The following is a 112,443-nucleotide window of genomic DNA, read 5'->3' as shown; positions in this document are numbered from 1 at the left end:
ACCGCAGCCGCGCCTGGTTCGGCGCGACGGTGACCATCGCCGACGAAGACGACAACCAGCGCACCCTGACCCTGGTCGGCGATGACGAACAGGATGCCGGCAAGGGCCTGATCGGCTGGTCCGCACCGTTGGCCCGCGCCCTGCGCGGCGCGGCGGTGGGCGATCTGCGCCGGGTCCATCTGCCCGGCGGCGAAAAGGAATGGGAAGTGCTGGCCATTTCCTATCCGGACGGCGCCAGCGGTTGAAAATGGCGGGGTTCATCCCCATATGCCGTCTATCGCGAAGTGACGCCCCCGTAAGCCTTCGCGGCTGAGAGACCTTGCGCTCCCGCTTACCAGTAGGAGCCCGACATGGATCTCAACTTCCAATATGCCCGCCACCAGCGCAGCCTGATGCTGGCGCAGTCCAGCACCTGTGGTGACGAACGGCGCCGGATGCTCGATCGGGCGGCACTGATCGCCGGCTCGATTGCGACCCACCAGACGGGCCTTGGCGCAACGGCCGCAACCGGCTGGAGCCTTGCCGCATGAGCCGGGCCATGAACCTCTCGCTCAGCGAGGCCGAAGTGCAGGCTGCCTGCCTCAAGGCCGATATCGTCATCAGCGCGATCGAACCCCTGCCCGGCACCGGCACGCACGTGGTCTGCCGGACATCGGAAGGCGCCGATGCCCTGCGCGATGCGCTGGGCCAGCACCTGATCGCCGGCAAGGTCAAGCGTTACGCCTTTTACCGGATCCCCAGTTCCTGGTGACGTAACAGGCTTTTCCGCGCGCCCGCTTTCTGCAAGGCTGCGGACCATGGCCGAGATCATCAACCTGCGCCTTGCCCGCAAGGCCCACAACCGCAGCAAGGCGGCGCAGCAGGCGACCGAGAACCGCGCGCTGCATGGCCGCTCGGGCGCGGAACGCCAGCGCCAGCAGGCCGAGGCCGAGCGCGCCGCGCGCCAGCTCGATGCGCACCACCGGGACAAGCCCTGATGCGCACCACTTATGACAGCGCGACAGTGCGGCTCTATCACCTCGACGGCGCCAGCGAAGGCGGCGCGGCGACGACCCTGGTCTATGGCCCGCTGGCCGAGGCCTTGCGGATCGCGGCCGAGCAACCCGCAGAAGTGCAGGATGGCCTGTTCATCGCGACCGACAACGATGTGGTCGCCTATCTCGACCTGATCGGGGAAGATTGAGTGCGGCCCGGCATCCTTCTGCTTTCCGCCCTGCTGTCGCTGGGCTTGGTGGCCAGCCCCGCCCAGGCGCGGGATTCGCTGGGCATGTTCGGCGAATGGGGCGCGTTCCGCGATCCCGCCGCGCCGCGCTGCTATGCCATTGCCATGGCCGCGCCATCCACCCTGCGGCGCGATTTCCAGCCCTTTGCCAGCGTCGGCACCTGGCCCCGCCAGAATGTGCGCGGGCAGGTGCATTTCCGCCTGTCGCGCAAGCTGCAGGCGGGCGCGCCGATTACCCTCACCCTAGGCGGCAACCGCTTCACCCTGGTTGGCGGCGGGGCCGATGCCTGGGCCGTGAACGCGCAGATGGACGCCGCGATCGTCGCCGCCATGCGCTCGGCCAAAGAAATGACCGTCAGTGCACGCGGTGCTGACGGGCGCGGATTTTCCAACACCTGGTCGCTTGATGGCGCAGCCACCGCGCTCGATGCGGCGGCTGTGGGTTGCGCCCGGATCCGCTGATGCGGCTGCGCTAGCCAAACTGGCGCCGCGCCCCTATATGCGCGGCCCATGGCCGATACTGCTCTTATGCCGATCCCGGGTCTTGTCGATCCGGTCCCCACGCCGCGCGACGTGACCCCGCGCGAGGATGGCCGTGTCGACCTGATCGGCTTGCCGCGCCCGCGGATCGCCGAACTGTTCGAAGCGGCAGGCCTTGATGCCAAGGCGGCCAAGCTGCGCGCCAAGCAGGTGTTCCATTGGCTTTACCATCGCGGCGTCACCGATTTCGACGCGATGACCGATATCGCCAAGACCATGCGGCCCTGGCTGGCCGAACGCTTCGTGATCGGCCGTCCGGACATCGTGCTGAGCCAGCATTCGGAAGACGGCACCCGCAAGTGGCTGCTCAAGACCGCCGATGGCCACGAATTCGAGATGGTTTTCATCCCCGACGCGGATCGCGGCACCCTGTGCGTATCCAGCCAGGTCGGCTGCACGCTCAATTGCCGGTTCTGCCACACCGGCACGATGCGGCTGGTCCGCAACCTGACCGTGGGCGAAATCGTCGGCCAGGTGATGTTGGCCCGCGATGCGCTGGGCGAATGGCCCAAGGCCGGTCAGGCCGACCTTTCCGCGCTGGGTGACGATCTGGTCGATGACGATGGCGGCTATTCCGCCGACGGCCGCTTGCTGACCAACATCGTGATGATGGGCATGGGGGAGCCGCTCTACAACTTCGACAACGTGCGCGATGCGCTGAAGCTGGTGATGGATGGCGATGGCCTCGCCCTGTCGAAGCGCCGGATCACGCTTTCGACCAGCGGCGTGGTGCCGATGATGGCGAAGTGCGGCGAGGAAATCGGCGTGAACCTGGCGGTCTCGCTCCATGCCGTGACCAAGGACATCCGCGACGAGATCGTGCCAATCAACCGCAAGTATGGCCTCGAGGAACTGCTCCAGGCCTGCGCCGATTACCCCGGCGCCAGCAATGCCCGGCGCATCACCTTCGAATACGTGATGCTGAAGGACAAGAACGACAGCGACGAGCACGCGCGCGAGCTGGTTCGCCTGATCAAGCAGTACAAGCTGCCGGCCAAGGTCAACCTGATCCCGTTCAACCCCTGGCCCGGCGCGATCTATGAATGCTCCACGCCCGAGCGGATCCGGCGTTTCTCCGAAATCGTCTTTGAAGCCGGGATCAGCGCGCCAGTGCGCACCCCGCGCGGGCGCGACATCGATGCCGCCTGCGGTCAGCTCAAGACCACCGCGCAGAAGCTGAGCCGCGCCGAACTGGACCGGCTGGCCGAGGAAAAGCAGGCCGCGCTGGGCTGATTGCGCTGGCGATCCGGCGGCTCATCGCGGGAATGCCACGGTTCGCCACCCCATGAAATCTGCCGTTCAGCTTGGCGGGTGGATGCTGGCCCCCGAGTTTTTCGAAGGGGAGAACCAAGCATGTTTCGCAAGACCCTGATCGCCGCCACCCTGGCCACCGCCGCGCTGCCCACCGCCGCCGCCATGGCCGATCCGCCACGCTGGGCCCCGGCCCGCGGCTGGCGCGCCAAGAACGGCGATATCGCCTATCGCCGTACCGACAACGGCATCCGCTACTGGCAGGGCGATGACGGCCGCTATTACTGCCGCCGCGGCGATGGCACGGTCGGCCTGCTGGTCGGTGCCGCGGTCGGCGCGCTGGTCGGCCGCGCGATCGACACCCGCGGCGAACGCACCACCGGCACCGTGCTGGGCGCGGCCGCCGGGGCGCTGATTGGCAACGAGCTGGCCAAGGGCCCGACCCGCTGCCGCTGATCGGCCACCTCTCGGCCTAAAGTCCTCTTTCCCGAACCGGCCGGGCGTGTATGGGGAAACCCATGCTCCCGGCCGTTCTCATTACCGGCGCTGGCAAGCGCATTGGTGCCGTCCTCGCCCGCGCCTTTGGCCGGGCCGGCTGGCACGTGGTGCTGCACGTCCACCATTCGCCCGATGCCGCGCGCGAACTGGCCGCCACGCTCCCTTCGGCCGAGGTGGTGCAGTGCGACCTGCTGGATGGGCAGGCCGCGCTGGAGATGATCGCCGCTGTCGCTGCCCGGCTGGATGACTGGCGCATGCTGATCAACTGCGCCGCCGTGTTCCGCTATGACGATGGCGCCGCGATCGATCCCGGCGTCTTTGCCGAGGCGATCACCGTCAATGCCGAAACCCCCACCCGCATGGCTCAGGCCTTTTTGGCCAGTGCGCGCAGCCGGGGCGGCAAGCGGGTGATCCAGTTCCTTGACCAGAAGCTGCTCAACCCCAATCCCGATTTCTTCAGCTATACCATGGCCAAGCAGGCTTTTGCTTCGGGCGTGACCATGCTTGCCATGGCGCAGCACGATCCCGCCACGCGCGTCTATGGCCTGGCCCCCGGCGCGATGATGCCCAGCTTCGATCAGCGCGAGGAAGAGCATGAGGCCAGCGGGCGGATGAACCTGCTGCAGCGGCTGACCGAGCCGCAGGAACTGGCCGATGCCGCGCTGTTCCTGGCCGAAGGCTGGGCGGCCAGCGGCCAGACGCTCTACATCGATTCCGGCCAGCACCTGCTGGCCCAGTCGCGCGACGTGCTGTTCCTCGCCCGGGAAGCCTGATGCTCGAAGCCTTTTTCGCCTCCACCGCCGTCGTCGCCCTGGCCGAAATCGGCGACAAGACCATGCTGCTGGCGATCGTGCTGGCCGCCCGGCTGCGCGCGCCGGTGGCCATCCTGCTGGGGATCCTGGTGGCGACGCTCGCCAACCACGCGCTTGCCGCGCTGGTCGGCAGCCAGGTCGCCGGGCTGATCGACGCGCCGTGGTTCCGCATTGCCGTGGCGCTGGGCTTCATCGCCATGGCGGCCTGGACCCTAGTACCCGACAAGCTGGACGATGACGATGACAGCGCGGCCCACCGGGGCAGCGCCTTCCTGACCACGCTGGTCGCCTTCTTTCTGGTCGAGATGGGCGACAAGACCCAGGTCGCCACCATTGCGCTCGGCGCACAGTATCACAGCGTGATCATTGTTGCGGCAGGCACCACGCTGGGCATGATGCTGGCCAATACGCCAGCGGTGTTCCTGGGCGAAAAGCTGGTCGAGAAGGTCTCGCTCAAGCTCACCCGCACCCTTGCCGCGCTACTGTTCCTGGTCCTGGGCCTGTGGCAGCTGGCCGAAACGCTGGGCTGGCTCGGGTAAATACGTGGTTGCGCTGATGGGCAGGTGCGATAGGTTCCTGCCCCATGTGGCTGCTCGGCAAAATGCTCGGCAGGCTGATCCGCAGGGGTCAGCTGATCGTCACCGACCATGATGGCCGGGAGTACCGCTTTGGCGATCCGGCCAGCAGTCCCCTGCGCATCCGCCTGACCGACAGCAAGGCCGCCTGGCACATCGCCCGCGATCCCCGGATCGGCACGGGTGAGGCCTATATGGACGGGCGGCTGGTGATCGAACCACCGCACGACGTGCGCGATTTCATCCTGTTCGTGATGAGCCAGGGCGATGGCGGCGCGGTGCGTGCCGCGAGCCCGCTGCGCCGCCTGGCTGACCGGATCGGTTCGGTCCTTGACCAGAACAATTACCGCGCCCGCGCCCGCCAGAACGTCGAGCACCACTATGACCTGAACCGCCGGTTCTATGAGCTGTTCCTCGATGCCGACCGGCAATATACCATGGCCCTGTGGCGTGACCCGAATGGGACGCTGGAACAGGCCCAGATCGAGAAGAAGGCGCTGATCGCGGCCAAGCTCAGGATCGGACCCGGCCAGCGGGTCCTGGACATCGGTTCCGGCTGGGGCGGCTTCGCGCTGTTCCTGAACCGGCACTATGGCTGCGAGGTGCTGGGCGTCAGCCTTGCGCCGGACCAGGTTCAGTTTGCCCAGGAACGCGCCGCTGCGGCCGGGGTGGCGGACAAGGTCAAGTTCCAGCTGATCGACTATCGCGACGTGACCGACACCTTCGACCGGGTCGCCAGCGTCGGCATGTTCGAACATGTCGGCCTGCGCAATTACGACGAATACTTCGCCAAGTGCTTCGACCTGCTCAAGCCCGACGGGGTGATGCTGACCCACACGATCGGGCGGCTGAAAGGCAACGGCGGGACCGACAAGTGGAACCGCAAATACATCTTCCCCGGCCACTACCTGCCCAAGATCAGCCAGATGGCCGCATCGCTTGAGAACACCGGCTGGGAAATCGCCGACCTTGAAGTGATGCGCTATCACTATGCCCACACCCTGGCCGAATGGTACCGCCGCACCACGGCGAACCGCGAGGAGATCGTCGAGCTTTTTGACGCCCGCTTCTTCCGGATGTGGCAGTTCTACCTCGCCGGGGCCGAACAGGGCTTCCGCCACGGCCAGCTGGTCAACTTCCAGTTCCTGAGCACCCGGCGGCGCGATGCCCTGCCGATGACCCGCGACTGGATCGAGCGCGAGGCCGCCCGGCTGGTCGCGGCCGAGGCGAAGTTATCCGCCTGACGCCTGGTCGGGCCAGGCCTCGTTCATGGCCTGCCAGCTCAAGGCCACCAGCGCCTCCAGCACGGCCAGGTCCACGTCGGCCAGCTTGGTGATGTAGAGGCAACTCTTGCCGGTCTTGTGCTTGCCAAGGCGCGCGAACAGGGCGTCGGCCTCGGCCTGGTGATTGCAGTAATTGCCCATCAGGTAGACCGTCATCGCCGCCTTGCGGGGTGAGAACCCGGCGCGGCACATGGTCCCCTCCCGGCCGCTGTCATAGCGATAGCTGTAGCTGCCATAGCCGATGATCGAAGGACCCCACAGCTGCGGCTCATGCCCGGTGACCCGGCGATGCAGCGCATCGATAACCGCCGCCGCCTCGCGCCGCCGGGCATCCGGCACGGCGGCGATGAAGTCAGCCACGCTGGCCGTAGTCGGCTTGGTCTTGAGTTCTGCCTTGGCCATCGGCTTGCCCTCCCGCCCCCCTTGGCTTAGGGGCCGGGGCGAATCCTATCAGCAGACCAGCGGAATTCCAGCCATGAGCGACATCAAGCGTGTAGTCCTCGCCTATTCGGGCGGCCTCGATACCTCGGTGATCCTGAAGTGGCTGCAGGTGACCTATGGCTGCGAAGTGGTGACTTTCACCGCCGACCTGGGCCAGGGCGAGGAGCTGGAACCGGCCCGTGCCAAGGCCAAGCTGATGGGCGTGCCCGATCACCACATCTACATCGATGACCTGCGCGAGGAATTCGTGCGCGATTTCGTCTTCCCGATGATGCGCGCCAATGCCCGCTACGAAGGCGATTACCTGCTGGGCACCTCGATCGCTCGCCCGCTCATTTCCAAGCGCCTGATCGAGATCGCGCGCGAAACCGGTGCCGATGCCGTGGCCCACGGCGCGACCGGCAAGGGCAATGACCAGGTCCGGTTCGAACTGTCGGCCTATGCGCTGGAACCCTCGATCAAGGTGATCGCCCCCTGGCGCGAATGGGACCTGACCAGCCGCACCGCGCTGATCGCCTGGGCCGAAGCGCACCAGATCCCGGTGCCCAAGGACAAGCGCGGCGAAAGCCCGTTCTCGACCGACGCCAACCTCCTCCACACCTCGTCCGAGGGCAAGGTGCTGGAAGATCCGTGGGAAGAAATCCCGGACTATGTCTATTCGCGCACGGTCAACCCGGAGGACGCGCCCGACGCGCCCGAATACATCACCATCGATTTCGAACGCGGCGATGGCGTGGCGCTGAATGGGCAGGCGATGTCGCCCGCCACGCTGCTGGCCGCGCTCAACGATCTTGGCCGCAAGCACGGCATCGGCCGGCTCGACCTGGTCGAGAACCGCTTCGTCGGCATGAAGAGCCGCGGCATGTACGAGACCCCGGGCGGCGAGATCTATGCCCGCGCCCACCGCGGGATCGAATCGATCACGCTCGATCGGGGTGCCGCGCACCTCAAGGACGAGCTGATGCCGAAGTATGCCGAGCTGATCTACAATGGCTTCTGGTTCGCGCCTGAGCGCGAGATGCTGCAGGCGGCGATCGACCACAGCCAGGCCAAGGTTTCGGGCACGGTGCGGCTGAAGCTCTACAAGGGCAATGCCAGCGTGGTGGGCCGCAAGAGCTCCAACTCGCTTTACAGCGAACGCCACGTCACCTTCGAGGATGATGCCGGCGCCTATGACCAGAAGGACGCGGCGGGCTTCATCAAGCTCAACGCGCTCCGGTTGCGCCTCTTGGCCCAGCGGGATCGGTAAAAAACCGCGCCAAATGACGGTGCGAATTGATTCTGTCCACAGCACCAGACCACTTATCCACGGCCAAAGCGGGCATCTGTGGATAAGTGAGTCATTTTCTGCTTGCGCGACTCGGTATTGAGGCGCAGCTTTCAGGTGTCGGAAGGCTAGACCGAACCGGAACTTCCAGCGGGAAACCGCTGAAAGGAAAGGGGAAAACGCAACCTTCAGATGCTGGCAGCGATGCCCGCAGCAGTGTCGGAAAACACGCGGGAAAAGCTCTTCGGAGCGGCTCACGCGAACCGCAGATGCAGCGAGCGGCGCGCGGTCGGGAAGACTGCTCCAGGCAGTCGGGACGGCAGACAGAAAGCCGGGCTTCGGCCAGGCAGAAGGAAAGCCGGAAACGACAGGTCGGGCAGCGGTCACGGAACCGCCAGGCGGCACGGGGAAGGCACGATCGGCTTGCCGAGAAACGCCAGAACCGCCGCCTGACGGAACCGGACGCCGGAAGCGAACCGGACAAGGAACGCCGGCTCTCACGAGCCACCGGAATGTGCGAGACAGTGGGGAATGCAGGGTTTCGGCCCAGCGGACCCAGGCCCGATGCGACGAGCATCACGATGCAAGAGCACTCACGGTGCGATGGCACGCGAGGTGGTCGATAACGCATCACCGCGGCTCAGCTGTCCAGGACGACCCCGGGAAAGGCGATCGCCCAAACTGGTCCGGAAAGTAGAACGGCGTAGCGTGGGGCTGGTGGCAACACCGGCCCCATTTGCTTTTGGCCCGCCTTGCTTGGTTTTGCGCGGTGCCGTCCTCAATCCGCGAGGAAGCGGTTCTTCAGGTCCAGCATCATCATCAGCGTCGAAATGGCAAAGCTGGCGAAGAGCGGCAGGCTCTTCGCTTCGTCGAAGAACAGCGTCAGCACCACCAGCCCGGCCATGGCCGCGCGATTGACCAGCAGCAGGCGCGGCTCGGCCAGGTCGCCGGACAGGAACTGTTGCCCGAAACTCCATTCCTTGCGCTTGCGGGCGAGGCGCGCTTCGTAATCGGGCACCCGTCGCACCAGCGCCAGTTCCACCACGGTCACCAGTGCCAGCAGCGCCGCAAACCCGCCGACCAGCCAGTCGGTGGTCCGGAGATAAGGCGCGGTGGCAGCGGGCCAGATCAGGGCGAGCACGGGAAACAGCACGCCCCACCAGGCGAGCACCAGCGCGGGCAGCATCAGCCGGTCGCTCCAGTGGTCTTCGCTCATCGCCTGCTCCCCGCCTCCCCCGCGCCGCTAGCGCAGAAACAGACTGGCGAGTTCGACATGCGTTGACCAGCGGAATTGTCCGACCGGGCGCAGTTCCTTTAGCACGAATCCCGCGTCGACCAGCATGGCCGCGTCCTTGGCCCAGCTGGCCGGGTTGCAGCTGATATAGACCACACGGTCCACGGTGCTGTCGGCGATCCGCTCGACCTGTTCCCGCGCCCCGGCGCGCGGGGGATCGAGCAGGACGGCGGCAAAGCGGTTCAGCTCGTCGGGCAACAGCGGGTTGCGGAACAGGTCGCGGTGCAGCGCGTGGACCGGCAGGCCGCTGCGGCCCGCCGCGGCCTTGCAGGCGTGGTGCGCGGCGCGTTCGGCCTCGGCCGCCAGGACCTTGGTTTCCGGCCCGGCCAGCGCGAAGGCGAAAGTGCCAAGGCCGGAAAACAGGTCGAGCACGGTGGCGCTGCCCGCCAGCCACTCGCGCGCCGCCGCCACCAGCGCCGCTTCGCCGTCCACCGTCGCCTGCAGGAAGGCGCCGGGCGGGAACGGCACGGCGACGCCCGACAGGGTGACGGTAACCGGCTCCGGCTCCCACACCGTATCGGGGCCATAGCCCGCATCCAGCGTCAACCGCGCCAGGGCATGATCGCGGGCGAAATCGAGCAGCAGCTCGGTCAGCGCCAGCCCCTCGGCGGCAAGGCCCTTGATGCCGAGGTCCAGCCCCTGGTCGGTGACGGTCAGCTCGAGATCGGCGGCGAGTTTCGCATGGGCATGCTTGCCCGGCTTGCCCTTGGCCTTGGGGGCAACCTGCCCCTGCCCGAGCTTGATCAGCAGCTTGCGCAAGGCGGGCAGGATCTCGACGATTTCGGGTCGCAGCACCGGGCATTCGCTGAGTTCGACCAGCCGGTGCGACCTCGCCTCGCGATAGCCGATCACCACCCGCCCCTGGCTGCTTTCGGCGCGCAAGGACGCGCGGCGGCGGCTGGCGAGCGGGGAAAGGTGCGGCGGGGTAATATGCTCGGCGCCCAGTTCCTGCGCTGAGGAAGCATTGCTGACCCGCGCCTCGACAAAATCGGCCAGGCTCGCCTCATCGAGCTGTTGCAGCTGGCATCCGCCGCAGCGGCCGAAGTGGCGGCAGGGCGGATCGACATGGTGCGGCCCGCGCTCCACGCTGCCATCGGCATGGAGCAGGTCGCCCGGCGCCGTGCCCCAGGCAAAGCGGCCCGAGGCGGTAACACCATCGCCCTTGGCGGCGATGCGGATGATTTCTTCGGCGGGTTCGGTCACAGGCAGGCGGCGTAGGCGCTTGCCACGTGCTCCGCAAGCTGCCCGGCGGCAAAGGGCGCCTGGGTGCGCCGCGCCGCCTCGCCGTGGAGCCAGACGCCTTCGCAAGCGGCGGTGAAGGCCTCCACCCCGCAAGCGAGGCGGCTGGCGATGGCCCCGGCCAGCACATCGCCCGTCCCGGCGATCGACAGCCAACTCGATGCGCGCGGGGCAAAGGCCAGCGCGCCATCGGGCCCGGCAACCAGCGTATCGGCCCCCTTGGCCACGATCACCATGCCGCTGGCCCGCGCCAGCGCCTCGGCCCGCTGGACCTTGCTGCCTGCCCCATCAAGGCCAAAGGCGCGTTCCAGCGCGAACAGTTCGCCATCGTGCGGCGTGGCGATCAACGGCGCGCTGCGCTCGGCCAGTTGCCGCGCCCCCAGCAGGACCAGCGCATCGGCATCGAGCACGGCCGGGATCGGTTCGGACAGGGCAATCGCCAGCCGCTCGCGCGCCGTGGCATCGCGGCCCAGCCCCGGCCCGACCAGCAGCGCGGCATAGCGGCTGTCGGTCAACACATTGGCCAAGGGCGCGCGATCGACGACCAGGTCGGGCGGCGCGGCCGCCGCCTCGCCCAGCAGCTTGACGTAACCGGCCCCCGCCCCCTGCGCCGCGCGCGCCGCCAGCAGCGCCGCGCCCGGCATGGCCCCGGTCACCACGCCCAGCAGGCCGCGGGTGTATTTGTGGGCGCTGGGCGCAGGCGCGGCGAGGACCGGGCGGGCAATCACGCTGGCGGCCGCCTCCGCGCGCGCCACCCCGATCCCGACCAGCCGCAGTTCGCCCATCATGGCCGCTGCAGGTAGCAGGAAGTGCGCGGGCTTCCACGCCCCCAGCGCCAGGGTCAGGTGCCAGTCGGGCAGGCCGGTGCTGAGCAGCATGCCATTGTCGGCATCGACACCGCTCGGCAGGTCGACCGCCACTCGGCGCGGGTGGCTGGCGGCAAGACGGCACAGCAGCGCCAGGTCATCGGCTTCGAGCGGGCGGGCGAGGCCGGTGCCGAACAGGCAATCGACCAGCACTTCGCCAATGGGCTCGGCATCCCGGCCCAGCACCGCGCCCTGGTAAAGCTGGCGGGCGACTTGCGCGGCGGCGGTCTTCGGCTTGTTCGCGGCGATCACGCTCACCGCCCCGCCCCGCTCGCGGATCGCCTCGGCAATCACATAGCCGTCGCCGCCATTGTTGCCGGGGCCGCACAGCACGGTGACGGGTCTGCCGCCCGAAATGCGCCAGACCCATTCGGCCGCGCCGCGCCCGGCCCGCTGCATCAGTTCATCAACCGAAGTGCCCGCGGCGACCAGTGCGCCTTCAGCATAGCGCATCTGCGCGGCGGTGAGCACCTGGTTACTGTTGTGGTACATCGGTGTGCCCGTTTGGTGCCTGTACAGGGACCACGTAACGATCATCGCCCAGGATCACTTCCCAGCGCTCACCCTCCGGCCCGGACTTGCGCGCCGACTGGCTCTGGTCTGCCCCGTCGGCGGCCAGTAGCTGCTGCCCATCGGCACTCGCGACCAGCCGCCGGAACTTGCCATCGGGGTGGCGCAGGACAAAGGCCGCACGGCCCTCCTCACTCACCCGCTCAAGCCCGCATTCCTGCGCGAAATGCGCCGATCCGCCGAGCGAACACCAGACCTGCTCCGCCACTTCCGGCGGCTTGGCTACGCCCCCGCCGCAAGCGGCGAGCAGCGGCAGCAGGATCAGGCTAGATGTCCGCGTAGACATGGGTCTCGGCCTTGGCCCCCGGGTGCGTTACCGCCCCCTTATAGGCCGGGCCGACGATCTGTGCATAGCGCCACAGCGCCCCGGCGTTGTAATCGTGCCCGCGCGGCTGCCAGCCCTTGCGGCGCTCGGCCAGTTCCGCCTCGTCCACTTCCAACTCGATAGTCCCGGCTTCGGCGTCGATGGCGATCATGTCGCCATCGCGAACCAGCGCGATCGGTCCGCAATCGGCGGCTTCCGGGCCGACATGGCCGATGCAGAAGCCGCGCGTCGCACCCGAAAAGCGCCCGTCGGTGATCAGCGCCACCTTCTCGCCCATGCCCTGGCCATAAAGCGCGGCGGTGGTCGCCAGCATCTCGCGCATGCCGGGGCCGCCCTTGGGCCCTTCGTTGCGGATCACGATCACGCTGCCTTCGCGGATCGCCTTGGCTTCGACCGCGGCAAAGGCGTCCTCCTCGCATTCGAAGACCTGGGCCGGGCCGCGGAACTGCAGCCGCGCCATGCCGGCCACCTTCACGATCGCCCCGTCGGGCGCCAGCGAGCCGCGCAGGCCAACCACGCCGCCAGTCGGCATCAGCGGGCTCTTCACGTCGTAGATCACCTTCTGGTCCGGGTTCCAGGTGATCTCCTCGATGTTCTCGCCCAGGGTCTTGCCGGTCACCGTGATTGGCTCGGGATCGAGGAAGCCGCCGTCAAGCAGCGTCTTCATCACCATGTAGACCCCGCCGGCCTCGTACATGTCCTTGGCGACATACTGCCCGCCGGGCTTGAGATCGGCGATGTAAGGCGTCGACTTGAAGATCTCGGCCACGTCGAACAGGTCGAAATCGATCCCGCATTCGCTGGCCATGGCCGGCAGGTGCAGCGCGGCATTGGTTGACCCGCCCGTGGCCGCGACAACCCGCGCGGCATTTTCGAAAGCGGCGCGGGTGCAGATGGTGCGCGGGCGCAGATTGCGCTCCAGCAGGTTCATCACCTGCTTGCCAGCGGCAATCGCCACCTCCTCACGCGATTTGTAAGGAGCAGGCGCCATGTTGCTGTTTGGCAGGGACAAACCGATGGCCTCACCAACGCAGGCCATGGTGTTGGCGGTGTACTGCCCGCCACAAGCCCCGTGACCCGGACAGGCCGCTTTTTCGATCGCGGTCAGTTCCGACAGCGGGCAGGCCCCGGCCGAATAGCGGCCCACCACCTCGAACACATCCTGCACGGTCAGGTCGCGTTCCTGGTAGCGGCCGGGCAGGATCGACCCGCCATAGACGAAGATCGACGGCACGTTCAGCCGCAGCATGGCCATCATCATCCCGGGCAGGCTCTTGTCGCAACCGGCGAAGCCGACGATCGCGTCGTAGCAGTGCCCGCGCACCGACAGCTCGACCGAATCCGCGATCACCTCACGGCTGACCAGCGAGGAGCGCATGCCCTGGTGGCCCATGGCGATCCCGTCGGTCACGGTAATCGTGTTGAACCGGCGCGGGGTGCCGCCCGCTGCGATCACCCCATCGCGGCAGATGTTCGCCTGGAAATCGAGCGCGGTGTTGCAAGGCGCGGAATCGTTACCGGCCGAGACCACGGCCACGAAGGGCTGGGCGATCTCTTCCTCGGTCATGCCCATCGCGTAATAATAGGAACGCTGGGGCGCACGCTCGGGCCCGACCGAAACATAACGGCTGGGCAGACGGCTCTTGTCGAAGCGGGTGGTCATTTTCGGTCCTTGCGAATGGCACTTTGCGCAATTCGCCCTGCCTTCAGGACAGCGAAAGCGCAACCCTGTTACACAACCGCGCGAGCAGTTCGGCCCATTTTGCCTGCTGCTGCGGGCTGGCCACTTCATCCTGGCGCAGTTCGATGCCGAGGTAGGGGCGACCCTCCGCCTCGCAGTGGCGGTTCATCGTGTAGTTCAGAAGCTTGCCCGAATAGGGCAGCTGATCGCCCACGATCAGCCCCTCAGCCTCCAGCAGCGGGATCGCCAGCCGGGCGGCGCGATCATCCTCGTTGTAAAGGACGCCGACCTGCCAGGGGCGCGGCTCGTCGCTGGTCGCCAGTTGCGGCGTGAAGCTGTGGAGCGAGAGGACCAGTGCCGGAGGCACATCGTCCAGCAAGGTCGCCAGCGCGGTGTGATAGGGCTCGTGGAAGCGGGCAATCCGGGCGAGATGCCCGGCATGATCCAGCGCATTGCCGGGGATGGCATGGCCATCGCTGGCAATTGGGATCACTGCGGGAGCATGCGGCTCGCGGTTCAGGTCGCAGACCAGGCGGCTGATATTGCCCTGGAACGCGGCGGTGCCGGGCTGGCGAGCCATTTCGGCGCCAACTTCGGCCACGCCCAGATCGACCGCGACGTGCTGGCCCAGCAGCGCCGGATCGATGCCCAGGTCGATATCGTCCGGCACACGGTTGCTGGCATGGTCCGACACGACCAGGATCCCGCCAAAGCGCGGCGTGCCGAGCAGGCGAAAGGCCTCGTGCTCCTTCACCGCAGCGCCCCGGCCAGGGTCCACCAGCCCGCGGGCATGGCCGCTTGCGCGGCATCGCGCTGGGCCGCGCTGTCATAAAGCGCGAAACAGGTCGCACCCGAACCGGACATGCGTGCCAGCCACGGCCCGGTCTGGCGCAGCGCGGCCAGCACATCGCCAATCGCCGGGCACAGCGCCAGCGCGGGGGCTTCCAGATCGTTGCGCCCGGCCAGCGCGATCTCGCGCACCGATCCGGCGGGCAAAGGACCGTGATCGATCCCGTCCCAGCCCTTGAACACCGGCCCGGTGCTGAGCGGCAGGCGGGGATTGACCAGCAGGACCGGCGTTCCGGCGAGATCGCTTGCGACAGGCTCCAGCTCCTCCCCCACCCCGCGCCCGACGCAGGTTTCGGAACGGACGCAGGCAGGCACATCGGCCCCCAGCTTCAGCGCGCGGGCGGGCCAGTCAGCGGGCAGGCCATATTCACGCTCGACCAGCCGAAACAGCGCCCCAGCATCGGCCGAGCCGCCGCCAAGGCCAGCGGCGACCGGCAGGTTCTTTTCCAGCGTCACCGCCCAGCCTTGCTGGCGTGGCAGCGCGGCAAGCGCCTCCATCACGATATTGTCGAACGGATCGTCCAGCGTCCCCGCGAACTCGCCCAGCACGTGCAGGCTGTCCCGCTCGGCCGGAGCAACGCTCAGCCGATCGCCCGCATCGACGAAGGCGAACAGCGTTTCCAGCTCGTGATAGCCATCCTCGCGCCGCCGCCGAACGTGCAGCGCGAGGTTGATCTTGGCAAAGGCGGTTTCGATCATGCTTCCTCCCCGGCACGGGGAGGGGGACCATCCGCAGGATGGTGGAGGGGCACAGGCGTGTTCTCCCTCCCTCGCTTTGCCCGATCGACGCAGATCTCGACAATTCTCGTAACCACAGCCGACAAATCATCCAGTATCAACTTGGCAGGAATGCGTGTCGTCGCGACCTGCTGCGATCGCAGCCATGCGCTACGCCTTGCGTCGCTGCTTGCCACACCGCCCGTCGCATGAGCAAAGCCATCGACTTCAATCGCGAGCCGGACAGCAGCACAATAGAAGTCCAGGACATATACTCCGGCTGGATGCTGTCGCCGGAACTTGAAGCCACCAGGCCGCTTGCGCAGTTCGCGCCATAGCAAGCCTTCGGGCAGGCTCATTTCGCTGCGCAGCTTGCGGGCCCGTTTGACTGTGTCCGTGGGTCCAGTGATCACTGGCCTGTGCCCCTCCACCATCCCGGAACTAGTCCGGGATGGTCCCCCTCCCCGTTCCGGGGAGGAATGCTCACATATTCGGATAGTTCGGCCCGCCGCCGCCTTCCGGCGTGACCCAGTTGATGTTCTGGGTCCTGTCCTTGATGTCGCAGGTCTTGCAGTGGACGCAGTTCTGGGCGTTGATCTGGAGGCGCGGATTGCCTTCCTCGACGCCAAGGAACTCGTACACGCCCGCCGGGCAGTACCGCGCCTCAGGCCCAGCATAGAGCTTGAGGTTGATTTCCACCGGCACCGCCGGGTCCTTCAGCTGCAGGTGGCAGGGCTGGTCTTCCTCGTGGTTGGTGAAGGACAGCGCCACGCTGGACAGGCGATCGAAGCTGATCACGCCGTCGGGCTTGGGATAGTTGATCGGCTTGTAAAGATCAGCCCGCCCGGTCGATTCGCAATCGCGGTGGTGGCCCATCACCGGCAGGATCGGCAGCTTGAGATAGCGCAGCCACATGTCGAGCCCGGCGAAGACCGTGCCGATATCGCCGCCGAACTTGGCGACCATCGGTTCGGCGTTCTGGACCAGCTTCAGCTCCTTGGCGATCCAGCTGTCCCGCACGGCGGCGTCATATTCGGCCATCGAGTCGTGTTCGCGGCCAGCGGCAATCGCGGCCGCCGCGGCTTCGGCGGCCAACATCCCGCTCTTCATCGCGGTGTGGCTGCCCTTGATGCGCGGCACGTTGACGAAGCCGGCCGAGCACCCGATCAGCGCGCCGCCCGGGAAATCGAGCTTGGGCACCGATTGCCAGCCGCCCTCGTTGATCGCGCGCGCACCATAGGACACGCGGCGCCCGCCTTCCAGGATCGCGCGGATTTCCGGGTGCTGCTTCCAGCGCTGGAATTCCTCGAACGGATAGACGTAAGGGTTCTTGTAATCGAGCGCAGTCACGAAGCCGAGCGCGACCTGGTTGTTCGCCTGGTGGTAAAGGAACCCGCCGCCCCAGCTGTCGCTTTCAGTGAGCGGCCAGCCCTGGGTGTGGAGCACCCGGCCCGGCACATGCTTGGCCGGATCGATGTCCCACAGTTCCTTTATGCCGATGCCATAGACCTGCGGTTCGCAGTTTGCCTCAAGGTCAAACTTCGCCTTCAGCGTCTTGGTCAGGTGGCCGCGCGCGCCTTCGGCAAAGAAGGTGTACTTGGCGTGCAGTTCCATGCCGGGCTGGTATTCGCCCTTGTGGCTGCCATCCTTGGCCACGCCCATGTCCTGGGTAGCGACGCCCTTGACCGAGCCATCCTCGTTATAAAGCACTTCCGAAGCGGGGAAGCCGGGGAAGATTTCGACGCCCAGTTCTTCGGCCTTGCCCGCCAGCCAGCGGCAAAGGTTGCCAAGCGACCCGGTGTAATTGCCGTTGTTCGACATGAACGGCGGCATCGGCCAGTGCGGCACTTCGAACTTGCCGGTCGCGGACAGAACCCAGTGCCAGTTGTCGGTCACCGGGGTTTCGGCCATGGGGCAGCCATCGTCGCGCCAGTTGGGCAGCAGCTCGTCCAGCGCCTTGGGATCGACCACCGCGCCCGACAGGATGTGGGCGCCCACTTCCGAACCCTTTTCCAGGATGCAGACCGAAAGATCGGCGTTCACCTGTTTCAGCCGGATCGCCGCGGCAAGGCCGGCCGGGCCGCCACCGACGATGACGACGTCATAGGGCATGGATTCGCGTTCGCTCATGGGTCCCACCTGTTAGGGGTTAAACGTGCGGTTGAGCCTTGAAAGCTGGCTTGCGGCAGGTCAAGACCGCAAATGTGAACAATCCCGCCCAAACCGACCCGGCCAGCGATCCCCGCATGGCCCTTGCCGCCGTGCTCGACTGGTGGCGCGAGGCCGGGGTGGACCATGCCTTTGGCGATGAACCGCGCGCCTGGCTGGCCGAAGAGCAGGCACCGGAAACGGAAACGCCGCGCGCCGTCACTGCGCAACCGGCCTTTGCGCCACCGCCGCCACCGCCCGCCGAGCGCATCGCCGGAGTGGATGCCCTGCCCGCCACGCTGGCCGAATTCCGCGCCTGGTGGCTGACCGAACCCTCGCTCGACAGTGGCCAGGTGGCGAACCGGGTGCCGCCGCGCGGGGCGGAAGGCGCGGCGCTGATGGTGCTGGTCGATCACCCCGAGGCCGAGGATGGCGAACAACTGCTGTCCGGGCCGCAGGGACGACTGCTGAACGCGATGCTGGCGGCGATGGGGCTTGGCCCGGATGCTGCCTATGTCGCCTCCTGCCTGCCGCGCCACATGCCACTGCCGGACTGGGCGGCGCTTGATGCCGCCGGGCTGGGCCAGGCGGTGCGCCATCACGTCGCGCTTGCCCGGCCAGAGCGGCTGCTGGTGTTCGGGCGGCACATCCTGCCGCTCTTGGGCCACGATCCAACGAAAACCGCTGAACCTTTACGCCGTTTTAACCATGAGGGCCGGACTATTCCGCTACTAAGCGTGGCGGGGCTGGCGGTGCTTGCCACGAAACCGCGTGGCAAGGCCGCCCTGTGGCAGGCCTGGCTGGACTGGACGGAACAGGGATCGGTGTGACCATACGGCTTCGCAGGATCATTCTGGCAATCGGACTGGTGGGCTCGACCCTCGCCGCCACTGCGCCGGCCATGGCGAACAGCGCCGCGGTCGACTATTTCCGCAACCGCGCCGATCGCAGCGCCGTGCCCAGCCTGCTCAGCCAGGACGAGCGCAGCTATTACCGCGACCTCTTCGCCGCGATCGACAAGGGCGACTGGGCGCGGGTCCAGGCCATGTTCGCCGAAAAGGCCGATGGCCCGCTGCACCATGTGGCGCGGGCGGAGTATTTCCTGGCCCCCGGATCGCCCCGGATCGAGCTGCCGCAACTGAACGAATGGCTGGCCCGCGATGCCAGCCTGCCGCAAGCCGAACAGATCGCCACCCTGGCGCAGAAGCGCGGGGCGACCGAGCTGCCGCCGCTCCCCCAGACGGGGCGGATGATCACCCAGCCCAGCTTTGCCAAGCGGATCCGTCCGCGCGAGGTCAACGACGGCACCATGCCCGCCGCCGTCGCCGCCGCAATCAACGGCCGGGTCAAGGAAGACGATCCGGCCGGGGCCAAGGCCCTGCTCGATGGGATCGACACCCAGCTTTCCCCCGCCACCCGCGCCGAATGGCGCGCCAAGGTGGCTTGGTCCTACTACATCGAGAACGACGATGCCGCCGCCTATGCCCTAGCGCAGACCGTGCAGGAGGGCGAAGGCCCGTGGGTGGCCGAAGGGATGTGGACCGCGGGCCTCGCCGCCTGGCGGCTGGGCGATTGCCAGGGCGCGGGCGATGCCTTTGCCCGCACGGCCCGCCAATCGCAGAACAGCGAGCTGACCGCCGCTGCGCTCTATTGGCAGAGCCGCGCGGCCGTGCGCTGCCGCCAGCCGGAAAAGGCCGCCGCCCCACTGCGGGCCGCCGCGCGGATGGACGAGACGCTTTATGGCATGCTGGCGGCGGAACAGCTGGGCCTGGGCCTGCCGCAGACCCACACCGCGCCCGATTTCACCCTGGCCGATTGGCAGAAGCTGCGCGACGAGCCCAATATCCGCGCCGCCGTGGGCCTGGCCGAGATTGGCCGCGATGGCCTGGCCGACGAAGTGCTGCGGCATCAGGCGCGGATTGGCCCGGCCAGCGAATACCAGCCGCTGACCCGGCTGGCGCGCGACCTGGGCCTGCCCTCCACCCAGCTGTGGATGGCCTATAACAGTCCGGCGGGCGGGCGCCCGGAACCGGCGGCGCGTTTCCCCACGCCCAAGTGGACCCCGGCCAATGGCTGGCAGGTCGATCCGGCGCTGGTCTATGCCCATACGTTGCAGGAATCGGTGTTCCGCACCAAGGCGGTCAGCCCGGCCGGGGCGCGCGGGCTGATGCAGATCATGCCGGTCGCCGCGCGCGACCATGCGGCAAGGCTCGGCGTGGCTGGCACGTCCAGCGACCTGCACCGCCCCGAAGTGAACCTCGCCTTTGGCCAGCGCCACCTCGAAATGCTGCGCGATGCGCCCGGCACGCAGGGCCTGCTGCCCAAGGTTATGGCCGCCTATAACGCCGGGCTGACCCCGATCGCCCGCTGGCAGGCCGAAATCCGTGACCAGGGCGATCCGCTGCTGTGGATGGAAAGCGTGCCCTATTGGGAAACGCGGGGCTATGTGAACATCGTCATGCGCAATTACTGGATGTACGAACGGCAGGCCGGTGGCCCGTCGGAAAGCCGGATCGCGCTGGTCCAGGGCCTGTGGCCGACCTTCCCCGGCATCTCCGGCGCGGGCGCGGTGCGGATGGCTGCCAACGGAACGATCGTCCGTGGCCGTTGATCCATCATGCCCGTTCAAGCCAATCAACATTGCCGTTTTGACTGTGTCGGACACGCGCACGGCGGCCGACGATACCTCGGGCGATATCCTGGCGGCGCGGGTTACCGGTGCGGGCCATAGCCTGGCCGCGCGGGCCATCGTGCGCGACGATCCCGACCTGATCGTCGCCCAACTCGAACAATGGATCGAGGATCCCGCAATTGACGCGGTGGTTTCCACCGGCGGCACGGGCCTGACCGGGCGCGACGTGACCCCCGAGGCGCTGGACCGGATCAAGACCCGCGACATCCCCGGCTTTGGCGAACTGTTCCGCTGGATCAGCTTCCAGACCATCGGCACCAGCACGATCCAGAGCCGCGCCTGCGCTGTGGTCGCGCGCGGGACCTATATCTTCGCCCTGCCCGGCTCCAACGGCGCTGTGAAGGACGGCTGGGACGGAATCCTTGCCGAACAGCTCGACAGCCGCAACCGGCCCTGCAACTTCGTGGAACTGATGCCAAGGCTCAGGGAAGTCTAAGCCACTTGCCGATTTGTTCCGCATATGTTCTGATGTGTGGATGCCGATTCCCCCTCCCATCCATGGCCGCGGCGCGCAGTCGGCCAAGGTGCCGCAGCGCTTCGGTCTCGCCGTGCGCGAGGTGGATGGGGACTGGCTGGATGCGCGCGAAGCGATCGACGGCTCCGCGCCGAAACTGCGGACCACGGTAACCGAGGAACGCCCCCGCACGATCATCAGCCGCAACCGCTCGCCCGATATCCCGTTCGATCGTTCGATCAACGCCTATCGCGGATGCGAGCATGGCTGCGTCTATTGCTATGCCCGGCCCACCCACGCCTTTCACGACCTGTCGCCGGGGCTGGATTTCGAAACAAAGCTGTTTGCCAAGCCCGATGCCGCAAACCTGCTGCGCACCGAGCTGGGCAAACGCGGCTACACCCCCGCACCAATCGCGATGGGGACCAGCACCGATCCCTATCAGCCGATCGAAGCCCGCTATCGCCTGACCCGCCAGGTGCTCGAAGTGTGTCTCGAAACCCGCCACCCGGTGACGATCACTACCAAGAGCGCGCGGGTGGTTCGCGATCTGGACCTGCTGGCCGAACTGGCCCGGCTGAACCTGACGGCGGTCTCGATCTCGGTGACCAGCCTCGATCCCCGGCTCTCCGGCCTGCTGGAACCGCGCGCTTCCTCCCCCGCCAAGCGGCTCGATGCGTTGGAGCAGTTGGCCGCCGCGGGGGTCCCCGCGCACGTTTCGGTGGCACCGGTGATCCCGTCGATCACCGATGAATTCATCGAGCGCATCCTCGAGGAGGCGGCAGCCCGCGGCGTCAAGACGGCCAGCTGGATCATGCTGCGTCTGCCACACGAAGTGGCCCCGCTGATGCGCGAATGGCTCGAGGTCCACTACCCCGATCGCGCTGCCAAGGTCATGGCCATTGTCCAGGCCATGCGCGGCGGCCAGGATTACGACAGTCGCTTTTTCGAACGGATGAAACCCAAGGGCGTCTGGGCCGACGTGTTCCGCACCCGCTTCCGCATCGCCTGCCAGAAGCTGGGGCTGAACCGCGAGCCGCCGAGGCTGGATTGCGGACAGTTCGTGGCACCGCGCAGCAATGGGCAGTTGCGGTTGCTGTGATTGGGGCGTGCCAATGATCCACAGGCCGACGGAAACGCAGCGCCTTGCGAACAGGCTGCGCAGGTCGATGACGCTACCCGAAGTGCTTCTGTGGCGAGAGCTGCGCAAGCGGCCGGGCGGATTGAAATTCCGTCGCGAGCACCCGGCGGGAAGCTACGTCCTCGATTTTTTCTGTGCCGAACTGGCTTTGGCAATCGAGATCGACGGGACGGTACACGACTGCGGTAGTGTTGCGGATAAGGATGAGCGGCGCGATGCCTCGTTGCTGTGCCAAGGCGTTACAGTGGTCCGGTTTCCGGCCAGCGACGTGCTGAAAGAAGTCACGTCGGTCGTTGAAGCGATCCTCGCCATGACGGTCAGCCTGCTCGCAACGAAATCCTCGCCTTGAGGCGAGGGGGACCGCTCGCAGAGCGGTGGAGTGGTGGCGGATAGGCGCGCCGCAGTGTGCTGGCTGCTGCTGCAGCCAATAACTCACCACTCCGTCAGCCCTATGGGCTGCCACCTCGCCTCAAGGCGAGGATCAGGCGCCGTTGAACCGGATCAGTCGGCTGTCCGCCAGGGCCGCCGTGCGGTGCGGCAGGGCATCGCGGACATATTCCTCGTTCTTGACCATGGCCATGAACACGCCGGAATGGGGATAGCCCATGACAAAGGCCGCGTCCCATTCATCGGCCGGGCCAGTCACCATGCATTCGAGCGGGGCCTGCCAGACCATCGCCGCGCCATCGTCCGCCACCAGTTCCTGGAAGCGCTGCTCGTAGATCTCATAGGCTTCGCGCCCGGCCAGGCCCTTGCCGTGGTTGGGGTGGCCTTCGGGATATTCCGCCAGGTCGCGGAACTTGAGCAGGTTGAGCATGTGGATCGGCCGGTCGCGGGGCAGGTCCTTGAACACCAGCCAGTTCTCGCGCGATGGATCGATGTAGCTGGTCATGGCAAAGTCCCTCCGCCTTCTGCCGTCGCTTTCCTACACACCGCCAGCCGTGTCATGCCGGACCGATGCCGCTGCCCCTGCCCTCCCGGTCCCCGCCGCAATGGACGGGGCCGAAAGGGCCGGTTTTTCTTGCTCAGGACTGTGGTCAATGTGGTCCACGCGCTCCTGTTCGGTCAGGCTCAGGCGTCCGCCAGCTTGTATTCGCGGAACTGGTCGCGCAGGTCCTTCTTGCTGATCTTGCCGGTCGCCCCGTGCGGGATCGCATCGACGAATTCGATCGCATCGGGCAGCCACCACTTGGCGACCTTTTCAGCGAGGTGCGCCATGATCTGCTCGGCAGTCACGTCCATTCCGGCCTTCTTGACGACGACCAAGATCGGCCGCTCGTCCCACTTGGGGTGATAGATGCCGATCGCCGCGGCCTCGGCCACGCCGGGCACACCCACGGCGGCGTTTTCCAGCTCGACCGAGCTGATCCATTCGCCGCCGGACTTGATCACGTCCTTCGTCCGGTCGGTCAGCTGCAGCGTGCCATCGGGGTGCAGGATGGCCACGTCGCCGGTATCGAACCACTGTTCGTCATCGGCTGCATCGGCTTCGGCCTTGAAGTAGCGCTTGATGATCCACGGCCCGCGCACCTGCAGCGCGCCGCTCGTCTGGCCATCGCGCGGCAGGACCTTGGTCGGATCGCCCAGGTCGACCGTGCGCAGCTCGACGCCAAAGGGCACGCGGCCCTGCATCTGCTTGATCGAGACCTGTTCGTCGAACGAGAGATCGTCCCAGTCCCAGGTCTTGGCCCCGGTCGTGCCGATCGGGCTGGTCTCGGTCATGCCCCAGGCGTGGGCGACATTGACCCCGACCTTCATCAACCGCTCGATCATGAAGCGCGGCGCGGCCGAACCGCCGATGATCGCGTGACGCAGGGTGGGAATGGTCGCCCCGGTAGCGTCCATGTGCTGGAAGGTCGCGAGCCAGACAGTCGGCACCCCGGCCGAATGGGTCACCTTCTCGCGGTTCATCAGTTCGGTCAGCACGGCAGCGTCGTTGACGGCCGAGAAGACGAACTTGATGCCCGCAGCGGCCCCCGCCCAGGGCAGGCCCCAGCTGGCGGCGTGGAACATCGGTACCACCGGCAGCATGACCGAACGGGTATCGAAATCGAAGATCGCCGGCTGCAGCCCGGTCATCGCATGGAGCATGGTCGAACGGTGCTCATAGAGCACGCCCTTGGGGTTCCCGGTGGTGCCGCTGGTATAGCAGAGCATGCAAGGGTCGCGCTCGTCGCCGGTAGCCCAGGTGGTGTGGCCGTCTTCCTGGCCGATCCAGTCCTCGAACTCGCCATTGTCATAGCAGATGAAGTGCTTGATCGTAGTCCACTTGGGCTTCATCCGCTCGATGATCGGGGTGAAGGCCTTGTCGTAGAGCAGGACCAGGTCTTCGGCGTGGTTGGCGATGTATTCCAGCTGGTCGTCGAACAGGCGCGGGTTGATCGTGTGGAGGATCCCGCCGACGCCGACCGCGCCATACCAGGAAACCAGGTGGCGGCTGTGGTTCATCGCCAGGGTGGCGATCCGGTCACCCTTTTGCACGCCCAGCTTGCGCAGGGCCTGGGTCATCCGCAGCGCATCGTGGCGGATACCGGCCCAGTTGGTGCGCGTTTCGCTGCCATCGGCCCAGCGGGTCACGATCTCGCGGCTGCCATGCTCGCGCGCGGCATGGTCAATCAGGTGCGTGACCCGCAGGTCAAAATCTTGCATTGCTCCCAGCATCAGGCTCTCCAAATCCCCCCACCCGCTTTTGATCTAAGCGACGAGCCGAAGATGTCCCGAATTTCGCCGCGCGGTCAGCGACACATTGGCAAGTCCTTCGACACTTGCCAAGCGTTCCGCGACATCGCTGTCGAGATGGAATTGCTTGCCCAGCCGCAGCAGTGGCTCCTGCCCGGTGCCGGTGCGCAGCCGCACGACCACCTCGCCCTGCCCGCTGCCGTCCTGACCCAGCAGGGCGGCGAGGTCATGCAGGGCTTCGGGGGCCAGCACGTCCAGCCGCAACTGCATCTGCGCGCTGCCCTTGACCTCTTCGAGCGGCCGCGCGCCGCGCACCGTCACGCGCGGCGGCTCTTCCGGACTGGGCGCATCCAGTTCCACCGTCAGCAGCAGGCAGGTGCCATCCTTGGCCCACTGCTGCATCGGCGCGACCAGCGATTCCTCGAAACAGGCGGCGCTGAACTGGCCCGAGCTGTCGGAGAAGTCTGCCCGCACGAATTCCCCGCCCTTGCGCGTGCGCCCCTTGCTGACGCTTTCGACCATCGCGGTCATCACCGCCTGCATCCGACCGCCGCCGGGCACGCCCGCCTCCATCAGCCGGGCGTAGGTCCGCGCGCCGTTGGCATTGGCAATCGCGCGCCATTGCTCAACCGGATGGGCTGCGAAATAGAAGCCGAAGTTCTCGCGCTCCCTGGCCATCTGCTCGGCCCGGCTCCAGGCCGGGGTATCGGCGAGGCGCAGCGCCGGGGCGGCATGATCGTCGCCACCGAACAGGCCAGCCTGGCCGCTCGAACGGCTGCGTTCGGCCTCGTCGGCCACGGCCAGCAGCATGTCGGCATTGGCCAGCACCTTGGCGCGGTTGGGCTCCAGGCTGTCGAAGGCGCAGGCAGCGGCCAGCCCTTCCAGCTGGCGGCGGTTCATGCTGCCCGGCGGCACGCGGCGGAACAGGTCTTCCAGGCTGGCAAAGCGGCCATTGGCCTCACGCTCGGCGACGATCGCGTCCATCGCCTTCTCGCCGACATTGCGGATTCCGGCCAGGGCATAGCGCACCGCGTGCCCCTCCTCGGTCTGCTCGACCGTGAATTCCGCCTCGGACCGGTTGATGTCCGGCCCCTCCAGCGCCAGCCCGGCGCGGCGCATGTCATCGACGAAGACCGCCAGCTTCTCCGACTGGTGCATGTCGAAGCACATCGAGGCGGCATAGAATTCGTGCGGGTAATGGGTCTTCAGCCAGGCGGTCTGATAGGCCAGCAAGGCATAAGCCGCCGCGTGGCTCTTGTTGAAGCCATAGCCCGCGAACTTGTCGATCAAGTCGAACAGCTCGTTGGCCTTGGCTGGCTCGATATCCGAATGCTCCTTGCACCCGGAGACGAAGCGCGAGCGCTGGGCGTCCATTTCGGCCTGGACCTTCTTGCCCATCGCGCGGCGCAGCAGGTCGGCATCGCCGAGCGAATAGCCGGCCAGGATCTGCGCCGCCTGCATCACCTGTTCCTGGTAGACGAAGATCCCATAGGTCTCGCTCAGGATGCTTTCCAGCTTGGGGTGCGGATATTCGATGCTCTCGCTGCCATTCTTGCGGCGGCCGAACAGCGGGATATTGTCCATCGGACCGGGGCGATAGAGCGAGACGAGCGCGATGATGTCGCCGAAATTGGTCGGCTTCACCGCCGCCAGGGTGCGGCGCATCCCCTCGGATTCCAGCTGGAACACCCCCACCGTGTCACCGCGCTGGAGCAGCTCGTATACCTCGGCGTCGTCCCACGGCAAGGCGTCGAGATCGATGGTGATCGCGCGCCGCTTGAGCAGTTCGACCGCCTTCTTCAGCACCGACAGGGTCTTGAGGCCGAGGAAGTCGAACTTGATGAGGCCGGTATCCTCGACATATTTCATGTCGAACTGGGTGACCGGCATGTCCGAGCGCGGATCGCGATAGAGCGGCACCAGCTGATCGAGCGGACGATCGCCGATCACCACCCCGGCCGCGTGGGTCGAGCTGTTGCGGTTGAGCCCTTCGAGCTGGACGGCCAGATCGACCAGCCGCTTCACTTCGGGATCGTTGTCGTACTCGCGCTTCAGCTCGGCCACGCCGTTGAGCGCGCGCGGCAGGGTCCAGGGATCGGTCGGATGGTTGGGCACCATCTTGCACAGCCGGTCGACCTGGCCATAGCTCATCTGCAGGATGCGGCCGCAATCGCGCAGCACGGCGCGGGCCTTCAGCTTACCGAAGGTGATGATCTGGGCAACGTGATCGGCGCCATACTTCTGCTGGACATAGCGGATCACCTCGCCGCGGCGGGTTTCGCAGAAGTCGATATCGAAGTCCGGCATCGAGACGCGTTCCGGATTGAGGAAGCGTTCGAACAGCAGGCCCAGTTTCAGCGGATCGAGATCGGTGATGGTCAGCGCCCAGGCCACCACCGAGCCCGCCCCCGAACCGCGCCCCGGCCCCACCGGAATGTCATTGGCCTTGGCCCACTGGATAAAGTCGGCCACGATCAGGAAGTAGCCGGCAAAGCCCATCCGGTTGATCACGTCGGTCTCGAAGGCGAGCCGGTCGAAATAGGCCTGCCGTTCCTCGGGGCTCAGTTCGCCATAGGGGGCGAGCCGCTTTTCAAGGCCGGCGCGGGCATGCTCGACCAGCATGGCCGCCTCGCCTTCCTTGTCGCCGGCAAGGCTTGGCAGCAGCGGCTTGCGCTTGGGCGGCATGAAGGCGCAGCGCTGGGCGATCACCACGGTATTGGCCAGCGCCTCGGGCAGATCGGCAAACAGTTCGGCCATCATCGGCCGCGACTTCACCCAGGCATCGCGGGCCGAGCGCGGGCGCTCAGCTGCGTCGATATGGGTCGAATTGGCGATGCACAGCATGGCATCGTGGGCCGCATGGAAACCCGGATCACCGAACTGGGCCGGATTGGTGGCGACCAGCGGCAGGTTCCGCGCATAGGCGAGGTCGATCAGCGCATCTTCCGCCGCTTCCTCGACCGGGTCATTGCGCCGCGCGATTTCGATATAGAGCCGGTCCGGGAACAGGGCTTCCAGCCGCGCGCACAGCTCCACCGCCGCCTCGCCCTTGCCGGCGGCGAGCAACCGCACGAGCGCCCCGTCGCCCGCGCCAGTCAGCGCGATCAGGCCGTCAGCATGGCCGACGAGATCGGCCATGGTAACATGCGGTTCCAGCTCGATCGGGCGGCCGAGATGGGCGTGGCTGACCAGGCGGCACAGGTTGTTCCAGCCGGTCTCGTTCTGGGCGATCAGCCCCAGCCAGTCGATCGTCTCGCCCTCATCCCGCCGCACCGCCAGGAAGGTGCCGACCAGCGGCTGGATGCCCGCGTCCTTGCAGGCTCCGGCAAACGACATTGCGGCGTAAAGCCCGTTGCGATCGGTCAGCGCGATCGCCGGGAAAGCGCGATCCTTGGCCAGTTTCGCCGCCGCCTTGGGATCGATCGCCCCTTCGAGCATGGTGTAGCTCGAAAAGACGCGCAGCGGGACGAAAGGTTCATAGGCCATGGCAGCTAGATGCGGCCTGGCGGCGCGATTCGGAAGGGGGCGCGGCGGGCTTTACCCACAGCGCCGAACGACGCGGCCAGGCCCCTGTTCGGAGCCCCGATCAGAGCAGGGCCTTGATGTCCTTTTCCAGTGCCTCGGGCTTGTCGGTCGGGGCATAGCGGCGCACCACCTTGCCATCGCGGTCGATCAGGAACTTGGTGAAGTTCCACTTGATCGACTTCGAGCCCATCAGCCCCGGCGCCTCGCTCTTCAGCCAGTCATAAAGCGGCGGCGCGCCATCGCCGTTGACGTCGACCTTGGCCATCAGCGGAAAGGTCACATCGTACTTCAGGCTGCAGAAGTTGGCGATCTCCTCGGCATTGCCGGGTTCCTGCGCACCGAACTGGTTGCAGGGGAAGGCGATCACTTCAAAGCCCTGATCGGCGTACTTCTTGTAGAGCGCTTCCAGCCCGGTGTACTGCGGGGTGAAACCGCACTTGCTGGCGGTGTTGACGATCAGCAGCACCTTGCCGGCCTTGTCCGCCAGGCTGATTTCCTCGCCACCGGGCAGCTTGGCCGTGAAATCGGCGATGGTCTTCATGATGAACTCTCCAAAGATTTGCCCGGCAGGCTATGCCGGGCGGACGACTTAGTCCACCCGCCCGTCGTGCAGGCGCAGCACCCGGTCCATGCTGGCAGCCAGCCGCTCGTTATGCGTGGCAACCAGCGCCGCGCTGTTCTGGCGGCGGACGAGATCAAGGAACTCGGCGAAGACCCGGTCGGCGGTGGCTTCGTCGAGATTGCCGGTCGGCTCGTCAGCCAGGACCAGCGCCGGGCGATTGGCCAGGGCGCGGGCCACGGCCACGCGCTGCTGCTCGCCGCCCGAAAGCTGGTTGGGCCGATGGCCCAGCCGTTCGCCCAAACCGAGCGCAGTCAGCAACTGGGTGGCCCGGGCGGCGGCTTCAGCCTCGGCCGTTCCAGCGACCAGTTGCGGCAGCACGACATTTTCCAAGGCGTTGAAATCGGGGAGCAGATGATGGAACTGGTAGACGAAGCCGATCTTGTCGCGCCGCAGGTTGGTGCGATCGTCCGATGACAGCGTGCCCGCTTCAACCCCGGCGATCCGCAAGGTGCCACCAAAGCCGCCTTCCAGTAGGCCGACCGCCTGGAGCAGGGTCGACTTGCCCGAACCCGATGGCCCCAGCAGCGCAACGATCTCGCCCGGCTGGATCGCGAGGTCCACGCCGCGCAGCACGTCGATCCGCACCCCGCCCTGTTCAAAGCTGCGGGTCAGGCCGCGCGTGAAAACGACAGGCTCACTCATAGCGCAGCACCTGCACCGGATCGGTGCTCGCCGCCTTGAACGCCGGGTAGAGCGTCGCAAGGAAGCTGAACACCAGCGCCATGATCACGATCAGCGCGATCTCCACCGGATCGCTGCGCGCAGGCAGCTCGGTCAGGAAGCGGATGCTCGGATCCCAGAGGTTCTGCCCGGTGATCACTTCGATCCCGCGCACGACCGACTGGCGGAAGAACAGGAACACCGCGCCCAGGATCAGACCGGCAACCGTGCCCAGCGCGCCAACCACGAAGCCGACCGTCACGAAGACCTTGAGCAGGCTCTGTCGGCTGGCGCCCATGGTGCGCAGGATTGCGATGTCGCGGGTCTTGGCGCGCACCAGCATGATCAGCGAGGACAGGATGTTGAAAACCGCCACCAGGACGATGATCGACAGGACGACGAACATCGCCACGCGCTCTACTGCCAGCGCCTCGAACAGGCTGGCGTTCATCGTGCGCCAGTCGGTCACCACGGCTTGCCCCGCCAGCTGCTGCGCCACGGGTTGCAGAATCTCGGTCACCTTGTCGGGATCGGTGACCTGCACCTCGATCATGCCGATGGCATCGCCGGCCAGCAGCAGGGTCTGGGCATCCTCGATCGGCATGACGACGAAGCGCTCGTCGAAATCGAACACCCCGATCTCGAAGATCGCGGCAACGCGATAGGCAATCTCGCGCGGGACCGTGCCAAACGGGGTGGAACGGCCCTTGGGATTGATGATCGTCAGCGTATCGCCCACCCGGATCCCCAGGTTGGAGGCGAGCTGCGCCCCGATCGCCACTTCGCTGGCACCGGGCTTCAGCGGATCGAGGGACCCTGCCACCAGCTTGGGCTTCAGCCGCTGGATATCCTCGGCGGTGTTGCCGCGCGCGAAGATCAGGTCGACCCGCCCGTTGAAGCTGCCCATCTGCGGCTGCTCGATCAACGGCGAGGCGCGGGTCACGCCGGGCGTGGACTGGATCAGCTTCAGCGTGCCCTGCCAGTTATCCAGCCGCCCGCCATAGGCCTGGACCACGGCGTGACCGTTAAGCCCCGAAATCTTGTCGAACAGCTCGGCCCGGAACCCGTTCATCACGCTCATCACGATGACCAGCGCCGCGACGCCCAGCGCCACGGCGACCAGGCTGATCCCCGCGACCAGCGCGATAAACGCCTCGCTCCGCCCCGGCAGGAGATAGCGTTTGACCAGCGTTTTTTCGAAGGGCGTGAGGAGCAAGCGGGGCCTCTGGCAACTGATGCGATTGCCGCGGACTTAGGGGGCGCGGGCCTTCAGGGCAAGCGGTCAGAACGGGATTGCCTGGCCATCCCAGGCAAAGGCCTGGCCGCTCTCGGCTGGGGTCAACCGGTCGATCACCGCCAGCAGGTGTGCGGCGGCTTCAGCCGGCACAAAAACTGTCCGCCCCTCGCCCGTGCCGGTAAACGGGGCCGACAGCGGCGTTGCCACTGTCCCCGGATGGAGCGCCGCGACCACGGCCTGGGGGTGGCTCCGTCCCAATTCGATCGCGAAATTCCGCAGGATCATGTTGAGCGCCGCCTTGCTGGCGCGATAGGCATGCCAGCCGCCCAGCCGGTTGTCCCCGATCGAACCGACCCGCGCCGAAAGCGCCGCGAAGACTGCCCGTTCGCGGCGCGGCAGCAGCGGCAGAAAATGCTTGCCGATCAGCGCCGGACCGGTCGCGTTGATCGCGAAGGCGCGGGTATAGGCCGCCGGGTCCTGGGCCTTGTAGGTCTTTTCCGGCTGCAGCCCTGCCCCATCGGACAGAATGCCGGTGGCAACGATCGCCAGTGTCACCGGACCAGCCGCCCCGATCCGGGCCGCCGCCGCCGCGATGCTGGCCTCATCCATCAGGTCAAAGGCGAATGACTCGGTCCCATCCGGCGCAGCGCGGCTACCGCGCGATCCGGCCCAGACGCGCTGGTATTGCCCGCCGACAGTCAGCGCAGCAGCCAGTGCTGCGCCAATACCGCCGGATGCGCCGAAGATGACTGCCTGGCTCAGATACGGAGCCGGCTCAATAGCCCATCAGGCTGAGCACTTCCTTGCGACTGCGATGGTCATCGAGGAAGCAGCCCAGCATCCGACTGGTGACCATGCCGACCCCAGGCGTGCGCACGCCGCGCCCGGTCATGCAGCCGTGCTGGGCCTCGATCACCACGGCCACGCCATGCGGCTGCAGGTTGGTCCAGATGCATTCGGCGACCTCGGCCGTCAGCCGCTCCTGGATCTGCAGACGGCGGGCATAGCCATGGAGCACGCGCGCCAGCTTGGAAATGCCGACCACGCGATCCTTCGGCAGATAGGCGATCGAGGCCTTGCCGGTGATCGGGGCCATGTGGTGTTCGCAGTGCGACTGGAACGGGATGTCCTTCAACAGGACCACTTCGTCATAACCGCCCACTTCGGCAAAAGTGCGCGACAGGTGCAACGAAGGGTCTTCCTCGTTACCCTGGCAATACTCCCGCCAGGCGCGGGCAACGCGCGCGGGGGTATCGATCAAACCTTCGCGATCCGGGTCTTCACCAGCCCAGCGCAGCAGGGTGCGCAGCGCATCCTGCACTTCGTCCGGCACGAACAGCTTGGTTTCGCATTCGTCATGTTCGAGGTGGGTGGTTACATAGTTCATTGCAACAGTCCTTCCCGGCATTTGCCCCGCCGAAGTGGGCCCGGCGAGGCCATGCAGCAACCCGGCCTTTGGACTGTTGTGGGTGGCGCGGCCTGCACCCTTGCTTTCGCGCGCATTGGGGGCCAAAGGCAGCCGCGAAGCGCGAGCGCAGCAGGCAGGCGATTCCACATGAACATCACGAACCCGTTCCTTGACCGCGACGGCGACAAGCTGCGCGAGGAATGCGGCATCTTCGGCGTGATCGGCAGCCCGGAAGCGGCTCCGATCACTGCGCTGGGACTGCACGCATTGCAGCATCGCGGGCAGGAAGCCTGCGGCATCGTCAGCTGGGACGGGCACGAATTCTTCGCCCGCCGTGGCCTCGGCCATGTTGCCCAGGTCTTTGCCGACCAGACCATCCTGAGCGAATTGCCCGGCCACATGGCATCGGGCCACGTGCGCTATTCCACCACCGGTGGCCAGGGGCTGCGCAACGTCCAGCCGCTCCACGCGGACCTGGCCCGCGGTGGCTTCTCGATCGCGCACAACGGCAACATTTCCAATGCCATGCGGCTGCGGCAGGAACTGGTCGACAAGGGCGCGATCTTCCAGTCGACCTCGGACACCGAGGTGATCATCCACCTGATCGCGACCAGCCGCTACCCCACCCTGCTCGACCGGTTTGTCGATGCGCTGCGGATGGTCGAGGGCGCCTATTCGCTGATCTGCATGACGCCCAAACGCATGATCGCCTGCCGCGATCCGCTCGGCATCCGTCCGCTGGTGATGGGCAAGATCGGCGATGCCACCGTCTTCGCCAGTGAAACGGTCGCGCTCGACGTGGTCGGCGCGGAATTCGTGCGCGAGATCGAACCGGGTGAGATCGTCGAGGTGCGCCAGGACGGCCGCATCACCAGCCATCGCCCGTTCGGCGAACATCCGCCGCGCCCCTGCATCTTTGAACACGTCTATTTCAGCCGGCCGGATTCGGTATCGAGCGGTCAGTCGGTCTACGAAGTGCGCCGCCAGATCGGGGTTGAACTGGCGCGCGAAGCACCGGTCGAGGCTGACCTGGTAGTACCGGTGCCCGACAGCGGCGTGCCGGCGGCAATCGGCTATGCCCAGGAAAGCGGCATTCCCTTTGGCCTGGGCATCATTCGCTCGCACTATGTCGGGCGCACCTTCATCCAGCCGAGCGATGGCGAGCGTCATGCCGATGTGAAGCGCAAGCACAATGCCAACCGCGCGCTGGTCGAAGGCAAGCGGATCGTGCTGATCGACGATTCGATCGTGCGCGGCACTACCAGCATGAAGATCGTCCAGATGATGCGCGATGCCGGGGCCAAGGAAGTGCACTTCCGCGTCGCCAGCCCGCCTACGGGTCATTCGTGCTTCTATGGCGTAGATACGCCCGAGCGGCACAAGCTGCTCGCCGCGCGGATGGACCTCAATGAAATGACGAAGTTCATCGTAGCGGACAGCCTGGCTTTCGTCTCGATCGACGGGCTTTACCGGGCAGTTGGCGAGAAGTCCCGCAACGCGGCCTGCCCGCAGCATTGCGATGCCTGCTTCACCGGCGACTATCCGACCCGGCTGACCGACCTGGCGGACAAGACCGCCGCCACCGACCAGTTGAGCCTGCCGGTAGGTAAAGTCGCATGACCGACCTCACCGGACAGATCGCGCTCGTTACGGGCGCGAGCCGCGGCATTGGCGCGGCAACGGCCCAGGCCCTCGCCGCGGCAGGCGCGCACGTGGTGCTGACCGGGCGCGACACCAAGGCGCTCGAAGCGGTGGAACAGGCGATCTTCGATGCGGGCGGCGCGGCGACCATTGCCCCGGTCGACCTTTCCGAGGGCGACGGGATCGCCCGACTGGCCCAGGCCATTGCCGGGCGCTGGCCCGCGCTGGATATCCTGGTCCATGCCGCCGCCGTGCTGCCTCAGCTGACCGGGGTAACCGATATCGACCAGAACGGCTTTTCGAAGGCGCTGACGACCAATGCGCTGGCGACCCAGGCGCTGATCGCTCGGTTCGATCCGCTGCTCCGCAAAAGCGCCAACGGGCGGTTCATCTACCTGACCACTTCGGTCGCCACTGCGCCGCGCGCCTGGTGGGGGGCCTATGCCGCCAGCAAGGCCGCCGCCGAAGTGCTGGTCGATTGCTATGCGCAGGAAGTGCGCAATGTCAGCAAGGTTCGCGTCGCGATCGTCGATCCGGGAGCCACGCGCACGGCCATGCGGGCCAAGGCCTACCCGGGCGAGGATCCGCTGCGGAACAAGGAGCCTGCCGTGGTTGCGGACCGCGTGGTTACCCTGCTTGGTGAACAATTCGCCACCCCGCACCGCGAGCGTGTTAACCAGTCCCAATAAGGTCGGAGCAAGGCTGAAGGTCCATTTTTTGCCAAGCCTGTCCGGAAAGATTCGGACAGGCACATACCGCAGGCAAGAATTGAGGACCCGGCCATGAGCGATCACCTGCTGCACACCCGCGACCCCTATTTCGCCGCCGCGCAGGAAGATCGCAGCGCGCCGCGGACCCGCATCTCGATCCCCGCCACGCTGCGGGTGTCCGGTGGCCGCGGTTTCCAGACCGTGGTCCACGACCTGTCGCTGAGCGGGTTCTGCGCCGCCGCCATCAACCGCCTGCATCCCGGTACGATCTGCTGGCTGACCCTGCCCGGGCTTGAAGCCCTGCAGGCCGAAGTGATCTGGTGGGACAACAGCCTGACCGGCTGCGCCTTCGAACAGCTGCTGAGCCCGATCGTGCATGACAATATCCTGGTCCGCTGGCGTGGTGACACCTGCTACCGGACCTGCTGAGCCCCCCAGAGCCCCCGCCCCGGTGCAGCCAGACTGCCCTTCCAACCAGCCGGTCGGCGGGGGCTCACCCCAGAGATGATTGACATGGAAACCGCGATCCGCTGACCGCGCGAGCCGCGCCTATTGGCGAGCGACGATGCTATCGAGCACGAATTCGCTGAGCGGCTGGATGAATTCGCAGCCAAATTCGAAAGCGGTGACCCAAGCGACGCGGGATTCGATCGGGGCAATCCCCGGCAGGGTCAAGAACAGCCGGTCGCCTTCATGGACCAGGTAAACCCCGGCAACGCGCGCACCGAACCGCGAAATGTCCTGGACCTTCACCGTCGCCCGCTTCGCGCCCTTGCGAAACTGGACCTGCGCCTCATAGCGACGCCGATCGGCCCGGCGTCCGCCGGTTGCCTGGAACTTGGGTTGACCAGCGGGACTGTAATCCATCGCGGCGGCTCACTTGGTTTCGTACCGCGCCAGTGTCCCGAATCTGGGTAAAATTCAGGTTAACAATAAATAAACCCCGAATTCAGGAACTTGGCCAAACCAAAGGAAAGGGCGCGACCCGCAGGCCGCGCCCCTCTCCTTGCCGGAATGAACCGGTCTGTGATCAGAACTTGGTTTCGATCGACAGCGTGTAGGCCCGTCCGCGTGGGTCGGCCACGCGCGGTTCCCACGAGCTGCCGGCCCCGGTGTTGCCATCATAGCTGATCGCGAACGGCGGATCGGTATCGAAGATGTTCTTCACCCCGGCGGTGACAGTCAGATTCGGGGCAAGCCCCCTGTAGGTCACGGCCAGGTTGTAGGTGACATAGTTCGAAACCCGCTCGTTGAAATCGGGCCGCACTACCGTGCCAGCCGCAATCCCGGGCAGCTTCTGGTTGGTATAGCCGTTGCGGAACATCTGGGTCAGCGTGGCCGAGAAGTCCTCGGTCGAGAAGGTCACCCAGGCGTTGTGCTTCCACTTCAGGCCGAGATCGCCCGCGAAGGTGAACACGCCGATCTGGCTGGGGCCATAAGCGGCGGTCGGGGTCAGCTTTTCCTTCTTCTTGAGCAGCATGGAGCCATCCATGCCGATATCGAGCTTGCTGCCCGAAGAAACATCGATCGCCCCGCGCAGGCTGAACTCAAGCCCCTGGGTGCGCCGCGCCCCGGCGTTGACCCAGCGCTGGTCGATCGTGGTGATGTTGCCACCGGCATCGCGGATGAAGCGATCCGGGAACAGCGCGGCATTGTCGATCAGCTGGCGCAGGGTCAGGATCTGGAGCGTATCCTCGACATTGATCATCCACCAGTCGACCGAGGCCGACCAGCCCGGTGCCGGACGCACGACCACGCCAAGGCTGGCCTGCTTGGCGGTTTCGGGCTTCAGGTCGAGCGTACCGCCGGTCCAGATGTTCGGACGGATCTGCGCGCAGGGTTGGCCCGAACCAAAGGCGCTGGTCGGCACGCCGCCGGGGCAGCGCACCGGATCGGCCAGATCGCTGCCCGAATAGGGGCTTTCGGTGATCCCGTTGAACACCTGGTTGAAGGCCGGCACGCGGAAGCTGGTGTTGTAGCTGCCGCGGAACATCAGCCAGTCAAGCGGCTGGAACTTCGCCGAAATCTTCGGATTCGTGGTGGTGCCAAAGCCGGTGTAATCGTCGATGCGGAAAGCGCCGGTCACTTCGAAGCTTTCGAACAGCGGCACGTTCACTTCGGCATAGGCCGCCTTGACGTCGCGGTTCTTGGGGGTCAGCGCATTGACGTTGTCGAAGGCCGCCAGGAAGATCACCGGCTGGCCGGCCACTGCGGCGGGCGAACCGTTGAACGAATAGGTTTCGCGGCGGTAATCGATCCCGGCGGCAATCTGCACGTCACCGGCCGGCATCGAGAACAGCGGCCCCGAAACCGAGGCATCGACCTGCTTCACTTCGTACTTGCCGCCGAACAGCGTGGTCCCTTCGGCTGAAACGGCCCGCAGGGCGGCCAGCCCGGCATCGGTCTGGCTCAGGCTGAAGGGGTTGATCAGGCCGGCGTTGATGACGCCGACGATCCCCGCCGTGGTCGCCCCCGGCGCGATCGGCGCCAGCGGATCGGTCGCGCCGTTGTTCAGCGTGCCGCGATAGTAGAACCCGGTGCCGAGCACCGACGAGCTTTCGCTGCGCGCAATCGAGCCACCGACGCGATAGTCCCACCCTTCCATCGGCAGCGGGCCATCGATGCCCAGCGCGATGCGGAAGGTCTCCGTATCGGTCTCATACTCGCGCGGCCCGCAGGCCACGCAGCGCCACCGACCCGAGATCGGCCGGCCATAACGGGCATCGAGCGCCGCCGCATTGGCCGGGAAGGCCCCGCGGATCGCGTTGAAGATCTGGTTGTAGGTCGCCTGGGTAAGGCTGTTGAGCGGATAGGCCCAGGGCAGGTTGGTGGTGTTGGCCGAAAGCTGCGCGTTCGAGAAGCTCTTGGCCGACTTCGCATCCGAACCGGTCACTTCGGCATAGATCTCGCTCGCCCCGACCTTCACCGTCGCGCGGCCATAATAGGTCAGCGTATCGATCGGCTGCTGGATCACCGCCGCGCGGCCGGTATCCCAGGCGCAGGCAAAGACCGCGCTGGGGTTGTTCCACAGCACTTCGTCATAGGCCATGCCGCCATCGAACGAGCCGCACCCGGCGCCACCCGGCAGGTCGAGGACATTGATCCCGCCGGACGCGGCATTGGCCCCGTTGGGCGCAGTCAGCGTCAGGCCGGTCAGCAGGGTGCCGAGCGGGGTCTGGAAGCTGTTGGCACCGATGTTGAACACGCTGGCAATCGGGGTGCCGCGCGTGTCGATCGACAGGCCGCGGTTGGGCTGGTTGCCGTTGACGAAATCGCGCTGTTCGCCGCGCAGCATCTTGGCCCAGCGGTACGAGACCGCGCCCATGATGTTGAAGCCCTGATCGTCAAGATCGCCATAGCCGACAATGCCCGACAGGCGGTAGATGTTGCCGCCGCCCGCTTCGGTCGCATCGACGAAGCCCTGCGCCCCGATCCCGGTATAGTTCTTCTTGGTGATGTAGTTGATCACCCCGCCCACGGCATCGGTGCCATAGATCGCCGAAGCCCCGTCCTTGAGGATTTCGACCCGCTCGATCGCGGCGAAGGGGATCTGGTTCACGTCGACCGCCGAACCCGACAGGCCGTGTGCGGCCACGCGGCGGCCGTTCAAGAGCACCAGGGTAGAGGCGCTGCCCTGCCCGCGCAGGTTGGCCGCCGAAAGCCCGTTGGTGCCGCGCTGCGCGCCGGTCGTCACGTCGGCGTTGGAGGCAAGGTTATCCGCCCCCGAACCGTTCGAGGTAAGGAACATGGTCAGCTGTTCTGGGCTGGAAAGGCCGTTCCGCTCGATATCGGCGCTGGTGATGATTTCCAGCGGCAGCGCGCTCTTGGCCGGATCCTGCTTGATCCGCGAACCGGTGACGATGATCGCCTTGTCAGCTTCCGAAGCGCTGTTGGGGCTGGTGATGTCAGGCGTCTGCTGGGCCAGGGCCGGCGCGGCCAAGGCTACCATGGCGACCGAACTGGACAGGACAAGACGGGAAACGGAACGAGCAATCATCGGAAGAACCCCCTGAAAGCCACAACAATCGTGCGGATAGCTCCAGACTAACGGAATCATCGCATTGCGAAAGGTGCTGAATCGATACTGGTGCCACAGGCTTCCAAGATTTGCCGGAACAGCCGGTTCTTGTTGCAACGATGCAACAATCTGGAGCAGCAATGGCTCAATTCGCGGCAGCGATCGCCTGCAAGGCCGCGTCCACCACCGGCACCACCCGCGTCCCGTCCGGCACATCGTTGGCGATGATCGAGAAGATCAACTCGCGCCCGCTGGCGGTCTTCAGCCAGCCGGACAGGGCATGGGTCGCATTGAGTGTGCCGGTCTTGGCCCAGATCCGTCCCGCCAGCGGGGTTCCGGCAAAGCGGCGACGCAGGGTGCCATCGACACCACCGACCGGCATTGAGGCGCGGTACTCCTGGCCCCACGGCTGGCTGGCAGACCAGCGCAGCAGCGCGACCGCCGCGCGCGGGGAAATCCGGTTGTAAGTCGACATGCCCGAGCCATCGGAGAAATCCCAACCGGTGCGCGGCAGCCCGGCGGCGGTGAAAACCTGCTCCATCGCCGCCACCCCATCGGCCAGCGACCCGGTGCCGGAAATCCGCCCGATCCGGCGCAGCAGCAGGTCGGCATAGAGGTTCTGGCTGACCTTGTTGACGATCCGCACCGTCTCGGCCAGCGGCGGCGCGGTATGCCCGCCCATGAAGGCGCCGCGCGGCATGGGCAGCCGCAGGTCACGCCCTTCGCGCTGCTTCGGATCGTCGATCAGGGCGACCGGACGGTAAGTCGAACGCACCGTGCCCTGCACGGCAACCCCGCGCCCCACCAGCTGGCGACGCAGCGCCCAGGCCGCATAATGCGCCGGATCGTCGACCCCCAGCCGGTCGGTGAAGGGTGCGGCATCGGCCGCGATCTCGCCATAAAGGCGCAGTTCCATGCTGCCGGGCGCCCGTTCGAACGCCAGGCTGGTCTTGCCCCCGGCGGCGATGGTCACCGCCTCGTTGCGCAGGGTGAAATAGTCGTTGCTGGTGACCAGCGGCGGCTGTCCGGCGGCCGCCGGGCGCACCTCGACCCGCACCTCGTTATCATCGATACTCAGCGCGGCAATGGCCGTGCCGCTGTCGGTGCCGATGTTGTTCCAGCTCATCCCCGGGCTCCACCGCTGGTCGGGAAACCAGCTGGCATCGCCCACGACATCGGCAACGACCTTCGCCTTCTTCGCCACCATTCCCGCCAGTTCGCTGAGGCAGTCGATCTTGCAGTCTGGCGCGGAAGACAGGTGCGCATCGCCCCGTCCGTAAAGGATCACGTGGGGTGGGCCGCCGTCCTGCTCAGCGAGGCCGATAAAGGCACCGGGGGCATAGCGGCCGAATTCCTCGGTCCCCAGCCTGGCCCGCGCCATCTTGTCACCCAGCAGGGCATAGGCGGCGGCTGTGGTGAACAGCTTGGTATTGCTGGCCGGGATAAAACGGTCATCCGGCCGGATCGCGATCACCTCGCGCCCCTGTTCATCCACTACCAACAGACCGATGCGGGTGCCCGCCGGAGCCGTCGCGAGGATCGCTTCGACGCTGGGCGGCGCGGCGGGCGGAACCGGTTCGGTCTGGGCGATGGCCGGCGCACAAAGCGTCAGCGCGGCGGCAAGGATCAACGAACGCATTGTCGCAAGGTGCCGCCCGGACCGGCTCAGCGCAAGTCTACCAGTTCGACCGGGGGGAGCGGCGCGCTGCCGCCCGGCTGCTCGGCCCAGTGCCGGGCGTTCAGCACACCGCCATCGGCGCGGAGATCCGCCACTCGGGCGAGGTCCACTTCGGCGAAGAGCCATTGCGCCGCGTCGAGTTGACCGATCGCCACCACGCCATCGGCCGGAAAGCCCCGGTCGGGCGGGCCATAGATGGCAGCGGCACCGCGATTGCTGTCGACCGCCGGAGACCATTCGGCCATGCCCACAGTAGGGCTATGAATGGCACACAACTGTCCCTCAAGCGCCCGGGCAGAGGCACCAAGGCGTACCCGCCAGTACCCGTGAAGTGCCTCGGTACAGCTGGGCACCAGCAGCAGCTCCATCCCGGCTTCGACCTGGGCGCGGGCCAGCAGGGGAAACTCACTGTCATAGCAGATGTTGATCCCGATCCGCCCGAGCGCGGTGTCGAACAGCCGCAGCGGACCACCACCGCTCACACCCCACTCCTCGCGCTCGAACCGGGTCATGATCAGCTTGTCCTGCACCCCCACCTTGCCATTGGGCGCGAACAGCCGGGCGCGGTTGACATAGCGCCCGTCCGGCAGGGCGCAGGGTGCGCTCGCTGCCAGGATGTGCAGGCCAAGCCGCGCAGCAAGGTCAGCGTGCAGCGCATCGACCCGCGGCAAGAGTGCGCTGACCGAGGCCAGCGAACCGGCGAGGTCGCCCATTGTGGCCGGATCCAGACTAGCGAGCTCCATCGCGCCATATTCGGGAAACACCGCCAGCGCTGCCCCGCCCTCGGCCGCCTGCTCCACCCAGCGGGTCAGCTTGGCCTGATAGACCGCCCAGTCAGCCAGGGCCTCGATCGGGTACTGCGCGGCGGCGACGATGAAGCGGGTCATAGCTGGCGCATCCAGTATTGCATCGGCTTTAGGTTCTCTTCCTGCTCGCCATGATCGGCCCAGGCAAAGCTGCCGACCAGCCCCGATACCGGAGCATAGCCGCGCTTGCCCCAGAAGGCGTCGAGCGGGACGTAGTCCGCCGGGCGTGCGGGATGATCGGTAGGGCGCACCACGGCGCAGAAGCTGGCCTGACGCGCCCCCCAGGCCCGCGCCGCCGCCTCGCGGTGATCGAAGAAGGCATGGCCGATCCCCTGCCCGCGATATTCAGGCAGCAGCACGCTCTCGCCAAAGTAGAACACCCCCGCCGGGTCAATCCCCGCCGTCACGAAGGGCGCGCGGATGTAGTCCTCCTGCGCGATCAGCGGCGAGGCCGTTGCCGCCCCAACGATCCGCTCCCCATCAAGCGCCGCCACCAGCACGGCATCGGGGCAGGCTGTGAATTCGGCCAGATAGTCCTGCTCGTATTCCTCGCTCCCTGCATAGAGATAGGGCCAGGCCGCGAAGACCGCGATCCGCAGCCGCGCCAGGTCCGGCAGTGCGGCCTGCAACGCCGCCCCGGTCAGCGGGCGGACATCGATGCTCATCCGATCACCTGCGCTTCCCAGTCGGCCAGGTTGTAATAGACCGTGACGCGGGCAATCAGCCCATTCTCGATCGCAAAGAAGGCCCCGGCCGGCAGGACATAGCGCTGCCCCGTTGCCTCGGGCAGGCCAGCGTCGGTGTTGAGGTATTGCCCATGCACCACGAATTCGGCGCTGGCGCGGGTGCCATCGGCGCTGGCCATCAGCACGAGGTCGTGAAGCTGTTCAGCATAACAGCGCTCCATATGGGCCAGGAAGCTGCGGAACGCGTCCTTCCCAACCTGCCGCGCGCCCTGGTTGATGTCATGCGCCACGTCATCGCTGAGGCAGGCCAGCATCCCTTCCCAATCGCCCGCGTTGAAGGCAGTGTAATAGCGGTCCAGCAGGGCAAGCGCGGCGATCTGGCTCATCGGTGGCAATCTCCTTTGGCATGGCGCCTAACCGATCGCGTCGCGCTTGTCAGCGCTTCGTCGAATGGGCGGTTGCAAGTGGGCGGGCAGCGCGGCAACCTGCGTGGCATAAACCAGACCAAGGACGCCCTAACCCATGCGCAAGACCCTGCTTGGCCTTACCGCTCTCGCCCTGCCCTTTGCACCGGCCCTGGCCCAACAGGCTGCGCCCGTTGCGCCCAAGCCAGCAGCAATCGTCGCCGATGGCGTTCCACCCGTGCCGATGCAATTGGTCGAGGCGAGCCGTCCCTACATGGAATTCCGCACCGCCAGTTTCATGGACTGGGATCCGGTATCGAAGTCCATGCTGATTTCCACCCGCTTCGGCAACGTGGCCCAGCTGCACACCGTGGCCGGTCCCGGCATGGCCCGCCGCCAGATCAGCTTCGAGGCCGAGCCGCTGGGCGGCGGCTATATGCCCAATGACGGCACCCTGGTGGTGCGCAAGGATACCGGCGGCAGCGAGTTCTGGCAGCTCTATACGCTGAAGGATGGCCGCCTGACCCTGCTGACCGACGGCAAGAGCCGCAATTCGATCAACGCGGTCAGCGCGGATGGCAAGTGGCTGGCCTATAGCTCCACCCGCCGCAACGGCACTGACAGCGATCTCTATGTGGTCGATCCGCGCAATCCCGCCACCACGAAGATGGTGTTGCAGGTCAGCGGCGGCGGCTGGGCGCTGGCCGATTTCGCCCCCGGCAACAAGGCGGCGATCGTTGCCCAATATGTCTCGGTCCAGAAAAGCGACCTGCACTGGCTGGACCTTGAAACCGGCAAGCTGACCCCGATCGGCGATCACAAGAAGGCGATTGCCCATGGCGGCGCCAAGTTCGCCCGGGATGGCACGCTGTGGGTGACCAGCGACGAAGGTTCGGACTTCCAGCGGCTCGGCACGCTTGATCCCAAGACCGGCAAGTTCACTCCGCGCGGACCGGAAACGAAGTGGGATGTCGAAGGCTTCGATATCGCTCCCGATGGCAGCTTCATCGCCTACGTGATCAACGAGGCCGGCATTTCCAAGCTGCGCCTGCTCGATCCGAAGACCGGCCAGACGCGCGAGGTGACGGGCCTGCCGCGCGGCGTGCTGGGGTCGCTGCGGATCGCACCCTGGGGCGAAATCGGGATCACCGTTTCCTCGGCCCGCGTGCCAACCGATGCCTTCTCGGTCGATCCCAAGACCCTGGCGGTCAAGCGCTGGACCGAAAGCGAAACCGGCGGGCTTGATCCGGCGCGCAATGTCGAGCCGGAACTGATCGAAGTGAAAAGCTTCGATGGCGAGCCGGTCTCGGGCTTCCTCTATCGTCCCGATCCGGCGAAGTTCCCCGGCAAGCGCCCGCTGATCGTGGACATTCACGGCGGGCCGGAAGGGCAGACCACGCCGTCATTCCGCGGCCGCACCAATTACCTGCTCAACGAACAGGGCATTGCCGTGTTCTATCCCAATGTCCGCGGCTCGACCGGCTATGGCAAGCGCTTCGTCAGCCTCGATAACGGGCCGTTCCTGCGCGAGAATTCGGTCAAGGACATCGGCGCCTTTCTCGACCGGCTGCAGGGCGATGCCGGGATCGACGCGGCCCGCATGGCGGTGCGCGGCGGCTCCTATGGCGGCTACATGTGCTATGCCAGCGCGATCCGGTATGGCGACCGGTTCAAGGCCGGCAATTGCATCGTCGCGATCAGTAACTTCGTGACCTTCCTGGAAAACACCCAGTCCTATCGCCGCGATCTGCGCCGGGTGGAATATGGCGACGAGCGCGATCCCAAGCAGCGCGCCAAGCTGACGGAAATCTCGCCGCTGACCCATGTGGACAAGCTGGCGATCCCGCTGCTGGTGGTGACCGGCGGCAACGATCCGCGCGTGCCGCAGAGCGAGGCCGACCAGATGGTCGCCGCTGTCCGCGCCAAGGGCCGTACCGCCTGGCACCTGGTCGGCACCAACGAGGGCCACGGCTTCGCCAAGAAGGAAAATGCCGATTACCAGTTCTGGAGCGAGCTGCAGTTCTGGAAGGAACACCTGCTGAAGTAAGCCGCCGTTTCACCGTCACCCCGGGCTCGACCCGGGGTCCCGCTTCTTGCGATCAGGCAGAACAGCGGGACCCCGGATCAAGTCCGGGGTGACGGGATCGAAACCAAACGACTGACGGGGCGGAACACAGCGATCCGCCCCGTCTTTTCATCAGTCAAACAGCTTGGCAGCGGTTTCGGCCACGCGCTGGCCCAGGTGGCGCGCGCCTTCCAGCTCGGCTCCGCTGGGCTGGCGGCTGCCATCGCCACCGGCAATGGCATTGGCCACGGTTTCGAGGTGAACATTGCTGGAATGGCAGAGAACGAGGACTTTGCCTCAGCCGCCTCAGCGATACCCCCCAAAGCAAAACGCCCGGTCTTTCGACCGGGCGTTCGCTTGGTTTGCCAATGGCAGGTCTTAGAACTTGCCGCGCAGGGTCACCCCGTAAGTGCGGGGTTCGGCCAGGAACTGCGAGAACAGCTGACGGCCACCCGGGAAGTTGCCGGCATCGTTGAACGGAGCACCGGCGCCACCAGCCTGGAACGGCGAGTTGAACGCCACCTGGGCATAGTCCTTGTTGAACAGGTTCTGTGCCCAGAACTCCAGCGACCAGGCCTCATCCGGACCACGCACGCCGATGCGGGCATTGACCAGGGCGTAACCATCCTGGCCCTTCTGCGGGAACAGGTCGGAGCCGGTGTTGTAGTCGCTGGTCAGGCGGGCATCGACATAGAACAGCGCCGTCATGCCGCTGTCGCCGATGGCCGGGGTATAGGCCATGCTGCCGGTCACCACGTATTCCGGGGCGTTCGACAGGTTCTTGCCCGGCAGGTAGCGCAGCGCCGGATCAAGCGGGGCACCCGCGCTGTTGCCGACGATGTCGTTCCGGTACTTGGTCTTCGAGTAGGTCACGCCGGCAGTGACGCGGAAATCGTCAGCCGGACGCAGCGCGGCTTCGAGTTCCACGCCCTGGGCGCGCACGCCCCAACCCACGTCACCGGCGGGGCAGGCCCCGGTGGTGGCGCTGAGATCGCGGTCCGCACCACCCAGGCTCGACTTGCAGCCGTTCACCGTCTGCACGAGGAAGACCGTGCCGTTGAAGGTGTTGAGCTGGAAGTTGCTGAAGTCCGACTGGAACAGCGTCACGCTGGCGCTGAACGGACCGGTCGCATACTTCGCACCGATTTCGTAGGAGTTCACCAGTTCGGCATCGAACTTCAGGTTGTTGACCAGCGCCTGGGCGCCGCCGACCGACGCGAAGGTCGGGATCGGAGCCTTGAGCGCCGAACGGTCAAGGTTGAAGCCGCCTGCCTTGTAGCCGCGCGAGTAGCTGGCATAGACCATCAGGTCGTCAGTCGGCCGGTAGGACAGGATGCCGGTGCCGGTCCACTCATCCTCGCCACGATCGCTGCTGATCGAGGCGTTGTTGAGTTCGGCAGTCGAGTTGCCCTGGCACGACAGGCCGATCAGGCCACCAGCCACAGCTGCCAGCGACGCGTTGGTCAGGAACGGGCTGACCAGGCCCTGCACGGTGGTGCAGGCGGTGTTGTCGTTGGTGAAGGTCGCGCCGAAGTCCTTCTTGTCGTTGGTGTAGCGCAGACCCAGGGTCAGATCGAGACGATCGGTGATGTGCACGATGTTGTGCGTGAACAGCGCCCAGTTGGTGCCATCCTGACGGTAGCGGTCGTTGATCGAACCACGATCGTTGAGCCCGTCGAGCGCGTCGAAGGCCGCGTAGATCGCAGGTGTAGCGGCACCGAACAGGGTCGGCGAACGGGCGGCAAGGCAGCCCGGCGAGGTCGGCGAGTAGAGCCCGGCCAGGCCACCACCCGAAACCAGGCGGCAGGTGGCAAAGCGGCCATACTGGCTGCCGAAGCGCAGGTTGTCGCGCACGGTCAGCTTTTCGTTGGCGTAGAAGCCGCCGACCAGCCAGTCGAGCTTGCCGTCAAAGGCTTCGCCCTGCAGGCGCAGTTCCTGGGTGAAGGTGTGGAACTGGCGATAGGCGTTGTCGCTCGGCGCACGATAGAGGATGTCGACCGCGCTGTAGTCGGTGTCCGAACCCTGGCCCGAACGATACTCGCGATAGGCGGTGATCGAGGTCAGCTCGGCGCCGCCCAGGTCCCAGTTGACTTCGGCCGAAACGCCATAGTCCTTGGTCTTGCCGGCAAAACTGCGGCCGGGGCTGACATAGATCGCCCGGTTGTAGCCCGGCGTGAAGCCGGCCAGCGGCTGGCCGAGGTCACGCAGCACGTTGATGATGTTGTTGCCGTTGGCCTGGAGCGGGGTCAGCGGGCTGGAGAGGTTGTTCAGATCACCGATGAAGGGGCTGACCGAACGGTCGACATAGATCGCCGCGCAGCACTTTTCATCGCGCTTGGTGTAGTCGCCGATGATCCGGATCGACAGGTCGTCGCTCGGTTCGAACAGCAGCTGGCCGCGAATGAAGAAGCGGTTGCGATCGTTGACGTCGGTCTTGTTGGTGGTGTCCTGGTAGAAACCGTCGCGGCTGACGTAGATCCCGTCGAGCCGGGCCGCCAGCGTATCCGAGATCGGACCAGTCACGCTGCCGCCAAGGCGGACGAAGTTGAAGTTGCCATAAGTCGCTTCGGCGGTGCCGCCGAACTGGAACTCGGGCTTCTTCGAATAGATCGAGATGAGGCCGGCCGACGAGTTGCGGCCACCCAGCGTACCCTGCGGGCCGCGCTGCACTTCGATCCGGTCGATTTCGCCCAGTTCGTTGAGGCCGATGCCCGAACGCGAGCGATAGACGCCGTCGATGAAGACGGGAACCGAGCTTTCGAGACCGGGGTTGTCACCCACGGTGCCGATCCCGCGGATACGGGCCGAGCCGTTAGCTTCCGAACCGGTCGAGGAGACCAGCAGCGACGGGGCCACCTGGTTCAGCTGGCGGATGTCGTTGGCGCCGCTGTTCTGCAGGGTTTCGGCGTTGACGGCCGAAATGGCGACCGGCACGTCGGACAGGGCCTGGGCACGGCCCTGGGCGGTAACGACGATCTCCGGTTCGTCGGTGGTTTCTTCGGCCGCATCCTGGGCGAAGGCCGGCATTGCCAGCGCGGTAAGCGCCAGCGCGGCAATCGACGATGCAGCGCGGAAATTATTCTTTCGCATGGCAAAACTCCCTTGTGCTCAGTCGCTTCATGTTAGGGGGGATGCGATCTTGAGCAATTCGCGCGCTAACCAGAGGAGGGGCAATCAGTCAACATGCTCGATGTCGTTTAGCGACGAAGTGTGGCTGATTGCACTCACCCCGGTTTTGGCCTAAGCGATGGATCACGCCCCGGCCGCGCGGTCAGTGATGACTTGCCCATGCCGGGGCTTGCCGTTTCCGGCCCGTCATTATCGAGTTCGAGGAAGTGCCCATGTCGCGTCGCCGCCAGATCTACGAAGGCAAGGCCAAGATCCTGTACGAAGGCCCCGAACCCGGCACGCTGATCCAGTACTTCAAGGACGATGCCACCGCCTTCAACGCCCAGAAGAAGGGCACGATCAACGGCAAGGGCGTGATCAACAACCGCATCAGCGAATATGTCTTCACGCGGCTGAACCACATCGGCATCCCCACCCACTTCATCAAGCGCCTGAACATGCGCGAACAGCTGGTGCGGCAGGTCGAGATCATCCCGATCGAAGTGGTGGTGCGCAATGTCGCCGCCGGTTCGATCTCCAAGCGGCTCGGCATCCCCGAGGGCGAGCCGCTGCCCCACACCCTGATCGAATACTATTACAAGGACGATGCGCTGGGCGATCCGATGATCGCGGAGGAGCACATCGCCTGCTTCGGCTGGGCCAGCAACGAGGAGATGCAGGACATCTCCAGCATGGCGATCCGCGTGAACGATTTCATGTGCGGGATGTTCGCCGCGATCAACATCCGCCTCGTTGATTTCAAGCTGGAATTCGGCCGGATCTGGGACGGCGATTACAGCCGCGTGATCCTGGCCGACGAGATCAGCCCCGATGGCTGCCGCCTGTGGGACATGATCACCGGCGAAAAGCTCGACAAGGACCGCTTCCGCCGCGACCTCGGCGGTGAGGAAGAAGCCTACCAGGAAGTCGCCCGCCGCCTCGGCCTGCTCGATACCGACAACGGCCCGAGCGAGGTGTTCGACCTGTCAGCCCACCGCAAGCTGCGGGGCAAATAGGGCCTCTTGCCCTGCGATAGGCAATCGGCCACCTAGAGGCCGATGCTGTCGCGCAAATCCCTGTTCGCCCTGACCCTTTCCACCCTGGCCCTGGCCGCCTGTGCCGGGCGCCAGCCCGGTCCGGTAACCGCAACGACCCCGCCCCCGCCGACCTGGGCGTTCGAGGCGAGCGACGTGCCGGTCGACGAGGGCTATCGTTTCGGCAAGCTCGACAACGGGATGCGCTATATCGTGCGCAGCAATGCCACGCCCAAGGGGCAGGCGCTGGTGCGAATGGTGGTGAAGACCGGCGCGCTCGATGAAAGCGATGAAGAGCGCGGCTTTGCCCACTTCGTCGAACACATGGCCTTCAACGGCAGCACCAATGTGCCCGAAGGGGAGATGGTGAAGCTGCTCGAACGGCTGGGGCTGGCCTTCGGTGCCGATACCAATGCCTCGACCGGGTTCGATCGCACGACCTACATGCTCGACCTGCCGCGCAACGATCCGGCACTACTGGATACGGCGCTGATGCTGATGCGCGAGACCGCGAGCGAACTGACCATCAGCGAGGCCGCGGTTGAGCGCGAACGCGGCGTGATCCTGTCCGAAAAGCGCGATCGCAACACCTTTGCCCTGCGCAACGTGGTCGACCAGATCGAATTCCAGCACCCCGGCGCACGCTATACCCGGCGCCTGCCGATCGGGACGGAGGAAACGCTGAAGGCCGCCACGGCCGAAAGCCTGCGCGCCTTCTGGCGGCGCGAATATGTGCCGGCGCAGACGACGGTGATCGTGGTCGGCGACTTCCCGGTCGAGGCGATGGAAGCGGCGATCAGGGCGCGCTTTGCCGACTGGCGGCCGGCCCCGGCCGAACCCCAGCCCAAGGCCGGGCCGATGGAAGTGAAAGGTCCGCCGCGCGAGGACATTTTCATCGACCAGGCGCTGTCCGAACGCATTTCGGTGACCCGCAACGACGTCTGGCTGGACGAGCCGGACAGCCTGGCCCAGCGCCGCGAGAACCTGTTGCGGCAGATCGGCTATGGCATCGTCAACCGCCGCCTGCTGCGCCGCACGCGTGAGGCCGATCCGCCCTTCCGGGGCGCCGGGCTCGGCACTGCCGACCAGTTCCGCGAAGGCCGCACCACCAACCTGATCGTCGATACCGTCGATGGCGGCTGGCAGCGCGGCCTTGCCGCCGCGACCGAGGAATACCGGCGCGCGCTGGAATATGGCTTCACGGCCGAGGAGGTCGCCGAACAGGTCGCCAACAGCCGCACCGCCGCGCGCAATGCTGCTGCAAGCGAAAGCACCCGCAGTCACGGCACCCTGCTGGGCGCGGTGCTGGCGCTGGTGACCGACGATGTGGTGCCCGATAAGCCGACCCGCTCGCTGGAACGGCTGGAAGCCTTCATCCCGCAGATCACACCCGAGGCAGTCATGGCGGCGCTGAAGCGCGAACTGGTGCCGCTCGACCAGCCGCTGATCCGGTTCCAGGGCCGGCGCGAGCCGGACGGCGGAGCCAAGGCCCTGCGCGCGGCCTGGGATGCGGCAGTCAAGGCCACAGTCGCCCCGCCCCAGGCCAAAGCAGCGGGGGCCTTTGCCTATACCGATTTCGGCCCGCCGGGGCAGGTCGTGGCCGACAGTACCGAGCCGCGCTTCGGCATTCGCCAGGTGCGCTTTGCCAATGGGGTGATGCTGAACCTCAAGCGCACCGACCTGACCAAGGACCGCGTGCAGGTGCGGCTGTCGGTCGATGGCGGCAACATGCTGGCCACGCGCGACAATCCGCTGGCCGTGCAGATGATGGGCGTGTTCGGCCAGGGGGGGCTGGGCAAGCATTCGAAGGACGAGCTCGATAGCCTGCTGGCCGGACGGACGGTTGCTACCGGGCTGGGGTCCGGGGCCGAGACCTTTGCCGCCGGGGCAACCACCACCCCGGCCGACCTTGAGCTGCAATTGCAGGTGTTTGCGGCGCAGCTGGCCGATCCCGGCTATCGGCCCGAGGGCGAGGTGCTGTTCCGCCAGACCATCAACAACTTCTTCGCCGCGATCGGCGCCACGCCGGATTCGGCACTGGGGGCGGAATTGGGCGGCATCCTGTCCGACCAGGATCCGCGCTTTGCGCTCGGCAAGGTGGAAGATTACCGCAAGCTCGGCTTTGCCGCCTTGCGCGAAGCGATCGCCGACCGGCTGGCCAAGGGCGCAATCGAACTGGCGCTGGTGGGCGATTTCGACGAGGCCAAGGCGATTGCCCTCGTCGGGCGGACGCTGGGTGCCTTGCCGCCGCGCGAAGCCGCCTTCCGGCCCTATGCCGAACAGCGAAACCGCAGCTTCACCGCCGATCGCACCCCGCGCCTGCCGCGCCACAAGGGCGCCAAGGACCAGGCGTTGCTGACGCTGCACTGGCCGACCCGCGATGGCGAGGATCTGCGCGAGGCGATCGCGCTCGAACTGTTGCAGCGGGTTGCCCAGGTCGAGCTGACCGACACCCTGCGCGAGGCGCTGGGCAAGACCTATTCGCCTGGCGTGGGCGCTTCCACGCCGCGCGTGTGGCGCGGCTGGGGGACCTTCACGGTGCGCGCCTCGGTCGATGTCAAGGAAGTGGCCGCCACCCGCGCGGCGATCCGGGGCTTGCTGGAGGAACTGCGCAAGGCCCCGGTCAGCGCCGACATTGTCCAGCGCGCCCGCGCGCCGATGCTCGAAAACCTCGATGCCGTGCTCAAGACCAATGCCGGCTGGATGGGGCTGGCCGACCGGGCGCAGTCAAAGCCCGATGGGATAGACCGCTATGCCGCTTCGCGCGCGATCATCACCGCGCTGACTGCCGAGGACCTGCTGGCCCTCGCCCGGCGTTACCTTGATCCGGACAAGGGCCTCGAAGTGCTGGTCCTGCCCGAAGGGGTCGAGCCTTAGGCCGAAAACCCTTCGGGCAGGCGGAGCGGCAGCTTGAGGTAATGCACCGCATTGTCCTCGGCCGGGGGCAAGTGTCCGGCACGGATGTTGACCTGAACCGAGGGCAGCAGCAGTCGCGGCGCGGCCAGGCCCTTGTCGCGCTCGGTACGCATGGCGACGAAGGCCGCTTCATCGACCCCGTCGTGGATGTGGATGTTGCGCGATCGCTGCTCGGCCACGGTGGTTTCCCAGGCGAACTCGTCACGGCCCGGCGCCTTGTAGTCATGGCACATGAACAGCCGGGTTTCGGGCGGCAGGGAGAGGATCCGGCGGATCGATTGATAGAGCTCGGCCGCATTGCCGCCGGGAAAGTCAGTCCGGGCCGTGCCATAGTCAGGCATGAACAGCGTATCGCCGACGAACACGGCATCGCCCACCTTGTAAACAACGCAGGCCGCCGTGTGCCCCGGGGTGTGCAGCACCTCGACGGTCAATTCGCCGAGCTTGAAGGTCTGGCCATCCGTGAACAGGTCATCGAACTCGGCCCCGGTGCCGGATACGTCCGGCGCATTGAACACACCCGCGAAGACTTGCTGGACCTCGCCAATGTGCGCGCCGATCCCCACCCGCGCCCCGGTGCGGGCCTTGATCAGCGGCGCGGCGGACAAGTGATCGGCATGGGCGTGGGTTTCCAGCACGCGGGTGATCCGCCACCCGCCCGCCGCAGCGGCGGCGAGCACGGCCTCGGCCGAGCCGGTCGAAACCCGACCTGATGCCGAATCGAAATCGAGCACCGGATCGATGACGGCCGCCTCCCCGGTGGCCGGATCGCCAACCAGGTAGGTTACGGTGAAGGTCGGTTCATCAAAGAAAGCCTGGATATGCGCGGGCTCAGTCATGGTATGACTCCTTTGGGCTTGACATATATAAGCGCTTTCTTATTTAGCAAGTACTAATCTTGGAGCGCCAAGGTTTTCCAACTGATGGAACCATATCATGACCTTGACCCGTATCACCCCTGAAGAAGCCCGCGCCCGGATCGCTGCCGGCGCGGCGCTGATCGACATTCGCGATCCCGATGAACACGCTCGCAGCCGCATCCCCGGCGCGCTGAATGCGCCCGTGGGTACCCAGCCCCAGTTGGGAGAGGTTCCGGCGGTGATCTATCACTGCCGCTCGGGCATGCGCACCGATGCCAATGCGGCGCGCCTGGCCGCGGCCAGCCCGTGCGAAGCCTATCTGCTGGAAGGCGGGATCGAAGCCTGGCGCGCAGCCGGCCTGCCGGTGATCGACGATGCCAAGGCGCCGCTGGAAATCATGCGCCAGGTCCAGATCGCCGCCGGCCTGCTGGTGCTGACCGGGGTCGTCCTGTCGCTGACCGTCGCTCCGGCCTGGATCGGGCTCAGCGCCTTCGTCGGCGCGGGCCTGACCTTCGCCGGGGCAACCGGCTGGTGCGGTATGGCCAAACTGCTGGCCGTGATGCCGTGGAACCGGCGCGCGGCGGCCTGATCCGGTGGACCCGGCCACCACCCTTGCCGCGATAGCCGCCGGGGCGGCGATCGGTCTGGTCCTTGCCCTGGTCGGTGGGGGCGGATCGATCCTGGCCGTACCGCTGCTGGTCTATCTGGTCGGGGTAGATTCGCCCCACGCCGCGATCGGCACGGCGGCGGTTGCTGTCGCGCTAAACGCCGCCAGCAGCCTCGCCGGGCACGCCCGCAACGGCAATGTCAAATGGCCCTGTGCCCTGACTTTTGCCGGGGCTGGGGTAATCGGCGCGGCGCTGGGGGCCGAAGCGGGCAAGGCGATGGACGGCGCGCGGCTGCTGGCCCTGTTCGGCGGACTGATGGTGCTGGTGGGCCTCTCGATGCTGCGCCCGCGCAGAACCGCCGACAATCCCGACGTGCGGCTGGAACGCAGCACCGCCTCGGTCCTGCTGCCGCGCCTGGTGCCGACCGGGCTTGGCGTGGGCGCGCTGGCCGGGTTCTTCGGCATCGGCGGCGGCTTCCTGATCGTGCCGGGGCTGGTCATGGCCACGCGGATGCCGCTGCGGATCGCGGTCGGCACTTCGCTGGTGGTGGTCACCGCCCTGGGGCTGACCACGGCCACGTCCTATGCCCTGTCGGGCTATGTCGACTGGGGACTGGTCGGGCTGATGGTGATCGGCGGGCTGATCGGCGCAGGGATCGGCATTCCGCTGGGCAAACGGCTGGCCAACCGCAAGCGCGCAATGGAACTGGGCTTTGCCACGCTGGTGATCGTGATCGGGGTTTACGTGATCGTCCGGGGCCTGGCCTAGACCGACAGCCTAGTTGCTGACCACCGGCTTGGGCGTGACCGCCTCGGCCGTCACCACTTGCCGGGCGGGACCTTGCTGGATCGCGGCGGCCAGATCGCGCGCCGGGGCGCAGCTCTTGCCGCACAGCTGCTCAAGCCTCGCCAGATTGCGGCGGGCCCGCTCGGTCGCGCCCTTTTCGACCAGCGCCTGCCCTTCCCCGGCGATGGCATAGAGATTGTCCGGCTCACGCTCCAGCGCCTCGCGGTAATAGCGCAGCGCCTTGCCCTGCATGCCCTGCTTGCGGGTCGCCTCGGCCAGGTTGAGCAGGATCGCGATATGGCCGGGCTGCAGCGCGAAAGCGGCTTCATAGGCGTCGATCGCGCCATTGGCATCGCCCGCCGCCAGTGCCTTGCGCCCTTCCGCCACCAGCAGCGCCGCGCGCGGATCGAGCGGACTGGGGGGCGCAGACTGGCCCACGCTGGCCGTTACCGTCGCCAGCAACGACATGGCGAGGGCAGCGGGGGTAAAGCGCATCAATTGCTCCCGAAGGTCAGGCATCGCGTCGACCGGCTTAACACGGCTTGGCGAAGCAGGCGATGAAAAAGCCATCGGTGCCATCGCCATGCGGGGATAACCGCAGCCCCGGCCCGCGCGGCTCACCCGCCCCCAGCGCCAGCGGCAGGGCTTGCCAGCCGGGGTGCCGGGCCAGGAAGGCTGCGGCCTGCCCCGCCCCTTCGGCATCGAGCAGCGAACAGGTGACAAAGCCGAGCCGCCCGCCGGGGCGCAGCAGCGTGGCCGCCAGGTCCAGCAAGCGCGCCTGGATCGCGGCATAACGCGCCAGCTGATCAGGCGTCAGCCGCCAGCGCGCTTCGGGATTGCGGCGCCAGGTGCCGGTGCCCGAGCACGGCGCATCGACCAGCACGGCATCCACGCTGCCCGCCAGGTCGGCCAGCGCCGCACCTTCGCGCCCGGTATCGAGCAGCCGGGTTTCGATGATCGACACCCCGGCGCGGACCGCGCGTGGTTCCAGCCGCGAGAGGCGCGCGCGGTCGGTATCCGAGGCGATCAGCCGCCCCCGGTCGGCCATTTCGGCCGCCAGGGCCAGCGTCTTGCCGCCCGCCCCGGCGCAGAGGTCCACCACCAGTTCGCCCGGCTGCGCGGCCAGCGCGGCGCAGGCCAGTTGCGAGCCGGTATCCTGCACTTCGATCTGGCCGGATTGGTAGGCTTCCCAGCTTTCGACATTGGTGCCATGCGGCAGCCGCAGGCCGGTGGGGGCCACTGTCGGCACGGCCGTCTCGGGCAGCTCCAGCGTCGCCCGGTCGGCCTTGAGCGTGTTGACCCTCAGGTCCAGCGGCGCGCGGTCAAGCAGGGCCAGTGCGGCATCGCCCGCGATCCCGCTTTCGGCCAGCGCCGCCTCAAGCCAGGCCGGGGCTACCCCACCCACCGCTACCGGCTCGCCATCGCGGATCGGCGCGGGGCCATGGCCCTGCCCATCGAACAGGGCGGCAAGATTGGGGTCATTTTCCGCCAGCCGCAACAGCGCCGCCCGGCCCGATGGCGGCACCGGGCCGCAGGCGCGGATCGCGGCATAGGCCAGCTCGCGCACGGCGCGGCGATCCTTGCTGCCGGCAAAGCGCCGGGTGCGGAACCAGTCGGCAATGATCCGGTCGGCCGGGGCGCCATTGCTCCGCGCGGCGGCGATCACCAGGTCGAGGATCTCGATCGCGGCCTGGACCCGCGCGGCCGGGGTCATGGCCGCGTCACAGCTTGTAGTTCGGCGCCTCGCGGGTGATCGTCACGTCGTGGACGTGGCTTTCCTTGAGGCCCGCGTTGGTGATGCGCACGAAATTGGCGCGGGTCCGCAGGTCCTCGATCGTGGCCGAGCCGGTATAGCCCATCGCCGCCTTGATCCCGCCGACCAGCTGGTGGACGACATCCTTGGCGTGGCCCTTGTAGGGCACCTGGCCCTCGATCCCTTCGGGCACCAGCTTCATCTGGTCCTTGATGTCGCCCTGGAAATAGCGGTCCGCGCTACCCCGGCCCATCGCGCCGACCGAACCCATGCCGCGATACGACTTGTAGGCGCGGCCCTGGTAGAGGAAGGTCTCGCCCGGCGCTTCCTCGGTCCCGGCCAGCATCGAGCCGACCATGATGGTTGAGGCCCCGGCAGCCAGCGCCTTGGCCGCATCGCCCGAAGTCCGCAGGCCGCCATCAGCGATAATCGGCGTCTTGCTGTCGGCAGCGGCACGCGCGGCTTCCATGATCGCAGTTAGCTGCGGCACGCCAACGCCCGCCACGACGCGCGTGGTGCAGATCGAACCCGGCCCGATCCCCACCTTGACCGCATCGGCCCCGGCATCGATCAGCGCCCGCGTGGCTTCATAGGTTGCCACGTTACCGGCGATAACCTGGGCCGAATTGGACAGCTTCTTCACCCGCTCCACCGCGCGGGCCACGTCCTTGTTGTGGCCGTGAGCGGTATCGATGATCACCACGTCGCATTCGGCGGCCAGCAGCGCCTCGGTCCGTTCGAAGCCCTTGTCGCCCACCGTGGTCGCGGCGGCAACACGCAGGCGCCCGGCGGCATCCTTGGTCGCGTCGGGATAGGTCACGGCCTTTTCCATGTCCTTGACCGTGATCAGGCCGGTGCAGTGGAAGTTTTCATCCACCACCAGCAGCTTTTCGATCCGGCGCTGGTGCAGCAGGCGCTTGGCTTCTTCCTGGCTGACGCCGGGGCGCACAGTGGCGAGGTTCTCGTGCGTCATCAGCTCGCGCACGGGCTGCATGGGATTGTCGGCAAAGCGCACATCGCGGTTGGTCAGGATGCCGACCAGCCGGCCACCGGCCTCGACCACCGGGATGCCGGAAATGCGGTTGGCTTCCATCAGCGCGCGCGCTTCGCCCAGCGTGGCTTCCGGGCCGATGGTGATCGGGTTGACCACCATGCCGCTTTCGAAGCGCTTCACCGCGCGGACGGCAGCGACCTGTTCCTCGATCGTCAGGTTGCGGTGGAGCACGCCGATCCCGCCCAGCTGGGCCATGACGATCGCCATGTCGGCCTCGGTCACGGTGTCCATTGCGGACGAGATCACCGGAATGTTGAGCCCGATCTGCGCGGTCAGCCGTGTGCTGGTGTCCGCCATCGAGGGCAGGATGTCGGATTCGGCCGGACGCAGCAGCACGTCGTCGAAGGTGAGGCCAAGGGGAATGTCCATGAGTGCCACTTTGCGCCTGTTTGGGAAGATTCGTGGCGGCCCATGTAACCGCACTCCCCCGATTGGGCTAGTGCCTCATTTCGCGGGGGACGGCACCTTGCGCGGGTCGGCAAAGTGGCGGACCAGGGCGACGTGGAACAGCACGTCCTCGGCCGTGCCCGACAGGTCGAGGCCGGGCTTCACCTGGTCGGTCGGGCGATGGTAATCGGTTTCGAAGAACCGCTCGACCCGCGCGATGTCGGACCAGCTCGACGAGACCATCACGGTCGGCACGTCGTGGCCCAGCAGGGCCCAGCCATCCTGCCGCTGGATATAGGCATTGGCGGCATCGCCCGGCACGACCTTGCGCTTCTGCGTCTTGGCCACGGCCAGAATCCCGTCATCGAGCGGGGTCAGGCCGCGCCCGACGATGCCCAGCGGCGTCCCGCGCGGGGCCAGGGCAAAGCTGTCGATATTGAAGGCCGCGACGATCTGTGAAAGCGGCAGCGGTGGGTTTTCGGCAAAGGCGTGGGCGCCGAGCAGACCGATTTCCTCGGCGGTTGTCGCCAGGAAATAGACATCGCGATCCAGTTGCGGCCCGTTCGCCAGCCGCCGGGCAATCTCGGTCAGCGCGGCGAGGCCGCTGGCATTGTCGATCGCGCCGTTGCAGATCTGGTTCTCCGCCGCATCCTCGGCACAGCGGCCGAAGTGGTCCCAGTGCGCCAGCAGCAGCACGGCGCCCGCTTCGGGGCGGCGCCCCGGCAGGCGCGCGATCACGTTGTGCGTGTTGATCCGCGTCTCGCGCGTGGTGGCCTCCAGCGTCACCGTCAGATCGACGGGACGCGGCGCAAAGCCTGGTTCGGCCGCAAGGGCCGTGAGGCTGGCCAGCGATACGCCGCTGTCGGCCAGCACCCGGTCAAGGCCCTCGGCCGTGATGAAGGCTTCAAGATCGCCGCCCAGTTCCTCGGTCGCCAGAGCATAGCCCGAGCGGCCGCGCCGGGCCTTGACCTGCTCCAGGGTGCGTTCCCCGTCCAGCACGGTCATCACCGCCGCCGCCCCCGCCTTCAGCAGAGCGTTCTGGCGGTCCGAATTGTCGCGCCCGTCATCCAGCAACAGTGCCACCCGCCCGGCCAGTTCGGCCCGGCCGGCATCCTCCACCCCGCGCCCCAGGAACAGGACCGGCGCGTTTTCCAGCAGGGTGCGCTTGCCCGAAGTGAACACCTCGACCGAACCGGGCGGCACGAACAGTCGCCGCCCCTTGCGGCTGAACGCGGCATTGCTGCTGGCCGGTTCGCGCGCAACCAGCCGGACCGGCGCGAACCAGGCATTGGCGGGATCGTTGGTGCCGGATTCGAGGCCGATATCGAACCATTGTCGGCCGAGGTAACGCAGGGTCTTGGCCTCACCCTCGGTACCAGGTTCGCGGCCTTCGTAGGCATCGCTGGCCAGTTCGGTTACGTGGGCCAGCAGGGCGGCTTCCAGCGCCTTGTCGCGCCGCTGGGCATTGGCGGGGGCGGAAACCAGCGTTGCGGCCATCGTCGCGGCCAGCAGGGCCAGCGCCAATCGGTTCATCGCTCCCAAAAAACGCTTCATCGCCCCGTAGTCCTACATCAGGCCCACCGCGCGACAAGCGGCTTCGCATCACCGCCGTGCAGATAAGTTGCGGTGGTGGCAGGAAAGTTACACCCGCCACCTGAACCCGCGATTAGGAAGTCTACCTATTCGGCAGTCCAGCCACCATCCATGGAGTAATTCCCGCCGGTCATGTTGCCGGCTTCCGGTCGGCAGAGGAATACCGCGAGCGCGGCCACTTCCGCGGGCTGGACGAAGCGCTTGGTCGGCTGCTTGGCCAGCAGCACGTCGTTGATCACCGCCTCGCGGCTGAGCCCACGGGTCTTCATCGTGTCGGGAATCTGGTTCTCGATCAGCGCGGTCCAGACATAGCCGGGGCTGATGCAGTTGGCGGTGATCCCGCTGGTCGCCAGTTCCAGCGCCAGCGACTTGGTGAAGCCGGCCACGGCATGCTTAGTCGCCACATAGGGCGCTTTGAAAGGCGAGGCGACCAGGCTGTGTGCCGATGCGGTCGAGATGATCCGGCCCCAGCCGCGCGCCTTCATCCCCGGCACGGCGAGGCGGCAGGCATGGAACACGGCCGAAAGGTTGAGCGCGACGATCGCGTCCCACTTGTCGACCGGGAATTCGTCAACCGGGGCCACGTGCTGCATCCCGGCATTGTTGACCAGGATATCGATCTCCCCCGCCCCGGCGATCAGCGCCTCGACCCCGGCGGGGGTCATCAGGTCGGCGGCGACGTGGCGCGCATTCAGTTCGGCGCAGAGCGCGGCAATTTCCTCGTCCGAACCAAAGCCCGACAGCACCACTTCGGCGCCCTCGGCCGCCATGGCGCGGGCGATGGCGAGGCCAATGCCCGAGGTGGAACCCGTTACCAGCGCGCGTTTGCCCTTCAGAAACATGCTCGACTCCGATTGCCTGATGACTATGCCCTGGTTTCCATGCGGTGGGCAGGCGCACCTGTCCAGCGCGAAGGAGAGCCGGCCCCGGACTCTTGCCGACAATCCTGGACACGCCTAGGCTGACTTGCTCAGGCAGGGGATTGATGGAGAACCGACACGATGCGCCCTGCATTGCTGATGACCCTGGCCCTGATTTTTCCCGCCCCGCTCGCCGCGCAGGAGAGCAAGCCCCAGGAACCGGAAAAGCCGATTACCGAGCGCAGCCCGACCATGGGCGATGCGGTGGCAACGCCCGCTTCGGACCTCAACCTCAAGAAGGATGCGATCCCGCCCTTGCTGATTTCCGCGCAAGAGCGGCCCTATGACCTGGCGAGGCTGAAGCGGTGCACCGATATTGCCGCCGCCGTGGGCGAACTGGATGCCGTACTCGGCCCCGATATCGACCTGCCGCAGGATGCCGCGCGCCGCACCAGCGCGGGCAGTGTCGCCCAGGCGGCGGTCGGTTCGTTCATCCCCTTTCGCGGCCTGATCCGCGAGATCAGCGGGGCCAACGAATCCCAGCGCAAGCTGCAAGCCGCTGTCCAGGCCGGGATCGCCCGCCGGTCCTTCCTGAAGGGTGTGGGCGGCGCGCGGGGTTGCCGCTATCCGGCGAGCCCGGCCAGTGCGGCCGACATCGCGGCGCTGACTGCCCCGGTGGCCGACCCCAAGGCCACGCCAGCACGAACCGCCGCGGCCCAGTCGCCCGCCAAGCCGGGGACCACTGCCAGCCCCAAGGGTGTCACTTACGTCTCGCAGCCCGTTGTCCAGCCAACCCGCAAGCGCAAGAAGTAGCTTCCCCCTGCCCCGGCGCTGGGCTAGCCCAAGCGCGATGCGCCTGACCGATTGCCACAACATCGCCGATTTCCGCGAGCTGGCCCGCCGCCGCCTGCCCTGGCCGGTGTTCGATTACATCGATGGTGCGGCGGACGATGAAGTTACCAAGGTGCGCAACACCAGCGCCTTTGATCAGGCCGACCTGGTGCCGGACGTGCTGGCCGGGGTGGCCGAGATCGATACCTCGATCACGCTGATGGGTCGCAAGTCTACGCTGCCGCTGATGCTGTCCCCCACCGCGCTGCAACGGGTGTTCCACTGGCAGGGCGAACGGGCCGTAGCCAAGGCGGCGGAAAAGCATGGCCTGTGGTTCGGCATCTCCAGCCTCGCCACGGTCAGCATCGAGGAGACGGCGGCGCTGACCAAGGGGCCCAAGCTGTTCCAGCTCTATGTCCACAAGGACAAGGGCCTCAATCGCTCGATGATCGAACGCTGCCAGGCGGCGCAGTTCGATTGCATCGCGCTGACGGTCGACACGATCGTTTCCGGCAAGCGCGAACGTTGCGCCCGTTCGGGCTTCACCAGCCCGCCCAAGTTCACCGCGCGCAACCTGCTGGGCTATGCGATGAAGCCGCGCTGGGGGCTGGATTACCTGCTGCGCGAGAAGTTCAGCCTGCCCAACCTCGATACCCATGTAGTCGAAGGGACGGGCGAGGCCGTTTCGATCGCGGGCTATTTCAACACCATGCTCGACCAGTCGATGGACTGGCACACCGCCGCCGACATCCGCGCACAGTGGGGCGGCACTTTCTGCCTGAAAGGCGTGATGAGCGCCGCCGACGCGCGCCGCGCGGTCGAGATCGGCGCCGACGCGATCATGATCTCGAACCACGGCGGGCGCCAGCTGGACGGCAGCCGCGCCCCCTTCGACCAGCTGCGCGAAATCGTCGATGCCGTGGGCGGCGAGATCGAGATCATCTGCGATGGCGGGGTGCGGCGCGGCACCCATGTGCTGAAAAGCCTGTGCGCCGGGGCCACGGCGGCATCGGGCGGGCGGCTCTATCTCTATGCCCTGGCCGCCGCTGGGCAGGATGGGGTCGAACGCGCGATCATGCTGCTGAAGGACGAGATCGAGCGCGGCATGAAGCTGATGGGCGTGACCCGGGTAGACCAGCTCACGCCCGACCGGCTGCGCTGGCGCTGACGGCAAAACGGGGGCGGATTGCTCCGCCCCCGCCGCTCCTGGCAGGACTGCAAAGGGGCTAGCTTCAACCCTGCTTGGACATCTTGGCGATCTGCTCGTCGAGGCTCTTGAGCACGCGCTCCTTGATCTCGGCCGACAGTTCCTTGTTCTCGGACATCCGCTCGCGCGCCTGCTTCATCGCTTCGAGTGCCATGGCCGGCGTGCCGCCCTTGTTGCAGAAGCGCATCTTGACGACCTGGCGCTTGCCATCCTTTTCGGTCTCCTCGGTCACGCCGCCGCTTTCGCCGCCATCGGCGCAGGCCAGCATATTGCCGTGCGAGACGACCGCGAAGGAACCCGGCTTGCCGTCCTTGTTGCGGAAGGTCATGACCGAAGCGGCCGGATCGCTCGAGATATCGACCGAATCCCCGCTCATCACGATCACGCGGCGGCGCTCACCAGGCTTGCCGTCTTCGGCGGCGTGGTCACCGTGCTTTTGCACCATGGTAACGATCTTCCGGCGGCCTTCGCCGTCCTTGCCGGTACCGGTCCAGACCATCGCCTCGGCATCCTTCATGCTGGCTTCGGCCCTGGCGATGCGTTCCTGCACTTCGGCATCGGTCAGCGGCTTCGCGGTCTTGAGCACGATGGTCTTGCCATCCTTTTCGATCACGCGGGTGGCCAGCTTCGGGTCCTTGGGATCGGCACCATCGGGATGATCGACGATCACGATCTCCTTGCGGGTTTCGACCTTCGGCTTGGCCGGTTCGGCCGGATCGGCGGCGGCATAGGAAATCGAGGCGGTCAGCGGCAGGGCCAGGCCGGCAGCGGCCAGCAGCAGGCCACCAAGGCGGCGCCGCGCGGGGGTGGGATCGGACATGGTGAGGCTCCTCAAACGATGGACGACGGATGCTTCGCCCACGACCGGACAGGCCAGCGAAGCGGCAATCGAAACCCGCGGGGCGCGGGCAAAATCGGCAATCAGCGCGCCATAGGCGGCGCGGGTGGCGCGATCGCTCCCGGCGATCACGCGGGCATCGCAGGCAGCCTCCTGATCGCGCCGCAGGGCGCGCCAGGCCAGCCAGGCCAGCGGGTTGAACCAGTGCAGCGCCAGCAGCGGCTGCATCGCCATGTTGACCAGCAGATCGCGCCCGGCGTGGTGTTCCAGCTCATGCGCAATGGCCAGGTCACGCGCGGCACGATCGGACTGGGCCATGAAGCCCACCGGCAGGGCAATCACCTGGTCACGCACGCCAAAGGCCAGCGGGGTCGGGACGGCGGAGCTTTCGATCAGCCGGATCGACCCGACATCGCCAACCGGGCTGGCCTCGGCCAGGATCTCGCGGCGCAACCGGACATAGCCGGCGGCCCGCCAGCCCAGATAGGCCAGCGCCCCGCTCAGCCACAGCGCCAGGAGCAGCGGCTCGAGCCAGGCCAGGTCCAGCGCCGGTCCGGCCACCGGGGCCGCGGCAGCCGCCGGGGCAAGATCGATGGTCGTGGCCAACATCGGGGCTGCCTCGGGCCGGGCCGGGGCCGGCAGGACCAGCGGCGGGATCACCAGCCGCAGCAGCGGCAATGCCCACAGCGCATAGGCCATGCCCGGCCCGAAATGGCGCGAGACCGGCCCGCGCAGCACCAGCACCAGCGCGATCAGCGCGCCGGTGGCGATGAGGGTGTCGATAAGCCAGCTCATTTGCCCACCTCCTGGCCGCGAAGCTCCTTAAGCAAGGCTTCAATCTGGTTGAGGTCCTTGTCGGACAGCGCCTCGGCCTCGGCCAGGTGCGCGAACAGGCCAGCGGCCGAACCGCCGAACAGCCGCTCGACCAGCCGCTTCGATTCGCCAGTGGCAAATTCAGACCGGGCAATGCGTGGGCTATAGAGGAACCGCTTGCCGTCGGGCGCGGTCTCGACCGCCTGCTTGGCTACCAGCCGCGACAGCAGCGTCTTGACCGTGGGCAGGCCCCACCCGCGCGCCGGGGCCACCGCATCGGCCACCTCGTTCGCGGTGAGCGGGCTCTTGGCCCACAGCGCCTCCATCACGGCCTGCTCGGCCTCGGTAATCCGTTCATTCTGCGGCGAATCGTCCGCCATGAGCAAACCCCTCAATGTCTACACCCGTAATCGACTACGGTTGTAGACATGAAGCCCGGATGAACGGATTGCAAGCAGCCCTTCCCTTGACCTTGATCAATGGCGGTTCAGCTTCGTTCGGCTAGACGATGCAACAGCGGGACCGGGCCCCTCTGGCGACCGATTGGTCGTGATGTCGGACCGCATCGGGTGCGCCCGGTATCGGCTCGGCTTGCAGCGGAACCAGCGCACCTCGACCATCAGCTTGGCCTTGAGGATCACTGAACATGACCCAATCCACCCCCCGGCCGACCGTGATGCTTTATGCACCGGTCGAAACCTTCACGCTGGACAAAGGACCCACCGCACTGGCGCTCAACCTATGCGAACAGCATCGGATGGGCCTGACTGCCGTGATGCTTGCCGCGGCTGCCGCCATCGCCGCCAGCCCAAAGGGCCGGACTCACGATCAGCTGGTCGAGGACAGCGCCATGCTCGAGGCGCGCAACAAGGCAAATGCGGCGGCCCTTGCGCGGACCACGCAGGCGGCAGGTATCGATCTGGATACGATCACCGCAATCGATCACTCGCGCGGTTTCATCCCCTTCGTCGATGACCACGCCCGGCTGCACAGCCTGACCATCATCGGCACCTGCGACGATGGGTTGCTGGGCGAGCGGATGGTGGCAGAAGGCCTGCTGTTCGAATCGGGGCGGCCGGTCCTGCTGGTTCCGCGCGATCACAGCGCTGCCTTCTCTGCCCGCAAGATCGCGGTGGCCTGGGACAACAGCCGGCCCGCTGCCCGCGCGCTGGGCGATGCACTGGCCGTGCTGCCGGGGGTTGCTGAGGTGGTGTTTTTGACCATCGGTGACGAGAAGGAGATCGCAACCAGCATATCGACCGACGAACAACTGCGCGCCATGACACGGCGCGGGCTGATCGCCACACATGCTCAGCACAACAAGGGCAAGCGCACCATCGGCGCAGCGCTGCAGGACGCCGCACTTGAAGCGGGCTCGGACCTGCTGGTCATGGGCGCCTATGGCCATTCCCGCCTGCGGCAATTCATCCTGGGCGGCGCCACTTTGGGCGTGCTTGGCAACCTGCGGCTGCCGGTGCTGATGGCGCATTGATCCGGAACGAAAAGGGCCGGGGTGCTGCCACCCCGGCCCTTCTGTTTTCGACGCCTGAACGGGCGGATCAGTACACCCGCTTCTTCGGCTTGATGTATTCCACGTCGTCGGTCAGCGTGAATTCGTGGACCGGGCGGTAATCGATCTTCACTTCGCCGCCCTTGCCGCCCCAGCCGTCGAACCAGGCGGCAGTGTGCTTCATCCAGTTGGCGTCGTCGCGGTCCGGGAAGTCCTCGTGCGCGTGGGCGCCGCGCGATTCCTTGCGGTTATGCGCGGAATGCAGCGTGACCGAGGCCTGGCTGATCAGGTTGTCCAGCTCCAGCGTCTCGATCAGGTCGGAGTTCCAGATCAGCGAGCGGTCGGAAACCTGGACGTCTTCCATCCGCTTGTAGATCGCGGCCAGCTTGTCCTTGCCTTCGGCCATCAGCTCGTCGGTGCGGAACACGGCGGCATGCATGGACATCGTGCGCTGCATCTCGGTGCGGATCTGCGCCGTGGGCGAGCCGCCCTTGGCGTGGCGGAAGTGATCGAGCCGGCCCAGCGCCATGTCGGCCGAATCCTTCGGCAGATCGGGCTTGGCGGTGCCGGGCTTGACATTGTCGCGCAGATAATGGCCGGTGGCGCGGCCGAAAACCACGAGGTCGATCAGCGAGTTCGAGCCCAGGCGGTTGGCGCCGTGGACCGAAACGCAGGCCGCCTCGCCCACCGCGAACAGGCCTTCGACCGGGGTTTCCGGATCGCCATCGGGGCCGATGGTCATCACGCGGCCGTGATAGTCACAGGGGATGCCGCCCATGTTGTAGTGCACGGTCGGCACCACGGGCAGCGGCTGGCGGGTCAGGTCGACGCCGGCAAAGATCTTGCCGCTTTCGGTGATCCCCGGCAGGCGTTCGCCCAGCACCTTGGGATCGATGTGATCGAGGTGCAGGAAGATATGGTCCTTGTTCGGGCCAACGCCGCGCCCTTCGCGGATTTCCAGCGCCATCGAGCGCGATACCACGTCGCGGCTGGCAAGGTCCTTGGCCGAAGGGGCATAGCGTTCCATGAACCGCTCGCCTTCGGAGTTAGTCAGGTAGCCGCCCTCGCCGCGCGCGCCTTCGGTGATCAGCACGCCCGCGCCATAGATGCCGGTCGGGTGGAACTGCACGAATTCCATGTCCTGCAGCGGCAGGCCGGCGCGCAGCACCATGCCGCCGCCATCGCCGGTGCAGGTGTGGGCCGAAGTGGCGGTGTAATAGCAACGGCCATAGCCACCCGTCGCCAGCACCACGGCATGGCTGCGGAAGCGGTGGATCGAACCGTCATCAAGGCAGATCGCGATCACGCCGACGCACTTGCCGCCGTCCATGATCAGGTCAATCGCGAAGTATTCGATGAAGAAGTCCGCGTCGTATTTCAGGCTCTGCTGGTAGAGCGCGTGCAGCATGGCGTGGCCGGTGCGGTCCGCCGCAGCGCAGGTGCGCTGCACCGGCGGGCCTTCGCCCATGTTCTGCATGTGCCCGCCGAACGGGCGCTGGTAGATCGTGCCATCGGGGTTGCGCGAAAACGGCACGCCCGCGTGCTCCAGCTCGTAAACCGCGGCCGGGGCTTCGCGCACCATGTATTCGATCGCATCCTGGTCACCCAGCCAGTCCGACCCCTTAACGGTGTCGTACATGTGCCAGGTCCAGTGGTCCGGCGTGTTGTTGCACAGCGAGGCCGCAATTCCGCCCTGCGCCGCCACGGTGTGGCTGCGGGTGGGGAACACCTTGGTGATGCAGGCCGTCTTCAGCCCGGCTTCGGCGCTGCCCATCGTGGCGCGCAGGCCCGAACCGCCCGCGCCGACAACCACCGTGTCATAGACGTGGTCGATGATCTTGTAGGCGGCACTCATGCAGCGGCTCCCAGAGCAATGCGGACAATGGCGAACAGGCCGAAGGCGGCCCCGGCGAAAGTGGCAAGGTTAAGCAGCGCCATGGCAGCAAACTTGTTGGCGTGTTCGTGGACATAGTCCTCGATCAGCACCTGCAGCCCCAGCCGCGCGTGCCAGAAGGTGCAGAGCACGAACAGCGCGATCCCCGTGGCGCTGAGCGGCTGGGCCGCCCAGGCCTTCACCGTCTTGAACGCCAGGTCAGGCAGGCCGACCAGCGCGAACAGCAGCCACAGGCCGAGGATCAGGTTTCCGATCGCGGTGAAGCGCTGGATCAGCCAGTGATGCGATCCCGAATGCGCCGAACCCAGCGCCCGGACGCGGCCGATATTGGTTCCGTTACCCATCGTTTCCGTCCCTCTCAGCGCAGCAGGATATAGGCCCAGGTGGCGCCGGTCAGCGCCAGGGCAATCAGCGGGGTCAGCACCGACCACAGCGCGTTGTTCTTCAGTTCATAGCCCGCGCCGATATCCAGCACGAAGTGGCGCAGGCCCGAGGCCATGTGATTGAAGAAGGCCCAGGTCAGGCCGACCAGCACGACCTTGCCATACCAGGCCGAGGCATGGGCAGTGAACGCGGCATAGCTCGCCTCGCCTCCGGCCAGCGCGCCCAGCCACCACACCAGCACGGCCAGGCCGACCAGCGCCAGGCCATCGCCCGAAACGCGGTGGAGGATCGAGACCAGCATGGCCGGCCCCCATTTCCAGATCTGCAGGTGCGGCGAAATCGGACGGTTGCTGGCTCCGGCCATGCGAGCGGTTCCCTGTGCTGTCTTGCGATGGCTCGTGCCACCCTTGCGCCATTCCCCTTAGTCAAAACGATGCACGGTGCAAGCGGCGGCTTGGCGCACCTGCACCAAAGCCCTAGAGCGGGGCCATGACCACACTGACCGCACTCGTCACCGGATCATCGCGCGGGATCGGCGCCGCGATCCGCACCGCGCTCTCCGCGCGCGGCATCCAGGTGATCGGCCATGCCACCCGGGCGATCGACGCCGACACGATTGGCGCGGACCTGACCGATCCCACCGCCGCCGGGCGGATCTGGGAAGCTGCCCTTGAACGCGGCCATGGCCGGATCGACGTGCTGATCAACAATGCCGGGCAGTTTCAGGCCAATCCGATCGGCCTGTCCGACATCGTATGGCTGGACAACTGGGAAGATGCGCTGCGGATCAACCTGACCGCCGCCGCCGAACTATCCCGCTTTGCAGTGCGCCACTGGCTGGAGGACGGGCGAGCGGGCCGGATCGTCCACGTCGCCAGCCGCGCTGCCTATCGCGGCGATTCGCCCGACCACTGGCACTATGCCGCCGCCAAGGCCGGGATGATCGGCCTGCACAAGACCATTGCCCGGCAATATGCGGCGCGCGGCATCATGAGCTATGCGATCTGCCCGGGCTTTACCGATACGGCGATGGCCGGGGATTACCTCGCCAGCCGGGGCGGACCGGGGCTGCTGGCCGATATCCCGCTGGGCCGGGTGGCAACGCCGGAAGAGATCGCGACCATGGCCGTGTTCTGCGCGCTCGATGCGCCCGAAAGCATGACCGGGGCGGTGCTCGATGCCAATGGAGCCAGCTATGTCCGTTAAGCCTGTCCTCGCCGCGCTTGCCGGCCTGGCACTCGGAACTCCGGCGGCCAGCCAGCCGTTGCTGCCGCGCCCCGGGGCCGATCGCAACATCGCCGCCGCCTGTGCCGGGCGCGATGGCTGGGCCGATCCGGCACCGCCCGCGCGGGTATTCGGCAATACCTACTACGTCGGCACCTGCGGGATCACGGCGTTGCTGGTGGAAACGCCGGCGGGGCTGGTGCTACTCGATGGCGGAGTGCCCGAAGCGGCCGAGCTGGTGCTGGCCAATGTCCGCAAGCTGGGTTTTTCGCCCCGCCTGATCCGCTGGATCCTGGTCAGCCATGAACATTATGACCATGCTGGGGGCCTGGCCGAAATCCAGCGCCAGACCGGTGCGCGGATCGTCGCCGGGCCGAACCAGGCCACCATGCTGCGCACCGGCCAGCCCGATCCGGCCGACCCGCAAGCCCCGCTGCTGGTCAAGGAGCCGATGCTGCCGGTCAAGGTCGATCGCATCCAGCCCCACGCCAGCAGGTTGATGGTAGGCGTGACGGGCTTCACCGCCTGGGCCACGCCGACGCACTCCCCCGGCTCGACCAGCTGGACCTGGCGCGAATGCGAAGGCGCGGTCTGCCGGACCATTGCCTATGCCGACAGTGCCAGCACAGTTTCCGCCGATGGCTATCGCTTCAGCGACAACCCGCAGCGTGTGGCCGCAGCGCGCCAGGGGCTGGCGGTGATCGCGGGCCTGCCCTGCGATATCCTGATCACCCCGCATCCTGCAGCCAGCGATCTGTTCCCGCGTCTGTCCGGCGCCAAGCCGCTGGTCCAGTTCGGTGCCTGCCGCAGCTATGCCGCCGCTGCCACCGAACAGTTCGAGGCGCGGCTGGCCGAGGAAGCGGCCGAGAAGAAGAAGACCCGGCCCAAGTGACCAGCTGGAAACTGACCGCCCTGGCCCCCCGCCCGGTGATCGAGGCGGCCCTGCTGGCCCACGAGGATGCGTGGGACTGGGATCCCGACATCGTCATTTCGGGCAGCGAGATCGCCGAGGACAAGCCCGACGACTGGCAGCTGGAAGCCTGGCTGCCGCGCAAACCGACCAAGGCCGACAAGGCGGCGGTCCTCGCCCTGTTTTCCGGAACCCCGCCGAAACTGGCAATCGAGCAGTTGCCCAAAACCGACTGGCTGACCGCCAGCCAGCAGGGGCTGGAGCCGATCCGCGCCGGAGTGTTCCACGTCCATACGCCCGAACACCCGCCGCTGGCCGCACCGGGCTTGCGCGATTTCTGCATTCCCGCCAGCCAGGCTTTCGGAACCGGCCAGCACGCCACCACCGCCGGGTGCCTCGCCATGCTGACCCATATGAAGCGGCAGGGCGTGGTGGTGAAGAACTGCGCCGATATCGGCACCGGCACCGGCTTGCTGGCCTTTGCCGCGCTGCACCTCTGGCCGCGCGCCCTGGCCACGGCGAGCGATATCGACGCGGTCTGCGTCGGCGTGGTGCAGGATAACGCTGTCAGCAATGCCGTGCCGCTGGGCGCGCGGGCGGGTGAGCTGACCATGCTGGTGGCCGATGGCATGGAGCATCCGCTGCTGGCGGCGCGCGGGCCTTATGACCTGATCATCGCGAATATCCTGGCGGGGCCGCTGATCGGCCTCGCGCCCGATTTCGCCCGGCATATGGTGCCGGGTGGGCACCTGTTGCTGGCGGGCCTGCTCGAAACACAGGAAGCCCAGGTGCGGCGCGCGGCGCGCCGCGCTGGCCTCAGGCTGGCGGCGCGGCTGGTCAATGGCGACTGGTCGATCCTGTGGCTGCGGAAGCGCGCGGGGCGCCCCGGCCAGGCCCCCGACTGGGCGAAGCGCTGGTAGCCGGGTGAGCCTGCGCGATTTCCTGCTGCTGGTCGGGATCTGCCTGATCTGGGCGACCAACAACGTGGTCAGCAAGGTCGTGGTCAGCGACTGGCAGGTGCCGCCACTGCTCTATGCCGCCGTGCGCTTCGTCCTGGTCGCCGCGCTTACCCTGCCCTGGCTGCGCCCGATTCCGCGCCCGGCCTGGCGGATCGTCACGGTCGGCCTGCTGATGGGCGGGGGCAGCTTCGCCCTGCTGTTCATGGCCTTGCAAACCGTCTCGCCCTCGGCTGCGGCAGTGGTCAGCCAGGCCGGGGTGCCGATCACCACCCTGCTGTCGATCCTTATCCTGGGCGAGCGGATCCACTGGCGTCGGGGGCTGGGCATCACGCTGACCCTGATTGGGGTGCTGGTGGTGGTCTGGGAACCGGGCTTCGCGATTTCTGCCGGGCTGCTGCTGGTCCTCGCCGCCGCCGCCTCGGGCTCGCTCGGCGCGGTGCTGATGAAGCAGATGGGGGATATCGCCCCGCTGCGGTTCCAGGCCTGGGTCGGGATGAGCAGCGCGCTCCTGCTCGCCCCGCTTACCCTGGTGCTCGAAACGCCCGACTGGGGCCAGCTGGCGGCGGTGAAGTGGCAGTTCATGGCCGCAGTGGTGTTCTCGGCGCTGGTCGTTTCGGTCGGCGCGCACACGCTCTACTATGTGCTGATCGCCCGCTATGAAGCGAACCTGATCGCGCCGCTCACCCTGATCACCCCGCTCGCCACGATCGGCCTGGGGGTGGTGATCACCAACGACCAGCTCGACACGCAGATGATCGTCGGATCGGCCATCGCGCTCACCGGTGTGCTGATCGTCGCCCTCAGGCGCACCAAGGCCCCCATTGCCGAGGCGCAAGAGCACTCCTGAGTGCCGCCTGCGTGCTAACGGTGTGCCGGTGGCCTAACGCGCAAGTGCCGCTTCAAGCAGGTTCAGCGCGGCGCGGGTGAAGGCCGCCATGTTGGCGATCCGGTCATCGCTGGCGGTGGTGGTAACGCGGGTCAGCTCCACCCCCGGCCCCACTACTGCGCAGGCACTTTCGCCCGAAGCCACGCCCAGCGGATGGCGGCTGCCGCCAGCCGATCCGGTCTCGGCAATGCCCCAGTCCGCGCCGAAATTGTCACGGATCGCCCGGGCCTGGAGCAGGGCATATTCCGGCGTCGCCGATCGCATCCCCTCATAGGCCTCGCCCGGCAGGGCAAACAGCACGTCGCGGGCGCGGAACGAATAGACGATCCCCCCGCCGACATAGAATTTCAGCGCCCCCGGCACGGTCAGCAGCGCCGCGCCGATCAGCCCGCCGGTCGCGCCATCGGCCACCGCGATCTTCTCGCGCCGCGCCTTCAAGGCCTCGGCAATCCGCAGCGCCTGGGGGTTTAGTTCGTCCAGCATATCAGCCCGCCGCCCGCACGATTTCGGCCCAGGCAGCCTCGTCGATCACCTCGATCCCCAGTTCCTGCGCCTTCTTCAGCTTCGACCCCGCCCCCGGCCCGGCCACGACCAGGTCGGTCTTGGCCGAAACCGATCCCGCCGCCTTGGCTCCCAGCCGTTCGGCCTGGGCCTTGGCTTCGTCGCGGCTCATCGTCTCAAGCGCGCCGGTAAAGACCACCGTCTTGCCTGCCACGGCGCTGTCCTTCGTTTCGACCACATAGGGCGGCGGGGTGACTTCGGAGAGCAGGTCTTCCCAGACCACGACATTGTGCGGTTCGTGGAAGAAATCGCCCAGGGCCTCGGCCACGGCCGGGCCGATCCCGTCGATCCCGGTGAGGTCAGCCTGCGCCTCGGCATCGCCGCTCTGCGCCGCTTCGGCCACTTCGCGCAACCGTTCAAGCGTGGTGAACCGCTTGAGCAGGTCGCGCGCGGTCACCGCGCCGACATGGCGGATACCCAGCCCGAACAGCAGCCGCGCGGCATCGGGTGACCGTTTGGCCTCGATTGCTGTCAACAGGTTGTCCACAGACTTGTCCTTCCAGCCCTCGCGCCCGACCAGCTCGGCGCGGCGACGGCGGAGGCGGAACACATCGGCGGGGCTTTCCAGCCAGCCCAGCTCGAAAAACTCGATGATCGACTTTTCGCCCAGCCCCTCGATGTCGAGCGCGGCGCGGCTGACGAAGTGCTTCAGCCGCTCGACCCGCTGCGCCGGGCAGATCAGCCCGCCGGTGCAGCGCACGTCGACCTCGCCCTCCTCGGCCACGGCCTCGCTGCCGCATTCGGGGCAATGATCGGGGAAGGGATAGGCCTCCAGCGGCGTCTCGTGGGTGAGGTTCTCGACCACCTGGGGGATCACGTCCCCCGCGCGTTGCAGCACCACCCGGTCGCCCACGCGCAGGCCCAGCCGGGCGATCTCGTCGCGGTTGTGGAGCGTGACATTCGACACCACCACCCCGCCAACCGAGACCGGCTTCAGCCGCCCGACCGGGGTGAGCTTGCCGGTCCGGCCGACCTGGATATCGATTGCTTCCAGCGTGGTTTCAGCCCGTTCGGCCGGGAACTTGTGGGCAATGCCCCAGCGCGGCGCCTTGGCGACAAAGCCCAGCCGCTCCTGCCAGTCGAGCCGGTCAACCTTGTAGACCACGCCATCGATATCGTAAGGCAGATCAGCCCGTTGATGCTCGATGCTGCGATAATGGGCGAGCATCTGCTCGACGCTGTCGCAGCGCACCAGCAGCGGCGAAACGGGGACGCCCCAGGCGGCAATCGCGGCCATGACCTCGCGCTGGGTGGCACCAGGAACGGCACTCGCCGCGCCCCAGCCGTGAGCGAAAAAGCGTAAGGGACGGCTGGCGGTAACCGATGGGTCCTTCTGCCGCAGCGACCCCGCCGCCGCGTTGCGCGGGTTGGCAAAGACCTTGTCACCGCGCGCTTCCTGCGCCGCGTTGAGCGCGACGAAATCGGCCTTGGCCATATAGACCTCGCCGCGCACCTCGAACACGTCGGGCACGTTGCCGCGCAGGCTCTGCGGGATATCGGCAATGGTCGCGACATTGGCGGTGACATCCTCGCCCACCTGCCCGTCACCACGGGTGGCGGCACGGACCAGCCGGCCATGCTCATAGCGCAGCGAGCAGGACAGGCCGTCGATCTTGTCCTCTGCCGTCATCGCCACTTCGGCATCCTCCGGCAGGGCCAGGAAGCGGCGCACGCGAGCCACGAAATCGGCCACGTCCTCGTCCGCGAAGGCGTTGTCGAGGCTCATCATCCGCACCTCGTGCGTCACCTTGGCGAGCGGCGAGGCGGCGACCTCGTGACCGACCTGACGGCTCGGGCTGTCAGGCCGGATCAGGTGCGGAAAAGCGGCTTCCAGTTCGGCATTGCGGCGCACCAGCGCATCGTATTCCGCGTCCGAAATCTCGGGCGCATCCTCGGCGTGATAACGCCGGTTGTGATAGGCGATCGCCTTGGCCAGCCGCATCAGCTCGTTTGCGGCATCGGCTTCGGAAATCGTGGTCATCGGTTCTCCCCTTGGCCGCAAAGCTGCGGCTCCGCTTCAAGGGGGCTTAATGCCCGGATGCGGCGGGAATGACCAGCACCCCGCCGCCCGAACCAACGTTTTTGCGCGTCAATTGCGTTCGCTTTACTGCGGGAAAGCCGGATCGGCGACGATGTTGTTGACGCCGCGAGCCAGTGCCTGGCGCACAACCGTTTCAACCGCCAGCTTGACCCCTTTGACCTCGGTCCCGGGGATCTCGACGTCCTTCTTGCCGAACTTCATGTGCAGGGCATGATTGACCGTGGTCACGATCGGCGCCGCGCCGGGCGCTGCGACATATTCCAGCGTGACGACGTAATAGTCGGTGGCGACCACGCCGCCGAACAGGCCAAATCCCAGTCCGGCGCGGAACCCGTCCTTCTTGGCCTTATCCATCTCCTCCTTCTTGACCACGTTGTTGAAACGGATCTTCAGGACTGCGCCTTCGGCCACGGGTGTCTCGGCCACGCTGGCGAAGGCTCCGGTGCCGGTGAGTGCGGCCAGCGCATAGCCCCTGGTTTCCTTGGTGGCGCGGGCATGCGCAGCCCCATCGCGCTGGAACTCGTAGATCACCTGCAGCGGCTTCGGGTTCTTCGGCAGAACCTTCTCCTCGGGCTTCACCTCGCCCAGCGTGTTGTCGACATACCACTTGGCCGCATGGGCCGCCGCCGGAACCAGCCCCATCAGCAGCACGGCCAGCAACAGTCGGACCGGACGCGTCAGGCGGTCAAAAACAAAAGTCATCGGAAAAACTCCCCACTTTGAACCCGGTTCAAACGCTGTTACTTTCCGCTCTGGAAAGTCAATGTACCGGTACATTGCGGGCCAGCACGGTCGCCAGCAATAGCCAGGTCATTTCCGCGCGCTCGACCGGTCACACCGTGTCACACGGATCCGCCGGCTTCGCGTGGCTCACGCCCCCTCCAGCAGCCTGTCCGCCTGGGCGCGCGCCTCGGCCGTCACTTCGGCGCCGGAGAGCATCCGGGCGATCTCTTCCTGCCGCCCGGCCTGATCGAGCAGGACCACCGAAGTGCGGGTGACAGTGCCCTCGCTCGACTTCGCGATCATGTAGTGCTGGCTGCCGCGCGCGGCGACCTGCGGACTGTGCGTGACCGCGAGCAATTGACCGCCACTCGCGAGCCGCGCCAGGCGTTCGCCGATGGCCGAGGCGACCGCCCCGCCGACCCCACGGTCGATCTCGTCGAAGATCACGGTCGCCGCCCCGCCCTGCTCGGCTAGTGCCACCTTGAGCGCGAGGATGAAGCGCGAAAGCTCTCCGCCCGAGGCAATCTTGGCCAGCGGCGCAAAGTCCGCGCCGGGGTTGGTCGAAATCAGGAATTCCACTGCCTCGCTGCCCGCCGGGCCCCAGCGCTCCTCGGGCAGCGCGGTGACGCTGGTGCGGAACTTCGCGGCATCGAGCTTGAGCGGGGCCAGCTCCGCCGCCACCGCCGCATCGAGCCGCCCCGCCGCTTCGCGCCGCTTGGCGGACAGGGCCTCGGCCAGGGCGCGATAAGCGGTTCCGGCGGCGCGGGCGGTATCCTCCAACTCGGCCAACCCCGCCTCGCCACCCTCAATCGCGTCGAGCTGGGCGCGCAGCTCGCGAGCGACACGGGGCAAGTCATCGACCGTGCAATGGTGCTTGCGGGCAGCGGCGCGCAGGTCGAACAGGCGGGTCTCGATCCGGTCGAGCTGGGCCGGATCGTGGCTCAGCGCCTCGGCAGCGCGGGTCAGTCGATCCTCGGCCTCGGCCGCTTCGATCACCGCACAGTCCAGTGCGGCCAATGCCTCGGCCAGCAGGGGATGTTCACCCGCGATCCGGTCCAGCCGCCGGGCAGCGGCGCGCAGGGTCGCCAGTGCCGAATCCGATCCGGCCCACAGGTGCTGCAATTCGGCGAGATCGCCCGACAGCCGCTCGCCCTTCTGCATATCGGCCCGCGCGCCGGCCAGTTCCTCCTCCTCGCCCTCCACCGGGGCGAGTGCGGTCAGTTCCGCGAGGTGCGCGAGCAACAGGTCGCGATCGGCGCTGGCCTGGTCCAGCGCGGCGCGCGCCGCCGCCAGGGCATCTTCGGCTGCGCGCCATTCACGCCAGGCCGCTTCCACGCCAGCGATATCGCCCCCGGCATAGCGATCGAGCAAGACCCGATGCCCGCGCGGATTGACCAGGCCGCGATCATCGTGCTGGCCGTGCAGTTCAACCAGCGCCGGGGCCAGCTCGCGCAGCAGGGCCACGCCCACCGGCTGATCGTTGACGAAGGCCTTGGACCCGCCATCCGCCCTGACCCGCCGCTTGAGGATCAGCGGCTCGCCCGGTTCCAGATCGACCTCGGCCTCGACCAGGGCGGCGCGGAGCGGGTCGGGCAAGCGAGCAAATTCGAAAGTGGCGGTAACGCTGGCCTGATCCTCACCCGCGCGGACCAGCCCCGAATCCGCCCGGTCCCCCAGCACGAGGCCGAGCGCATCGAGCAGGATCGACTTGCCTGCCCCGGTTTCCCCGGTCAGCACACCAAGGCCAGCCGAGAAATCGAGGTCGAGCGCCTCGATCAGAACGACATTGCGGATAGACAGGGTGGTCAGCATGTTCGCGGGCTGTTCTAGCGGCGGTCTGGAGCGGAGTCACCCGGCATTAACGACCATGCAAGGCCGCTTTCCACGATTCTGCACCGGCTGTCACAGGGCTGTAATCCGGTCTTATTGCTGCAACCTGCGCACGGCAAAGGCCGGTCATCGAAGGCAAGCGATGGGGATCGCCGATGACCGAACTGCCCCTGCCGGGTATGCTGCCCGCCTGGCTCAATCTCCCCGAACCGCGCGGCTTTCGGCCGAAGCGGCGGTTCCGCACCGTATGGATTTCCGACGTCCACCTGGGCACACGCGGCTGCAACGCTGAACTGCTGCTCGATTTCCTCTGCGCCATCGAATGCGAAACGCTCTACCTGGTGGGTGACATCGTCGATGGCTGGCGGCTGAGCAAGGGCTGGTACTGGCCCGATGCCCATAACGAGGTGGTGCGCCGGATCCTGAAAATGGCCCATCGCGGCACCCGCGTGGTGCTGATCGCGGGCAATCATGACGAGATGCTGCGCGGCTATGCGGGGATGAGCTTTGGCGGGGTGGAGATTGCCCTTGATGCGATCCACCGCACCGCCGATGGCCGCCGCCTGCTGATCACCCACGGCGATGCCTTTGACGGGGTGGTGCTTTATGCCCGCTGGCTGGCCGTGCTGGGCGATCATGCCTATGGCCTGCTGCTGCGCGCCAACGTGGTGGTCAACGCCGTGCGCAAGCGGTTGCAGTTGCCTTACTGGTCGCTCTCCGCGCACCTCAAGAAGCGGGTCAAGAACGCGGTCCAGTTTGTTTGCGCCTTCGAAGAGGCCGTGGCCCATGCCGCGCGCGACCAGGGGGTCGATGGCGTGGTCTGCGGCCACATCCACAGCGCCGAGATCCGCCAGATCGGCGACATCACTTATTACAACGATGGCGACTGGGTGGAGAGTTGCACCGCGCTGGTCGAGGATCAGGTCGGTGCCATGCGGATCGTCGACTGGGCGGCCGAAAGCCGGATGCAGCATCAGGACCGTCGCAGCCGGACCAAGACCCCCGCCCAGGCCCCAGCCACCGCCGACCGGGAAGAGGAACTGCTATGAGAATTGCCCTGTGCACCGATGCCTGGCACCCCCAGATCAACGGGGTGGTCCGTTCGCTGGCGATGACCGTCAATGGTCTGATCGCGCGCGGGCACGAAATAGAGCTGATTACCCCGCAACAGTTCCGCACCTTGCCCCTGCCCGGCTACAGCGAGATCCGCCTCGCCATGGCCCCGCGCTTTGGCACGCGCCGGGCCTTGCACGCCTTTGCCCCGGACATTGTCCACATTGCCACCGAAGGCCCGATCGGCTGGAGCGCTCGGGCCTGGTGCCTGAAGCATGGCGTGCCTTTCACTACGGCCTTCCACACCCGCTTTCCGGACTATGCGGCGGTGCGCACCGGCCTCAGCCCCGAACGCTTCTGGCCGCTGCTGCGTCGCTTCCATGCGCCCGCCCAGGCGATCATGGTCGCCACCCAGTCGCTGGGCAAGGAACTGAGCGAGCGCGGCCTGCCGCAGTGGCGCCTATGGTCACGCGGAATCGATCGCGGCCTGTTCCACCCGGGCCATGCACCCTTGCCCCAAGTGATCGCCCTGCCCGGCCCGATCCAGCTTTATGTCGGCCGGGTCGCGGCGGAAAAGAACCTTCCCGCTTTTCTCGATCTGCCGACGTCCGGAACCAAGGTGGTGGTGGGCGATGGCCCCGACCTGCCCCGGCTGAAGGCGCTTTATCCCGCCGTGCGCTTTCTTGGCGCGCTATCGGGCGTCGAGCTGGCCCGGGCCTATTGCTCGGCCGATGTCTTCGTCTTCCCGAGCCGGACCGACACCTTCGGACTGGTACTGATCGAGGCGCTGGCTTGCGGCTTGCCGGTTGCAGCCTTCCCGGTGGCGGGGCCGCTCGACATTATTGGCCCCAGGGGGCGCGGCCCTGACGACAGTCTGCCAGCAACGATCGGGGTGCTGGACGAGAACCTGATCCAGGCCATCCATCGCGCCCGACGGCTCGATCCCATGGCCGCGGCCGTGATCGGGGCCGGATACAGCTGGGACCGGGCCACGGATCAGTTCATCGCCGCGCTGGAGGGCGTGTCCATCGGTGCCGAAACTGGCGGCGATTCCCGGTTGGCCATGGACATGGCCCCCGCCTGAGGCAGCGGCGCGAAAAGCCTAAGGAGCGGGGCGGCACCAGCCACCCCGCTCCCGATTGCCGGTCCCCGGATGAAAGGGACCGTCAGCATCCCGACGGCGGCAGACGAGGAGAGGAGATCACCCGCCGCCGGTCTGCAAGCGCTAGAGCGACAGCTTGAGCGTCGCCCCGAAAGTGCGCGGATCGCCGGGCTGGCCGACGATCAGGCCGACATTGCTGGGCGCAACCTGCAGCAGGTCGAAATAGTTCACCGCAAACACGTTGCGCACCCAGCCGTAGAGATCGAGGCCGTCGCCGCGGAAACCGAGGCGCAGGTTGGTCAGCGCATAGCCATCGACATTGGTGTAGATCGACGGCGAGGGGTTGGACGAAAAGTCCGAGCGGTAATTGCCGTCGACCCCCAGATAGACCTGCCCATCCTTGCCAAAGGCGGAGACCAGCACATTCGCCTCTGCTCCATAGGAGAAGGCCCATTTCGACACGCCGGGCAGGCGCTGGCCGGAGATATCGCAATTGGCCGGGCTGAGACCGCCGGGGGTGCCCGGCGCGCTGGGGGTCTGCCCCGCCCCGACGATGGTGCCGCCAGCCAGTTCCGGCGGGCACGGCGCATCGACAAAGCGGACGTACTTCGCGTCGGTATAGGCGGCATTGGCATAGGCGCTGAACCGGTCGCTGGCCCGGATCTTGAAGTCCGCTTCCAGCCCCTGTGACCGGACCTTGTCGGCATTGGCCAGATAGCCGCGCAGCACACCGAGCTGACCGTTGGTGACCGTGGCCTGGTAGTCCGAGATCTCGGTCAGAAAGGCCGTGACATTGAATGTCGCCCGCCGGTCAAGGAACTGGGTCTTCAGGCCCACCTCGAAGTGATTGACCGATTCCGGCCGGATCGTGCCCGCCGAAAGGATCGGGTTGCCGGCGGCATCGGTCGGCAGGCCATTCTGGTTGATCCCCACGGTCTTGAAGCTCTTGGCATAGGTGGCATAGGCCAGCACATCGGGCGCCAGCTTGTAATTGACGTTCAGGTCATAGCTGAAGTTCCAGTCGCTGACCGAAGGGGCGCTGACCTGCGGCTGGTACACGCCCAGCCGCGCGGTGCGCACCGCGCTGGGCGGGGCGGCGGCCACATCGTTGCCCAGTGCATCGAGCACCCGCCGCTGATAGAATCCCGACTTCTTGTCGTAATTCAGCCGCAGGCCCGGCTGGATCGTCAGTGCATCGGTAACCTTCCAGCTGACCTGGCCGAACAGCGCCGCGCTGGTGCTCTTCAGGTACTGCGTGTTGCGCGCGGTCAGCCCGGCCAGGACCGAGGGATCGAGCGAGAGCGCCCCGGTCAGGTTCCAGCGGCTGGCATTGGCACCCTGCTGCTCCACCCCTTGCGTATCGATCCGCTGGTGAAAGCCGAACAGCCCGGCCACGAAGTCGAACCGCTCGCCGGTGTGGTTATAGCGGAACTCCTGGCTGTACTGGTCCTGCTGCGACGGGTTCTGCGATCGCGCGACGATCGACAGGCCGGTGAAATCACGGTCGTTCTCGGGCTTCCAGTCCCAGAACCGCCAGGCGCTGATCGAGGTCAGCGTGCCATCGCCCAGGTCCCACTTCACCCGCAGCGATGCGCCGCCGATCTTGTTACCGGCATTCAGGCTGGCGTCGATGTCGGTCAGCCGGTCGAACGGATTGCGGCTGACCACCTGGTAGTTCTGGAGCGCAGCCAGGGCCTCGTACTGCCGGGCCAGCGCCCGCTGGGTCAGCCCGGTGCGAACGAAGACCGTGCCGCAGCATTCGGGATCCTGCCAGCTGTAATCGCCGGAAAGGGTGATCGAAAGGTTCTCGCTCGCCTCGAACAGCAGCTGCGCGCGCAGGCCCTTGTTGTCCTGCTCGTTGATGTAGCGATCGGTCGTGACATTGTAGATCGTGCCGCGTCGGCTGGTGAAGGCACCCGCCAGCCGCACCGCCACCTTGCTGGACAGCGGGCCGGAAACCGCGGCCTTGGCCTGGGTGAAATCGAGGTTGCCCAGCGTCAGCTCGGCCCGCGCCTCGAAATCGAAAGTCGGCTGGTTGGTGGTGATGTTGATCGCCCCGGCCGTGGTGTTCTTGCCATAAAGCGTGCCCTGCGGCCCGCGCAGCACCTCGACCTGTTCGACATCTAAGAAATCGAAGGTCGCGGCGGCGACCCGCGCATTGTAGACATCGTCGACATAGATCCCGACGCCCTGCTCGAACCCGTCGCTGGTCAGGCCGAAAGGCACGCCCAGCCCGCGAATGTTGACCGCCGTGTTGCGGGGGTTGGACGTATAGACCTGCAAGGTCGGGGCCAGCGATTGCAGCTTTACCACATTGAAGTTGCCGGTCGCCTCGATGGAATCGCCCCGGATCACCGAGATCGCCAGCGGCACTGATTGCGCGGTTTCCTGGCGGCGGCGGGCGGTGACGATGATCACATCGCCGGATTCGCGGGTGGCGGAACTGGCGTCAGGTCCCTGCTCCTCGGCGGCGAGCACCGCAGCTTCGGTTTCGGCAGCATGGGCCATGCTCGGTAGCGAGATGGCGGTGGTGGCAAACAGGACGGCACGGACGAACGGATGCATGACTCGGCTCCAGGTTGGGTCGGGTCGCATCCGGCGGTCCGGTCTGCGTCAATGGTGGCGGGACCGGCCATGCGCTGCCAGTCCCGCATAGAGTTTCAGCCGAAGCGCTTGCGCTCGGTCACTTCGAGCTGGACCACCCGACCGTCGTGAACGACCAGCTGGACCACCCCGAATTGCAATCGTCCAATCGCGTCGGCCACCGCATTCAGCGCGGCCTCGGTCGGATCGCCTGGCACCGGTTGCGGCGGGTTGGGCGGCAATGGGCGAGTGCTGCGCATCGGACGATTCCTTTCGCCGCCGAAGCTATCTCAACTCTTTCACTAGACAATGGAGATTTTGCTTCGCGGCGATGAAGCGCCGCTTTCTTGCGTCAGCCGGATTCCATCCGAATTTCAGGTCCCTGCGAAGGGCGGTTCCAGCGTGATCTCGTCGGCGAGGGTCATCCGGTCGAGCATGGTGGCCATCTCGTCACGCAGGGTCAGCATCAGGCCGCGCAGGCGGCATTCGGCCTCGGGCAGGCAATTGTTGCAGTGTTCGTGCGCGTTGCGGCTGGCGCAGGGGACCAGGGCCAGGCTGCCGCGGGTCAGGCGGATGATGTCGCCATAGCGGATGTCGACCGGCGGCAAGGCCAGTTCATAACCGCCATCGCGGCCGCGCGTGGAATTGATCAACCCCTCGCGCACCATTTCCGCCAGGATTACGGTCAGGAACTTGCGCGGGATGTTCTGCGCCTCGGCAATCGCGTCCAGCCGGATCGGCCCCTCGCGCCAGTGATCGGCCAGGTGCTGGAGCGCGCGGATCGTATAACGGGTTTTCTGCGAAAGCATGGCCGAGGCGCATTGAGCGCGACTTGTCGCAGAATGTCAACCTGCGGAGTAGAAAGCCCGCGCAATCCGCCGGCCGAAGATCAGCTGGCTGACGTGTCCGGCGCGTGCTTCTGCATCAGTTCGAACGCCTTCTGGTACCATTCGCTGCCGGGATAGTTCGCCCCAAGCACGGCCGCCGCCTTCTGGGCTTCGGTCGGAATCCCGATCGCCAGGTTGGTTTCGACCAGGCGATAGAGCGCTTCGGGCGTATGGCTGGTGGTCTGATACCCTTCGACGACATTGCGGAAGCGCAGGCTGGCAGCCAGCCAGCGGCCCGACCGTTCATAGAAGCGGCCGATCTCCATTTCCTTGCCGGCGAGGTGATCGTTGATCAGATCGATCTTCAGCCGCGCATCGCTGGCGTAACGGGTATTCGGGTAGCGCCGCACCACCTCGTTCATGGCATCAAGCGACTGCTTGGTGATCTTCTGGTCACGGCTGATGTCGCTGATCTGCTCGTAATAGCTGAGGCCGATCAGGTAATAGGCATAAGGCGCATCGCGGTTGCCGGGATGGATCGACAGGAACCGCTGCGCCGACTGGATCGCCTTGGTGTAATCGCGCGCCACGTAATAGGAAAAGGCGCTCATCAGCTGGGCACGGCGCGCCCAGGGCGAATAGGGATGCTGGCGCTCCACCTCGTCGAACAGGGCGGCGGCCAGCTTGGTGTCGCCACGATCGAGCCGGTCCTTGGCCGCGCTGTAAAGCGTGTCGACGTCGCGGGCGACGAAGGCGGTATCCTTCACCTGGTTGCCCCGACCGGCGCACCCGGCGGTCAGCACGGTGGCCGCGGCAGCGGTGGCAATCAGGGCGAGCTTCATCGGCGAACGATCAGACATGGCCGCAGCCTATAACCAGAGCGCGCATGAACGCCAAGTGAAGTTGCGGCGGTTTTCCCGCACGCTGCGTCGGACAGAGGGATTCATTGCCTCAATCCTCGAGGATCGGCTTCAGCCAGTCGCGAATGCGCTGCTTGACCGGTTCGGCGGCCGGCATGCGATCGATCAGGGAATGGTCGTTCCAGGCCGTGATCGAACGCTTGGACTTGGAATGCTCCCAGTTGGCCCTGGCCTGATCGATTTGACCGATCCGGGCATAATAGGCGGCGCGCATCAGGTCGCTCCACGCCGAGGTCTGATCGCCAGCCGAAATGATCGCCAGTGCCCGGCCAGCGGCGGCGACGTCGTCGCGCATCATCGCCGCAACGAACTTGCCCAGGTAATAGCGCGGCGGCGGGGTCATCGGGTGCGTGGCGATTGCCTCATCGATCAGGCGCTCACCTTGCTGATCGCCGCCCAAGGTCATCAGCACACCCACCGCACCATTGAAATCGGGATTGAGCAGATCGCCGCTGCGCAGTTGAGCCAGCCCTTGCCGCATGGCGGCAACGTCCCCGCGCTGGCCATGTACCCGCGCCAGGGAGAGCAGGATATGTCGTGAACCAGGGTTGATAACCTTCGCTCTCTCGAGGATCCGGGCCGCATCGTCCAGCGCGGCCTTGCGCTGGCTTTCCAGTGGCTTGACGATCGAATTATTGGCCAAGACCCAGCCATAGAGCGAAATGGCCATCGCATTGTTTGGGGACTGTTCGTACCAGGCGGTTGCACAGGCCTTGAGCTTGTCATCCCGGAGCGCACCGCTGACCATCAGCGCCGAACTGAACCGCAGCCAGCAGCGATAGGGCGTGTCGGGCTCGCCGCCCCGGGCGCGGGCCTCCACATGAACGATGCCCGAGAAACCGAACATCTTGAATGCTTCGCGCTTGGCCAGCTCCGTGGCAGCGGAGCTCGCGAGGGGCGGCAGTTCCAATCGGTCAACAACGGTCCGCTTGTTGTCGCGCAGGTCAATGAGTTCCAGGACGACGACATCGTCATTGGGCGACGACACAGACGCGATCCTGACCTTGTGGGTCACATTGGCAGTTGGCGCATCGGCCACCTGGGCGGTTTCGTACTTCGCCATTGCCTTTGCCAGATCCTCGGCAAAGGTATCGAGCTGCAGCTGTCGAGCAGGGTTGGCTGGCGGGACAGTTTCAATCAGCAGAACCGGAAAGTCGGAATTCTGCCAGCTCCCATCGACTGTTCCTTCGCGGTAAACCCAGATGCTTGCCAGGGCGCCGATCACCATTGCGGTCAGGGCCAAAGCAGCCACGTTACGCCACTTGCGCCATGCTGACCGAGTGTGGTCGCCGTGGCCCTGCTCGGCTTCCGGCGCGGACCTGGCAGCGATCGATGGCCCATTGGCGACCAGCATCACCTGGTAGGACCCCTGCGGCACATCCAGCCGCCAGGGACGATCGGCCCCATCCTCGCGATAGAAGTCATCGAGGCGCCTGCGCAGTCGAGCCACGAGGACGCGGGCGTAGGTGTTCACCTGGGGATCGAAGTCCGGCGAACGACCCAGCCCCTCGACCGCGACGGTATAGGATTTGAGCCGCTCTCCATCGCCCGACAGGGTCGCCTCGACCAGATAGCAGATCAAGCGATACAGAGCAGGTGAACGCGCAAATGCCGGATCAGCCAGCACAGCCTTGAGCTCGGCGCGAAACAGCTCTGTTTGTGACGTACCTTCGGGCGCCCCAGGCGCTACTGCTGTCACGATCTGAATGTCTTCACTCCGGTGAATGTCAAAGCACCCTGCTGGTCAGAGCGTTACTCCACTTCGTGTAACTGTAAATACCCAGCCTTTAGACCAGTAGCAATGCGTACACCTACGGGTTCCCAAGGTCGTACCCAATACATTCGTGACAAGGCCTGTTAGCTGATTTCGAGTAGACCTGGCCGACCAAAAAAGTAATATATACCTAGGTAAAACAATATGTAACGTCGGCCGACGCCATCTTTTGATAGCAAACGCGCCGAAACCCAACCCACATGCGCAAAACTACAGATCCTTTTACTGGCCGACCATGCAACCCCCATGAAACGGTTTCAAACTTCTCCCATCGAGGCCGGCCAATCAGATTGCCATTGCAAGCGGCCATGATCGGACCTCGGCGTGGCCGCAGAAGGTATCTAAAAAAGAGGGTGAACCTATCGCAATGTCGGACCCGTTCAACAAGGCTGCGCTCCCGTTGCCCGATTCCGGCCAGGCCCTCCCCCCGGCTTGGACAAAACCCCGGCTTGAACGGCTTGCTCCCGGTTCCCCCGCCCACCTGCGGGCTGAGGCCGCCCTTGCCCTCGCTCGCCAGAAGCCGACGCGCTGATGAAGGTCTTCGTCGTCGATCGCGATCATCGCCGCCGGGCCGACCTGTCGTTCCGGCTGAGCGGTCGCGGCATTTACGCCGCCCCGCACGATCCGGGCGATCCCTTTACCGCACCGCGCGGCGAGCTAGCGCTGCTGGCCTGCCACGATCCAGCCGAAGGGCGCGAGGAAGCCCTGGCCTTCCTGCAACGGTTCGGTGCCTCATCGCTGCTGATCTTCTATTCCGACGAAGTAATCCTGCCACATGTCGTGGAAGGCATGCAGCGGGGCGCGCTGTCCTATTTCCAGTGGCCGGACGATGTGGACCGGCTGATCGATCTGATCGCCTGGACCGTGACGACCGCCGCCGCTGGCACCGCCGGTCCGGCTGGTGCGGGTCTCGTGCCCACCCTCCCCGCCGCCGGACCGGCCAACGGTTGCGCCCCGAACGGCCATCACAAAGGCAACGGCAACGGCAATGGCAACGGTGGGGCCCATCCCATGGGCATGTTCCTCACCCCCGATCCGGTCCGGCTGGGCCTGGTCACGCGCAAGGCCGATGCCCAGGCCCGCCTTGGCACCCTGTCGCGCCGCGAGCTGGAAGTGCTGCGCCTGGTCGCCACCGGCCATTCCAGCAGCCAGATCGGTGAAATGCTGAACATCAGCCGCCGCACGGTGGAATCGCACCGCTCCAGCATCCTCAACAAAACCCAGTCGCAGTCCACCGCCCAGGTGCTGCGCTGGGCGATCGAAGGCGAGGTCATCTGACCCTCCGACAACTCGCCCTTCGCCCTGGCCCCCTCCCACCTTGACGGGAGGGGGTCTTTGCATCGTTCAGACTGATCTCGCAGCGCTAAACGATCGCTTTCTCGATCACTCTTCACCCATACGGAGCGCCGCAATGAAGGCCTCTTGGGGAATAGAAACGTTGCCGTATTCCCTCATTCTGGCCTTGCCCTTCTTCTGCTTTTCCAGCAGCTTCTTCTTGCGGGTGATGTCGCCGCCATAGCACTTGGCGGTGACGTCCTTGCGCATGGCGCTGATGGTTTCGCGGGCGACGACCTTGCCGCCGATGGCGGCCTGGATCGGGATCTTGAACAGGTGGCGGGGGATCAGGTCTTTCAGCCGTTCGCACATGTGGCGACCGCGGGCTTCGGCCTGGCTGCGGTGGACAATCATCGACAGCGCGTCGACCGGTTCGTTGTTGACCAGGATGCCCATCTTGACGAGGTCGCCCTCGCGCAGGCCGATCTGTTCATAGTCGAAGCTGGCATAGCCGCGGCTGATGCTTTTCAGGCGGTCATAGAAATCGAACACCACTTCGTTCAACGGCAGCTCGTATGACACCTGGGCGCGGCCGCCGACATAGGTCAGCCCGGTCTGGATGCCGCGGCGATCCTGGCACAGCTTGAGGATCGAGCCGAGGTACTCGTCGGGCGTATAGATCGTCGCCTTGATCCACGGTTCCTCGATCGTCTCGATCCGGCTGGGATCGGGATAGTCGGCCGGGTTGTGGAGCAGGATCTCGCGCGCGTCGTCGGTCTTCGATTTCCTGAGCTGGATGCGATAGACCACCGAGGGCGCGGTGGTGATCAGGTCCAGGTCATACTCGCGGGTCAGCCGTTCCTGGATGATCTCCAGGTGGAGCAGGCCCAGGAAGCCGCAGCGGAAGCCAAAGCCGAGCGCCGCGCTGCTTTCCATCTCGAAGCTGAAGCTGGCATCGTTGAGCCGCAGCTTGGCGATGGAATCGCGCAGCTTCTCGAAGTCCGCCGCATCGACCGGGAACAGGCCGCAGAACACCACCGGCTGCACTTCCTTGAAGCCCGGCAGCGCCTCGCTTGCCCCGCCCTTCACCGTGGTGATCGTGTCACCCACGCGGGCCTGGGCCACTTCCTTGATCTGGGCGGTGATGAAGCCGATCTCGCCCGGGCCAAGTTCGCTCAGCTGCTCGATCTTGGGGGTGAAGCAGCCGACCCGGTCAATCAGGTGCTCGGTGCCGCCGGCCATGAATTTGACCTGCAGGCCCTTGCGGATCATCCCGTCGATCACGCGGACCAGGATGACGACGCCCAGGTACGGATCGTACCAGCTGTCGACCAGCATGGCCTTCAGCGGCGCGGCGGCATCGCCCTTGGGCGGGGGGATGCGCTTGACCACGGCTTCCAGCACGTCCTCGATCCCGATGCCCGACTTGGCACTGGTGAGCACGGCATCGCTGGCATCAAGGCCGATCACTTCCTCGATCTCGGCCTTGACCTTGTCCGGCTCGGCCGCGGGCAGGTCGATCTTGTTGATCACGGGCACGATCTCGTGGTCATGCTCGATCGACTGGTAGACGTTGGCGAGGGTCTGCGCCTCAACCCCCTGCGCCGCATCGACCACCAGCAGCGCGCCCTCGCAGGCGGCAAGGCTGCGCGACACCTCATAGGCAAAGTCGACGTGGCCGGGCGTGTCCATGAGGTTCAGCTCATAGTCCTCGCCATCGCGCGCCTTGTACTTCAGCCGCACGGTCTGCGCCTTGATAGTGATCCCGCGCTCTTTCTCAATGTCCATGTTATCAAGGACTTGCGCAGACATCTCGCGCTCGGACAGGCCGCCGGTGAACTGGATCAACCGGTCCGCCAGGGTCGACTTGCCGTGGTCAATGTGGGCGATAATGCTGAAATTGCGGATAGACGAAAGATTGGTCATCGAATTCTTCTGAAAAACACCCGGCAAATCGCCCGGCCCGCGCCGCCGTTAGCAGCAAGCAAGCCCCGAGTCACCGGGGAGGTAGTGTGCGGCTTCAAAGGGCCCGGTGGACCACGTGGACCACTGTCCTGGTCCAAAAAAGTCCGCCGCGCTGGACCGGGGCAAGCCCCGCGCTTCTGCGCCCTATGACGGTGCCGCCTTTGCCGATCCGGATGTCTCCATGTGCCAGCATTCACCGCCTCTTGTTCCAGACCCGCAACCGGGCCTGGCATGGAGAATAGCAAGCGGCATCGGAGTAGGAAAACGCACGGACTCAACCGAAGCGCATCGCGCCTCTCCGGCAAGGTACCGGTGCTTCGCCCGCTCCCGGCCTTCAGCCTACGCGGACCGGCTTGGTCTTGATCAGGTCGGCCTGGCCGAACTTGGGGATCGACAGCCCGCCGCCCGGCTGCTGCATCAGCTGCATCGGATATTGTCCCGGCGGCAGGGCCTGAAGCGGCATGCCGGCCTGGGCCAGGGTATAGGGCGAAACGCGGTGACGGGTGCACAGGCCGCCGGCGCCATCATCAACCAGCGGAATTTCGAATTCCAGCCCCTGCATCGAACCGGCGCTGCGCCGCGCGACTGCCACGGCCAGCTGGCCTTCGCCGAAATCGACCACGAACTGGGTATCCAGCGGCACGTCGATCAGGCCTTCGACCATGCAGCCCGAGCGCGACAGGTTGCGCATCATCACTTCGTAGCGGTGATCCTCATGGATCAGGCCGACCTTGCGCAGCACCGTGCGGCGGTCCGGGCGGTACTTGCTGGGCCCGTTCGCCTCGATCCGCCATTCGCCGCTGGCCATGGCCTCGGCCACTTCGTCGTGGCTCAACGCGGCGGCATAGATGAAGCCCTGGATCTGCTTCACGCCCAGGCGGCGCATCGCATCCAGCTCATCGTGCGCCTCGATCCCTTCGGCCGTGGTCAGCATGCCCAGCGAATCCGCCAGCCCCACGATGGAGGCAATGATCGCGGAGTTGCGGTTGGCCGGATCGGTGACGCCGCGGATGAAGGCCTTGTCGATCTTGATCTTGTCGAACGGCGCGTGCTGCAGATAGCTGAGCGAGGAATAGCCGGTGCCGAAATCGTCCAGCGCGAGGCTGACGCCCAGCATCTTGAGCGCGGTGAAGATTTCCTCGGCGGTGGAGCGATCGCCCATCATCACCGATTCGGTCAGTTCGATTTCCAGCCGTTCGGGCGGCAGGCTGCTGTGGGCCAGCGCCTGGGCCACGGACGAGGCAAAGCCCGGGTTGGCGAATTGCGCGGCCGATACGTTCACCGCGATCTTCACCCCGCCCGGCCATTCGGCGGCATCGGAGCAGGCCTGTTTCAGCACCCAATCGCCCAGCGGGCCGATCAGGTTGGCTTCCTCGGCGATGGGGATGAAGATCGAGGGCAGGATATCGCCCAGCTCGGGGTGTTCCCAGCGGGAGAAGGCTTCGAGCGAGACGACCTTTTCGGTCTTGGCATCGACGATCGGCTGATAGGCCACGCGCATCTGCCCGCTGCCCAGCGCATCGCGCAGGTCTTCCTCGATCTGGCGACGGCGCTCGGCCTCGCTGTGCAGGTCGCTGGAATAGAACCGGAACTGGCCGCGCCCGCCACCCTTTGAGGCATAGAGCGCCAGGTCGGCCGACCGGACCAGGTCTTCGCTGTTGATCCCGTCATAGGGGGCGATGGCAATGCCGATCGAGGCCCCGATCACGCAGCGGCTGCCCTCGATCTGGTAGGGCTGCGAGATCATGGTGATCACGGTCATCGCCAGCTCACCCAGGCGGCCGCGATCGTCGATATCGGGCAGGATCACCTGGAATTCGTCACCGCCCAGGCGGCCGATCTCGAAATTCTTGTCGGCCAGCACGCGCTTCAGCCGCTGGGCCACCTGCTTGAGCAGTTCGTCGCCAGCCGGGTGCCCAAGGGTATCGTTGACTTGCTTGAAGCGGTCGAGATCGAGCATGAAGATCGCGCAGGACCGCTTGGCCGACCGGTAGGCGGTCAGGACCGCGTTGAGCCGCTTGCCCATGCGGTGCCGGTTGGCCAGGCCCGTCAGCGAATCGTACTGCGCCAGGCGCGAGGCATCCTTGTGCGACTGGCGCGTGGCCGTCACATCGATCCCGTTGCCGTGATAGCCCCGGAAATTGCCCTGGGCGTCATATTGCGGCCGGCCGGCGATCGACCACCACAGCTCGGCATCCTCGCTGGCGGCCTTGACCGGCAGCTCGGAGAAGGTCTTGCGGGCGCTGAGGATCAGCGGCAGCGTGCGTTCCACCGGATCGTCATCATCGCGATCGAGGATGAACAGCGACTGGATCGGCTGGCCCACCAGCGCGCCGGGGGCCACCCCCAGCACCTGGGCCACGCATTCCGAAACGTATGTGAGGCGACCTTCGGCATTGCTGGACCAGAACCAGCCGAGGCCGGAGCGTTCATAGTCCTGCGCCAGTTCAAGGAGCTGCTCTTCAGGCGACTTGGCCGCTTCGCCCGCGCCATGGTCATCGCGCCTGCTGCCCAGCAGGTTGCGCAAGACGCCGAAGGAGCTGTTACCCGAAGTGGCCATGGCGAATACGATAGAACTTCCCAAATCTGCCCGGAGGCTGTGATTGCTTGTTAACCGGGCATGGTTGCAGAAAGGCTAACAACAGGGTTTGCGCAGCCTTTTCGGGCAAGTGCGTGATTTCACGAAGAAGGTTTGGGGGCCGTACCTATATTGCCGTCATGAAACACTCGGGAAAACGATGACTTAGGTCACCTTGGGCAGGCTGGCAGTGCAAATGATGCGCAACCCACTTAATCGCTTCTGGACTTCCAATCGGTAGTCATACCCACCTAATGGCCCTTAAAGCCTCAGCCGATCGCCTGCCGACCGTCGGGATTGCCGGAGCAAGCCTGGCGAGCCGGCCGGCTTACCAACAACCACTTATGCCGGTTACGGCCATGGTTAAGGGGAAATCCGGTAAAGGATCATCCGAACGCCAAGCCCCGTCTTCGCCTGCGCGAGCGAAGATTTGCCGAGGGCGGCGCGAAGGACGGGACAAATGGCCAAAGACCTCCATTTCGTGGACTACTACGATCTGCTCGGCATCTCGCCGCAAGCCGACCTGGGTCTGATCAACCTGGCCTATCGCTACCGCGTCAAGGTCGTGCACCCGGATAGCCAGGAAACCGGCGACGCGGGCCTCTTCGCGCTGGTCGTGCAAGCTTACCAGACGCTCAAGAACCCCGAGAAGCGCGCCGAATATGACCGCCTTTATGCCTCCCAAGGGCGGCGGACGCAGCAGGGTCTCTCGGACGAGAGCGCTCACGAGGTTGCCAGCGACGTGGACATCCAGCAGCGCCTGCTCGGCATCCTTTACGAGAAGCGGCGGGCCGATACGCGCAACCCGGCCATGGGGGACATGCGGCTGCTTGAGCAATTGCAGTGCTCGCCAAGCCACCTCGATTTCCTGATCTGGTATCTCAAGGAAAAGGGCCTGATCAGGGTCGTCGAAACGGGCGGCGTGGCAATCACCGTCGATGGCGTCGACCAGATCGTGGGTCAGCACATGCGCAAGATCGCGCAGCTTCAACTGACCGACCGGCGCGCATACGCCTGATCCGGAACCCGGAATACTGGGTCAAGGGATGCCGCAACTGCCCCCTGGGGGCGGCTGGCCGGTCTCGAAAAGGTCTCTAGCCGGTTAGGGAAATAAGCGGATCCGCGAATGGGGCAGACGGCCAATCCTTAGTAGACTGCGGCGTAATTCCGATGCCGAAGAGTCAGGATTGCCGATGAGTTACGAACCCGTCAGCCGTTTCCAGCCCACGCCCATCATGCGATCGCGCCGACGGCGCACCCTGCTGCGCGTCCAGCTCCAGGATTCCGCCGATCGACCGCTGCCGGTCATGATGCAGAACGTATCGGCCAGGGGGATGCGCGGGATCTGTCGCGAAGGGGCCGTCGCCAAGGACGAGCTAGTCCGGCTCAACCTGCCTGACGGCAGCTCGCTGTGGGGCGTGGTCCGCTGGGTCGAGGGCCGCAGCTTCGGGGTCGAGTTCGATACGTCGGTCGGCAATTTCGAGGGCGAGCCCGACCGCGGCACTTTGCTGACCGCATCGTTGAGCTTGCCGGCGCCGTGACCAGCGGCGCGAGCAGCAGCGGTTTCGAGAGCAAGGCACCTGTGAATTCAATGACCCGACTGACATTCGACAAGACTGCGTGTGAGGCGAGAGATGCGTAGGATCGGTCTGATGCTTGCCATGCTGATCGCTGGCTGTTCGGAAGGCGGCAAACCCTTGCACGCCAATGAGCGGATAGCCTGCGCCGACTTTTACAATACGTCGGAGAAACGCGCTGGCTCCGAAGCCAAAGTGGTTGATGCCTGGATGAAGTCCGGCCGGATCGTGGTCGAGCTCGCGAGCCGGGATGGCGATCAGGTTCTCATCAATCACTGCATCGTCAATCCCGAGACGGGGCAGCTTCGCCTTGCTTCCCCCTATGACATCTCGTGGGAACGTCCGGCTCCCAAATCCCCCACCCCTTAGCACCGCCCAGATTCTGGGCGATCCGCCTCAACCGCGGGTCACTGCCGGTTGCATCGCTTGAGACCCCAGACGCAACCTGGCGCGCCGGGCGGAGGCTCGGCGCGCCAGCAGGTCGGTTGGCAATCTTGTGACCAGGATGCCGGGCCTGGTTTACTGCTCCTGGCGCTCAGTCCTCGCCATAACGCGCCCGCAGCGTGATCCGCTCAAGCGCTTCGGTCATGCTCTCGACGTCCTGATCATCCATGATGGTCGAGGGCTCCTGTGGCTGGGCCTGCGCCCCGCTTACGGCCAGGAAATCAATGCCCGGGCCTTCGCTGTCGTCATCGTCAAGTACGGCATCCTCACCGAAGGTGTCGCCGGTGTCTCGGCGCGCGGCGCCAAAATCAATCCGCTCGGACCGCAGCGGCCCACTGCGAAACGCCTGAAAGTCAATCGACGAGGGCGCCTGGAAGTGGTCTGAGGTCCCGGTCTCAAGTTCGGCTGGCGCAGTGCTGCTCTCAGCTTCGGCAGCGAATGCCACGGAGGCACTCGGCTCGGGACTGACGAAGTCCTGCAGGTCAAGCGGCTCGGCTCCCACCAGCGCGCGCCATGTTTCACCGAGCTCGGCCAGTTCGCTGCGCGCCGCAGCGGCCTTGTCGCTGTCGCGCCGCAGGATCGCCCAATCGAGCTGAAGGAGCACAATCGAGATACGCTCGGCAATCCGGATCTGCTCTTCGGGCGCGGCGGCTGCGTGCAGTTCGTCAATCGCGGCATAAAGCGGCTTGCGCCAGTCCAGCGGACGACCGGCAGCCTCCGCGGCGTCATCGAGCACCTGGCAGATGGCCTCGTAACTCATCAGCGGTTTCGAGTAGTACATGTCTCGGCTCCCATGGCATTCTCGCCACCGGGATAGCCAATCGTGATTGATTCAGCCTAAATACGATATAAGCAAATTCGCTATCATCGCTTCATGGAAAAATACCTATGAGCGCACAAAGTCGGCGCAATCATATTGTGCCTGACATTGATTACGATGCTGTCAATGAAAATGGATGTTCGCTTTCGATAAATATCGAAATTCAATGACCTTAATTGTTCATTGCTGACATCCTGCCCTAAAACTATACCAGTTGCAGCGTAGCAGGTATTCAACTGGTCGTGCTGACCCTGCACGAATTCATGGAATCACATACCGACCCGTAAAGACACCACGCCAATCGACAGTCCAGTATGCGACGATCGAATAGTGGCAGGCGACCTTGAAAATCGGTGTCAGCAGGAAAACCACCATCAGGGCAATCGTACCATGAGCGTACTGCCTGTATTTCTTCTTTATTTCTATATCTTTGGTATAGTCCTGGGTGATCATGTAAACCATGAACGCACAATACGATAACCAATAGATTAGTTCTGTCACCGGATCGTCCAGGAACCGGACACTGGGTCGCAAGATCCAGAAGTCGTCCTTCCCGAAGCCGAAGTACCAGTCGAGCGCATTGCCCAGCTTCCCGACCAGATCGATCAGGAGCGGGATGGCGTTCTCGTCAAGGCGAAGCGGTTGGCTCATTTCGGATGACTGGTCTCGTGCGGTGAATGCAATGCTCACTTGAGGGTTTGACCTTAAGGCACGAGGCTGAAGGTTTCAGCTTGGGGTGCATAAGTGAATGCGCATACAGGCGAGACGCCCGTCCGAACCGGATGGCGCATGTGTACCTGGGGTCGCTCAGTCAAAGGTTGCGTGATGCGCCCGGACAGCCGAACTGGCGGCCAAGAAGGCGGCCATCTGCCCGGCAATGTCAGCGAGGGGTTTTCCCCGGCTTCGCGCGGCGCAGCTATTCGTTGACGGCGCGCTTTTCCGAGAGGGTCGGGCCAGTGGCCGCCGCGAGCATCTTGACGCGCCCGGCATTGTCGACCGGCAGGGCACTGACGAACTCCACCCCGATCTTGTCATCCTGGCACCAGCGCGTGGTCCCGGTAACAGCAAAGTCTTCCGCCAGGTAAATCTGAAAGATCGTGCCCCTGGGCACGTTCCACAGCCCCTTGATCATCGCGCCTGTGGCCGACAGGTTCCGGATCTTGGCGTTGTAGGTCTGCCCCGCGTGAACCAGCTGCACATTGCGCAGCATGGCCTGACGAACTGCCCGCGAGGCCCTGGGGCCATCGGCGATGGCCATCGGCCCTTCGGAGAGCAGCGCGGTGGCCTGTTCTCGGGTCAAGGGCTTGTTGTAGATGTAACCCTGGACGTGGCTGCACCCGAGGCTGCGAACCAGATCGAGCTCATCCATGGTCTCAACCCCCTCGGCGGTCGTTTCCATGCCCATGGCCTCGGCCATGCTGACGATCGAGGCGATGATTGCCGCGTTACGGCTGCCCTGTTGCGTTGCGCCACGCACGAAGCTCTGGTCGATCTTGATCTTGTCGAAAGGCGCGCGCTGCAGATACCCGAGCGAGGCATAGCCGGTTCCGAAGTCGTCCAGCGCCAGCCGCACACCGACACGTTTGAGCGAAGCGAACATGGCCTCGACACTGGCGTCATCGTTGAGGAAGACACTTTCCGTGATTTCAAGTTCGAGCCGCTTGGGATCAATCTGGGTCTGGGCCAGGATGTTGGTGATCACCCCGGGCAAGGATGGACTGATGAACTGCAGGGGCGAAACGTTGACCGCCACACGCACGCTGGTGGGCCAGTTGGAAAGATCATGGCAGGCGGTGCGCAGGGCCCATTCGCCAATCTGCACGATGAGGCCCGCGTCTTCAGCCACGTTGATGAACCGGGCGGGCGATAGCCAGCCAAGCCGTGGGTGCTTCCAGCGCAGCAGCGCCTCGAACCCGGTCACTCGTTCGGTCGAGGTGTGCACAATCGGCTGATAATGCAGTTCGAGCCCGCCGTTGCTGATCGCATCGCGCAGATCCGCCTCGAGCTGGCGGCGTTCCTCGGCTTCGCTGTGCAGGTCGGCGGCATAGAAATGGTGGATGCCGCGGCCGCCGTCCTTGGCGGCATAGAGCGCAAGGTCGGCATTGCGGATCAATTCTTCGGAGATCACCCCGTCATCGGGCGCAAGCGCAATCCCGACCGAAGCGCCGATCACCACGCGGTGGCCATCAAGCTGGTAAGCCAGCGACAACGACTTGATGATCCGATCCGCCAGTGTGGCAAGGGCTTCACGGTCCTGTCGGCCCGGCAGGATGACTTCGAACTCGTCACCGCCCAGACGACCGACCCGGCCAACCGGCCCGACCGTGCGCTCCAGCCGTTCCGCCACTTGCTTGAGCAGGGCGTCGCCAGCCGGATGGCCCAGGGTATCGTTGACCTGCTTGAAGCGGTCCAGGTCGAGCAGGAACACCGCGCAGGCGCGGTGCTGAGGGTTCGGGGCAGCCAGGATGCGTTCCAGCGTCTGGGCCATCTGCAACCGGTTGGCGAGACCGGTCAGGGAATCGAAATGCGCCAGCCGCGAGGCATGTTGCTGCGATCGCCGCTTTTCGGTCAGATCATGGCCCGAGCCACGGAAACCCACGAAGTTGCGGAACTCGTCGTACAGCGGGCGACCGCTGATTGACCACCAGCGTTCTTCCTTGTCAGTTGCCGCACGCAAGGCCAGTTCAGTGAAGGCCGAGCGGGCATTGAGGTGGAAGGCCAGGGTGCGCTCGCCTTCCTGGCTCCCGGGATCATTGGCAAAGAGGACCGACATCGGCTTGCCAATCAGGCCTTGCACCCGGCAGCCCAGGATTACCCCGACAGTGGGCGAGACATAGGCCAGCATCCCTCGTCGATCGGTTTCGAAGAACCAGCCCTGGCCGCTGTCCTCGAAATCGCTCAACAGTTCCTCGGCCCGCTGCTGGTTGCGCAGTCGCTCCTGCTCGGCTTCGGCCGCGGCGCGGTCACTGCGGATCTGCCGCGAAGCGGCAAACAAGCCCAGACAGGCGCCACCCGCCAGCAGCAAGAGCGACACGGTGCTTCCGTCGATCAAGGCAACGCCAAGCCACATCGCGACCACGGCCCCGGTGATGCCCGGAATTCGGCGGTTGAGGATGATGGTAGCCAGCGCGGATACGAGGATCGGGGCCGGAATGGCTTCCGACCATTCCAATCCGGGATCGCGAGCGGTCCAGGTCGCGATTCCCAGGCCGAACAAGAGCATGGGCCCGCCAACCGCGAAGGCGTGCAGGGCTTCGCGTTCGACCAGCGAACTGATCCGCCGCTGCTCCACCTTGTTCAGGAAGGGCGTCGACCAGGCGATCAGCATGGCCCCGGCCAGCATGGCAACGGCCGGTACCGTCGGTACGGCGCGGTTGGCGATGCCCACCAGCACGGCGAGCGCCAGCATGATGGGCGCGATAAATCGCCAGTTTGGCTCGATCAGGATGTAAACCGGACCGTGGCCGGTCGCCCCGGGCCTGGAAACAGCACGCGGACCCGCCGGTCCGCGGGCCGACGGCGACGTATTCTGCTCCATTTCCACATTGCGCACCATCGAGGCACTATAGGTTTCAGGTCTTTGAAGAAGGGTTAATCAAACCATTAGGTGCCACTGGCGATGAGTGCGGAACGCGGGTTGTAAAGACCTGATCGGCTGGGCATAGTGATGAAAGAACACAATCGGACGGGGACTGCCGATGGCCGTTATGCAGCGCAGGTACCGGTGGGATCTTGATTGCCGCCGCGGCACGGCTGGCAGGAGCGCCTGAACCATGCGCCACATTGCGATCATCGGCTCCGGCCCGGCCGGCTACTACACCGCTGAAGCCGCACAGAAGCAATGGGGCGAGGATGTGCGGGTCGATATTTTCGACATGCTGCCCGTCCCCTATGGCCTGATCCGCACCGGCGTGGCCCCCGATCACCAGTCGATCAAGGGCGTCTCGCGCCGCTATGAAGGCACGGCCCTGTCCGACAATGTCCGCTTCGTCGGCAATGTGACCATCGGCGAGGACGTGACCATCGCCGAGCTGCAGCAGCTTTACGATGCCGTGGTCCTTGCCACTGGCGCGCCGAACGACAAACCCGCGGGCATTCCCGGCGAAGGGCTGGATAATGTCTTTGGCAGCGCAGCCTTCGTCGGCTGGTACAATGGCCATCCGCAGTTCGCGAAGCTGAACCCGGACCTTTCGGGGCGAACCGCGGTGATCGTCGGCAATGGCAATGTCGCGCTGGACGTGGCCCGCATCCTGTCCAAGACGGCAGCTGAATTCCACGGTAGCGACATCGTTGCCCATGCGCTCCATGCGCTTGAAAAATCACGCATTTCTCGGATCGTCATCCTGGGTCGGCGCGGGCCGCACCAGATCGCCATGACGCCCAAGGAACTGGGCGAGCTGGCCCACCTTGCGCGCGCCTGTCCGCGGGTCGATCCGGCCGATCTGCCGGCCGAGGACGAGGACCTGTTTCTCGAGCCCGGCCAGCGCAAGTCGGTGGGCCACCTGCGCGGTTTTGCCGCGATCCCCGAAGAGTTTCGCGCCGACAAGCCGGTGGAGATCGAGTTCGATTTCTTCGCGAGCCCCAAGGCGATCCAGGGCGATGGCCAGGTGACGGGCATCGAGATCGAGCGCACCACGTTGGATGCCAATGGCCGGGCCAGCGGCACAGGCGAAACCTATGTGATCCCAGCCAGCCTAGTCGTCACCTGCATCGGCTACAAGACCTCCCCCATCCCCGGCGTGCCATTCGAGGAGAGCGCCGGGCGCTTTGCCAATGACGAGGGGCGGATCCTCCCCGGCCTCTATTGCGTCGGCTGGGCGCGGCGCGGGCCTTCGGGCACGATCGGCACAAACCGCCCCGATGGCTTCGCCGTGGTCGACCTGATCGCCGGGGACATCGGCCAGGGCGGCGGCAAGCAGGGTCGCCCCGGCTTCGATGCCCTGGCGCAGGCGCGCGGGCTGGACATTGTCACCTTCCGCGACTGGAAGAAGATCGAGGCCGTGGAAGAACAGCGGGCCCGCGAAGGCGCGCCGCGCGAAAAGTTCGTCCACGTCGACGACATGATCCGCGCGCTGGGGGAATAGGCTGGCAGGGCATCAGCGCTTGCCCCCACCTCCAAGCCGTGATTTAATCGTCCGGTTAAAGACGCGACCCCAGAGAGTCGCTCCATTCGGAGAGAGGCCATGCCCAGTTACGATCTGATCATCCGCAACGGCACGATTGTCGATGGCACCGGCGCGGCGCGCTTCACCGGCGATGTCGCGGTGAAGAACGGGCTGATTGCAGCCGTGGGCAAGGTTCAGGGCGATGCCGCCGAGGAAATCGACGCCGCCGGCAAGGTGGTGACGCCCGGCTTCGTCGATATTCACACGCATTACGATGGCCAGGCCACCTGGGACCAGGAAATGGCCCCGTCGAGCTGGCACGGGGTGACCACGGTGGTCATGGGCAATTGCGGGGTCGGCTTTGCCCCGGCGCGGCCGGATCGCCATGGCTGGCTGATCGGGCTGATGGAAGGGGTTGAGGACATTCCCGGCACGGCGCTGGCCGAAGGGATGACCTGGAACTGGGAAACCTTCCCCGAATATCTGGACGAGCTTGAGCGCCTGCCGCGCACGGTCGATGTTGGCACCCACGTGCCGCACGGCGCGGTGCGGGCCTATGTGCTGGGCGATCGCGAGCAGCCCGGCGCGATCCCGACCGAGGATGACATCCGCCAGATGGCCGAAATCGTCGAGGACGGCGTGCGCGCCGGGGCACTGGGCTTTTCGACCAGCCGCACCGTGCTGCACCGCTCGATCGATGGCGAAGTCGTGCCCGGCACCACCGCCACCAAGGAAGAGCTGATCGAGATTGGCCGGGCCATGGGCCGGGCCGGGCACGGCGTGTTTGAAATGGCCAGCGACATGCGCCGCGAATGGGACGAATTCGGCTGGATGGGCGCGCTGAGCCGTGAAACCGGCCTGCCCTGCACTTATGCCGCGCTGCAATCCATCGCCAAGGAACTGCCGCTGGAGGAACAGATCGCCCAGATGCGCGCCGAGAACGACAACGGCGCCAACATCGTTGCCCAGATCGCGCTGCGCGGTAATGGGATCGTCATGGCCTGGCAGGGCACGGTCCATCCGTTCCGCCTGCGGCCCAGCTGGCAGGCGATAGCCGAACTGCCGTGGGAACAGCAGCGCGCCAAGCTGCTCGATCCGGCCTTCAAGGCCCAGCTGCTGTCCGAAACCAACGACTTTTCCGAGGTCAACCAGGACATCATCGGCCTGATCATGGTGGTCTGCGGCGGCTGGACCATGCAGTATGAAATGGACCCCGACTTCGACTACGAGCCGCAGGCCGATGAAAGCATCGCCGCCCGCGCCGCCGCCGCCGGGGTTTCGGGCGACGAATATGCCTATGACCTGCTGTGCCAGAATGAAGGCAAGGGCTTCATCTATCTGCCGCTGCTGAACTATGCCGATGGCAACCTCGATTTCCTCGAGGCGCTGCAGGCGTCGGACGATACGGTCAATTCGCTGTCCGATGGCGGCGCGCACTGCGGCACGATCTGCGATGCGGCCAGCCCTACCTTCATGCTTCAGCACTGGGTGCGTGATCGCAAGCGCGGTGGGCGGATTTCGCTGGAACGCGCCGTGCAGCGCCAGTGCCGCGATACGGCCCGGCTCTATGGCCTGGAAGATCGCGGTGTCATCGCGCCGGGCTATCTGGCCGATCTCAACGTGATCGATCTCGACAAGCTGAAGCTGGGCAAGCCGTGGCTGGCCTTCGATCTGCCCGCGGGCGGCAAGCGCCTGCTGCAAAAGGCCGAAGGCTATGTCTGCACGATCAAGAACGGCGCGGTGACGTTCCGCAATGGCGAATGGTCCGGTGCCACCCCCGGCGGCCTGATCCGCGGGCCGCAGCGCGTGGAAATGCTCGAAGCGGCGGAGTAGGCCTGATCCCGTCATCCCGGCGAAAGCCGGGATCGCTGTCAGGCGTAGCGCCCATCCGCCAGCGGTCCCGGATCAAGTCCGGGACGACGAGTTACGGCCGGATCACGATCCCCACCGCCGGATCGGCCTTGCCCGCCAGAGTAGCGGCAAAGGCATTACGCGCGGCTTCCAGCCCCGCGCGCGTGTCGATGGTCAGCGCCCCGCCCGCCTCGGCGATGAAGCGCAGCCAGCTTTCCGCCACGGCCTCGCCAAAGGCCTTGGGGCCCAGTTCCTTGATCGCCGCCACGGCATGGTCGGGCGCGAAGAACAGCACCGGCGTCGGCCCCGGCAAGGCGCCGCGCTCCTGCCCGAAGCCCGCGCCAACATGGGTCGCACCGACCGTGCAGGAATACTTCAGGTGATCGCCCAGCGTGGTGTGCACGCCGTGCATCAGCCCGGCATTGCCGGCGAAATCGACCAGCACCGAGGCCACCTGCGGCAGGCTGGCCAGATCGTCATAGGCCAGCACTTGGTCATAGAAGCCCGTCCGCTTGACGAATTCGACGTTACCCGCCGAAGTCAGCCCGATCCGCTTCATCCCCGGCGAGCGATGCCGCGCGACCGAGGCAAGGCCCATCGCCGTCTTCGACGAGGCGGACGTGCAGATCACCGCCTCTGCCCCGAACCAGCCTTCGCGGCGCATGAAGCTTTCGATCAGGAAGCCGGTCTTGAACAGCGGGCCGAAGATCATCCGCTCCCCCTCACGCGCCGGATCATGTTCGGGATCGGCGGCAAGGCGGCTGTACTGGTTGTAGATCGGGCTCATCGGCTGGCGATGGGCGGCGCCATCGGTGAATCCGCCGGGCGATACCCCAACCGGCAGCACATCGAGGTGCGTGGCCATCGGCAGATAGCCATAGACCCGTTCCCCCACCGCGATATCGGGATGGTTCGAAGCCTCGACCACGGCATGGCCCCACATCGGCACTACGCCCCACTCCCCTTCACCCGGGAAGAAGTTCCAATAGCCAAAGGCATCGCCCGCCACGGCATAGGTCACGTTGTTGGCAGTGACGGAGAAGCTCTCGATCCTCAGCCGCACCGCCCCATCGGCCAGCGCCCCGGCGGGAGCATCGACGATCCGCGCTTCGCCAAGCGCCTTGCGGTTGATCTGGACGGTCTGCGGCATTGTTTTCTCCCGAAGATGCATGGGCCTGAAACCAAATGGGCGCGCCATGCGGCACGCCCATTCAACCAAGCCTGCGTGGCAAGGTAAAGCGGTTTAGACCCGCATCGGCATCAGCACATAGAGCGCCGGGCTCTTGTCGTCCTGGCGGATCAGCGTGGGCGCGCCGGCGTCGGCCAGGTGCAGTTCCACCGTATCGCCCTCGATCTGGCCCAGGATGTCCTTGAGGTAACCGGCGTTGAAGCCGATCTCGAACCCGCTGGACTTGTAATCGGCCGGGACTTCCTCCGAAGCCGTGCCATTGTCAGGCGAAGTGACCGAGAGGGTCACCCGGTCATTGTCCAGCGCCATCTTGACCGCGCGGGTCTTTTCGGTAGCGATGGTCGCCACGCGGTCGACGCCTTCATAGAAGCTCTTGGGATCGAGCCGCAGCAGCTTGTCGTTCCCGGTGGGGATCACGCGGCTGTAATCGGGGAAGGTGCCGTCGATCAGCTTGCTGGTCAGCACCACGCCGTTTTCACCGCCTAGGGTAAAGCGCACCTTGCTGGCCGAGAGATCGACCAGCACGTTGGCATCCAGCGCCTCATCCAGCAGCTTGCGCAGTTCGGCCACGCATTTGCGCGGCACGATCACGTCGGGCATGCCTTCGGCGCCATCGGGGCGCTTGATCGTGAAGCGGGCCAGGCGGTGGCCATCGGTGGCCGCGGCCTTCAGCTCCTCGTCCGTCACATGCAGGAAGATGCCATTGAGGTAATAGCGGGTTTCCTCGGTGCTGATCGCAAAGCGGGTGCGGTCGATCAGCTGGGCCAGCGTGGCGGCGGGCAGCTCGAAGCTGGTCGGCAGATCGCCTTCGACGATTACCGGAAAATCGTCACGCGGCAGGGTCGGCAGCGAGAAGCGGCTGCGCCCGGCCTTTACCGTCATGCGGTTATCCGCCGTTTCCAGGCTGACCTGGCTGCCATCGGGCAGCTTGCGGGCAATATCGAACAGCAGGTGGGCCGAAACGGTGATCGCCCCGGCGCCTTCGACCGAGACCGCACCCAGCGTTTCCACCACCTGCAGGTCAAGGTCGGTCGCCATGATCCGCACCGTGCCATCGGCCGCAGCTTCGATCAGCACGTTCGAGAGAATGGGGATCGTGTTGCGCCGCTCAACGACGGACTGCACGTGCGACAGGCACTTGAGCAGCGTCGCGCGTTCGATGGTGGCCTTCATGGTCGGTCTTTCGTCCCCAAGGAAGCGCGCGGCCAGAATCGGCCCCTGCGCCGGAAATGCGGACTCGCTTTCTTAACGCCGGAGACCTTCGGGGCAAGCTTACCCGGCGGGAATCCGGGCGAAACTGGGGATAATTCCCTCCCTCAGCCCGCCCTGCGTCAGAGCATCGCCATCCCGCCGTTCACGTGCAGGGTCTGGCCGGTGACATAGCCGGCCTCCTTGCTGGCGAGATAGGCCACAGCCGCGCCGATATCCTCGCCCTCGCCCATCCGGCCCATCGGGATCCGGGCGTTGAGCGCGTCCTTCTGGGCATCGGGCAGCACCTCGGTCATCGCGGTGCGGATGAAGCCGGGGGCAACGCAGTTGACGGTCACGCCGCGGCTGGCCAGTTCCTGCCCCAGCGACTTGGACATGCCGACCAGGCCCGCCTTGGCCGCGGCATAGTTGATCTGGCCCGGGTTGCCGGTGACGCCGACCACGCTGGTGATCGTGATGATCCGGCCGAAGCGGGCCTTCATCATCGGCTTGGTCGCGGCGCGCATCAGGCGGAAGGCGGCTTCAAGGTTGACCTTGATGACCTGCTCCCACTCCTCGTCCTTCATCCGCATGGCCAGGTTGTCGCGGGTGATCCCGGCGTTGTTCACAAGGATATCGATCTTGCCCAGGGTATCGACCGTGGCCGGCACCAGATGCTCAACCTGTTCGGTGTTCGACAGGTCGCAGGTGATCTCGACATGGTCGTGGCCATAGGTGTCGTTCAGTTCCTCGCGAAAGGCGCGCAGCTTGGCGGCATTGGTGCCGGACAGCGCGAGGCGGGCCCCCTGCTTCGCCAGAGCGTGGCTGATCGCCGAACCGATGCCCCCGGCGGCACCGGTGACAAGGGCGGTCATTCCCGAAAGATCGAACATGCGCTGCATTCCTGCCTATTCCTTTGCGAACTTTTCAAATGCCACTTCGGCGCCCAGTTCCGCAGCCACCCAGGCGCCGAAGAATTCGCTCGTCACCTGATCGGTGGGGATCCCGTTCCTGGTGAGGAACTGCTCGATGAAGGTCTGATGCTCGGCGCTGATCCCCGGCGCTGGTGCCCCCGTCCCCGCACTGGCCAGGGTAGGCAGGAAGATCTGCTTCAGCTTCAGCCGGTCCGCGCCGGTCGTGCCGGCCTTGATCTTTACCACCACCGCCTGGGCAATCGGCGCCCGCCGTTCCATGGCACGCGCCAGCGACGAATAGATCTTGTAATACATCGCCTGCTCAAAGGCCGGGTCGGACCAGCGGTTCTGTTGACTGCAGGCGGCGGCGCGGTTGGAAATGCCTTGGATCAGCGGGTCAAGCACCTGATCCGAGGTCGCGTCGTTAGAGAACTTCTCGAACGAGAAGTCGGCGTGGAAACGGTCAATCTGGGCCTGCTCGGCAGCCGTATAGCCCCGGTCAAGGCAGTCAAGTCCGCTGGCGGCATGGACGGGCGAGGCGACAAGAGCGACCGCGATGGCAGCCGCGGCGAATTGGTGTTTCATCGGTTTCTGCTCCCTGGCATCGCCTGCCAAAGCCAAGCTAGGCCAATCACAGCGCCTTTGCCAGCGCCTCGATATCGGCCATGCCGACCACGCTGGTCACGGTTACATCGCTGACGCTGCGGCCGATCATCGGCCCCAGCACCTTGCCGCCCAGCTCGACAAAGCTGTCCACCCCGGCGGCCTGCATGGCGATCACGCTTTCGCGCCAGCGGACGCGGCCGCAGACCTGTTCCACCAGCAGGCGCTGGACTTCGGCCGGATCGCTGACCACGGCGGCGGTGACATTGGCGAACAGCGGCACCCGCAGCGCACCCGGCAGCGTCTTGCCGAGCGCTTCGGCCATGGCATCGGCGGCGGGCTGCATCAGCGGGCAGTGGAATGGGGCCGAAACCGGGAGGGCCACGCCGCGCTTGATCTCGAAGTCCTTGACCATGGCGATGGCCCGCTCGATCGCGCCCTTGTGGCCGGAGAGGACGACCTGGGTGGGGTCATTGTCGTTGGCGACAGTGCAAACCTCGCCCTCGGCGGCGGCTTCGGCCAGCTTCTGGGCCTTGTCGATATCGGCACCCAGCAGTGCGCACATCGCCCCCACGCCCACCGGCACGGCAGCCTGCATTGCCTGGCCGCGCAGCTTCAGCAGGCGGGCCGTATCGGCCAGGCTGAAGGCCCCGGCGGCGCAGAGCGCAGTATATTCGCCTAGGCTGTGCCCGGCGACGAAATCGGCCTTTTCGGCCAGGGTGATCCCGCCTTCGCGCTCCATCACGCGCAGCACGGCGATCGCGTTGGCCATGATCGCGGGCTGGGCATTCTCGGTCAGGGTCAGGACATCTTCCGGCCCTTCGCGCATGATCGCGGAGAGCTTCTGCCCTAGCGCATCGTCCACTTCCTCGAACACTTCGCGCGCGGCGGGGCTGGCTTCGGCCAGGTCAGCCCCCATGCCGACCTTCTGGCTGCCCTGCCCGGGGAAAACGAATGCTCGCATGGTCCTCTCCATTGCCTGATGCCCCCGCGCCTATTGGTTGGCGCTTCAGCGGGCAAGCCCGAAGGGCACAATCTTGTTGTCGATATCGTGGCCGATGTCCGCCGAACCCAGGAACGGGATGGCATGGCGCGCGCACCAGTGGCGGGCGATTTCCTCTGCAGTGGCGCCAAACGGACGGTCGTTTTCCGGCACGTCGCCAACCCGGCCCAGCCGCAGCCCGGCAATGCCGCCAAGGTGCGCGGTGAGGTGGAAGAACAGCCGGTCAACGGCATAGAGGTGCTCGCTTACCTCCTCCACCTGCACAACATGGCCCGCCAGCCCTGGCATCAACGGGGTGCCGCACAGCATGGCCAGCGTCATCAGGTTGAAGGCCACGGTGGGCTTGCCATCGAGTGACGGCTCCGCGCCCGAACGATCCCCGCTCAGCCAGGCCAGCGTGCGCCGCACCGCCGCCTCGCCCCCGGCGCGGCGGATGTCGGCCGGCATCGGTGCATGGGCCGGATGGCCGAACCGCTGGCGATAAAGTCCGCCCAGCAGCGTGCCGCCATCCGAATAGCCCAGGAACAGCTTGTCCTGCGCGGCGTGATCGAAGCGGTGAAGCGCATCCTCGGCGATCCGCATCGCCCCATAGCCACCGCGCGCGAACCACACCGCATCAAAGGCGGGATCGTTGGCGCATTCAACTAACGCCTCCAGTCGCGCCGCGTCCGACCCGGCGAAATGGCCTTCGCTGAGAAAGCATTGCGGATGAAAATGCAGCCTCACGCCCGGAAACTCGGCCGCAGCCAGCGCCAGCACGCGATCCGCATCTTCCCTGGCAAAGGCGGCAGACGGGGCGCAGATGGCGACGTTGAGCATGATCCTTACCTAACCCGGTTGTCAGGCGAGGCAAGGGCGCATACCGGAGAACCGATGGACGATCTCACCACCCACCCCTGGTTCTTCTGCGGCATCGGCGGCTCCGGCATGCTGCCGCTGGCGCTGATCCTGAAGGGCCATGGCGCCGAGGTGGCCGGATCGGACCGCAGCCGCGACCAGGGCCGCACGCCCGAGAAGTTCGCCTGGCTGGAAAGCCTGGGCATCACCCTGTTTCCGCAGGACGGCAGCGGTCTGGTCTCGGCCAACCAGATCCTCGTCGCCTCGGCCGCCATCGAAGATACCGTGCCGGAGATGATCCGCGCCCGCGAGCTGGGCTGCGCGCGGATGAGCCGGGCGGAGCTGCTCTCCCGCCTGTTCAACGCCGCGCCCGCTCGCATTGCCGTTGGCGGCACCAGCGGCAAGAGCACGGTCACCGGGATGATCGGCTGGATCATGGACTGTGCCGGCCGCGATCCAACGATCATGAACGGCGCGGTGATGAAGAACTACGCCGCGCCCGATGCCCCCTTTGCCAGCGCACGGGTCGGCCAGGGCGAGGTCTTTGTCAGCGAAGTTGACGAAAGCGACGGCTCGATCGCGCTTTATCGACCGCAGGTCGCGGTTGTGAACAACATCAGCCTGGATCACAAGAGCCTCGAAGAACTACGCGACCTGTTCGACGATTTCGCCGCCAAGGCAAAGGTTGTGGTGCTCAACGACGATGACCGCGAATGCTATGACCTTCAGCTGCGCCTCGCACTGCGCGACGACGCGGCGGATGTGCAGATCCTCACGTTCGGCCTCGGTCATTCCCCCGATCTGACCTGCGACGAGGACAGCATCAGCGAGAGCCCCGTCGGCATCGCCGCCGATGTGATCGACACCCGTGACGGTACTCGCCACGCGCTGCGGCTGAGCCTGCCAGGGCGCCACAACCTGTCAAACGCGCTGGCCGCGATTGCCGCCGCCAGCGCTGCGGGCGTACCGGTCAGCGCAGCCGTTGCGGCGCTGAGAAGCTTCGCCGGTCTCGCCCGCCGGTTCGAGATTGTCGGCACCAGTCCGTCCGGCATCACCGTGATCGACGATTTCGGGCACAACCCGGAAAAGTGCGCGGCTACCCTGCGCACGCTCAAGGCCCATCCCGGCCGCGTGGTCGCCTTCTTCCAGCCGCACGGCTATGGCCCGCTCAAACAGATGGGACATGAACTGGCGGAGGTCTTTGCCCGGCTGCTCGGCCCGGATGACCGGACGATCCTGTGCGATCCGGTCTATTTCGGCGGAACAACCGATCGCAGCGTGGGCAGCGAGCGGATCGTCGACTTGATCCGCGAACATGGCGGTACGGCCGATTACGTGTCAAACCGGGCTGACTGCGAGGAACGGCTGGTGAAACTTGCTCGTGCCGGTGACCGGATAGTGATAATGGGGGCGCGGGACGACACGCTCAGCCAATTTGCCCGGAGCGTGCTGGCGCGCCTGCCATAGGGGCCATCGGGCCGCCGCAGGTGCGGGGGGAGATAGCCGTGTATCAGGTAAACTTGACGCAATCGCATTTTCCGCTGCGGGACGATGTCCCGCTGCTGCCAACCACGGTCGGTTCGGTGCTGCGGGAAGCCGCCGCCCGCTGGCCTGATCGGACTGCGCTGATTTCCGCCGATGGGCCAACCGCTGATCGGCAATGGACCTATGCCGAATTGCTGGCCGAAAGCGAGGAACTCGCCGGTGCGCTGCTGACCCGCTTCTCGCCCGGCGAGCGCGTGGCAATCTGGGCGCCTAATGCCCCGGAATGGGTGCTGCTCGAATTTGCGCTCGCGCTGGCCGGGCTGACCCTGGTGACAGTCAACCCCGGCTATCAGGCGCGCGAACTGGCCTATGTCCTGCGGCAATCGAACGCTGCGGGCCTGATGCTGGTCAGGAACCATCGCGGCAACCCGATGGAAGCCATCGCTGCCGAGGTGGTCCGGGACCTGCCCGGCCTGCGCGAGGTTACCGATATCGAAGATCCTGCTGCGCTATACCGAAAAGCTGGCCCGGTACCGCCCTTGCCCGAAGTCCAGCCCCACGATCCGGCGCAGATCCAGTACACTTCCGGCACCACCGGCAATCCCAAGGGCGTAGTCCTGCATCACCTGGGGCTGACCAACAACGCCCGGATATTCAATCTCAAGGCCGGGCTGCCGCCTGGCTCGGTCAACATCAACGCCATGCCACTGTTCCATACGGCGGGCTGCGCGATTGCCGTACTGGGTGCCGTGCAGCATGGCAGCACCCTGGTGCTGTTGCGCCAGTTCGATCCGGCCAGCATGCTCGATCTCGCGCAGTCGCAGCAGGTTTTCTATCTGCTGGGCGTACCGACCATGCTGATCGCCGTGCTTGAAGAACATAAGGCCCGTCCACGCGCTCTCTCGTCGCTCGGGCTGGTCGGCTCGGGAGGATCGATGGTCCCGCCGGAACTGGTTCGGGCCGTCACTGACGAATTTGGCTGCCGGTTCCTTACGGTTTATGGACAGACCGAAGCCAGCCCGCTGCTGACCGTGGTCGGACCAGACGATGCCTTCGACGATATCTGCCACACAGTAGGTCAGCCGCTGGTCCAGACCGAAATGGCGATCATGGCAACCGACGGGTCGGGTCCGGTTGCAATCGGTCAGGTCGGCGAGATTTGTGCCAGGGCCTATGCTGTCATGCTGGGTTACAACGACAACCCCGAAGCCACTGCCGCCGCGATCGACGCTGAGGGGTGGCTGCACACCGGCGATCTGGGAACGATGGACTCGCGCGGCTTTGTTCGGGTTACCGGCCGGGTCAAGGACATGATCATCCGCGGCGGAGAAAACCTGTTCCCGGCAGAAATCGAAAACGTGCTCCTGGAGCACCCTGACGTTGCGGAAGTGGCAGTGGTCGGCGTGCCCGATGACCGGCTGGGCGAGGCGGTGGCCGCTTTCGTCCGGGTCCGCGAGGGAGCCAGCTTTGATCCCGATGCACTGAAGGCCCATTGCCGCGCCCAGATCGCCGCTCAAAAGGCACCCAGCCATTGGATCGCGGTCCGGGAATGGCCACTGACCGGTTCTGGCAAGATCCAGAAATTTGCCCTCCGCGATCAGTGGATCGCGGCAGGCGGCGCGGATGGTTCAGTGGCCTGAACCGGCTGCGGGATGTCGGCCCAGCAGCGCCGGCACCTTGTGGATCGCCAGGGCCACGATTGCGCCCAGCACCAGCCCGACCACGCCCGACAGCGTCGAATTGGTCAGCCAGCCCAGCACATCGCCGATGGGGCCAGTCGCTTCGGCTACCATGTGCTCCACGCCGTGGATCGCGTCGTAAGGCAGCTTGAAGCCCAGCTTCTTGGCCCCGTCGACCAGGATGTGCCCGCCGACCCACAGCATTGCCAGCGTGCCCACCACCGACAGGGTGGTGAGCAGCCGGGGCATGGCATGCAGCAACCCGCGGCCAAAGGCCTTGGCCGCCGCGCTGGTCCGCTCCTGCACCATGTGCAGGCCGATATCGTCCATCTTCACGATCAGCGCGACGACGCCATAGACCGCCACGGTAATCACGATCCCCACCAGGGCCAGGATCAGCCCCCGGTTCACCAGCGTCTCGTCCGCCACTTCCGCCAGGGCAATCGCCATGATCTCGGCCGAGAGGATGAAATCGGTGCGCACCGCGCCCGAAATCCGCTCCTTCTCGAACTCGGCCATGTCCTCGATCGGGTCTTCCAGCGTTTCGCCGTGCTTGGCCCCGCCCAGCTTCTCGATCACCTTCTCCGCGCCTTCATAGCACAGGAACAGCCCGCCCAGCATCAGCAGCGGGGTGATCGCCCAGGGCACGAATTCGCTGAGCAGCAGCGCGGCGGGCAGCAGGATCAGCAACTTGTTCTTCAGGCTGCCCTTGGCGATCTGCCAGATGATCGGCAGTTCGCGCTCTGGCGTGAATTCGGTGACATAGCTGGGCGTAACCGCCGCATCGTCGATCACCACACCCGCGGCCTTGGACCCGGCCTTGGCCGCCGCCACGCCAACGTCGTCGATCGAGGCGGCCGCCGCCTTGGCGATTACCGAGATATCGTCAAGCAGTGCTACCAGGCCGGTTGGCATGTTCGTATTCCCCCTCAGGCTGACCAGCGCATGGCTTGCCAAGCCTTGGCCCGCCCCGCAAGGCTTGCATTCCCGGCCGATTACGCTAATGGCCCGCGCTTCCGGAAGTGATTCCGGATGCAAGAAAGCCGGAGGGGCCCCGCAATCCCGCGGATCAGCCAGCGATCGGTTAGACAGATGAAAGGCATAGCATGCCGCTTTACGAGCATGTGTTCCTGGCGCGCCAGGATCTGAGCCAGGCGCAGGTTGATGCGCTGGCCGCCACCGCCACGGAAATCGTCGAAGCTCATCAGGGCAAGGTCACCAAGACCGAAACCTGGGGCCTCAAGAACCTGGCCTACAAGATCAAGCGTAACCGCAAGGCGCACTTCGTGCTGCTGAACATCGAAGCCCCCGCCGGCACCGTGGCCGAGCTGGAGCGTCAGACCGCGATCAACGAAGACGTGATTCGCTGGCTGACCGTGCGCGTCGACGAGCTGGAAGCCGGCCCGTCGGTGCAGATGCGCAAGCAGGACCGCGAGCGCAGCAAGCGCCGCGAACGCGAGGAGTTCTAAGAGATGGCCCGCGCATTTTTCCGCCGCCGCAAGTCGTGCCCGTTCTCGGGCAAGAACGCTCCGAAGATCGATTACAAGGACACGCGCCTGCTCCAGACCTACATGTCTGAGCGTGGCAAGATCGTGCCGAGCCGCATCACCGCCGTTTCTGCCAAGAAGCAGCGTGAACTGGGCCAGGCGATCAAGCGTGCCCGTCACCTGGGCCTGCTGCCCTACCTCGTGAAGTAAGGGGAGAGAGACCATGGAAATCATCCTCCTCGAACGCATCGAGAAGCTGGGCACCATCGGCGATGTCGTGACCGTCAAGGACGGCTACGCCCGCAATTACCTGCTGCCCAACAAGAAGGCGCTGCGCGCCAACGAAGCCAACCGCAAGGTCTTCGAAGCCAACCGCTCGAAGATCGAGGCCGATAACGCCGCCCGCCGTGCCGACGCCGAAGGCCACGCCGGCAACGTCGAAGGCAAGTCGGTCGTCCTGATCCGCGCCTCGTCGAACTCGGGCCAGCTCTATGGTTCGGTTTCGGTGCGTGACATCGTCGATGCGCTCAACGCCGATGGCGCCAACGTGTCGAAGTCGATGATCGTGCTGGAACGCCCGATCAAGACCATCGGCGTGTTCGACGTGAAGGTTGCGCTGCACCCGGAAGTGTCGGTCAACGTCAAGGTCAACGTCGCGCGTTCGCCTGACGAAGCCGACCAGCAGGCCAAGGGCGTCGACGTGATCGCCGCCATGTTCGAAGACGACGCTGCCGAGGCTGCTGCCGCTGCGACTGAATTCGAAGCCGGCAACGGTGAAGAACCGGAAGCCGAGGCTCCGGCCCGGGCCGCCGAGGCGACCGACGAAGCCTGAGGCTTCCCCGGCTAAGCCAAACGATCAAGGGGGTGCCTCGGCGCCCCCTTTTTCGTTGGGCGAAGGTTTCAGTGGCAACGTAATTGAAATGTCATCGCGATCTGTCTAAAGGCCCGCGATGCTAAACACAGACACGATCATCGCGGAATTGGTCCGCGTTTACGACGAAGCCGTCGCCGCCCTCCGTTCCGACATTGCCCGCTTTGCCGCGGACGGAACCCTCCCCCCCGCCGAACGCCGTGCCAGCCGCGCCTGGTGCTATCCGGAATTGCGGATTGCCTATTCGGGCGTCGAGACCCGGCCTGACCTGGCCCGCGCCTTTGGCCGGCTGGCCCATCCCGGCACTTTCGCCACCACGGTGACCCGCCCCGCCCTGTTCGCCGATTACCTGGCCGAGCAGCTGGCCCTGCTAGCCGACGATTACGCGATCGAGGTTTCGGTTGGCCGGTCGGATCAGGAAATCCCCTTCCCCTATGTGATCGATGCCAGCTCTGGCCTGGGCGCGCTCAGTCCGCAGGATCTGGCCCGCCACTTCCCGGCGACCGAGTTGCGAATGATCGGCGACGAACTGGCCGACGGGATGGAATTGCCCAATCCGGAAGAGACCATTCCGCTGGCACTGTTCGATGGCCTGCGCACCGATTTCAGCCTCGCGCGCCTGGCGCATTACACCGGCACCCCGGTGGAGGATTTCCAGCGCTTCATCCTGTTCACCAACTATCACCGCTATGTCGATGAATTCGTGGACTGGGCCGGGCAGCAAATGGGCAAGGACGAATATGTCCGCTTGTCCGGTGCGGGCGGCCTGCTGGTTGAGGAAGCCACCGAGAACGCGCGCGAGCGTCTGTCCGACACGGCCTGGCGGCGCCACCAGATGCCGGCCTATCACCTGGTCCGCGAGGACAAGATGGGCATTACTCTCGTCAACATCGGGGTCGGCCCGTCCAACGCCAAGACGATCTGCGATCACCTGGCCGTGCTGCGGCCCGAAGCCTGGCTAATGATCGGCCACTGCGGCGGCCTGCGCGACACCCAGCGGATCGGCGACTATGTGCTGGCCCATGCCTATCTGCGCGACGATCACGTGCTCGATCCGGTGCTGCCGCCGGAGATCCCGATCCCGGCGATTGCCGAAGTGCAGATCGCACTGGCCCAGGCGGCCGAGCGGGTCAGCGGCGATACCGGCGCGAACCTGAAGAAGCGGATGCGCACCGGCACCGTCGCCACCACCGACGATCGCAACTGGGAGCTGCGCTATACCCAGTCAGCCCGTCGCCTGAGCCAGAGCCGGGCGATCGGGATCGACATGGAAAGCGCCACCATCGCAGCCCAGGGCTATCGCTTCCGCGTGCCTTACGGGACGCTGCTGTGCGTCTCCGACAAGCCGTTGCACGGCGAAATCAAGCTGCCCGGCCAGGCCAACCGCTTCTACGAGGAAGCGATTGCCGCGCACCTGCTGATCGGCACCACCGCCTGCGACCTGCTGCGCGCCGAGGGCGAGCGGCTCCACTCGCGCAAGCTGCGAGCCTTCAAGGAACCGCCGTTCCGTTGAGGCAAGACGCCCGCGTCCGCCCTGCCCGAATAACGGACTTGCCGCTGCTGCCAGCGATCGAGCGATCAGCCGCGGGGCTGTTTGCCAATCAGTCCGGGCTCGCGCACCTGGCCGAGGGTGCGGTCATTGCGGCTGATGAGCACGCGCAATTCTTGTCTGACGGCTGTTTGTGGGTGGCCGAAAACGGAAGCACGATCAGCGGATTTCTAGCCGCGACCGAACTCGC

General features: G+C 66.0%; 104 protein-coding genes and 1 pseudogene (2 of these 105 running past the window's edge). 47 read left to right on the top strand and 58 right to left on the bottom strand.

Going from position 1 to position 112,443, the window contains the following annotated elements; translation table 11 throughout:
* The 11 genes from O9281_RS03840 to O9281_RS03790 all read left to right on the top strand — a co-directional run.
* Nucleotides 1–245, top strand: the 3' portion of a protein-coding gene (locus O9281_RS03840) for a GreA/GreB family elongation factor (protein WP_298182985.1). The gene continues 250 nt to the left of window position 1, outside the view; the window shows 245 of its 495 coding nt (coding positions 251–495); its start codon lies off the left edge, out of view; its stop codon occupies nucleotides 243–245.
* A gap of 105 nt (nucleotides 246–350) precedes the next feature.
* Entirely contained in the window at nucleotides 351–530 is a 180-nt protein-coding gene (locus O9281_RS03835; protein ID WP_298182983.1) for a hypothetical protein, read from the top strand.
* Entirely contained in the window at nucleotides 527–751 is a 225-nt protein-coding gene (locus O9281_RS03830; protein WP_298182980.1) for a hypothetical protein, read from the top strand. Before O9281_RS03835 ends, O9281_RS03830 begins: the two co-directional genes overlap by 4 nt.
* Nucleotides 752–797: 46 nt before the next feature.
* On the top strand, nucleotides 798–977 hold the full coding sequence (locus tag O9281_RS03825) for a DUF4169 family protein (protein ID WP_298182977.1): 180 nt from the start codon (nucleotides 798–800) through the stop codon (nucleotides 975–977).
* Complete coding sequence (locus tag O9281_RS03820) at nucleotides 977–1,183, top strand: hypothetical protein (RefSeq protein WP_298182974.1); 207 nt, start codon at nucleotides 977–979, stop codon at nucleotides 1,181–1,183. Before O9281_RS03825 ends, O9281_RS03820 begins: the two co-directional genes overlap by 1 nt.
* Entirely contained in the window at nucleotides 1,184–1,684 is a 501-nt protein-coding gene (locus O9281_RS03815; protein WP_298182971.1) for a hypothetical protein, read from the top strand.
* A 48-nt stretch (nucleotides 1,685–1,732) separates the two neighbouring features.
* A complete protein-coding gene (gene rlmN / locus O9281_RS03810; protein ID WP_298182968.1) occupies nucleotides 1,733–2,995 on the top strand; it encodes a 23S rRNA (adenine(2503)-C(2))-methyltransferase RlmN in 1,263 nt (420 codons plus the stop codon).
* Between the two features lie 120 nt (nucleotides 2,996–3,115).
* Nucleotides 3,116–3,469: a glycine zipper 2TM domain-containing protein gene (locus O9281_RS03805; RefSeq protein ID WP_298182966.1), complete on the top strand. Its 354-nt coding sequence runs from the start codon at nucleotides 3,116–3,118 to the stop codon at nucleotides 3,467–3,469.
* Nucleotides 3,470–3,531: 62 nt separating this feature from the next.
* A complete protein-coding gene (locus tag O9281_RS03800; RefSeq protein ID WP_298182963.1) occupies nucleotides 3,532–4,284 on the top strand; it encodes an SDR family oxidoreductase in 753 nt (250 codons plus the stop codon).
* A complete protein-coding gene (locus O9281_RS03795) occupies nucleotides 4,284–4,862 on the top strand; it encodes a TMEM165/GDT1 family protein (protein ID WP_298182961.1) in 579 nt (192 codons plus the stop codon). The genes O9281_RS03800 and O9281_RS03795 overlap by 1 nt, the downstream gene beginning before the upstream one ends.
* Nucleotides 4,863–4,906: 44 nt before the next feature.
* Nucleotides 4,907–6,142, top strand: coding sequence for a cyclopropane-fatty-acyl-phospholipid synthase family protein (locus tag O9281_RS03790; RefSeq protein WP_298182958.1), 1,236 nt, complete (start codon nucleotides 4,907–4,909; stop codon nucleotides 6,140–6,142).
* On the opposite strand, the gene O9281_RS03785 is transcribed toward O9281_RS03790, so the two are convergent.
* A complete protein-coding gene (locus O9281_RS03785; RefSeq protein ID WP_298182955.1) occupies nucleotides 6,131–6,583 on the bottom strand; it encodes a DUF1801 domain-containing protein in 453 nt (150 codons plus the stop codon). The two genes, O9281_RS03790 and O9281_RS03785, sit on opposite strands and share 12 nt — an antisense overlap.
* 73 nt (nucleotides 6,584–6,656) lie before the next feature.
* On the opposite strand from O9281_RS03785, the gene O9281_RS03780 reads away from it, so the two are divergent.
* Nucleotides 6,657–7,871 (top strand): argininosuccinate synthase, encoded by a 1,215-nt coding sequence (locus tag O9281_RS03780; protein WP_298182952.1) that lies wholly within the window; start codon nucleotides 6,657–6,659, stop codon nucleotides 7,869–7,871.
* A gap of 796 nt (nucleotides 7,872–8,667) precedes the next feature.
* On the opposite strand, the gene O9281_RS03775 is transcribed toward O9281_RS03780, so the two are convergent.
* The 9 genes from O9281_RS03775 to O9281_RS03735 all read right to left on the bottom strand — a co-directional run bounded on the left by O9281_RS03775 (nucleotide 8,668) and on the right by O9281_RS03735 (nucleotide 17,560).
* Nucleotides 8,668–9,105 carry a hypothetical protein gene (locus O9281_RS03775; protein ID WP_298182949.1) on the bottom strand — a complete coding sequence of 146 codons (438 nt, stop codon included), beginning with the start codon at nucleotides 9,103–9,105 and terminating at the stop codon, nucleotides 8,668–8,670.
* Nucleotides 9,106–9,132: 27 nt separating this feature from the next.
* Nucleotides 9,133–10,386: a class I SAM-dependent RNA methyltransferase gene (locus tag O9281_RS03770; RefSeq protein ID WP_298182947.1), complete on the bottom strand. Its 1,254-nt coding sequence runs from the start codon at nucleotides 10,384–10,386 to the stop codon at nucleotides 9,133–9,135.
* The gene (locus O9281_RS03765; protein WP_298182945.1) at nucleotides 10,383–11,780 is read right to left on the bottom strand and encodes an NAD(P)H-hydrate epimerase; all 1,398 of its coding nucleotides are present in this window, start codon (nucleotides 11,778–11,780) and stop codon (nucleotides 10,383–10,385) included. The genes O9281_RS03770 and O9281_RS03765 overlap by 4 nt, the downstream gene beginning before the upstream one ends.
* Entirely contained in the window at nucleotides 11,764–12,144 is a 381-nt protein-coding gene (locus O9281_RS03760; protein ID WP_298182943.1) for a hypothetical protein, read from the bottom strand. The genes O9281_RS03765 and O9281_RS03760 overlap by 17 nt, the downstream gene beginning before the upstream one ends.
* Nucleotides 12,125–13,846 (bottom strand): dihydroxy-acid dehydratase, encoded by a 1,722-nt coding sequence (gene ilvD / locus O9281_RS03755; protein ID WP_298182940.1) that lies wholly within the window; start codon nucleotides 13,844–13,846, stop codon nucleotides 12,125–12,127. Before ilvD ends, O9281_RS03760 begins: the two co-directional genes overlap by 20 nt.
* 43 nt (nucleotides 13,847–13,889) lie before the next feature.
* Nucleotides 13,890–14,642, bottom strand: coding sequence for an N-formylglutamate amidohydrolase (locus tag O9281_RS03750; protein WP_298182937.1), 753 nt, complete (start codon nucleotides 14,640–14,642; stop codon nucleotides 13,890–13,892).
* On the bottom strand, nucleotides 14,615–15,412 hold the full coding sequence (locus tag O9281_RS03745; RefSeq protein WP_298182934.1) for a 4-(cytidine 5'-diphospho)-2-C-methyl-D-erythritol kinase: 798 nt from the start codon (nucleotides 15,410–15,412) through the stop codon (nucleotides 14,615–14,617). Before O9281_RS03745 ends, O9281_RS03750 begins: the two co-directional genes overlap by 28 nt.
* Nucleotides 15,409–15,789, bottom strand: coding sequence for an endonuclease domain-containing protein (locus O9281_RS03740; protein ID WP_298182931.1), 381 nt, complete (start codon nucleotides 15,787–15,789; stop codon nucleotides 15,409–15,411). Before O9281_RS03740 ends, O9281_RS03745 begins: the two co-directional genes overlap by 4 nt.
* Nucleotides 15,790–15,913: 124 nt before the next feature.
* The gene (locus tag O9281_RS03735; protein ID WP_298182928.1) at nucleotides 15,914–17,560 is read right to left on the bottom strand and encodes an electron transfer flavoprotein-ubiquinone oxidoreductase; all 1,647 of its coding nucleotides are present in this window, start codon (nucleotides 17,558–17,560) and stop codon (nucleotides 15,914–15,916) included.
* A gap of 74 nt (nucleotides 17,561–17,634) precedes the next feature.
* On the opposite strand from O9281_RS03735, the gene O9281_RS03730 reads away from it, so the two are divergent.
* The 5 genes from O9281_RS03730 to O9281_RS03710 all read left to right on the top strand — a co-directional run bounded on the left by O9281_RS03730 (nucleotide 17,635) and on the right by O9281_RS03710 (nucleotide 22,214).
* Complete coding sequence (locus O9281_RS03730) at nucleotides 17,635–18,408, top strand: hypothetical protein (RefSeq protein WP_298182925.1); 774 nt, start codon at nucleotides 17,635–17,637, stop codon at nucleotides 18,406–18,408.
* Nucleotides 18,409–18,479: 71 nt separating this feature from the next.
* Nucleotides 18,480–20,189, top strand: a complete 1,710-nt coding sequence (locus tag O9281_RS03725) for a lytic transglycosylase domain-containing protein (protein ID WP_298183902.1) — start codon at nucleotides 18,480–18,482, stop codon at nucleotides 20,187–20,189.
* The gene (gene moaB / locus O9281_RS03720) at nucleotides 20,179–20,706 is read left to right on the top strand and encodes a molybdenum cofactor biosynthesis protein B (protein ID WP_298182922.1); all 528 of its coding nucleotides are present in this window, start codon (nucleotides 20,179–20,181) and stop codon (nucleotides 20,704–20,706) included. The genes O9281_RS03725 and moaB overlap by 11 nt, the downstream gene beginning before the upstream one ends.
* A gap of 40 nt (nucleotides 20,707–20,746) precedes the next feature.
* Nucleotides 20,747–21,826, top strand: coding sequence for a PA0069 family radical SAM protein (locus O9281_RS03715; protein ID WP_298182919.1), 1,080 nt, complete (start codon nucleotides 20,747–20,749; stop codon nucleotides 21,824–21,826).
* Nucleotides 21,804–22,214, top strand: a complete 411-nt coding sequence (locus tag O9281_RS03710) for an endonuclease domain-containing protein (protein ID WP_363321445.1) — start codon at nucleotides 21,804–21,806, stop codon at nucleotides 22,212–22,214. The genes O9281_RS03715 and O9281_RS03710 overlap by 23 nt, the downstream gene beginning before the upstream one ends.
* A 132-nt stretch (nucleotides 22,215–22,346) precedes the next feature.
* Here O9281_RS03710 and O9281_RS03705 read toward each other — a convergent pair whose 3' ends face one another.
* From O9281_RS03705 to folE, 8 genes are all read right to left on the bottom strand, one after another.
* Nucleotides 22,347–22,757, bottom strand: coding sequence for a DUF1330 domain-containing protein (locus O9281_RS03705; protein ID WP_298182913.1), 411 nt, complete (start codon nucleotides 22,755–22,757; stop codon nucleotides 22,347–22,349).
* A 179-nt stretch (nucleotides 22,758–22,936) separates the two neighbouring features.
* Nucleotides 22,937–24,526, bottom strand: a complete 1,590-nt coding sequence (locus O9281_RS03700; protein WP_298182907.1) for a long-chain fatty acid--CoA ligase — start codon at nucleotides 24,524–24,526, stop codon at nucleotides 22,937–22,939.
* Nucleotides 24,527–24,559: 33 nt separating this feature from the next.
* Nucleotides 24,560–28,030: a DNA polymerase III subunit alpha gene (gene dnaE / locus O9281_RS03695; protein ID WP_298182905.1), complete on the bottom strand. Its 3,471-nt coding sequence runs from the start codon at nucleotides 28,028–28,030 to the stop codon at nucleotides 24,560–24,562.
* Nucleotides 28,031–28,130: 100 nt separating this feature from the next.
* On the bottom strand, nucleotides 28,131–28,610 hold the full coding sequence (locus O9281_RS03690) for a glutathione peroxidase (RefSeq protein ID WP_298182899.1): 480 nt from the start codon (nucleotides 28,608–28,610) through the stop codon (nucleotides 28,131–28,133).
* Nucleotides 28,611–28,658: 48 nt separating this feature from the next.
* Complete coding sequence (locus tag O9281_RS03685; protein WP_298182896.1) at nucleotides 28,659–29,333, bottom strand: ABC transporter ATP-binding protein; 675 nt, start codon at nucleotides 29,331–29,333, stop codon at nucleotides 28,659–28,661.
* Nucleotides 29,326–30,567 carry a lipoprotein-releasing ABC transporter permease subunit gene (locus O9281_RS03680; protein ID WP_298182892.1) on the bottom strand — a complete coding sequence of 414 codons (1,242 nt, stop codon included), beginning with the start codon at nucleotides 30,565–30,567 and terminating at the stop codon, nucleotides 29,326–29,328. The genes O9281_RS03685 and O9281_RS03680 overlap by 8 nt, the downstream gene beginning before the upstream one ends.
* 66 nt (nucleotides 30,568–30,633) lie before the next feature.
* On the bottom strand, nucleotides 30,634–31,335 hold the full coding sequence (locus O9281_RS03675) for an SDR family NAD(P)-dependent oxidoreductase (protein WP_363321454.1): 702 nt from the start codon (nucleotides 31,333–31,335) through the stop codon (nucleotides 30,634–30,636).
* 28 nt (nucleotides 31,336–31,363) lie between these two features.
* The gene (gene folE, locus O9281_RS03670; protein ID WP_298182887.1) at nucleotides 31,364–31,975 is read right to left on the bottom strand and encodes a GTP cyclohydrolase I FolE; all 612 of its coding nucleotides are present in this window, start codon (nucleotides 31,973–31,975) and stop codon (nucleotides 31,364–31,366) included.
* 168 nt (nucleotides 31,976–32,143) lie between these two features.
* Here folE and purF point away from each other — a divergent pair, with 168 nt between their 5' ends.
* From purF to O9281_RS03655, 3 genes are all read left to right on the top strand, one after another.
* Nucleotides 32,144–33,616 (top strand): amidophosphoribosyltransferase, encoded by a 1,473-nt coding sequence (purF, locus tag O9281_RS03665; protein ID WP_298182884.1) that lies wholly within the window; start codon nucleotides 32,144–32,146, stop codon nucleotides 33,614–33,616.
* Nucleotides 33,613–34,326, top strand: coding sequence for an SDR family NAD(P)-dependent oxidoreductase (locus tag O9281_RS03660; protein ID WP_298182881.1), 714 nt, complete (start codon nucleotides 33,613–33,615; stop codon nucleotides 34,324–34,326). The genes purF and O9281_RS03660 overlap by 4 nt, the downstream gene beginning before the upstream one ends.
* A gap of 93 nt (nucleotides 34,327–34,419) precedes the next feature.
* Nucleotides 34,420–34,776 carry a PilZ domain-containing protein gene (locus O9281_RS03655; RefSeq protein WP_298182878.1) on the top strand — a complete coding sequence of 119 codons (357 nt, stop codon included), beginning with the start codon at nucleotides 34,420–34,422 and terminating at the stop codon, nucleotides 34,774–34,776.
* 120 nt (nucleotides 34,777–34,896) lie between these two features.
* On the opposite strand, the gene O9281_RS03650 is transcribed toward O9281_RS03655, so the two are convergent.
* The 6 genes from O9281_RS03650 to O9281_RS03625 all read right to left on the bottom strand — a co-directional run bounded on the left by O9281_RS03650 (nucleotide 34,897) and on the right by O9281_RS03625 (nucleotide 41,921).
* Nucleotides 34,897–35,214: a PilZ domain-containing protein gene (locus tag O9281_RS03650; protein WP_298182875.1), complete on the bottom strand. Its 318-nt coding sequence runs from the start codon at nucleotides 35,212–35,214 to the stop codon at nucleotides 34,897–34,899.
* A gap of 163 nt (nucleotides 35,215–35,377) precedes the next feature.
* Nucleotides 35,378–38,344: a TonB-dependent receptor gene (locus O9281_RS03645; protein WP_298182872.1), complete on the bottom strand. Its 2,967-nt coding sequence runs from the start codon at nucleotides 38,342–38,344 to the stop codon at nucleotides 35,378–35,380.
* 166 nt (nucleotides 38,345–38,510) lie between these two features.
* Nucleotides 38,511–40,004, bottom strand: coding sequence for a D-alanyl-D-alanine carboxypeptidase/D-alanyl-D-alanine-endopeptidase (gene dacB / locus O9281_RS03640; RefSeq protein ID WP_298182869.1), 1,494 nt, complete (start codon nucleotides 40,002–40,004; stop codon nucleotides 38,511–38,513).
* A gap of 26 nt (nucleotides 40,005–40,030) precedes the next feature.
* On the bottom strand, nucleotides 40,031–40,930 hold the full coding sequence (locus tag O9281_RS03635; RefSeq protein ID WP_298182866.1) for a carbon-nitrogen hydrolase family protein: 900 nt from the start codon (nucleotides 40,928–40,930) through the stop codon (nucleotides 40,031–40,033).
* A complete protein-coding gene (locus O9281_RS03630; RefSeq protein WP_298182863.1) occupies nucleotides 40,927–41,514 on the bottom strand; it encodes a GNAT family N-acetyltransferase in 588 nt (195 codons plus the stop codon). Before O9281_RS03630 ends, O9281_RS03635 begins: the two co-directional genes overlap by 4 nt.
* The gene (locus O9281_RS03625; protein WP_298182860.1) at nucleotides 41,511–41,921 is read right to left on the bottom strand and encodes a ketosteroid isomerase-related protein; all 411 of its coding nucleotides are present in this window, start codon (nucleotides 41,919–41,921) and stop codon (nucleotides 41,511–41,513) included. The genes O9281_RS03630 and O9281_RS03625 overlap by 4 nt, the downstream gene beginning before the upstream one ends.
* A 136-nt stretch (nucleotides 41,922–42,057) precedes the next feature.
* On the opposite strand from O9281_RS03625, the gene O9281_RS03620 reads away from it, so the two are divergent.
* The gene (locus O9281_RS03620) at nucleotides 42,058–43,986 is read left to right on the top strand and encodes a prolyl oligopeptidase family serine peptidase (RefSeq protein WP_298182857.1); all 1,929 of its coding nucleotides are present in this window, start codon (nucleotides 42,058–42,060) and stop codon (nucleotides 43,984–43,986) included.
* Between the two features lie 150 nt (nucleotides 43,987–44,136).
* Here the strand turns inward: O9281_RS03620 and O9281_RS03615 are convergent.
* Both O9281_RS03615 and O9281_RS03610 read right to left on the bottom strand, forming a co-directional pair.
* A pseudogene (locus O9281_RS03615) lies at nucleotides 44,137–44,241 on the bottom strand (NAD(P)H:quinone oxidoreductase); the annotation flags it as partial.
* Nucleotides 44,242–44,382: 141 nt separating this feature from the next.
* Entirely contained in the window at nucleotides 44,383–47,031 is a 2,649-nt protein-coding gene (locus O9281_RS03610) for a TonB-dependent receptor (protein WP_298183900.1), read from the bottom strand.
* 314 nt (nucleotides 47,032–47,345) lie between these two features.
* Here O9281_RS03610 and purC point away from each other — a divergent pair, with 314 nt between their 5' ends.
* Nucleotides 47,346–48,128 (top strand): phosphoribosylaminoimidazolesuccinocarboxamide synthase, encoded by a 783-nt coding sequence (gene purC, locus O9281_RS03605; protein ID WP_298182853.1) that lies wholly within the window; start codon nucleotides 47,346–47,348, stop codon nucleotides 48,126–48,128.
* Nucleotides 48,129–48,170: 42 nt separating this feature from the next.
* On the top strand, nucleotides 48,171–51,023 hold the full coding sequence (locus tag O9281_RS03600) for a pitrilysin family protein (RefSeq protein WP_298182850.1): 2,853 nt from the start codon (nucleotides 48,171–48,173) through the stop codon (nucleotides 51,021–51,023).
* Here O9281_RS03600 and O9281_RS03595 read toward each other — a convergent pair.
* Entirely contained in the window at nucleotides 51,020–51,901 is an 882-nt protein-coding gene (locus O9281_RS03595) for an MBL fold metallo-hydrolase (protein ID WP_298182846.1), read from the bottom strand. The genes O9281_RS03600 and O9281_RS03595 overlap by 4 nt on opposite strands.
* Nucleotides 51,902–51,998: 97 nt before the next feature.
* Here O9281_RS03595 and O9281_RS03590 point away from each other — a divergent pair, with 97 nt between their 5' ends.
* Both O9281_RS03590 and O9281_RS03585 read left to right on the top strand, forming a co-directional pair.
* Nucleotides 51,999–52,511 (top strand): rhodanese family protein, encoded by a 513-nt coding sequence (locus O9281_RS03590; protein ID WP_298182844.1) that lies wholly within the window; start codon nucleotides 51,999–52,001, stop codon nucleotides 52,509–52,511.
* A gap of 4 nt (nucleotides 52,512–52,515) precedes the next feature.
* Nucleotides 52,516–53,298, top strand: a complete 783-nt coding sequence (locus O9281_RS03585; RefSeq protein WP_298182841.1) for a sulfite exporter TauE/SafE family protein — start codon at nucleotides 52,516–52,518, stop codon at nucleotides 53,296–53,298.
* A 9-nt stretch (nucleotides 53,299–53,307) separates the two neighbouring features.
* On the opposite strand, the gene O9281_RS03580 is transcribed toward O9281_RS03585, so the two are convergent.
* The 5 genes from O9281_RS03580 to O9281_RS03560 all read right to left on the bottom strand — a co-directional run bounded on the left by O9281_RS03580 (nucleotide 53,308) and on the right by O9281_RS03560 (nucleotide 58,945).
* Complete coding sequence (locus tag O9281_RS03580) at nucleotides 53,308–53,835, bottom strand: hypothetical protein (protein WP_298182839.1); 528 nt, start codon at nucleotides 53,833–53,835, stop codon at nucleotides 53,308–53,310.
* Between the two features lie 13 nt (nucleotides 53,836–53,848).
* The gene (locus O9281_RS03575) at nucleotides 53,849–55,030 is read right to left on the bottom strand and encodes an RsmB/NOP family class I SAM-dependent RNA methyltransferase (protein WP_298182837.1); all 1,182 of its coding nucleotides are present in this window, start codon (nucleotides 55,028–55,030) and stop codon (nucleotides 53,849–53,851) included.
* A 7-nt stretch (nucleotides 55,031–55,037) separates the two neighbouring features.
* The gene (gene guaB / locus O9281_RS03570; RefSeq protein ID WP_298182834.1) at nucleotides 55,038–56,492 is read right to left on the bottom strand and encodes an IMP dehydrogenase; all 1,455 of its coding nucleotides are present in this window, start codon (nucleotides 56,490–56,492) and stop codon (nucleotides 55,038–55,040) included.
* Between the two features lie 75 nt (nucleotides 56,493–56,567).
* The gene (locus O9281_RS03565) at nucleotides 56,568–58,064 is read right to left on the bottom strand and encodes a M28 family peptidase (protein WP_298182831.1); all 1,497 of its coding nucleotides are present in this window, start codon (nucleotides 58,062–58,064) and stop codon (nucleotides 56,568–56,570) included.
* Nucleotides 58,065–58,189: 125 nt separating this feature from the next.
* The gene (locus O9281_RS03560; protein ID WP_298182828.1) at nucleotides 58,190–58,945 is read right to left on the bottom strand and encodes a 3-hydroxybutyrate dehydrogenase; all 756 of its coding nucleotides are present in this window, start codon (nucleotides 58,943–58,945) and stop codon (nucleotides 58,190–58,192) included.
* A gap of 159 nt (nucleotides 58,946–59,104) precedes the next feature.
* Between O9281_RS03560 and O9281_RS03555 the strand changes: the two genes are divergently transcribed.
* Entirely contained in the window at nucleotides 59,105–59,776 is a 672-nt protein-coding gene (locus tag O9281_RS03555; protein ID WP_298182825.1) for a hypothetical protein, read from the top strand.
* Between the two features lie 37 nt (nucleotides 59,777–59,813).
* A complete protein-coding gene (locus tag O9281_RS03550; protein WP_298182822.1) occupies nucleotides 59,814–60,962 on the top strand; it encodes an alpha-hydroxy acid oxidase in 1,149 nt (382 codons plus the stop codon).
* A gap of 64 nt (nucleotides 60,963–61,026) precedes the next feature.
* On the opposite strand, the gene O9281_RS03545 is transcribed toward O9281_RS03550, so the two are convergent.
* Entirely contained in the window at nucleotides 61,027–62,634 is a 1,608-nt protein-coding gene (locus O9281_RS03545) for a M56 family metallopeptidase (RefSeq protein ID WP_298182819.1), read from the bottom strand.
* A complete protein-coding gene (locus tag O9281_RS03540; RefSeq protein ID WP_298182817.1) occupies nucleotides 62,631–63,032 on the bottom strand; it encodes a BlaI/MecI/CopY family transcriptional regulator in 402 nt (133 codons plus the stop codon). Before O9281_RS03540 ends, O9281_RS03545 begins: the two co-directional genes overlap by 4 nt.
* Nucleotides 63,033–63,298: 266 nt before the next feature.
* On the opposite strand from O9281_RS03540, the gene O9281_RS03535 reads away from it, so the two are divergent.
* Nucleotides 63,299–64,144, top strand: coding sequence for a universal stress protein (locus O9281_RS03535; RefSeq protein ID WP_298182815.1), 846 nt, complete (start codon nucleotides 63,299–63,301; stop codon nucleotides 64,142–64,144).
* A 67-nt stretch (nucleotides 64,145–64,211) separates the two neighbouring features.
* On the opposite strand, the gene sdhA is transcribed toward O9281_RS03535, so the two are convergent.
* From sdhA to sdhC, 3 genes are read right to left on the bottom strand one after another with little or no spacing between them, the layout of a single operon-like run.
* A complete protein-coding gene (gene sdhA, locus O9281_RS03530; protein ID WP_298182813.1) occupies nucleotides 64,212–66,017 on the bottom strand; it encodes a succinate dehydrogenase flavoprotein subunit in 1,806 nt (601 codons plus the stop codon).
* Nucleotides 66,014–66,400: a succinate dehydrogenase, hydrophobic membrane anchor protein gene (sdhD, locus tag O9281_RS03525; RefSeq protein ID WP_298182810.1), complete on the bottom strand. Its 387-nt coding sequence runs from the start codon at nucleotides 66,398–66,400 to the stop codon at nucleotides 66,014–66,016. The genes sdhA and sdhD overlap by 4 nt, the downstream gene beginning before the upstream one ends.
* Nucleotides 66,401–66,414: 14 nt before the next feature.
* On the bottom strand, nucleotides 66,415–66,804 hold the full coding sequence (gene sdhC, locus O9281_RS03520; protein WP_298182807.1) for a succinate dehydrogenase, cytochrome b556 subunit: 390 nt from the start codon (nucleotides 66,802–66,804) through the stop codon (nucleotides 66,415–66,417).
* Between the two features lie 125 nt (nucleotides 66,805–66,929).
* Here sdhC and O9281_RS03515 point away from each other — a divergent pair, with 125 nt between their 5' ends.
* The 4 genes from O9281_RS03515 to O9281_RS03500 are packed head-to-tail and all read left to right on the top strand — an operon-like array spanning nucleotide 66,930 to nucleotide 70,380.
* Complete coding sequence (locus tag O9281_RS03515; RefSeq protein WP_298182805.1) at nucleotides 66,930–67,646, top strand: SDR family oxidoreductase; 717 nt, start codon at nucleotides 66,930–66,932, stop codon at nucleotides 67,644–67,646.
* On the top strand, nucleotides 67,636–68,556 hold the full coding sequence (bla, locus tag O9281_RS03510) for a subclass B3 metallo-beta-lactamase (RefSeq protein ID WP_298182802.1): 921 nt from the start codon (nucleotides 67,636–67,638) through the stop codon (nucleotides 68,554–68,556). The genes O9281_RS03515 and bla overlap by 11 nt, the downstream gene beginning before the upstream one ends.
* Complete coding sequence (locus tag O9281_RS03505) at nucleotides 68,553–69,494, top strand: 50S ribosomal protein L11 methyltransferase (RefSeq protein ID WP_298182799.1); 942 nt, start codon at nucleotides 68,553–68,555, stop codon at nucleotides 69,492–69,494. The genes bla and O9281_RS03505 overlap by 4 nt, the downstream gene beginning before the upstream one ends.
* Nucleotides 69,495–69,498: 4 nt before the next feature.
* The gene (locus O9281_RS03500; protein ID WP_298182796.1) at nucleotides 69,499–70,380 is read left to right on the top strand and encodes a DMT family transporter; all 882 of its coding nucleotides are present in this window, start codon (nucleotides 69,499–69,501) and stop codon (nucleotides 70,378–70,380) included.
* 33 nt (nucleotides 70,381–70,413) lie between these two features.
* On the opposite strand, the gene O9281_RS03495 is transcribed toward O9281_RS03500, so the two are convergent.
* The 4 genes from O9281_RS03495 to recN all read right to left on the bottom strand — a co-directional run bounded on the left by O9281_RS03495 (nucleotide 70,414) and on the right by recN (nucleotide 75,556).
* Entirely contained in the window at nucleotides 70,414–70,902 is a 489-nt protein-coding gene (locus O9281_RS03495) for a CinA family protein (RefSeq protein WP_298182793.1), read from the bottom strand.
* 1 nt (nucleotide 70,903) lies between these two features.
* On the bottom strand, nucleotides 70,904–72,961 hold the full coding sequence (gene ligA, locus O9281_RS03490; protein ID WP_298182790.1) for an NAD-dependent DNA ligase LigA: 2,058 nt from the start codon (nucleotides 72,959–72,961) through the stop codon (nucleotides 70,904–70,906).
* A 123-nt stretch (nucleotides 72,962–73,084) separates the two neighbouring features.
* A complete protein-coding gene (locus tag O9281_RS03485) occupies nucleotides 73,085–73,723 on the bottom strand; it encodes a hypothetical protein (protein WP_298182787.1) in 639 nt (212 codons plus the stop codon).
* Between the two features lie 168 nt (nucleotides 73,724–73,891).
* Nucleotides 73,892–75,556, bottom strand: coding sequence for a DNA repair protein RecN (gene recN / locus O9281_RS03480; protein ID WP_298182785.1), 1,665 nt, complete (start codon nucleotides 75,554–75,556; stop codon nucleotides 73,892–73,894).
* Between the two features lie 173 nt (nucleotides 75,557–75,729).
* Between recN and O9281_RS03475 the strand changes: the two genes are divergently transcribed.
* Both O9281_RS03475 and O9281_RS03470 read left to right on the top strand, forming a co-directional pair.
* Nucleotides 75,730–76,623: a UDP-2,3-diacylglucosamine diphosphatase gene (locus O9281_RS03475; protein ID WP_298182782.1), complete on the top strand. Its 894-nt coding sequence runs from the start codon at nucleotides 75,730–75,732 to the stop codon at nucleotides 76,621–76,623.
* Nucleotides 76,620–77,711, top strand: a complete 1,092-nt coding sequence (locus O9281_RS03470) for a glycosyltransferase family 1 protein (protein ID WP_298182778.1) — start codon at nucleotides 76,620–76,622, stop codon at nucleotides 77,709–77,711. The genes O9281_RS03475 and O9281_RS03470 overlap by 4 nt, the downstream gene beginning before the upstream one ends.
* Before the next feature lie 141 nt (nucleotides 77,712–77,852).
* Here the strand turns inward: O9281_RS03470 and O9281_RS03465 are convergent, their stop codons facing one another.
* From O9281_RS03465 to O9281_RS03445, 5 genes are all read right to left on the bottom strand, one after another.
* On the bottom strand, nucleotides 77,853–80,294 hold the full coding sequence (locus O9281_RS03465) for a TonB-dependent receptor (RefSeq protein WP_298182775.1): 2,442 nt from the start codon (nucleotides 80,292–80,294) through the stop codon (nucleotides 77,853–77,855).
* A 95-nt stretch (nucleotides 80,295–80,389) separates the two neighbouring features.
* The gene (locus tag O9281_RS03460) at nucleotides 80,390–80,572 is read right to left on the bottom strand and encodes a YezD family protein (protein WP_298182772.1); all 183 of its coding nucleotides are present in this window, start codon (nucleotides 80,570–80,572) and stop codon (nucleotides 80,390–80,392) included.
* Nucleotides 80,573–80,686: 114 nt separating this feature from the next.
* On the bottom strand, nucleotides 80,687–81,121 hold the full coding sequence (locus O9281_RS03455) for an Rrf2 family transcriptional regulator (RefSeq protein ID WP_298182769.1): 435 nt from the start codon (nucleotides 81,119–81,121) through the stop codon (nucleotides 80,687–80,689).
* Between the two features lie 80 nt (nucleotides 81,122–81,201).
* The gene (locus O9281_RS03450; RefSeq protein ID WP_298182766.1) at nucleotides 81,202–81,999 is read right to left on the bottom strand and encodes an outer membrane protein assembly factor BamD; all 798 of its coding nucleotides are present in this window, start codon (nucleotides 81,997–81,999) and stop codon (nucleotides 81,202–81,204) included.
* Between the two features lie 91 nt (nucleotides 82,000–82,090).
* The gene (locus tag O9281_RS03445; RefSeq protein WP_298182764.1) at nucleotides 82,091–83,641 is read right to left on the bottom strand and encodes a hypothetical protein; all 1,551 of its coding nucleotides are present in this window, start codon (nucleotides 83,639–83,641) and stop codon (nucleotides 82,091–82,093) included.
* Nucleotides 83,642–84,364: 723 nt separating this feature from the next.
* On the opposite strand from O9281_RS03445, the gene O9281_RS03440 reads away from it, so the two are divergent.
* Nucleotides 84,365–85,111 (top strand): LuxR C-terminal-related transcriptional regulator, encoded by a 747-nt coding sequence (locus O9281_RS03440; protein ID WP_298182762.1) that lies wholly within the window; start codon nucleotides 84,365–84,367, stop codon nucleotides 85,109–85,111.
* Nucleotides 85,112–85,216: 105 nt separating this feature from the next.
* Here O9281_RS03440 and lepA read toward each other — a convergent pair whose 3' ends face one another.
* Together lepA and O9281_RS03430 are read right to left on the bottom strand one after the other, a co-directional pair.
* Nucleotides 85,217–87,034: a translation elongation factor 4 gene (gene lepA / locus O9281_RS03435; RefSeq protein WP_298182760.1), complete on the bottom strand. Its 1,818-nt coding sequence runs from the start codon at nucleotides 87,032–87,034 to the stop codon at nucleotides 85,217–85,219.
* A 373-nt stretch (nucleotides 87,035–87,407) separates the two neighbouring features.
* On the bottom strand, nucleotides 87,408–89,657 hold the full coding sequence (locus tag O9281_RS03430; RefSeq protein WP_298182757.1) for an EAL domain-containing protein: 2,250 nt from the start codon (nucleotides 89,655–89,657) through the stop codon (nucleotides 87,408–87,410).
* Nucleotides 89,658–90,111: 454 nt separating this feature from the next.
* On the opposite strand from O9281_RS03430, the gene O9281_RS03425 reads away from it, so the two are divergent.
* The 3 genes from O9281_RS03425 to O9281_RS03415 all read left to right on the top strand — a co-directional run bounded on the left by O9281_RS03425 (nucleotide 90,112) and on the right by O9281_RS03415 (nucleotide 91,597).
* The gene (locus tag O9281_RS03425) at nucleotides 90,112–90,669 is read left to right on the top strand and encodes a J domain-containing protein (protein ID WP_298182754.1); all 558 of its coding nucleotides are present in this window, start codon (nucleotides 90,112–90,114) and stop codon (nucleotides 90,667–90,669) included.
* Between the two features lie 175 nt (nucleotides 90,670–90,844).
* Nucleotides 90,845–91,192: a PilZ domain-containing protein gene (locus tag O9281_RS03420; protein ID WP_298182751.1), complete on the top strand. Its 348-nt coding sequence runs from the start codon at nucleotides 90,845–90,847 to the stop codon at nucleotides 91,190–91,192.
* A 111-nt stretch (nucleotides 91,193–91,303) separates the two neighbouring features.
* The gene (locus O9281_RS03415) at nucleotides 91,304–91,597 is read left to right on the top strand and encodes a hypothetical protein (RefSeq protein ID WP_298182748.1); all 294 of its coding nucleotides are present in this window, start codon (nucleotides 91,304–91,306) and stop codon (nucleotides 91,595–91,597) included.
* Nucleotides 91,598–91,763: 166 nt separating this feature from the next.
* Here O9281_RS03415 and O9281_RS03410 read toward each other — a convergent pair whose 3' ends face one another.
* The 3 genes from O9281_RS03410 to O9281_RS03400 form a co-directional block, all read right to left on the bottom strand.
* Complete coding sequence (locus tag O9281_RS03410) at nucleotides 91,764–92,432, bottom strand: hypothetical protein (RefSeq protein ID WP_298182745.1); 669 nt, start codon at nucleotides 92,430–92,432, stop codon at nucleotides 91,764–91,766.
* A 321-nt stretch (nucleotides 92,433–92,753) separates the two neighbouring features.
* On the bottom strand, nucleotides 92,754–93,143 hold the full coding sequence (locus tag O9281_RS03405; protein WP_298182743.1) for a hypothetical protein: 390 nt from the start codon (nucleotides 93,141–93,143) through the stop codon (nucleotides 92,754–92,756).
* Between the two features lie 265 nt (nucleotides 93,144–93,408).
* The gene (locus O9281_RS03400) at nucleotides 93,409–95,901 is read right to left on the bottom strand and encodes an EAL domain-containing protein (RefSeq protein ID WP_298182740.1); all 2,493 of its coding nucleotides are present in this window, start codon (nucleotides 95,899–95,901) and stop codon (nucleotides 93,409–93,411) included.
* Between the two features lie 364 nt (nucleotides 95,902–96,265).
* On the opposite strand from O9281_RS03400, the gene O9281_RS03395 reads away from it, so the two are divergent.
* On the top strand, nucleotides 96,266–97,576 hold the full coding sequence (locus O9281_RS03395; protein WP_298182737.1) for an FAD-dependent oxidoreductase: 1,311 nt from the start codon (nucleotides 96,266–96,268) through the stop codon (nucleotides 97,574–97,576).
* 99 nt (nucleotides 97,577–97,675) lie between these two features.
* The gene (locus O9281_RS03390; RefSeq protein WP_298182734.1) at nucleotides 97,676–99,430 is read left to right on the top strand and encodes an amidohydrolase family protein; all 1,755 of its coding nucleotides are present in this window, start codon (nucleotides 97,676–97,678) and stop codon (nucleotides 99,428–99,430) included.
* A 91-nt stretch (nucleotides 99,431–99,521) separates the two neighbouring features.
* Here the strand turns inward: O9281_RS03390 and O9281_RS03385 are convergent, their stop codons facing one another.
* From O9281_RS03385 to O9281_RS03360, 6 genes are all read right to left on the bottom strand, one after another.
* The gene (locus O9281_RS03385) at nucleotides 99,522–100,598 is read right to left on the bottom strand and encodes a DUF2855 family protein (RefSeq protein WP_298182731.1); all 1,077 of its coding nucleotides are present in this window, start codon (nucleotides 100,596–100,598) and stop codon (nucleotides 99,522–99,524) included.
* Between the two features lie 93 nt (nucleotides 100,599–100,691).
* A complete protein-coding gene (dnaN, locus tag O9281_RS03380) occupies nucleotides 100,692–101,810 on the bottom strand; it encodes a DNA polymerase III subunit beta (protein WP_298182728.1) in 1,119 nt (372 codons plus the stop codon).
* A gap of 158 nt (nucleotides 101,811–101,968) precedes the next feature.
* A complete protein-coding gene (gene fabG / locus O9281_RS03375) occupies nucleotides 101,969–102,718 on the bottom strand; it encodes a 3-oxoacyl-[acyl-carrier-protein] reductase (RefSeq protein ID WP_298183898.1) in 750 nt (249 codons plus the stop codon).
* Between the two features lie 15 nt (nucleotides 102,719–102,733).
* Nucleotides 102,734–103,324: a hypothetical protein gene (locus O9281_RS03370; protein ID WP_298182725.1), complete on the bottom strand. Its 591-nt coding sequence runs from the start codon at nucleotides 103,322–103,324 to the stop codon at nucleotides 102,734–102,736.
* 46 nt (nucleotides 103,325–103,370) lie between these two features.
* Entirely contained in the window at nucleotides 103,371–104,306 is a 936-nt protein-coding gene (gene fabD, locus O9281_RS03365; RefSeq protein ID WP_298182722.1) for an ACP S-malonyltransferase, read from the bottom strand.
* Between the two features lie 45 nt (nucleotides 104,307–104,351).
* Nucleotides 104,352–105,164: an LD-carboxypeptidase gene (locus tag O9281_RS03360; protein WP_298182719.1), complete on the bottom strand. Its 813-nt coding sequence runs from the start codon at nucleotides 105,162–105,164 to the stop codon at nucleotides 104,352–104,354.
* A 54-nt stretch (nucleotides 105,165–105,218) separates the two neighbouring features.
* Between O9281_RS03360 and murC the strand changes: the two genes are divergently transcribed.
* Together murC and O9281_RS03350 are read left to right on the top strand one after the other, a co-directional pair.
* Nucleotides 105,219–106,649 (top strand): Mur ligase family protein, encoded by a 1,431-nt coding sequence (gene murC, locus O9281_RS03355; RefSeq protein WP_298182717.1) that lies wholly within the window; start codon nucleotides 105,219–105,221, stop codon nucleotides 106,647–106,649.
* Between the two features lie 53 nt (nucleotides 106,650–106,702).
* Nucleotides 106,703–108,307 carry an AMP-binding protein gene (locus tag O9281_RS03350; RefSeq protein WP_298182715.1) on the top strand — a complete coding sequence of 535 codons (1,605 nt, stop codon included), beginning with the start codon at nucleotides 106,703–106,705 and terminating at the stop codon, nucleotides 108,305–108,307.
* Here O9281_RS03350 and O9281_RS03345 read toward each other — a convergent pair.
* A complete protein-coding gene (locus O9281_RS03345) occupies nucleotides 108,296–109,261 on the bottom strand; it encodes a DUF808 domain-containing protein (protein WP_298182712.1) in 966 nt (321 codons plus the stop codon). The genes O9281_RS03350 and O9281_RS03345 overlap by 12 nt on opposite strands.
* Nucleotides 109,262–109,452: 191 nt before the next feature.
* Between O9281_RS03345 and rpsF the strand changes: the two genes are divergently transcribed.
* The 5 genes from rpsF to O9281_RS03320 all read left to right on the top strand — a co-directional run.
* Nucleotides 109,453–109,815: a 30S ribosomal protein S6 gene (gene rpsF / locus O9281_RS03340; protein ID WP_298182709.1), complete on the top strand. Its 363-nt coding sequence runs from the start codon at nucleotides 109,453–109,455 to the stop codon at nucleotides 109,813–109,815.
* A 3-nt stretch (nucleotides 109,816–109,818) separates the two neighbouring features.
* Nucleotides 109,819–110,043, top strand: coding sequence for a 30S ribosomal protein S18 (gene rpsR / locus O9281_RS03335; RefSeq protein WP_147090592.1), 225 nt, complete (start codon nucleotides 109,819–109,821; stop codon nucleotides 110,041–110,043).
* A gap of 13 nt (nucleotides 110,044–110,056) precedes the next feature.
* The gene (gene rplI, locus O9281_RS03330; RefSeq protein WP_298182706.1) at nucleotides 110,057–110,665 is read left to right on the top strand and encodes a 50S ribosomal protein L9; all 609 of its coding nucleotides are present in this window, start codon (nucleotides 110,057–110,059) and stop codon (nucleotides 110,663–110,665) included.
* Between the two features lie 118 nt (nucleotides 110,666–110,783).
* The gene (locus O9281_RS03325) at nucleotides 110,784–112,217 is read left to right on the top strand and encodes an AMP nucleosidase (RefSeq protein WP_298182703.1); all 1,434 of its coding nucleotides are present in this window, start codon (nucleotides 110,784–110,786) and stop codon (nucleotides 112,215–112,217) included.
* A gap of 38 nt (nucleotides 112,218–112,255) precedes the next feature.
* On the top strand, nucleotides 112,256–112,443 hold the beginning of the coding sequence (locus O9281_RS03320; RefSeq protein ID WP_298182700.1) for a GNAT family N-acetyltransferase. The gene runs 292 nt beyond the window's last position; only the first 188 of its 480 coding nucleotides appear in the window; it begins with the start codon at nucleotides 112,256–112,258; its stop codon lies off the right edge, out of view.

The organism is Novosphingobium sp. (assembly GCF_027531025.1).
Taxonomy (GTDB): domain Bacteria; phylum Pseudomonadota; class Alphaproteobacteria; order Sphingomonadales; family Sphingomonadaceae; genus Novosphingobium.
This window is presented reverse-complemented; position numbering and strand designations above follow the sequence as displayed.

What these genes read in the sequence shown, in the direction of transcription:
- ligA (WP_298182790.1), bottom strand. Translation starts at nt 72,961, where the DNA reads ATGACCACGATTTCCGAAGCCGATGCCGCAAACGAGCTGATGCGGCTG.
- O9281_RS03390 (WP_298182734.1), top strand. Translation starts at nt 97,676, where the DNA reads ATGCCCAGTTACGATCTGATCATCCGCAACGGCACGATTGTCGATGGC.
- rplI (WP_298182706.1), top strand. Translation starts at nt 110,057, where the DNA reads ATGGAAATCATCCTCCTCGAACGCATCGAGAAGCTGGGCACCATCGGC.
- O9281_RS03495 (WP_298182793.1), bottom strand. Translation starts at nt 70,902, where the DNA reads ATGCTGGACGAACTAAACCCCCAGGCGCTGCGGATTGCCGAGGCCTTG.
- O9281_RS03655 (WP_298182878.1), top strand. Translation starts at nt 34,420, where the DNA reads ATGAGCGATCACCTGCTGCACACCCGCGACCCCTATTTCGCCGCCGCG.
- rlmN (WP_298182968.1), top strand. Translation starts at nt 1,733, where the DNA reads ATGGCCGATACTGCTCTTATGCCGATCCCGGGTCTTGTCGATCCGGTC.
- O9281_RS03825 (WP_298182977.1), top strand. Translation starts at nt 798, where the DNA reads ATGGCCGAGATCATCAACCTGCGCCTTGCCCGCAAGGCCCACAACCGC.
- O9281_RS03465 (WP_298182775.1), bottom strand. Translation starts at nt 80,294, where the DNA reads ATGCATCCGTTCGTCCGTGCCGTCCTGTTTGCCACCACCGCCATCTCG.
- O9281_RS03740 (WP_298182931.1), bottom strand. Translation starts at nt 15,789, where the DNA reads ATGAGCCTGCCCGAAGGCTTGCTATGGCGCGAACTGCGCAAGCGGCCT.
- O9281_RS03515 (WP_298182805.1), top strand. Translation starts at nt 66,930, where the DNA reads ATGACCACACTGACCGCACTCGTCACCGGATCATCGCGCGGGATCGGC.
- O9281_RS03735 (WP_298182928.1), bottom strand. Translation starts at nt 17,560, where the DNA reads ATGAGCGAACGCGAATCCATGCCCTATGACGTCGTCATCGTCGGTGGC.
- fabG (WP_298183898.1), bottom strand. Translation starts at nt 102,718, where the DNA reads ATGTTCGATCTTTCGGGAATGACCGCCCTTGTCACCGGTGCCGCCGGG.
- O9281_RS03775 (WP_298182949.1), bottom strand. Translation starts at nt 9,105, where the DNA reads ATGAGCGAAGACCACTGGAGCGACCGGCTGATGCTGCCCGCGCTGGTG.
- O9281_RS03370 (WP_298182725.1), bottom strand. Translation starts at nt 103,324, where the DNA reads ATGAAACACCAATTCGCCGCGGCTGCCATCGCGGTCGCTCTTGTCGCC.
- O9281_RS03715 (WP_298182919.1), top strand. Translation starts at nt 20,747, where the DNA reads ATGCCGATTCCCCCTCCCATCCATGGCCGCGGCGCGCAGTCGGCCAAG.
- O9281_RS03620 (WP_298182857.1), top strand. Translation starts at nt 42,058, where the DNA reads ATGCGCAAGACCCTGCTTGGCCTTACCGCTCTCGCCCTGCCCTTTGCA.
- O9281_RS03645 (WP_298182872.1), bottom strand. Translation starts at nt 38,344, where the DNA reads ATGATTGCTCGTTCCGTTTCCCGTCTTGTCCTGTCCAGTTCGGTCGCC.
- O9281_RS03475 (WP_298182782.1), top strand. Translation starts at nt 75,730, where the DNA reads ATGACCGAACTGCCCCTGCCGGGTATGCTGCCCGCCTGGCTCAATCTC.
- O9281_RS03610 (WP_298183900.1), bottom strand. Translation starts at nt 47,031, where the DNA reads ATGCCGGCCTTCGCCCAGGATGCGGCCGAAGAAACCACCGACGAACCG.
- O9281_RS03580 (WP_298182839.1), bottom strand. Translation starts at nt 53,835, where the DNA reads ATGCCTGACCTTCGGGAGCAATTGATGCGCTTTACCCCCGCTGCCCTC.
- folE (WP_298182887.1), bottom strand. Translation starts at nt 31,975, where the DNA reads ATGAACTATGTAACCACCCACCTCGAACATGACGAATGCGAAACCAAG.
- bla (WP_298182802.1), top strand. Translation starts at nt 67,636, where the DNA reads ATGTCCGTTAAGCCTGTCCTCGCCGCGCTTGCCGGCCTGGCACTCGGA.
- O9281_RS03420 (WP_298182751.1), top strand. Translation starts at nt 90,845, where the DNA reads ATGAGTTACGAACCCGTCAGCCGTTTCCAGCCCACGCCCATCATGCGA.
- O9281_RS03805 (WP_298182966.1), top strand. Translation starts at nt 3,116, where the DNA reads ATGTTTCGCAAGACCCTGATCGCCGCCACCCTGGCCACCGCCGCGCTG.
- purF (WP_298182884.1), top strand. Translation starts at nt 32,144, where the DNA reads ATGAACATCACGAACCCGTTCCTTGACCGCGACGGCGACAAGCTGCGC.
- O9281_RS03325 (WP_298182703.1), top strand. Translation starts at nt 110,784, where the DNA reads ATGCTAAACACAGACACGATCATCGCGGAATTGGTCCGCGTTTACGAC.
- O9281_RS03415 (WP_298182748.1), top strand. Translation starts at nt 91,304, where the DNA reads ATGCTTGCCATGCTGATCGCTGGCTGTTCGGAAGGCGGCAAACCCTTG.
- O9281_RS03385 (WP_298182731.1), bottom strand. Translation starts at nt 100,598, where the DNA reads ATGCCGCAGACCGTCCAGATCAACCGCAAGGCGCTTGGCGAAGCGCGG.
- dnaN (WP_298182728.1), bottom strand. Translation starts at nt 101,810, where the DNA reads ATGAAGGCCACCATCGAACGCGCGACGCTGCTCAAGTGCCTGTCGCAC.
- O9281_RS03395 (WP_298182737.1), top strand. Translation starts at nt 96,266, where the DNA reads ATGCGCCACATTGCGATCATCGGCTCCGGCCCGGCCGGCTACTACACC.
- O9281_RS03765 (WP_298182945.1), bottom strand. Translation starts at nt 11,780, where the DNA reads ATGTACCACAACAGTAACCAGGTGCTCACCGCCGCGCAGATGCGCTAT.
- O9281_RS03790 (WP_298182958.1), top strand. Translation starts at nt 4,907, where the DNA reads ATGTGGCTGCTCGGCAAAATGCTCGGCAGGCTGATCCGCAGGGGTCAG.
- dacB (WP_298182869.1), bottom strand. Translation starts at nt 40,004, where the DNA reads ATGCGTTCGTTGATCCTTGCCGCCGCGCTGACGCTTTGTGCGCCGGCC.
- O9281_RS03460 (WP_298182772.1), bottom strand. Translation starts at nt 80,572, where the DNA reads ATGCGCAGCACTCGCCCATTGCCGCCCAACCCGCCGCAACCGGTGCCA.
- O9281_RS03710 (WP_363321445.1), top strand. Translation starts at nt 21,804, where the DNA reads ATGGGCAGTTGCGGTTGCTGTGATTGGGGCGTGCCAATGATCCACAGG.
- O9281_RS03625 (WP_298182860.1), bottom strand. Translation starts at nt 41,921, where the DNA reads ATGAGCCAGATCGCCGCGCTTGCCCTGCTGGACCGCTATTACACTGCC.
- O9281_RS03440 (WP_298182762.1), top strand. Translation starts at nt 84,365, where the DNA reads ATGAAGGTCTTCGTCGTCGATCGCGATCATCGCCGCCGGGCCGACCTG.
- O9281_RS03830 (WP_298182980.1), top strand. Translation starts at nt 527, where the DNA reads ATGAGCCGGGCCATGAACCTCTCGCTCAGCGAGGCCGAAGTGCAGGCT.
- O9281_RS03535 (WP_298182815.1), top strand. Translation starts at nt 63,299, where the DNA reads ATGACCCAATCCACCCCCCGGCCGACCGTGATGCTTTATGCACCGGTC.
- O9281_RS03780 (WP_298182952.1), top strand. Translation starts at nt 6,657, where the DNA reads ATGAGCGACATCAAGCGTGTAGTCCTCGCCTATTCGGGCGGCCTCGAT.
- O9281_RS03700 (WP_298182907.1), bottom strand. Translation starts at nt 24,526, where the DNA reads ATGCTGGGAGCAATGCAAGATTTTGACCTGCGGGTCACGCACCTGATT.
- O9281_RS03345 (WP_298182712.1), bottom strand. Translation starts at nt 109,261, where the DNA reads ATGCCAACCGGCCTGGTAGCACTGCTTGACGATATCTCGGTAATCGCC.
- O9281_RS03635 (WP_298182866.1), bottom strand. Translation starts at nt 40,930, where the DNA reads ATGACCCGCTTCATCGTCGCCGCCGCGCAGTACCCGATCGAGGCCCTG.
- O9281_RS03690 (WP_298182899.1), bottom strand. Translation starts at nt 28,610, where the DNA reads ATGAAGACCATCGCCGATTTCACGGCCAAGCTGCCCGGTGGCGAGGAA.
- O9281_RS03575 (WP_298182837.1), bottom strand. Translation starts at nt 55,030, where the DNA reads ATGACCCCGGCCGCGCGGGTCCAGGCCGCGATCGAGATCCTCGACCTG.
- O9281_RS03400 (WP_298182740.1), bottom strand. Translation starts at nt 95,901, where the DNA reads ATGCTGGCGCTCGCCGTGCTGGTGGGCATCGCCAACCGCGCCGTACCG.
- O9281_RS03405 (WP_298182743.1), bottom strand. Translation starts at nt 93,143, where the DNA reads ATGAGCCAACCGCTTCGCCTTGACGAGAACGCCATCCCGCTCCTGATC.
- O9281_RS03650 (WP_298182875.1), bottom strand. Translation starts at nt 35,214, where the DNA reads ATGGATTACAGTCCCGCTGGTCAACCCAAGTTCCAGGCAACCGGCGGA.
- rpsF (WP_298182709.1), top strand. Translation starts at nt 109,453, where the DNA reads ATGCCGCTTTACGAGCATGTGTTCCTGGCGCGCCAGGATCTGAGCCAG.
- O9281_RS03485 (WP_298182787.1), bottom strand. Translation starts at nt 73,723, where the DNA reads ATGACTTTTGTTTTTGACCGCCTGACGCGTCCGGTCCGACTGTTGCTG.
- O9281_RS03360 (WP_298182719.1), bottom strand. Translation starts at nt 105,164, where the DNA reads ATGCTCAACGTCGCCATCTGCGCCCCGTCTGCCGCCTTTGCCAGGGAA.
- murC (WP_298182717.1), top strand. Translation starts at nt 105,219, where the DNA reads ATGGACGATCTCACCACCCACCCCTGGTTCTTCTGCGGCATCGGCGGC.
- sdhC (WP_298182807.1), bottom strand. Translation starts at nt 66,804, where the DNA reads ATGGCCGGAGCCAGCAACCGTCCGATTTCGCCGCACCTGCAGATCTGG.
- O9281_RS03725 (WP_298183902.1), top strand. Translation starts at nt 18,480, where the DNA reads ATGGCGAACAGCGCCGCGGTCGACTATTTCCGCAACCGCGCCGATCGC.
- O9281_RS03835 (WP_298182983.1), top strand. Translation starts at nt 351, where the DNA reads ATGGATCTCAACTTCCAATATGCCCGCCACCAGCGCAGCCTGATGCTG.
- O9281_RS03560 (WP_298182828.1), bottom strand. Translation starts at nt 58,945, where the DNA reads ATGTTTCTGAAGGGCAAACGCGCGCTGGTAACGGGTTCCACCTCGGGC.
- sdhA (WP_298182813.1), bottom strand. Translation starts at nt 66,017, where the DNA reads ATGAGTGCCGCCTACAAGATCATCGACCACGTCTATGACACGGTGGTT.
- O9281_RS03540 (WP_298182817.1), bottom strand. Translation starts at nt 63,032, where the DNA reads ATGGCGGACGATTCGCCGCAGAATGAACGGATTACCGAGGCCGAGCAG.
- O9281_RS03760 (WP_298182943.1), bottom strand. Translation starts at nt 12,144, where the DNA reads ATGTCTACGCGGACATCTAGCCTGATCCTGCTGCCGCTGCTCGCCGCT.
- O9281_RS03410 (WP_298182745.1), bottom strand. Translation starts at nt 92,432, where the DNA reads ATGAGTTACGAGGCCATCTGCCAGGTGCTCGATGACGCCGCGGAGGCT.
- O9281_RS03800 (WP_298182963.1), top strand. Translation starts at nt 3,532, where the DNA reads ATGCTCCCGGCCGTTCTCATTACCGGCGCTGGCAAGCGCATTGGTGCC.
- fabD (WP_298182722.1), bottom strand. Translation starts at nt 104,306, where the DNA reads ATGCGAGCATTCGTTTTCCCCGGGCAGGGCAGCCAGAAGGTCGGCATG.
- O9281_RS03450 (WP_298182766.1), bottom strand. Translation starts at nt 81,999, where the DNA reads ATGTCTGATCGTTCGCCGATGAAGCTCGCCCTGATTGCCACCGCTGCC.
- ilvD (WP_298182940.1), bottom strand. Translation starts at nt 13,846, where the DNA reads ATGACCACCCGCTTCGACAAGAGCCGTCTGCCCAGCCGTTATGTTTCG.
- O9281_RS03630 (WP_298182863.1), bottom strand. Translation starts at nt 41,514, where the DNA reads ATGAGCATCGATGTCCGCCCGCTGACCGGGGCGGCGTTGCAGGCCGCA.
- O9281_RS03565 (WP_298182831.1), bottom strand. Translation starts at nt 58,064, where the DNA reads ATGAAGCGTTTTTTGGGAGCGATGAACCGATTGGCGCTGGCCCTGCTG.
- O9281_RS03745 (WP_298182934.1), bottom strand. Translation starts at nt 15,412, where the DNA reads ATGATCGAAACCGCCTTTGCCAAGATCAACCTCGCGCTGCACGTTCGG.
- lepA (WP_298182760.1), bottom strand. Translation starts at nt 87,034, where the DNA reads ATGACCAATCTTTCGTCTATCCGCAATTTCAGCATTATCGCCCACATT.
- O9281_RS03685 (WP_298182896.1), bottom strand. Translation starts at nt 29,333, where the DNA reads ATGAGTGAGCCTGTCGTTTTCACGCGCGGCCTGACCCGCAGCTTTGAA.
- O9281_RS03600 (WP_298182850.1), top strand. Translation starts at nt 48,171, where the DNA reads ATGCTGTCGCGCAAATCCCTGTTCGCCCTGACCCTTTCCACCCTGGCC.
- O9281_RS03550 (WP_298182822.1), top strand. Translation starts at nt 59,814, where the DNA reads ATGCGCCTGACCGATTGCCACAACATCGCCGATTTCCGCGAGCTGGCC.
- recN (WP_298182785.1), bottom strand. Translation starts at nt 75,556, where the DNA reads ATGCTGACCACCCTGTCTATCCGCAATGTCGTTCTGATCGAGGCGCTC.
- O9281_RS03785 (WP_298182955.1), bottom strand. Translation starts at nt 6,583, where the DNA reads ATGGCCAAGGCAGAACTCAAGACCAAGCCGACTACGGCCAGCGTGGCT.
- O9281_RS03455 (WP_298182769.1), bottom strand. Translation starts at nt 81,121, where the DNA reads ATGCTTTCGCAGAAAACCCGTTATACGATCCGCGCGCTCCAGCACCTG.
- O9281_RS03590 (WP_298182844.1), top strand. Translation starts at nt 51,999, where the DNA reads ATGACCTTGACCCGTATCACCCCTGAAGAAGCCCGCGCCCGGATCGCT.
- O9281_RS03555 (WP_298182825.1), top strand. Translation starts at nt 59,105, where the DNA reads ATGCGCCCTGCATTGCTGATGACCCTGGCCCTGATTTTTCCCGCCCCG.
- purC (WP_298182853.1), top strand. Translation starts at nt 47,346, where the DNA reads ATGTCGCGTCGCCGCCAGATCTACGAAGGCAAGGCCAAGATCCTGTAC.
- O9281_RS03705 (WP_298182913.1), bottom strand. Translation starts at nt 22,757, where the DNA reads ATGACCAGCTACATCGATCCATCGCGCGAGAACTGGCTGGTGTTCAAG.
- O9281_RS03470 (WP_298182778.1), top strand. Translation starts at nt 76,620, where the DNA reads ATGAGAATTGCCCTGTGCACCGATGCCTGGCACCCCCAGATCAACGGG.
- sdhD (WP_298182810.1), bottom strand. Translation starts at nt 66,400, where the DNA reads ATGGGTAACGGAACCAATATCGGCCGCGTCCGGGCGCTGGGTTCGGCG.
- O9281_RS03820 (WP_298182974.1), top strand. Translation starts at nt 977, where the DNA reads ATGCGCACCACTTATGACAGCGCGACAGTGCGGCTCTATCACCTCGAC.
- rpsR (WP_147090592.1), top strand. Translation starts at nt 109,819, where the DNA reads ATGGCCCGCGCATTTTTCCGCCGCCGCAAGTCGTGCCCGTTCTCGGGC.
- O9281_RS03660 (WP_298182881.1), top strand. Translation starts at nt 33,613, where the DNA reads ATGACCGACCTCACCGGACAGATCGCGCTCGTTACGGGCGCGAGCCGC.
- guaB (WP_298182834.1), bottom strand. Translation starts at nt 56,492, where the DNA reads ATGGACATTCCCCTTGGCCTCACCTTCGACGACGTGCTGCTGCGTCCG.
- O9281_RS03595 (WP_298182846.1), bottom strand. Translation starts at nt 51,901, where the DNA reads ATGACTGAGCCCGCGCATATCCAGGCTTTCTTTGATGAACCGACCTTC.
- O9281_RS03425 (WP_298182754.1), top strand. Translation starts at nt 90,112, where the DNA reads ATGGCCAAAGACCTCCATTTCGTGGACTACTACGATCTGCTCGGCATC.
- O9281_RS03795 (WP_298182961.1), top strand. Translation starts at nt 4,284, where the DNA reads ATGCTCGAAGCCTTTTTCGCCTCCACCGCCGTCGTCGCCCTGGCCGAA.
- dnaE (WP_298182905.1), bottom strand. Translation starts at nt 28,030, where the DNA reads ATGGCCTATGAACCTTTCGTCCCGCTGCGCGTCTTTTCGAGCTACACC.
- O9281_RS03545 (WP_298182819.1), bottom strand. Translation starts at nt 62,634, where the DNA reads ATGAGCTGGCTTATCGACACCCTCATCGCCACCGGCGCGCTGATCGCG.